General features: G+C 41.9%; 114 protein-coding genes, 1 tRNA gene and 1 other annotated feature (2 of these 116 only partly in view). Of the genes, 81 read left to right on the forward strand and 34 right to left on the reverse strand.

Going from position 1 to position 115,343, the window contains the following annotated elements; translation table 11 throughout:
• The 4 genes from JKM87_RS04840 to murC all read left to right on the forward strand — a co-directional run.
• Positions 1-510 carry the 3' portion of a CBASS cGAMP-activated phospholipase gene (locus tag JKM87_RS04840; RefSeq protein ID WP_202078515.1) on the forward strand. It extends 423 nt beyond the left edge of the window, so 510 of the gene's 933 nt are visible here — the last part of the coding sequence; the start codon falls outside the window, past its left edge; the stop codon is at positions 508-510.
• A complete protein-coding gene (locus JKM87_RS04845; protein WP_202078517.1) occupies positions 495-1,019 on the forward strand; it encodes a DUF2062 domain-containing protein in 525 nt (174 codons plus the stop codon). Before JKM87_RS04840 ends, JKM87_RS04845 begins: the two co-directional genes overlap by 16 nt.
• A 178-nt stretch (positions 1,020-1,197) precedes the next feature.
• Positions 1,198-1,959: a tetratricopeptide repeat protein gene (locus tag JKM87_RS04850; protein WP_202078519.1), complete on the forward strand. Its 762-nt coding sequence runs from the start codon at positions 1,198-1,200 to the stop codon at positions 1,957-1,959.
• 51 nt (positions 1,960-2,010) lie between these two features.
• On the forward strand, positions 2,011-3,333 hold the full coding sequence (gene murC, locus JKM87_RS04855; RefSeq protein ID WP_202078521.1) for a UDP-N-acetylmuramate--L-alanine ligase: 1,323 nt from the start codon (positions 2,011-2,013) through the stop codon (positions 3,331-3,333).
• A gap of 118 nt (positions 3,334-3,451) precedes the next feature.
• On the opposite strand, the gene JKM87_RS04860 is transcribed toward murC, so the two are convergent.
• The gene (locus JKM87_RS04860) at positions 3,452-4,567 is read right to left on the reverse strand and encodes an aminopeptidase (RefSeq protein ID WP_202078523.1); all 1,116 of its coding nucleotides are present in this window, start codon (positions 4,565-4,567) and stop codon (positions 3,452-3,454) included.
• A gap of 145 nt (positions 4,568-4,712) precedes the next feature.
• Between JKM87_RS04860 and JKM87_RS04865 the strand changes: the two genes are divergently transcribed.
• Together JKM87_RS04865 and JKM87_RS04870 are read left to right on the forward strand one after the other, a co-directional pair.
• A complete protein-coding gene (locus tag JKM87_RS04865) occupies positions 4,713-5,210 on the forward strand; it encodes a DUF948 domain-containing protein (protein WP_202078525.1) in 498 nt (165 codons plus the stop codon).
• Positions 5,211-5,212: 2 nt separating this feature from the next.
• Positions 5,213-5,725, forward strand: a complete 513-nt coding sequence (locus JKM87_RS04870) for a YtxH domain-containing protein (protein ID WP_202078527.1) — start codon at positions 5,213-5,215, stop codon at positions 5,723-5,725.
• A gap of 196 nt (positions 5,726-5,921) precedes the next feature.
• Here the strand turns inward: JKM87_RS04870 and JKM87_RS04875 are convergent, their stop codons facing one another.
• Entirely contained in the window at positions 5,922-8,084 is a 2,163-nt protein-coding gene (locus JKM87_RS04875) for a cell division protein FtsA (RefSeq protein ID WP_202078529.1), read from the reverse strand.
• A 337-nt stretch (positions 8,085-8,421) separates the two neighbouring features.
• Between JKM87_RS04875 and JKM87_RS04880 the strand changes: the two genes are divergently transcribed.
• The 4 genes from JKM87_RS04880 to JKM87_RS04895 all read left to right on the forward strand — a co-directional run bounded on the left by JKM87_RS04880 (position 8,422) and on the right by JKM87_RS04895 (position 12,000).
• On the forward strand, positions 8,422-9,510 hold the full coding sequence (locus JKM87_RS04880; protein WP_202078914.1) for a bifunctional 3-deoxy-7-phosphoheptulonate synthase/chorismate mutase: 1,089 nt from the start codon (positions 8,422-8,424) through the stop codon (positions 9,508-9,510).
• Between the two features lie 227 nt (positions 9,511-9,737).
• Positions 9,738-10,022: a hypothetical protein gene (locus JKM87_RS04885; RefSeq protein ID WP_202078531.1), complete on the forward strand. Its 285-nt coding sequence runs from the start codon at positions 9,738-9,740 to the stop codon at positions 10,020-10,022.
• Positions 10,023-10,238: 216 nt separating this feature from the next.
• Complete coding sequence (gene ccpA / locus JKM87_RS04890; protein ID WP_202078533.1) at positions 10,239-11,246, forward strand: catabolite control protein A; 1,008 nt, start codon at positions 10,239-10,241, stop codon at positions 11,244-11,246.
• A gap of 40 nt (positions 11,247-11,286) precedes the next feature.
• The gene (locus JKM87_RS04895) at positions 11,287-12,000 is read left to right on the forward strand and encodes a 5'-methylthioadenosine/adenosylhomocysteine nucleosidase (RefSeq protein WP_202078535.1); all 714 of its coding nucleotides are present in this window, start codon (positions 11,287-11,289) and stop codon (positions 11,998-12,000) included.
• 163 nt (positions 12,001-12,163) lie between these two features.
• On the opposite strand, the gene JKM87_RS04900 is transcribed toward JKM87_RS04895, so the two are convergent.
• A complete protein-coding gene (locus tag JKM87_RS04900) occupies positions 12,164-15,460 on the reverse strand; it encodes a transglycosylase domain-containing protein (RefSeq protein ID WP_202078538.1) in 3,297 nt (1,098 codons plus the stop codon).
• A gap of 222 nt (positions 15,461-15,682) precedes the next feature.
• Positions 15,683-15,923: a binding site (T-box leader), on the forward strand.
• Between the two features lie 92 nt (positions 15,924-16,015).
• Here JKM87_RS04900 and tyrS point away from each other — a divergent pair.
• Positions 16,016-17,257: a tyrosine--tRNA ligase gene (gene tyrS / locus JKM87_RS04905; RefSeq protein ID WP_202078540.1), complete on the forward strand. Its 1,242-nt coding sequence runs from the start codon at positions 16,016-16,018 to the stop codon at positions 17,255-17,257.
• A gap of 34 nt (positions 17,258-17,291) precedes the next feature.
• Here the strand turns inward: tyrS and JKM87_RS04910 are convergent, their stop codons facing one another.
• The 3 genes from JKM87_RS04910 to JKM87_RS04920 all read right to left on the reverse strand — a co-directional run bounded on the left by JKM87_RS04910 (position 17,292) and on the right by JKM87_RS04920 (position 20,847).
• Positions 17,292-17,501 (reverse strand): hypothetical protein, encoded by a 210-nt coding sequence (locus tag JKM87_RS04910; RefSeq protein ID WP_202078542.1) that lies wholly within the window; start codon positions 17,499-17,501, stop codon positions 17,292-17,294.
• Positions 17,502-17,694: 193 nt separating this feature from the next.
• Positions 17,695-18,297, reverse strand: a complete 603-nt coding sequence (rpsD, locus tag JKM87_RS04915; RefSeq protein ID WP_202078544.1) for a 30S ribosomal protein S4 — start codon at positions 18,295-18,297, stop codon at positions 17,695-17,697.
• 291 nt (positions 18,298-18,588) lie between these two features.
• Positions 18,589-20,847, reverse strand: a complete 2,259-nt coding sequence (locus JKM87_RS04920) for a YcdB/YcdC domain-containing protein (RefSeq protein ID WP_202078546.1) — start codon at positions 20,845-20,847, stop codon at positions 18,589-18,591.
• Between the two features lie 238 nt (positions 20,848-21,085).
• Between JKM87_RS04920 and JKM87_RS04925 the strand changes: the two genes are divergently transcribed.
• The 4 genes from JKM87_RS04925 to refZ all read left to right on the forward strand — a co-directional run bounded on the left by JKM87_RS04925 (position 21,086) and on the right by refZ (position 24,397).
• The gene (locus JKM87_RS04925; protein WP_202078549.1) at positions 21,086-22,453 is read left to right on the forward strand and encodes an acyclic terpene utilization AtuA family protein; all 1,368 of its coding nucleotides are present in this window, start codon (positions 21,086-21,088) and stop codon (positions 22,451-22,453) included.
• Positions 22,454-22,455: 2 nt separating this feature from the next.
• Positions 22,456-22,824, forward strand: coding sequence for an AtuA-related protein (locus tag JKM87_RS04930; RefSeq protein ID WP_202078551.1), 369 nt, complete (start codon positions 22,456-22,458; stop codon positions 22,822-22,824).
• A gap of 157 nt (positions 22,825-22,981) precedes the next feature.
• On the forward strand, positions 22,982-23,626 hold the full coding sequence (locus JKM87_RS04935) for a class I SAM-dependent DNA methyltransferase (RefSeq protein ID WP_202078553.1): 645 nt from the start codon (positions 22,982-22,984) through the stop codon (positions 23,624-23,626).
• Between the two features lie 90 nt (positions 23,627-23,716).
• Positions 23,717-24,397: a forespore capture DNA-binding protein RefZ gene (gene refZ, locus JKM87_RS04940; protein WP_202078555.1), complete on the forward strand. Its 681-nt coding sequence runs from the start codon at positions 23,717-23,719 to the stop codon at positions 24,395-24,397.
• Here refZ and hisJ read toward each other — a convergent pair.
• Positions 24,345-25,160 carry a histidinol-phosphatase HisJ gene (gene hisJ, locus JKM87_RS04945; RefSeq protein ID WP_202078557.1) on the reverse strand — a complete coding sequence of 272 codons (816 nt, stop codon included), beginning with the start codon at positions 25,158-25,160 and terminating at the stop codon, positions 24,345-24,347. The genes refZ and hisJ overlap by 53 nt on opposite strands.
• 193 nt (positions 25,161-25,353) lie before the next feature.
• Here hisJ and JKM87_RS04950 point away from each other — a divergent pair, with 193 nt between their 5' ends.
• The 3 genes from JKM87_RS04950 (at position 25,354) to JKM87_RS04960 (ending at position 30,077) form a co-directional block, all read left to right on the forward strand.
• Positions 25,354-27,606, forward strand: coding sequence for a septation ring formation regulator EzrA (locus JKM87_RS04950; protein ID WP_202078559.1), 2,253 nt, complete (start codon positions 25,354-25,356; stop codon positions 27,604-27,606).
• A 166-nt stretch (positions 27,607-27,772) separates the two neighbouring features.
• Positions 27,773-29,368, forward strand: coding sequence for a hypothetical protein (locus JKM87_RS04955; protein ID WP_202078562.1), 1,596 nt, complete (start codon positions 27,773-27,775; stop codon positions 29,366-29,368).
• 16 nt (positions 29,369-29,384) lie between these two features.
• Positions 29,385-30,077 carry an OmpA/MotB family protein gene (locus JKM87_RS04960; protein ID WP_202078564.1) on the forward strand — a complete coding sequence of 231 codons (693 nt, stop codon included), beginning with the start codon at positions 29,385-29,387 and terminating at the stop codon, positions 30,075-30,077.
• Between the two features lie 118 nt (positions 30,078-30,195).
• Here JKM87_RS04960 and JKM87_RS04965 read toward each other — a convergent pair whose 3' ends face one another.
• On the reverse strand, positions 30,196-31,296 hold the full coding sequence (locus JKM87_RS04965) for a cell wall hydrolase (protein ID WP_202078566.1): 1,101 nt from the start codon (positions 31,294-31,296) through the stop codon (positions 30,196-30,198).
• Positions 31,297-31,454: 158 nt separating this feature from the next.
• On the opposite strand from JKM87_RS04965, the gene JKM87_RS04970 reads away from it, so the two are divergent.
• The gene (locus JKM87_RS04970) at positions 31,455-33,110 is read left to right on the forward strand and encodes a M20/M25/M40 family metallo-hydrolase (RefSeq protein WP_202078567.1); all 1,656 of its coding nucleotides are present in this window, start codon (positions 31,455-31,457) and stop codon (positions 33,108-33,110) included.
• A 3-nt stretch (positions 33,111-33,113) separates the two neighbouring features.
• On the opposite strand, the gene JKM87_RS04975 is transcribed toward JKM87_RS04970, so the two are convergent.
• Positions 33,114-34,340, reverse strand: a complete 1,227-nt coding sequence (locus tag JKM87_RS04975; protein WP_202078569.1) for a glucosaminidase domain-containing protein — start codon at positions 34,338-34,340, stop codon at positions 33,114-33,116.
• 313 nt (positions 34,341-34,653) lie between these two features.
• Here JKM87_RS04975 and JKM87_RS04980 point away from each other — a divergent pair, with 313 nt between their 5' ends.
• Positions 34,654-35,814, forward strand: a complete 1,161-nt coding sequence (locus JKM87_RS04980) for a glycosyltransferase family 4 protein (RefSeq protein WP_202078571.1) — start codon at positions 34,654-34,656, stop codon at positions 35,812-35,814.
• 68 nt (positions 35,815-35,882) lie between these two features.
• The gene (locus tag JKM87_RS04985) at positions 35,883-37,163 is read left to right on the forward strand and encodes a S8 family peptidase (RefSeq protein ID WP_202078573.1); all 1,281 of its coding nucleotides are present in this window, start codon (positions 35,883-35,885) and stop codon (positions 37,161-37,163) included.
• A 70-nt stretch (positions 37,164-37,233) separates the two neighbouring features.
• Here JKM87_RS04985 and JKM87_RS04990 read toward each other — a convergent pair whose 3' ends face one another.
• Positions 37,234-38,376 (reverse strand): glycosyltransferase, encoded by a 1,143-nt coding sequence (locus JKM87_RS04990; protein ID WP_202078575.1) that lies wholly within the window; start codon positions 38,374-38,376, stop codon positions 37,234-37,236.
• Between the two features lie 213 nt (positions 38,377-38,589).
• Between JKM87_RS04990 and wecB the strand changes: the two genes are divergently transcribed.
• From wecB to JKM87_RS05005, 3 genes are read left to right on the forward strand one after another with little or no spacing between them, the layout of a single operon-like run.
• Positions 38,590-39,681 carry a non-hydrolyzing UDP-N-acetylglucosamine 2-epimerase gene (gene wecB, locus JKM87_RS04995; protein WP_202078577.1) on the forward strand — a complete coding sequence of 364 codons (1,092 nt, stop codon included), beginning with the start codon at positions 38,590-38,592 and terminating at the stop codon, positions 39,679-39,681.
• Positions 39,674-40,663 carry a polysaccharide biosynthesis protein gene (locus tag JKM87_RS05000; RefSeq protein ID WP_202078579.1) on the forward strand — a complete coding sequence of 330 codons (990 nt, stop codon included), beginning with the start codon at positions 39,674-39,676 and terminating at the stop codon, positions 40,661-40,663. The genes wecB and JKM87_RS05000 overlap by 8 nt, the downstream gene beginning before the upstream one ends.
• Positions 40,660-41,529 carry a dTDP-4-dehydrorhamnose reductase family protein gene (locus tag JKM87_RS05005; protein ID WP_202078581.1) on the forward strand — a complete coding sequence of 290 codons (870 nt, stop codon included), beginning with the start codon at positions 40,660-40,662 and terminating at the stop codon, positions 41,527-41,529. Before JKM87_RS05000 ends, JKM87_RS05005 begins: the two co-directional genes overlap by 4 nt.
• A 167-nt stretch (positions 41,530-41,696) precedes the next feature.
• Here JKM87_RS05005 and JKM87_RS05010 read toward each other — a convergent pair whose 3' ends face one another.
• From JKM87_RS05010 to JKM87_RS05020, 3 genes are read right to left on the reverse strand one after another with little or no spacing between them, the layout of a single operon-like run.
• Positions 41,697-42,656 carry an NAD-dependent epimerase/dehydratase family protein gene (locus JKM87_RS05010; RefSeq protein WP_202078583.1) on the reverse strand — a complete coding sequence of 320 codons (960 nt, stop codon included), beginning with the start codon at positions 42,654-42,656 and terminating at the stop codon, positions 41,697-41,699.
• Complete coding sequence (locus tag JKM87_RS05015) at positions 42,653-43,363, reverse strand: sugar phosphate nucleotidyltransferase (RefSeq protein WP_202078585.1); 711 nt, start codon at positions 43,361-43,363, stop codon at positions 42,653-42,655. The genes JKM87_RS05010 and JKM87_RS05015 overlap by 4 nt, the downstream gene beginning before the upstream one ends.
• Before the next feature lie 13 nt (positions 43,364-43,376).
• Positions 43,377-44,363, reverse strand: a complete 987-nt coding sequence (locus tag JKM87_RS05020; protein ID WP_236838594.1) for an SDR family NAD(P)-dependent oxidoreductase — start codon at positions 44,361-44,363, stop codon at positions 43,377-43,379.
• Positions 44,364-44,637: 274 nt separating this feature from the next.
• Between JKM87_RS05020 and JKM87_RS05025 the strand changes: the two genes are divergently transcribed.
• Together JKM87_RS05025 and JKM87_RS05030 are read left to right on the forward strand one after the other, a co-directional pair.
• Positions 44,638-45,462, forward strand: coding sequence for a sulfotransferase family protein (locus JKM87_RS05025; RefSeq protein ID WP_202078590.1), 825 nt, complete (start codon positions 44,638-44,640; stop codon positions 45,460-45,462).
• Between the two features lie 15 nt (positions 45,463-45,477).
• On the forward strand, positions 45,478-46,236 hold the full coding sequence (locus JKM87_RS05030; protein WP_202078592.1) for a sulfotransferase domain-containing protein: 759 nt from the start codon (positions 45,478-45,480) through the stop codon (positions 46,234-46,236).
• Between the two features lie 120 nt (positions 46,237-46,356).
• Here the strand turns inward: JKM87_RS05030 and JKM87_RS05035 are convergent, their stop codons facing one another.
• Complete coding sequence (locus JKM87_RS05035) at positions 46,357-47,055, reverse strand: glycosyltransferase (protein ID WP_202078594.1); 699 nt, start codon at positions 47,053-47,055, stop codon at positions 46,357-46,359.
• Positions 47,056-47,268: 213 nt separating this feature from the next.
• Between JKM87_RS05035 and JKM87_RS05040 the strand changes: the two genes are divergently transcribed.
• A complete protein-coding gene (locus JKM87_RS05040; protein ID WP_202078596.1) occupies positions 47,269-48,045 on the forward strand; it encodes a sulfotransferase domain-containing protein in 777 nt (258 codons plus the stop codon).
• A gap of 86 nt (positions 48,046-48,131) precedes the next feature.
• Here JKM87_RS05040 and cysC read toward each other — a convergent pair whose 3' ends face one another.
• Positions 48,132-48,662 (reverse strand): adenylyl-sulfate kinase, encoded by a 531-nt coding sequence (gene cysC / locus JKM87_RS05045; RefSeq protein WP_202078598.1) that lies wholly within the window; start codon positions 48,660-48,662, stop codon positions 48,132-48,134.
• Positions 48,655-49,758 carry a glycosyltransferase family 4 protein gene (locus tag JKM87_RS05050; RefSeq protein ID WP_202078600.1) on the reverse strand — a complete coding sequence of 368 codons (1,104 nt, stop codon included), beginning with the start codon at positions 49,756-49,758 and terminating at the stop codon, positions 48,655-48,657. The genes cysC and JKM87_RS05050 overlap by 8 nt, the downstream gene beginning before the upstream one ends.
• Positions 49,759-49,945: 187 nt before the next feature.
• Here JKM87_RS05050 and JKM87_RS05055 point away from each other — a divergent pair, with 187 nt between their 5' ends.
• Positions 49,946-50,638 (forward strand): glycosyltransferase family 2 protein, encoded by a 693-nt coding sequence (locus JKM87_RS05055; protein WP_202078602.1) that lies wholly within the window; start codon positions 49,946-49,948, stop codon positions 50,636-50,638.
• Positions 50,639-50,767: 129 nt separating this feature from the next.
• On the opposite strand, the gene JKM87_RS05060 is transcribed toward JKM87_RS05055, so the two are convergent.
• A complete protein-coding gene (locus JKM87_RS05060) occupies positions 50,768-51,787 on the reverse strand; it encodes a glycosyltransferase family 4 protein (RefSeq protein ID WP_202078604.1) in 1,020 nt (339 codons plus the stop codon).
• A 193-nt stretch (positions 51,788-51,980) separates the two neighbouring features.
• On the opposite strand from JKM87_RS05060, the gene JKM87_RS05065 reads away from it, so the two are divergent.
• Both JKM87_RS05065 and JKM87_RS05070 read left to right on the forward strand, forming a co-directional pair.
• Positions 51,981-53,177 carry a glycosyltransferase family 2 protein gene (locus tag JKM87_RS05065; protein WP_202078606.1) on the forward strand — a complete coding sequence of 399 codons (1,197 nt, stop codon included), beginning with the start codon at positions 51,981-51,983 and terminating at the stop codon, positions 53,175-53,177.
• Positions 53,178-53,201: 24 nt separating this feature from the next.
• Complete coding sequence (locus tag JKM87_RS05070; RefSeq protein WP_202078608.1) at positions 53,202-54,281, forward strand: YheC/YheD family protein; 1,080 nt, start codon at positions 53,202-53,204, stop codon at positions 54,279-54,281.
• Between the two features lie 12 nt (positions 54,282-54,293).
• Here JKM87_RS05070 and JKM87_RS05075 read toward each other — a convergent pair whose 3' ends face one another.
• Positions 54,294-55,085 (reverse strand): SDR family NAD(P)-dependent oxidoreductase, encoded by a 792-nt coding sequence (locus JKM87_RS05075; RefSeq protein ID WP_202078610.1) that lies wholly within the window; start codon positions 55,083-55,085, stop codon positions 54,294-54,296.
• A 204-nt stretch (positions 55,086-55,289) separates the two neighbouring features.
• On the opposite strand from JKM87_RS05075, the gene JKM87_RS05080 reads away from it, so the two are divergent.
• The 7 genes from JKM87_RS05080 (at position 55,290) to ablB (ending at position 62,070) form a co-directional block, all read left to right on the forward strand.
• Positions 55,290-56,453: a metal ABC transporter solute-binding protein, Zn/Mn family gene (locus JKM87_RS05080; RefSeq protein ID WP_202078916.1), complete on the forward strand. Its 1,164-nt coding sequence runs from the start codon at positions 55,290-55,292 to the stop codon at positions 56,451-56,453.
• Positions 56,454-56,457: 4 nt separating this feature from the next.
• Entirely contained in the window at positions 56,458-57,237 is a 780-nt protein-coding gene (locus JKM87_RS05085) for a metal ABC transporter ATP-binding protein (RefSeq protein WP_236838596.1), read from the forward strand.
• A 100-nt stretch (positions 57,238-57,337) separates the two neighbouring features.
• Positions 57,338-58,216, forward strand: a complete 879-nt coding sequence (locus JKM87_RS05090; RefSeq protein ID WP_202078614.1) for a metal ABC transporter permease — start codon at positions 57,338-57,340, stop codon at positions 58,214-58,216.
• 83 nt (positions 58,217-58,299) lie between these two features.
• The gene (locus tag JKM87_RS05095) at positions 58,300-58,722 is read left to right on the forward strand and encodes a Fur family transcriptional regulator (RefSeq protein WP_202078616.1); all 423 of its coding nucleotides are present in this window, start codon (positions 58,300-58,302) and stop codon (positions 58,720-58,722) included.
• A complete protein-coding gene (locus JKM87_RS05100; RefSeq protein WP_202078618.1) occupies positions 58,719-59,798 on the forward strand; it encodes a permease in 1,080 nt (359 codons plus the stop codon). Before JKM87_RS05095 ends, JKM87_RS05100 begins: the two co-directional genes overlap by 4 nt.
• A 194-nt stretch (positions 59,799-59,992) precedes the next feature.
• A complete protein-coding gene (locus tag JKM87_RS05105) occupies positions 59,993-61,000 on the forward strand; it encodes a TIGR03943 family putative permease subunit (protein ID WP_202078620.1) in 1,008 nt (335 codons plus the stop codon).
• Positions 61,001-61,206: 206 nt separating this feature from the next.
• Positions 61,207-62,070: a putative beta-lysine N-acetyltransferase gene (ablB, locus tag JKM87_RS05110; RefSeq protein ID WP_202078622.1), complete on the forward strand. Its 864-nt coding sequence runs from the start codon at positions 61,207-61,209 to the stop codon at positions 62,068-62,070.
• 474 nt (positions 62,071-62,544) lie between these two features.
• Here the strand turns inward: ablB and JKM87_RS05115 are convergent, their stop codons facing one another.
• Positions 62,545-62,742, reverse strand: a complete 198-nt coding sequence (locus tag JKM87_RS05115) for a hypothetical protein (protein WP_202078624.1) — start codon at positions 62,740-62,742, stop codon at positions 62,545-62,547.
• Positions 62,743-62,834: 92 nt separating this feature from the next.
• Here JKM87_RS05115 and JKM87_RS05120 point away from each other — a divergent pair, with 92 nt between their 5' ends.
• Positions 62,835-63,566, forward strand: coding sequence for a class I SAM-dependent methyltransferase (locus JKM87_RS05120; protein ID WP_202078626.1), 732 nt, complete (start codon positions 62,835-62,837; stop codon positions 63,564-63,566).
• A gap of 159 nt (positions 63,567-63,725) precedes the next feature.
• Here the strand turns inward: JKM87_RS05120 and JKM87_RS05125 are convergent, their stop codons facing one another.
• On the reverse strand, positions 63,726-64,202 hold the full coding sequence (locus JKM87_RS05125) for a small multi-drug export protein (RefSeq protein ID WP_202078628.1): 477 nt from the start codon (positions 64,200-64,202) through the stop codon (positions 63,726-63,728).
• A gap of 85 nt (positions 64,203-64,287) precedes the next feature.
• On the opposite strand from JKM87_RS05125, the gene JKM87_RS05130 reads away from it, so the two are divergent.
• On the forward strand, positions 64,288-64,887 hold the full coding sequence (locus tag JKM87_RS05130) for a TetR/AcrR family transcriptional regulator (protein WP_202078630.1): 600 nt from the start codon (positions 64,288-64,290) through the stop codon (positions 64,885-64,887).
• A gap of 189 nt (positions 64,888-65,076) precedes the next feature.
• Here JKM87_RS05130 and JKM87_RS05135 read toward each other — a convergent pair whose 3' ends face one another.
• Entirely contained in the window at positions 65,077-65,664 is a 588-nt protein-coding gene (locus tag JKM87_RS05135) for a hypothetical protein (protein WP_202078632.1), read from the reverse strand.
• A gap of 219 nt (positions 65,665-65,883) precedes the next feature.
• On the opposite strand from JKM87_RS05135, the gene JKM87_RS05140 reads away from it, so the two are divergent.
• The 19 genes from JKM87_RS05140 (at position 65,884) to JKM87_RS05230 (ending at position 84,113) form a co-directional block, all read left to right on the forward strand.
• Positions 65,884-66,642 carry a DUF308 domain-containing protein gene (locus tag JKM87_RS05140; RefSeq protein WP_202078634.1) on the forward strand — a complete coding sequence of 253 codons (759 nt, stop codon included), beginning with the start codon at positions 65,884-65,886 and terminating at the stop codon, positions 66,640-66,642.
• Positions 66,643-66,789: 147 nt separating this feature from the next.
• A complete protein-coding gene (locus JKM87_RS05145; protein WP_202078636.1) occupies positions 66,790-67,962 on the forward strand; it encodes a cysteine desulfurase family protein in 1,173 nt (390 codons plus the stop codon).
• A 4-nt stretch (positions 67,963-67,966) separates the two neighbouring features.
• Positions 67,967-69,199 (forward strand): tRNA uracil 4-sulfurtransferase ThiI, encoded by a 1,233-nt coding sequence (gene thiI, locus JKM87_RS05150; protein ID WP_202078638.1) that lies wholly within the window; start codon positions 67,967-67,969, stop codon positions 69,197-69,199.
• Between the two features lie 297 nt (positions 69,200-69,496).
• Positions 69,497-70,087, forward strand: a complete 591-nt coding sequence (locus tag JKM87_RS05155) for a YkoP family protein (protein WP_202078640.1) — start codon at positions 69,497-69,499, stop codon at positions 70,085-70,087.
• On the forward strand, positions 70,084-71,178 hold the full coding sequence (locus tag JKM87_RS05160) for an MGDG synthase family glycosyltransferase (protein ID WP_202078642.1): 1,095 nt from the start codon (positions 70,084-70,086) through the stop codon (positions 71,176-71,178). Before JKM87_RS05155 ends, JKM87_RS05160 begins: the two co-directional genes overlap by 4 nt.
• A 97-nt stretch (positions 71,179-71,275) precedes the next feature.
• Positions 71,276-72,376 (forward strand): M24 family metallopeptidase, encoded by a 1,101-nt coding sequence (locus tag JKM87_RS05165; protein ID WP_202078644.1) that lies wholly within the window; start codon positions 71,276-71,278, stop codon positions 72,374-72,376.
• A gap of 89 nt (positions 72,377-72,465) precedes the next feature.
• Entirely contained in the window at positions 72,466-72,681 is a 216-nt protein-coding gene (locus JKM87_RS05170) for an alpha/beta-type small acid-soluble spore protein (RefSeq protein ID WP_202078646.1), read from the forward strand.
• A 105-nt stretch (positions 72,682-72,786) separates the two neighbouring features.
• Positions 72,787-74,388 carry an amidohydrolase gene (locus tag JKM87_RS05175; RefSeq protein ID WP_202078648.1) on the forward strand — a complete coding sequence of 534 codons (1,602 nt, stop codon included), beginning with the start codon at positions 72,787-72,789 and terminating at the stop codon, positions 74,386-74,388.
• Between the two features lie 64 nt (positions 74,389-74,452).
• A complete protein-coding gene (gene sppA / locus JKM87_RS05180) occupies positions 74,453-75,427 on the forward strand; it encodes a signal peptide peptidase SppA (protein WP_202078650.1) in 975 nt (324 codons plus the stop codon).
• Between the two features lie 13 nt (positions 75,428-75,440).
• Positions 75,441-76,040: an RDD family protein gene (locus JKM87_RS05185; RefSeq protein ID WP_236838597.1), complete on the forward strand. Its 600-nt coding sequence runs from the start codon at positions 75,441-75,443 to the stop codon at positions 76,038-76,040.
• A 175-nt stretch (positions 76,041-76,215) separates the two neighbouring features.
• On the forward strand, positions 76,216-76,881 hold the full coding sequence (locus tag JKM87_RS05190; RefSeq protein WP_202078652.1) for a DUF2953 domain-containing protein: 666 nt from the start codon (positions 76,216-76,218) through the stop codon (positions 76,879-76,881).
• Positions 76,854-77,327, forward strand: a complete 474-nt coding sequence (ytfJ, locus tag JKM87_RS05195; protein WP_202078659.1) for a GerW family sporulation protein — start codon at positions 76,854-76,856, stop codon at positions 77,325-77,327. Before JKM87_RS05190 ends, ytfJ begins: the two co-directional genes overlap by 28 nt.
• 136 nt (positions 77,328-77,463) lie before the next feature.
• Positions 77,464-78,441 (forward strand): class I SAM-dependent methyltransferase, encoded by a 978-nt coding sequence (locus JKM87_RS05200; RefSeq protein WP_202078662.1) that lies wholly within the window; start codon positions 77,464-77,466, stop codon positions 78,439-78,441.
• 21 nt (positions 78,442-78,462) lie between these two features.
• Positions 78,463-79,680, forward strand: coding sequence for an acetate kinase (locus JKM87_RS05205; RefSeq protein ID WP_202078664.1), 1,218 nt, complete (start codon positions 78,463-78,465; stop codon positions 79,678-79,680).
• The gene (pduL, locus tag JKM87_RS05210) at positions 79,673-80,248 is read left to right on the forward strand and encodes a phosphate propanoyltransferase (protein WP_202078667.1); all 576 of its coding nucleotides are present in this window, start codon (positions 79,673-79,675) and stop codon (positions 80,246-80,248) included. The genes JKM87_RS05205 and pduL overlap by 8 nt, the downstream gene beginning before the upstream one ends.
• A gap of 138 nt (positions 80,249-80,386) precedes the next feature.
• Positions 80,387-81,211: an EcsC family protein gene (locus JKM87_RS05215; protein ID WP_202078669.1), complete on the forward strand. Its 825-nt coding sequence runs from the start codon at positions 80,387-80,389 to the stop codon at positions 81,209-81,211.
• Between the two features lie 2 nt (positions 81,212-81,213).
• Positions 81,214-81,729 (forward strand): MogA/MoaB family molybdenum cofactor biosynthesis protein, encoded by a 516-nt coding sequence (locus JKM87_RS05220; RefSeq protein WP_202078921.1) that lies wholly within the window; start codon positions 81,214-81,216, stop codon positions 81,727-81,729.
• A 238-nt stretch (positions 81,730-81,967) separates the two neighbouring features.
• The gene (locus tag JKM87_RS05225; RefSeq protein WP_236838598.1) at positions 81,968-83,494 is read left to right on the forward strand and encodes a putative glycoside hydrolase; all 1,527 of its coding nucleotides are present in this window, start codon (positions 81,968-81,970) and stop codon (positions 83,492-83,494) included.
• 241 nt (positions 83,495-83,735) lie between these two features.
• Positions 83,736-84,113: an adaptor protein MecA gene (locus JKM87_RS05230; RefSeq protein ID WP_202078672.1), complete on the forward strand. Its 378-nt coding sequence runs from the start codon at positions 83,736-83,738 to the stop codon at positions 84,111-84,113.
• Between the two features lie 61 nt (positions 84,114-84,174).
• Here the strand turns inward: JKM87_RS05230 and JKM87_RS05235 are convergent, their stop codons facing one another.
• Both JKM87_RS05235 and JKM87_RS05240 read right to left on the reverse strand, forming a co-directional pair.
• Positions 84,175-84,354 (reverse strand): hypothetical protein, encoded by a 180-nt coding sequence (locus JKM87_RS05235; RefSeq protein WP_202078674.1) that lies wholly within the window; start codon positions 84,352-84,354, stop codon positions 84,175-84,177.
• Between the two features lie 87 nt (positions 84,355-84,441).
• The gene (locus JKM87_RS05240) at positions 84,442-84,930 is read right to left on the reverse strand and encodes an RDD family protein (RefSeq protein ID WP_202078676.1); all 489 of its coding nucleotides are present in this window, start codon (positions 84,928-84,930) and stop codon (positions 84,442-84,444) included.
• Positions 84,931-85,071: 141 nt separating this feature from the next.
• Between JKM87_RS05240 and JKM87_RS05245 the strand changes: the two genes are divergently transcribed.
• Complete coding sequence (locus tag JKM87_RS05245) at positions 85,072-85,308, forward strand: glutaredoxin family protein (RefSeq protein ID WP_236838599.1); 237 nt, start codon at positions 85,072-85,074, stop codon at positions 85,306-85,308.
• A 143-nt stretch (positions 85,309-85,451) separates the two neighbouring features.
• Here JKM87_RS05245 and JKM87_RS05250 read toward each other — a convergent pair whose 3' ends face one another.
• Entirely contained in the window at positions 85,452-86,012 is a 561-nt protein-coding gene (locus JKM87_RS05250) for a GNAT family N-acetyltransferase (RefSeq protein WP_202078680.1), read from the reverse strand.
• 558 nt (positions 86,013-86,570) lie between these two features.
• On the opposite strand from JKM87_RS05250, the gene JKM87_RS05255 reads away from it, so the two are divergent.
• The 8 genes from JKM87_RS05255 (at position 86,571) to JKM87_RS05290 (ending at position 96,450) form a co-directional block, all read left to right on the forward strand.
• Positions 86,571-87,902 (forward strand): ABC transporter substrate-binding protein, encoded by a 1,332-nt coding sequence (locus tag JKM87_RS05255; protein WP_202078682.1) that lies wholly within the window; start codon positions 86,571-86,573, stop codon positions 87,900-87,902.
• Positions 87,903-87,979: 77 nt separating this feature from the next.
• Positions 87,980-88,921, forward strand: coding sequence for an ABC transporter permease subunit (locus JKM87_RS05260; protein ID WP_202078684.1), 942 nt, complete (start codon positions 87,980-87,982; stop codon positions 88,919-88,921).
• Entirely contained in the window at positions 88,921-89,772 is an 852-nt protein-coding gene (locus JKM87_RS05265) for a carbohydrate ABC transporter permease (RefSeq protein WP_202078686.1), read from the forward strand. Before JKM87_RS05260 ends, JKM87_RS05265 begins: the two co-directional genes overlap by 1 nt.
• 90 nt (positions 89,773-89,862) lie before the next feature.
• Positions 89,863-90,828 (forward strand): glycoside hydrolase family 43 protein, encoded by a 966-nt coding sequence (locus tag JKM87_RS05270; protein WP_202078687.1) that lies wholly within the window; start codon positions 89,863-89,865, stop codon positions 90,826-90,828.
• Positions 90,829-90,885: 57 nt separating this feature from the next.
• Complete coding sequence (locus tag JKM87_RS05275; protein ID WP_202078689.1) at positions 90,886-91,947, forward strand: arabinan endo-1,5-alpha-L-arabinosidase; 1,062 nt, start codon at positions 90,886-90,888, stop codon at positions 91,945-91,947.
• 253 nt (positions 91,948-92,200) lie between these two features.
• Positions 92,201-93,370: a TraB/GumN family protein gene (locus JKM87_RS05280; protein ID WP_202078691.1), complete on the forward strand. Its 1,170-nt coding sequence runs from the start codon at positions 92,201-92,203 to the stop codon at positions 93,368-93,370.
• A gap of 139 nt (positions 93,371-93,509) precedes the next feature.
• Entirely contained in the window at positions 93,510-95,321 is a 1,812-nt protein-coding gene (pepF, locus tag JKM87_RS05285) for an oligoendopeptidase F (protein ID WP_202078693.1), read from the forward strand.
• Between the two features lie 214 nt (positions 95,322-95,535).
• On the forward strand, positions 95,536-96,450 hold the full coding sequence (locus JKM87_RS05290) for a carbohydrate kinase family protein (protein ID WP_202078695.1): 915 nt from the start codon (positions 95,536-95,538) through the stop codon (positions 96,448-96,450).
• 215 nt (positions 96,451-96,665) lie between these two features.
• On the opposite strand, the gene JKM87_RS05295 is transcribed toward JKM87_RS05290, so the two are convergent.
• Positions 96,666-98,174: a hypothetical protein gene (locus JKM87_RS05295; protein WP_202078696.1), complete on the reverse strand. Its 1,509-nt coding sequence runs from the start codon at positions 98,172-98,174 to the stop codon at positions 96,666-96,668.
• A 156-nt stretch (positions 98,175-98,330) separates the two neighbouring features.
• Positions 98,331-98,750 (reverse strand): globin domain-containing protein, encoded by a 420-nt coding sequence (locus tag JKM87_RS05300; RefSeq protein WP_202078698.1) that lies wholly within the window; start codon positions 98,748-98,750, stop codon positions 98,331-98,333.
• Between the two features lie 181 nt (positions 98,751-98,931).
• Here JKM87_RS05300 and JKM87_RS05305 point away from each other — a divergent pair, with 181 nt between their 5' ends.
• The 4 genes from JKM87_RS05305 to JKM87_RS05320 are packed head-to-tail and all read left to right on the forward strand — an operon-like array spanning position 98,932 to position 101,718.
• Positions 98,932-99,363, forward strand: a complete 432-nt coding sequence (locus JKM87_RS05305) for a UPF0738 family protein (RefSeq protein WP_202078700.1) — start codon at positions 98,932-98,934, stop codon at positions 99,361-99,363.
• Between the two features lie 10 nt (positions 99,364-99,373).
• Positions 99,374-100,021, forward strand: coding sequence for a GTP diphosphokinase (gene yjbM / locus JKM87_RS05310; protein ID WP_202078701.1), 648 nt, complete (start codon positions 99,374-99,376; stop codon positions 100,019-100,021).
• 19 nt (positions 100,022-100,040) lie between these two features.
• Complete coding sequence (locus JKM87_RS05315) at positions 100,041-100,835, forward strand: NAD kinase (RefSeq protein ID WP_202078703.1); 795 nt, start codon at positions 100,041-100,043, stop codon at positions 100,833-100,835.
• Entirely contained in the window at positions 100,825-101,718 is an 894-nt protein-coding gene (locus tag JKM87_RS05320; RefSeq protein ID WP_202078705.1) for an RluA family pseudouridine synthase, read from the forward strand. Before JKM87_RS05315 ends, JKM87_RS05320 begins: the two co-directional genes overlap by 11 nt.
• On the opposite strand, the gene prpE is transcribed toward JKM87_RS05320, so the two are convergent.
• On the reverse strand, positions 101,701-102,441 hold the full coding sequence (prpE, locus tag JKM87_RS05325) for a bis(5'-nucleosyl)-tetraphosphatase PrpE (protein ID WP_202078707.1): 741 nt from the start codon (positions 102,439-102,441) through the stop codon (positions 101,701-101,703). The genes JKM87_RS05320 and prpE overlap by 18 nt on opposite strands.
• Before the next feature lie 18 nt (positions 102,442-102,459).
• Positions 102,460-103,617 carry a rod shape-determining protein RodA gene (gene rodA, locus JKM87_RS05330; protein ID WP_202078709.1) on the reverse strand — a complete coding sequence of 386 codons (1,158 nt, stop codon included), beginning with the start codon at positions 103,615-103,617 and terminating at the stop codon, positions 102,460-102,462.
• A 359-nt stretch (positions 103,618-103,976) separates the two neighbouring features.
• Here rodA and fabI point away from each other — a divergent pair, with 359 nt between their 5' ends.
• The 3 genes from fabI (at position 103,977) to JKM87_RS05345 (ending at position 107,015) form a co-directional block, all read left to right on the forward strand.
• Positions 103,977-104,753, forward strand: a complete 777-nt coding sequence (fabI, locus tag JKM87_RS05335) for an enoyl-ACP reductase FabI (RefSeq protein ID WP_202078712.1) — start codon at positions 103,977-103,979, stop codon at positions 104,751-104,753.
• Positions 104,754-105,198: 445 nt separating this feature from the next.
• Positions 105,199-106,179 (forward strand): glycerophosphodiester phosphodiesterase family protein, encoded by a 981-nt coding sequence (locus JKM87_RS05340; protein ID WP_202078714.1) that lies wholly within the window; start codon positions 105,199-105,201, stop codon positions 106,177-106,179.
• Positions 106,176-107,015, forward strand: a complete 840-nt coding sequence (locus tag JKM87_RS05345) for a PHP domain-containing protein (protein WP_202078716.1) — start codon at positions 106,176-106,178, stop codon at positions 107,013-107,015. Before JKM87_RS05340 ends, JKM87_RS05345 begins: the two co-directional genes overlap by 4 nt.
• A gap of 44 nt (positions 107,016-107,059) precedes the next feature.
• Here the strand turns inward: JKM87_RS05345 and JKM87_RS05350 are convergent, their stop codons facing one another.
• From JKM87_RS05350 to JKM87_RS05360, 3 genes are all read right to left on the reverse strand, one after another.
• On the reverse strand, positions 107,060-107,503 hold the full coding sequence (locus JKM87_RS05350) for a GNAT family N-acetyltransferase (protein WP_202078719.1): 444 nt from the start codon (positions 107,501-107,503) through the stop codon (positions 107,060-107,062).
• 57 nt (positions 107,504-107,560) lie between these two features.
• Complete coding sequence (locus tag JKM87_RS05355; protein ID WP_202078721.1) at positions 107,561-108,073, reverse strand: 2'-5' RNA ligase family protein; 513 nt, start codon at positions 108,071-108,073, stop codon at positions 107,561-107,563.
• A gap of 62 nt (positions 108,074-108,135) precedes the next feature.
• Positions 108,136-108,873, reverse strand: coding sequence for an alpha/beta hydrolase (locus JKM87_RS05360; RefSeq protein ID WP_202078723.1), 738 nt, complete (start codon positions 108,871-108,873; stop codon positions 108,136-108,138).
• A gap of 260 nt (positions 108,874-109,133) precedes the next feature.
• Between JKM87_RS05360 and JKM87_RS05365 the strand changes: the two genes are divergently transcribed.
• From JKM87_RS05365 to JKM87_RS05380, 4 genes are all read left to right on the forward strand, one after another.
• Entirely contained in the window at positions 109,134-109,676 is a 543-nt protein-coding gene (locus tag JKM87_RS05365) for a phosphatidylglycerophosphatase A family protein (RefSeq protein ID WP_202078725.1), read from the forward strand.
• A 249-nt stretch (positions 109,677-109,925) separates the two neighbouring features.
• Positions 109,926-110,093, forward strand: coding sequence for a hypothetical protein (locus JKM87_RS05370; protein WP_202078727.1), 168 nt, complete (start codon positions 109,926-109,928; stop codon positions 110,091-110,093).
• A 175-nt stretch (positions 110,094-110,268) separates the two neighbouring features.
• Positions 110,269-110,344: transfer RNA gene (locus JKM87_RS05375), tRNA-Val, on the forward strand.
• A gap of 238 nt (positions 110,345-110,582) precedes the next feature.
• Positions 110,583-110,972, forward strand: coding sequence for a hypothetical protein (locus JKM87_RS05380; RefSeq protein ID WP_202078729.1), 390 nt, complete (start codon positions 110,583-110,585; stop codon positions 110,970-110,972).
• 141 nt (positions 110,973-111,113) lie between these two features.
• Here JKM87_RS05380 and JKM87_RS05385 read toward each other — a convergent pair whose 3' ends face one another.
• Entirely contained in the window at positions 111,114-111,428 is a 315-nt protein-coding gene (locus JKM87_RS05385; protein ID WP_202078731.1) for a hypothetical protein, read from the reverse strand.
• A gap of 372 nt (positions 111,429-111,800) precedes the next feature.
• A complete protein-coding gene (locus JKM87_RS05390; RefSeq protein WP_202078733.1) occupies positions 111,801-112,400 on the reverse strand; it encodes a CfaE/CblD family pilus tip adhesin in 600 nt (199 codons plus the stop codon).
• A 214-nt stretch (positions 112,401-112,614) separates the two neighbouring features.
• Between JKM87_RS05390 and JKM87_RS05395 the strand changes: the two genes are divergently transcribed.
• From JKM87_RS05395 to JKM87_RS05405, 3 genes are all read left to right on the forward strand, one after another.
• Complete coding sequence (locus JKM87_RS05395; protein WP_202078735.1) at positions 112,615-113,028, forward strand: hypothetical protein; 414 nt, start codon at positions 112,615-112,617, stop codon at positions 113,026-113,028.
• Between the two features lie 585 nt (positions 113,029-113,613).
• Positions 113,614-113,826, forward strand: coding sequence for a hypothetical protein (locus JKM87_RS05400; protein WP_202078737.1), 213 nt, complete (start codon positions 113,614-113,616; stop codon positions 113,824-113,826).
• 279 nt (positions 113,827-114,105) lie between these two features.
• The gene (locus JKM87_RS05405; protein WP_336885132.1) at positions 114,106-115,128 is read left to right on the forward strand and encodes an alpha/beta hydrolase family protein; all 1,023 of its coding nucleotides are present in this window, start codon (positions 114,106-114,108) and stop codon (positions 115,126-115,128) included.
• A 39-nt stretch (positions 115,129-115,167) separates the two neighbouring features.
• Here JKM87_RS05405 and JKM87_RS05410 read toward each other — a convergent pair whose 3' ends face one another.
• Positions 115,168-115,343: the 3' portion of a hypothetical protein gene (locus JKM87_RS05410; RefSeq protein ID WP_202078739.1), read on the reverse strand. 166 nt of this gene lie beyond the right edge of the window; the window shows 176 of its 342 coding nt (coding positions 167-342); its start codon lies beyond the right edge, outside the window — the gene reads right to left on this strand; the stop codon is at positions 115,168-115,170.

A 115,343-nucleotide genomic window follows, 5' to 3' on the forward strand; every position in this document is an offset into this window, starting at 1 on the left:
GGTTCTAACATAGATGCAACACTACTTGATGCCGTGATCTCATCATGCTCGGCCCCGATTTATTTTGAACCGTACCGCATCAATCAAAATTTCATAGCAACTGACGGAGGGTTGTGGGCAAATAACCCGTCTTTAGTCTGTTTACAGGAAGCTATTCAGACATTTAATCAAAAACTGGATGACATTAAGATTATGTCTGTTGGGTCCGGACTGCAGGGTATCACCTTCGATAAGAAAACGAAGAGGTGGGGGCTACCGCACTGGATTAAAGTTAAGCTCTTTCCACTTCAAATTAGACCGACATTGATTGACCTCGCCCTACATTTATCTTCGGAGTCTGTGTCCTCCCAATGTCAAACATTGTGTGGGGCCCATTACTTGAGACTAAACGCACCTATGCAGCACGAAGTACCGTTTGACGATGTACAGTCCCTTGAGAAGTTAAAAAAATTAGGGGAGGAAGTGTTCGTACATCATGAAAAGAATATTGAACAATGGCTACAATATTAAAAATGGTCGGTGTTGACATGCTAAGGACTTGGATCAATCAATGGCAACGTAAGGGAAAGTGCCTCGTTGTGAAGCTATTACGAATCCAGGATAAGACGCATAGTATCGCAATGGGTTTTACACTTGGATTTCTTATTAATTTTATCCCTTCTTTTGGTTTTGGACCAGTGTTATCAGTAGCTACTGCAAGATTGTTTCGTGGTAATACGATTGCTGCTTTTTTAGGCGGCATCTCTGTCATTTGGGCTTTTCCTTTACTGTTCTACTTTAATATTGTCGTCGGACAAGTCTGGCTACCTGAGGAACCCGCGCCTACGTTGCAGCAAGATGATTTCGTACACACGAGTGTTCTGATCAGTCAGTCTTTTATGATTGGTATGGTCATTAATGTGATGATTTTCGGTTTTATTGTTTACTTCTTCACCTTTGCTCTCATAAGTCGGTATCGTCAAGCACTACTAAGGTATATCCACAAATCTTGGCTCCCAAAAAATAAGAACCCTAACTGATGCGTTAGCGTCCTTTATCCGTTAGTTCTATTAATGAAATAAATGGGTGTAAACCCAATACCCTCACCAGTCAGATTTCACCCGCACTGAGTGAGGGTTTTGTGCTATAATGGGGAAAGTTGACATAGGATGTTGTACAGAAGGTCATCGGTAAATCGTAACGCAAGGATGTGTTTATTTGAAGAACACAGTCATGATAACGGCTGCCATACTCATGGGGCTGCTTGCTGTTGTATTTATTTTTTCGTTACTATTCACTGCCAGTTGGTGGGTATACGTCCTTATTTACTTATTCCTGTTTTATATATGGTATAAGCCAACGCTTGTTCTTTATCATTCGGTAAAGGCAGGGCATATGCTAAAGCATAGAGACTATGAGGCAGTGGCCTATGAGTACAACAAGATAGCGCCGTTGAAAAAGAATGAAGGTTATGCTGATTATGCATACGGGTTAGGCTATTATTACCAAAAAAAATTTCAATCCGCTAAGCAAGCGTTTGAAAGAGCTCTCGAAAAAGGTATACGAACTCAGAAGAAGACGATGGAGCCCTTAGTGAAAATTGCGCTCATTACAACTAATGTTGAATTAAGAAAATGGAATGAAGCAAAAAAGTGGATAGATGACTTAGAAAAAGAGATGGAAAAAGGTAAGAAGCTAAATCCTAAGCTCTTATCTATTTATTACCCTATTAAGGGGGAGTATTTCTATCACTTGCAACGTTATCAAGAAGCGAAGCGAGCGTTTGACCTTGCGTATATTCGCTACCCCGACTTAGTGGGAGAGGAAGCGTATTACTATGCACACCTCCTTCATAAAGAAGGAGAAGACAAAAAAGCAAAAGAGATACTGCGTAAGCTACTCCAAGAGAAACACGCTTGGAAGTTCTTCAGGGTACCCAAACAGAAAGCGATAGACCTTTTGAGGAACATAGAAGGGTGAAGTCCCAAGGCTTACTGATACAAAATGATCAAGAGGATGGAGGTTGCCAAGGTGACAAAGTATCATTTTGTGGGCATTAAAGGTTCGGGTATGAGCCCTTTAGCACAAATATTGCATGATATAGGGTATGATGTGCAAGGCTCTGACGTAGATACATTTTATTTTACACAGAAACCATTAGAAGAAAAGAACATACCGATTCTGCCCTTTCAGAGACAGAACATCAAACCTGGCGTGTGTGTCATAGCTGGGAATGCGTTTGGTGATGAACATGTAGAAGTGGCGGAGTGTCATAGGAAGGGAATTCCTGTTTACCGCTATCATCAGTTTTTAGGTTCATTTATTCAGCAATTTGCGAGCGTAGCAGTGACAGGTGCTCATGGGAAAACATCAACGACTGGGTTGTTGTCCCATGTGTTAAAAGGCGTACGACCGACATCTTATCTAATCGGGGATGGCACAGGGAAAGGCGTACCTGGGAGTGACTGTTTTGTCTTCGAAGCATGCGAATATAAACGACATTTCTTAGCCTATTCACCTGACTACGCAATTGTAACCAATATCGATTTTGATCATCCAGATTATTTCAGTGGTTTGGACGATGTCATAGATGCGTTTCAGACTTTTTCTCAACAAGTCAAGAAAATGGTCGTGGCTTGTGGAGATAATGTCCCAGTCCGACAACTACAACCTAATGTCCCTGTCATGTATTACGGCTTCGGGAAGGAGAATGATCTTATTGCTCACTCTCTTGAAACGACACAGAATGGCATCCGGTTTCAAATGACTTATCTCGGAGAAGACCTAGGGGCGTTCATGATCCCAATGCATGGGAAACATAATGTTCTAAATACATTAGCCGTAGTAGGGATATGTTTAGCAGAAGGGATTCCTTTACACAAAATCAACGAGCGCCTATCTTCGTATAGTGGGGTAAAGAGAAGATTTCATGAGAAACCGTTAATGAATAATATACTCATTGATGACTACGCCCATCACCCAACGGAAATCGGAGCAACGATTGAGGCTGTGAGATCAAAGTATCCAGAAAAACACCTTGTCTCCATATTCCAACCGCATACGTATACACGGACAGCCATGTTTCTAGACGAGTTTGCTCATGTTCTATCCGAGTCCGACGCGGTTTACGTGTGTGATATTTTTGGGTCAGCAAGAGAGAAAAACCAAACGTTGTCTGTCCAAGAATTGTTGGACCGCATTCCTTCATCCAAATTCATTTCTGAACAGACAGTGGGGCAGCTCAAAGAATACTCAGACGCCATCTTATTATTCATGGGTGCCGGAGATATTCAAAAAATACAGTTGGCCTTTGAGCATGAAGTGACGACAGCAAACGAAGCAAGCATAAATTAACATCCTGCGTGTCAGGTACTTTTCATTACGGGGTAACCGTAACCTTTTATCCATTAAAAAATAAAAAGAGCGCTTTTGCGCCCTTTTGTACTGTAGAGACTGATCTCTACAGTTTTTTTTATTTTAAAGCCTCAGGGTTGAGTGGCTTTAGTTCATCAACAACGAACAGTCCGTCCTTACGTATAAGGACATCGTCAAAATACATCTCGCCGCCACCATATTCTGGTCGCTGAATGCAGACCATATCCCAATGAATAGAGGACTGGTTACCGTTCGGTGCATCATCATAGCACTGTCCCGGTGTAAAATGAAAGCTTCCGGCGATTTTTTCATCGAACAAGATGTCTTTCATTGGATGTAAAATATATGGGTTTACCCCGATGGCAAACTCCCCAATATATCGCGCTCCTTCATCAGTGTCGAAAATTTTTTGAATACGGTCCGTATCGTTGGCGGTGGCCTCTACAATTTTGCCGTCCTTGAATGTCAATTGTACATTTTCAAAGGTGAACCCTTGATAGGGAGAAGGTGTGTTATAAGTCAGTGTACCGTTAACTGAATCCTTGACGGGGGCAGTGAAAACCTCTCCGTCCGGTATGTTATGCTCGCCTGCACACTTTACCGACGGTATATCAAGTACTGAAAAAGTGAGATCTGTTCCAGGCCCTGTGATACGGACCTTGTCAGTACGATTTAACAAGTCGACAAGGGCATCCATTGCCGTAGACATTTTGGCATAGTCCAGGTTACAAACATCAAAATAAAAATCTTCAAATTGCTCTGTACTTTGTCCAGCTAGTTGGGCCATGGATGATGTGGGATAGCGTAATACAACCCATTTTGTTTGTGGGACACGGACTTTGCTATGTACCGGATGATTATAATGAACAGCGTATAATGTCATTTGTTCCGCTGGGATATCCGCATATTCAGTCGCATTATATCCTCCTCTGATCCCAATATACGCATCCATTTCACTCATACGCTTGGTGTCTACCTCTGCCATCAATTTAAGTTGATCGGCTGTGGCTCCCTTTATCAGCTGTCTGTTTACTTCATAATCTTGAATGTTAACGAAGGGGAGCGCACCTACAGCGTAAGCTTCCTCTACAAGGGCATTAACGAATGATTTTTCAAATCCAAAATTCTCTATCAGTACTTTTTCACCCTCACGAAGCTGACATGAATATCGAATAAGATTGTAAGCCAATTCTTGAATACGTGGATCTCGCATAATCTTCCTCCTTCAGTGTTGATATATTATAGTGTATCAGCTAGGAGGACAAAATGAAAAAGTTTTATTTGGTCTGGAGAATGGGTATAGAACCATATCACATCTTCGTTTATAATGAAGAGGACGAAAGGGGGAGTGAAAACAAATGGACAACATGATCGAAATAAGTGTAGCTGTTATTGCTGGTGCCTTTATCCTTTTAGTTATTTATGTCATTGCGACACTAAGGTCCGTACGACGGTCACTTCACCACTTAGACAAGTCAATCATACATATGCAACAACAAGTGGATCAAGTCAGCAAGGAAACCACCGAATTAATGAAAAACAGTAATCGTTTGGCTGTTGATTTACAACGCAAATCAAAGACCATGGATACGCTTTTTCATTCCCTAGGTGACGCCAGCCAAGTGATTCAACAAATGACCACCTCATTAAAGCAGGTTTCGTCCTCTTTAACGAACAATGTTCAAAAAACAGTTGATGGAACGAACAAACATCAAGATCGTATTAATGACGTCGTGAAGTATAGTTCATTAGCCCTTAAATTTTGGCAAGCGTGGCAAGCACGGAGAGAGAGTGAACAGCATAGAAAAGATATTACATCTCAAACAGAGAGAGAGTCAATAAAAAGGAGGAGTTAAAAATGGCTGAAAATAACAACAATAATAACAATATGAATGGGAAGGATTTTGTCATTGGCGCTTTAGTAGGTGGTATTATTGGGGCAGGTGCGGCACTACTACTAACACCTAAGTCTGGTCGCGACTTGAGAGTTGACATTTCAGACGGTTACCAAACGGCGTCTCAGAAAACGAAAGAGATTGCTAAGAACGTCGGTGAAAAGTCTGAGTATTTTACAGGCAGAGTGAAAGAGGTTGCAGGTCATGTCAAAGAGGACTTCGATAAATTTAAAACAAATCTTCAAGATTCAGAAGAAGAGGTGACAGAGGAAACGGTGGCTGAAGAAAGCCAAGAGCAAGTAGCAGCTTCCATTGATGATGAGTCTACCACATTGAGTAGCTATTCATCGTTGTCTGATACCCAAGAAGATGTGCAGGAAGACCAACAGGAAAGCGATCATCTCCATAGTGCTGCTAAGGAAAAGTCACTAAGCGATTTCCGCTTTTCTGGAAATAGATTCTCCAATGACGTTTAATCACGATAAAGCTTCATAACGCCTCTATTGCGTCAAGCGTTAAGTGACATATGAGTCAGCAGGAAGGTCGTTTATAACGGTTCACTTCATCACAAACACGATGTCACCATGCTTTATCACACAGCAAAGCTGCTCCGTTAAGGAGCAGCTTTTTGTTTGAGTGATATAAGGTAATTGAAGAGAAAAATTTACCTTTTTAGTGCCATTCAATTTTTAAGTGGTCACCGTCTCGGATCGGGGTATCAAAGCTAGCCACTTCACCGTTTACCGTGATAATCATCCGTTTGCTCTTATCGGCTTGTTGTGGGTCAAAATCAACATAACGGAAGATATCATTGAATAGTAAGGTCGTATCTTTCTTCTCTTTGAATTCAATATTATCCCCATCTTCAAGTACTTCTTCAAGGGTGGTTGCCACCCCATTTTTGAAAGCGGTGTATGGTGTTTCATCCATAATGACTTTGTGATCATTGAATACGACTCGCACTTGATTTGGATTATCCCATCCCTCAGGTACGATATCTTTAATGCGTATAACAGCGGGACCCGTTTCTTGTATTTGAATACGGTCTAAAGACTGCACTGGAGATCTTAACGAAGCGATTTGACCGTTTAAGAAAATATCGGCTTGTTTAAACTCTAGACGTTTTTCTTCTTCATTCAACAAGTAGTGAATGATCTTAGAGCGGAACATGTTCACGTCAAGATCTAACTCTTCGAATAGCTCCTGTACCGTTGTAGGAAGAGTGACGGTTACTTTATCTCTATCCTCTAGTAACCGATCTTTATGCACCGCTTGTCCGTTTACAATAATTTTGGGCGGAAACGAGAAGGAATTTTCGTTTACGAATACTTCTAAAGGCTCGGGTGTCACAATAATATCCTCGACTGTCACAGTCGCGTCGATGCCATCTTCTCCCGGTATGATTTCAATATCGTCACCTTCATGGAGTGGTGAATCTAGATCTACTTCTTCTCCGTTACAGTAAACGGTAGGAGGGAAGCCATGGGTGCCTGGTACGTTCAACTCTTTGCCGTTCGCTACAATATTGATTTCATTTCCTGGTTTACCGTGTAGTTTCTTTACGTTAAGGCCTGCAGCGAGGATCGCGTCACCAAGCGTCAAACGTTGTAAATCAAATAAGCGAACCGTATTTTGATTTACAGTGACGGATAGATATTTGACTGGGTGCTGCTCGGCAGCGATGGCAATCCCGATTGGTGTTACCGATTCTGGACCATCAAAATCTTGGTCCACTTCAACTTCGAAATCCACTTGTTGATTGATTTGAAGACCGCGAATACCCACTCTGTTTTGAGGCAATCCAATAATTTCTGCAATCCAAGTATCCAAAGTCGGCGTGAGCGCACCGCCACCAATCAGCATGACCGCTTGAGGTGTGCGACCATTTAAATTCATGATTTCTTCCGATATACTTTGGGCCAGTTTTTGTACGGCTGGTTGAATCGTATTAATGACTTGCTTTGATGGTAATAATTGCTCGAAACCTAAGACATCATTGAATTCAACCTGCTCTGACGAGAAGAGCTGTCTTTTAATTTCTTCGGCAATCGAGAAATCTAGTAAATAATCTTGGGATATCGTTTCTGTAATTTCGTCCCCTGCTGTTGGTACCATACCGTAAGCCGTAATGGCACCTTCTGATGTAATAGCGATATCGGATGTACCTGCGCCGATATCAACGAGAGCAATATTTAATCTTCTCATAGTAGAAGGAATGAGTACATTAATGGCTGCGATCGGTTCTAAGGTCAATGCTTTCAATTCCAGACCTGCCCGTTTTAACGCTGAGATCAATGAGTCAACCACGACGCGTGGTAGGAACGTAGAAATGACTTCTACACCAGCTTGCTTACCACGTTGGTCAATCAGGTTACCGATCTGCTCTCCGTCAAGAAGATACTGTATCACTGAATAACCCACACAATAATAATTTGTTTGTTCCTCATCTCCGAGCTCTTCAGCGAGTTCTTGTTGCGAAAGTTGTACCGCTTCAAGCTCCATGGCCACAATATCTGACCTTGTCAGTAATGGACGGCCAGCAATTTCTTTCGCCACTTCGGAACGCTTTGTTCTTAAAGAGCGACCAGCTGCAGCCACTGCTACTTTTTTGAGAGGGCCGTGGTTGACTTCAAGCGCTTCTTTGACTTGTTGTATGACGGCAGCCACAGCCAAGACATCGTGAATCTGTCCGTCAACCATTGAACGTTCTCTGTGCTCCCGGAATACATAATCTACGACACTATAACGATCACCATGTTGTTGCAGAATGATGCCGACAACACTACGGGTACCGATATCTAAAGCGAATATGTTATTGGTTTGTTCCTCACTCATGATTTAGCCACTCCTTAATCCAACATTCGACATCCTTAGAGTATCATTCGACTTTTTTTTCAAAAAACCTTTCTTCATAGAAAAAAATCTATGCATAAGGGTACAAATTTAATAAAAAGGGTTGCGTTTGAGGGGCATTATCTATAATAATAGAGGAAATAAATACTTTAACGATTTTATGCTTTTATGCGCTAAAATATTAAACGAAAAGATCGTACTAAAAAGCCTAAAAAAGCGCTTGAAAAAGCATATGGATCGTGATACATTGTCTAGTAATATTTTTAGTAAGATATTGACATTAAGATCACCTTTTAAAGAAGAAGAGGAGAGTGGAGAGATGAGTAACGAACAGTTAGACACGTTGAGAGACCAGTTAGATGAGATTAACCTTAAGATGCTTGAGCTGATTAATGAAAGAGGGAAAATTGTTAAAGAAATTGGTCAAGTGAAGCGTAAGTCTGGTATTAACCGCTTCGATCCAGTAAGAGAGAGAAAAATGCTCGATCTACTTGCCGCTAATAATGAAGGGCCTTTTGAGACAGGAACCATTCAACATTTGTTCAAACAAATATTCAAGGCTTCATTAGAGCTTCAAGAGGACGATCATCGTAAGGCCCTACTAGTGAGTCGTAAAAAACAAGCGGATGATACTGTGGTAGAGGTCAAAGGGGCCAAAATAGGAGGCTCCGAACCGATTTTAGTTGCAGGCCCTTGTTCCGTAGAGAGCTACGATCAGGTAAAAGCGGTGGCTGATAATCATACTGCACATGGATTGAAATTGCTTCGTGGTGGCGCGTTTAAACCGCGAACGTCCCCATACGATTTCCAAGGTCTTGGAGTAGAAGGGTTAGAAATTTTAAAACGCATTGGTGATGAGAATAATTTAGGTGTCATCAGTGAGATCGTTGATCCGAAAGATATCCCTTTAGCCACTAAATACGTGGATGTTATACAAATTGGAGCAAGAAACATGCAGAACTTCGAATTACTAAAAGCAGCAGGTTCTGTCGATCACCCTGTTCTTCTTAAGAGGGGGATGTCAGCCACAATAGAAGAGTTTATCTTAGCAGCTGAGTATATCGTGTCCAAAGGTAACACTAAGGTGATTCTATGTGAAAGAGGTATTCGAACTTACGAGAAAGCCACACGTAATACTTTAGATATCTCATCTGTACCGATATTAAAGCAAGAGACGCACCTACCTGTATTAGTTGATGTGACGCACTCAACCGGACGTAAGGATATCATCCCTCAAACGGCCAAAGCAGCGCTCGCAATCGGTGCGGACGGTGTTATGGTAGAGGTACATCCTGATCCAGCGGTGGCATTGTCAGATGCGGGACAGCAACTTAATATTGATCAATTTAACGATTTTCTGGATACTTTAAAAGGGTCAGGGTTACTTAAAAATAAAGTTTCAGTATAGGTCTAACGCTTTTTGAACAAACGTATAACCTACTCAAACATTGGGTGCTTTTGGTTGCATAACCATTCACATCCATGGGTATATTATACTTACTGTTTTAGACTCATGACAACGAAGAAAAACAACTTACAGGTAAAGTGTTGAGCTACGCCATTTTGTTGACGTGCAAATGAAAAAAGAGTAATGTGGAGGGGAGACAACTTTTTTAGAGATTAAGGTGAGTAATCATGGACATGATAATGTTAGTTTTGGGTTTGGCTATTTTCACCATGTTAATCAATGTTCCACTAGGGATGTGGAGGGAATCTGTGCGCAAGTTCTCCCCTTCATGGTTTATTGCCGTTCATGCTTCTGTCCCTCTGGTCATTGCGTTACGCATATGGCTTGATGTGACGAATTGGGCTATCCCTTTTTTGATTGGGATTGCGATTCTGGGGCAGTTTATAGGCTCAAGAGTGTATCGTCACAAAAATGCTGTGCATAAAGTGAAAAAGGTCAGTGATAAAACATAAACAAAACCAAAGGCTCCGAGATAAAGGGGCCTTTGGTTTTGTCTCGTTTGAGTATATTTCCTCACAGCGTGTGGACACTATAAAAGATCATTGTCGAATTATGAAATTCTTGTGAAATAAATTGCGGTATCATGCGAATTATCGTATCATTACATTAATCATGAAAACTTATGAAAACCAAAAGATGTAAATGGATAGATCGGAGGCTAATGTAAGATGAATATTACGATTTACGATGTTGCCAGAGAGGCAGGCGTGTCCATGGCAACTGTTTCTAGAGTGGTTAACGGAAACCCCAACGTGAAACCAGCAACAAGAAAAAAAGTAATGGAAGCCATACAACGTTTAGGATATAGACCGAATGCTGTGGCTCGAGGTCTAGCTAGTAAACGAACGACCACAGTAGGGGTCATTATCCCTGATATCTCTAGTCATTTCTATGCCGAATTAGCGAGAGGGATAGAAGATATCGCCAATATGTATAAATACAACATTATTCTATGTAATTCCGACCAAAAGATGGATAAGGAAATTCACTTAGTGAATACATTGTTAGAGAAACAAGTGGATGGACTCCTGTTTATGGGAAGTCAAATTACCGAGGAACATAAGCAAGTCTTTACCACAGCTTCAGTTCCTATTATCTTATCGGCAACAAGAGATACAGAGTCAGAGTTACCATCAGTCAACATTGATTACTACCAAGCGACTTACGATGCCACAACGGCATTAATTGAACGGGGCCATAAGTCTATTGGGTACATCTCAGGTCCGTTAGAAGACCCACTAGCGGGTCAACTGCGTTTAGAAGGTCATAAAAAAGCACTTGCTGACGCTAATATTGAGTGGAATGAGTCTTACTTACAAATAGGAAACTATAGATATGATAGTGGTCTGAACGCTATGACACATTATTTAAACATGGCAGACAGACCTACAGCAGTCATGGCTATGAGTGATGAGATGGCGGTGGGTGCCATTCATTCTTGTCAGGATAACGGTGTTCATATACCAGAGGATATTGAAATTATCGGTTTCGATAATACACGCCTTTGTACAATGGTTAGACCAACACTCAGTAGTGTCGTACAACCGATGTATGACATCGGGGCCGTATCAATGCGCTTGCTAACGAAGTATATGAATAAAGAAAAGGTCGATGATCATCTCGTGATCTTGCCACATCGTATTGAAGAAAGAGGGTCAACAAGACACGTGGGGTGAATCACAAATACATCGATGATTTAATAACAGTAGGAGGCGTGTGGCATTGAGGCGTATTGGCATTATAGGAGCTATGGACGAAGAAATAGCCTTGTTTCTAAGTCATATCAGGGATGTAAAGGAAGAAAACAAGGCTGGTATTACTTATTTTTTTGGTACGTTACATGGACATGCTATCGTGCTATGTAAATCCGGAGTGGGTAAGGTGAACGCCAGTATTTGTACACAACAAATGATTGATTTGTACAGCGTTGATCGCATCATCTTCACTGGCGTGGCTGGTGGCGTTGACCCACAACTAGATATAGGGGATATCGTCGTCTCTACTGATTGTTTACAGCACGATATTGACGCAACAGCTTTAAGTGCTCTTGATATAGAACGAGGGCAAATTCCTTTTGCAGAGACATCTATTTTTCAGGCTAATGAGCAACTCGTCGGACTTGCACTACAAAGTGGTCAGCAGTTTACTGATGTTAAAGTAACAAAAGGTCGTGTACTCTCTGGGGACCAGTTCATTGCTAATGCAGAAGACGTACAAGACTTGCGTCATACTTTTCAAGGGGCGTGTGTTGAGATGGAGGGAGCTGCAGTGGGACATGTCTGTCATGCTAATGATGTTCCGTTTGTCATCATTCGATCTTTGTCTGATAAAGCAGACGGGTCAGCAGATGTGAATTTCATGTCGTTTACCAAGCTAGCTTCTGAGCGTTCTTTTGAGATGGTTAACCGTATGTTAAAGGGCTTAGACTAAGGGTGCCAGGTCATTGGCGACAAAGCAACATGATAAAATGAGTTATATAAAAGCCATATAGAAAAAGAGCGACTGTGTTTTACAGTCGCTCTTTTTTAGCTCTACAAGACTCATTCGTGTCATCGTCGTTTGATTACTCGTAAGTCTATAAGCATTTAAAGTGTTAGTTATTTTTTTGTCGACCAGGTGCTTGGTCGGAGTTTCCTCTGCTACTCGTCTCTTTTTCCTCAGTTTCTCCTTCTGAGTCATCGTTTGTACCCTCTTCCGTTTCTGTTTCTTGATCTGAACCGGAACCTTCTTCTCCTTCTTCCTCTGATTGATCGTCTTCTTGAGGGCCATTGCCATTATTGCCATTACCGTTCTGATTTGGCTCTTCTTCGTCGGTGCTATCCTGATTACCAAGGTTCATCTGTACAATATTACTTGGCTCAGATTCTCCATCTTCGTTCGTAGCCGTTACGTAATAGGAGTACTGACCAGCACCGTCAAGAACGGAATGGGTATAGCTCGTATCACTCGTTGTGGTCAATTGTTTATATCCACTTTCAGAATCTTGACTATAGTAAATTGTATAGTGCAGCACGTTATCAGATTCCGCATTTGCATTCCAAGTTAACTCTACACCTAAAAGATTGCCACTTCCACTTAATCCACTAGGTGCTGAAGGACCCGGAGGTGTGAAGAAGGAATCAGGTTCAGAGAAATTACTTGTCACGATTTGAGAAGGGTCAGATTCATTACCAGATATATCGACTGCTGTTACACGGTAAGCGTAGGATGCTTCTCGGCTTGACCCCGTATCCAAATATGTTTTCTCACTAGAGTCTGGCACACTTCCAATGTGTACAAATTCACCGTCCTGGGTCGCTCTATATATTCTGTATCCAGCAATATCGTTGTCTCCAACCGGCTGCCAAACAATATTGAGGCCATCGGAACTCCGGAAGACGGTGTCGACGCCTTGAGGCACATCTGGACGTTTGCCGTTATCTTCTCGAGGATCTTCTTCTTCCGGTGCTGTGATAGACCAATCCTGAGGTAGGTAACGCGCACGTTGTGATTGATATTTAGCTGGGATATCTAATGGTTCTCGCTCAACAAATAATCCTGTAGAGACAAAATCATCCGGTGTTTCATCATGTGCCAGATATTGTTTGCCGTTGACAGTAATGACCCGTCCCTGTATGACCTTATCGTCGACCTGAGTTGGGACATGCTGTCTGTTGAAGTAATCTGTCACAAGGTAGCCTGCTTGTCTGCAGAGTTTAGAAGGCAGCATACCTGATTTAGAGCAGACCGTTGCAGTGACAATATTATTCGGTTCATTAAAACGTGCTTCAGCATTGACATATTCAGGTCGTAATTCCTGTACCTTTTTCATGAGGTTTACCCATAGATTTTGCGTCCGTGGTGAATAGTTGCCTTGTAAAGTTTCACGCTTATCATACCCTGTCCAAACGCCCATGGATACGTTCGGTGTATAACCGATAAACCAGTAGTCATATTTATCGTTCGTTGTACCCGTCTTACCTGCGATATCTAAACCAGATCCCATGCCTCGACGTACACGTGAAGCGGTACCTTCATTGACGACTGTACGTAGCATATCATTCATTAGAAAAGCCGTTTGTTCTGAAAACACTTGTTTTGGTTGCGGATCATGATGATAGACAACTTCTCCATCGAAAGTTTCTATTCTTTCGATCAAATACGAGTCATGGTACACCCCATTATTAGCAAAGGTAGCAAACGCATTGGTATTCTCTTCAACAGTCATGCCGTACGTCATGCCGCCAATGGCTACTGAAGGTGCATGATAGTCATTCTCATGGATTGTCGTAATACCCATCTGCTTCAAATAATCAAACGGGACTTCTTCACCGGCTTCTTCTTGGACCTTAAGGAATGATCGAATCGCTGGTAGGTTATAAGACTGTTCGAGTGCTTTTCTCGTTGTGACTAACCCTTGATAGCGATTGTTCCAGTTACGAGGCACCCAGTAATCGCCTGAACCATCTAAACGGAAGATAGGTGCATCGTCTACAGGTGTAGCAGGCTGTAGAAGACCGAGCTCAACAGCTGGCGCGTAATCTAATAATGGTTTAATAGAGGAACCCGGTTGTCTTGGTTCATCATTGAGGTTATATTCCATTTCATTGAAATCACGTCCCTCAATCATCGCAATGATAGCGCCAGTAGAGTTATCTAAGAGTGTTACAGCCGTTTGCTCTAGGTAACCGATTTCCCGTTCTTCTCCCGTTTCTTCGTCAACAACCGTATAAGTATGTTCTCTGCTTCGTGGTCCGAAAAGCTCATCATTCTTGGCTATTTCATGAAAAGCTTCATACAATTCTCGGTCTATTGTCGTATAAACCTTATACCCACCTCTAGAAAGTTGGCGGCGTGCCATTTCACGGTATTCGTCAAGTTCTTCATCTGTTAGCTCATCCTTATCGATCTCAAGATCCTCAAGTATTTGTTTCAATAATATGTTATTGGCACGTTGTTCGATCTCAAACGTGAGAAACGGATAGTTTTCAACGATACTTTTCGTTGGTTGCGCTAGGCTCTCTCTAATATCAAACGATTTTGCTTCCTCATATTCGGCTTGTGTAATAAATTGCGTTTCTATCATACGGTTCAAAACGACATTCATTCGTTTAAGCCCAGTTTCCAGTTTTTCTTCATTGACGGCCCCACTTCTGGTAAATGGCGTGTACCGCCCAGGACTTTGGATCATACCTGCAAGATAAGCCGATTGAGCAATGTTAAGATCCTTCACGCTGACACCGAAGATACCCTCAGCAGCCGCTTGTACACCTTCAACGTTAGAGCCGTTAGCGTTGTATCCCATATAGACAATGTTCATATAAGCCTCTAGGATTTCGTTCTTATTAAACATACGCTCTACTCTCATGGCGAGGAGCATCTCTTTAAACTTTCGGTCAAATGTTCTTTCTGGTGTAAGTACTTGGTTCTTCACAAGCTGTTGTGTGATAGTACTCCCACCGCTACCTGCACCCATTTCAGTAAACTGTTCAATAGCAGCTCTCGTTACGGCTTTGAAGTTAACGCCAGTATGATCATAGAAGACATGATCTTCCGTAGCCAGAATAGCATCAATCAGATGTGGTGAGACTTCTTCGAGTGTCACAGGCTGCGATACATCAGACGTGCGTAGATTGCCGATAAATTCATTATTACGGAAATAAGCTTCACCCGTTTGATTATAATTGTGGATGAGTTCGTAAATTTCATCATATTCGCGTACAGGCTCGTCCTGTACATGAGCAGCAAAGAAACCGGCAGCCGCTGCTCCAGCGAAGAGTGTGCCCATTAATCCGAGGACAATGAAAACTTGTATGACAATCCACATGGCCTTAATAAAGGTCAGGAAACGATTTTTTTTACGTTTTTGTTTTTTTGTCGTATTTTTGTTCTCGGAGTTCTTTTTAACCATATTCCTATCCCCCCTAGGTAACAGGATTATTATAGCATATGTGTTTGTATAAATACATTTCAACATATAATGACGTTGCACGTCTCAAAAAGTTGTAGAATATTGACATGCTATAGTCAAAATGTTTATGATATTAATATTGAAAAGAGAATCTATACTATTATTCGTTAGCCGTCGGCAAATATGACCGGCTCATTGCTCTTTTGCAACTAAAATTCTATATCAGTTACGATGAATGATGAAAGTAGACGTTCTTCTCGCTTTTCAGAGAGTCGATGGGTGGTGTGAATCGATACAGAAGAAACGGTTGAATTACCATCAGGAGTAATCATGGTGAAAACATTTGCTTACACTTAAACATTAGCCATGATCGGTTAAACCGTTATCTTATATTGAGTGAGAAAGTCTGTCTTTTATAGGCACTTTCTAATTAGGGTGGTACCGCGATGATTTCGTCCCTTCTTTCTGAAGGGGCGTTTTTTATATTTTATAACACGAGTGTCATAGTTTGTACATCTAAAATAACACGATAGAATAATAAAGGAGGAAGTTTAAATGAGTGAAAGTATTCAACTAACCACAGAGCAGCAACAGGAAGTGAACCGTCAGTTTCAGACGTTAAAAAGAGGCGTTGTCGAAATCGTTCCTGAGGAAGAGCTGAAAAATAAACTTGCTAAATCAGTAGCCACAGGAGAACCTCTAAAGGTGAAACTAGGCCTAGACCCCACCGCACCAGATATTCACATCGGTCATACGGTCGTCATTAATAAACTGAGACAATTCCAAGACTTTGGTCACCGTGTACAATTGCTGATAGGGGATTTTACTGCCCAGGTTGGTGATCCCACTGGGAAATCAGAAACGAGAAAACAGCTCACACCAGAAGAGGTTGAAGAAAACGCCAAGACCTACATCCGCCAATACGGAAAAATATTAGATATGTCTAAGACCGATCTTGTGTATAACAGCAAGTGGCTGTCTGAGTTGAAGTTCGCCGATGTATTAGAGCTAGCTGGTACGATTACAGTTGCTAGAATGCTCGAGCGAGATGACTTTGAGAAGCGCTATACATCAGGGCAAGCGATTAGCGTGCACGAATTCTTCTACCCGTTAATGCAAGGGTATGACTCTGTCGCCTTAGAATCAGATATAGAATTAGGCGGTACAGATCAGAAGTTTAACTTGCTCATGGGGCGTCATCTGCAAGAGAAATTTGGAAAACCAATGCAGGTGGCAATGACAACACCGTTACTTGAAGGATTGGACGGTGTGAAGAAAATGAGTAAAAGTCTTAACAACTACATCGGTATAGACGAAGCGCCTCAAGAAATGTACGGCAAGGCGATGTCCATACCAGATGATCTGATGTTAAAATACTATGAACTCACAACGCGTGCGACGAGTGAGGAATTATCAGCGCTTGAGTCTGATTTGGAAGAAGGAACCGTCCATCCGAGAGATGCCAAAATGCGTTTAGCTTATACCCTTGTTGAAATGTATCACAGCAAAGAAGAGGCTGAGAAAGCAGAGGCTCACTTCAAGACGGTGTTCCAAAAACGTTCACTACCAACGGATATACCGGAGCAAGCATGGACAGGTGAACCAACAGTCACAATTGTTGACCTCATCTCTCAATTTGGCATGGTCCCTTCTAAAGGTGAAGGAAGAAGAATGGTCCAACAGGGAGCCGTTAAAGTAAATGAAGAAAAGGTGGAAGACATTAAAGCAGAAATTACGCCTGTGCCCGGCATGATTGTCCAAGTAGGGAAAAGGAAATTCGTCAAAGTGAGTGAGTAAATAAAAAACCTGAACGCCTTGATAAACAAGATGTTCAGGTTTTTTTAATACCCTTACCTAATTTCCAACTAAAATAACTTATAACTGTTGCTAAAATTATAGGAATCCAAGGACTTCTTGCTTCGAAAATTATGCCATCAGGTTTTACTTCTCTATAATAGAAGGTCATGAGCCAATCTATATTAAACACTTCTCCAATAAAAGAGAAAAACAGAAAAGCCAAAAAGAAACTAAGAATAGACATATAATATGGCATATATTTCATAAGTGTAGACACCCCTTCTTTTCTATATTTCACCATACTATAAAATTAACACGACATAAATTAACAATCTTTAAGTAAATAGCCTTTTCAAAATGACATTGGCTAATGGATAACAAAAAAGGTCGGAGATTTCTCCGACCTTTTTGACGTCCAATTTATTCGTGGTAATTGATTAACGAGAGTAGAACTCAACGATAAGAGATTCTGTAATCTCAGCAGGTAGTTCACTGCGCTCTGGTAGGCGAGTGTAAGTACCTTCAAGGCTATTCTCGTCTAGAGAAAGATATTCTGGTAAATGGTTACGGCTTTCTAGTGCATCCTTAACCACGTCTAAGTTTCTAGACTTTTCACGAAGTCCAATAACATCTCCGACTTTGACACGGTAGGAAGGGATGTCTACTTTTTTACCGTTAACAGTGATGTGACCGTGGTTCACAAGCTGACGAGCAGCACGACGCGTACGGCCAAATCCTAAACGATAAACAAGGTTGTCTAGGCGAGATTCAAGAAGGATCATGAAGTTCTCACCAATAACGCCAGGCATTTTACCAGCGTCATCGAATAGACGACGGAATTGACGTTCGTTCAAACCGTACATATGACGTAGCTTCTGTTTCTCCTGAAGCTGAATCCCATATTCGCTAAGTTTTTTACGTTGTGTTGGACCGTGTTGTCCTGGAGCGTAAGGACGCTTCGCTAATTCTTTACCAGTACCGCTTAGGGAAATACCTAAACGACGACTTATTTTCCAAGTTGGACCTGTGTATCGAGCCATTTAAGAACTCTCCTTTCAAATTATGAAGAAATATTCATAAGAAAGGATAACAAGTGGTAATCTCACACATATGCTATTTTGTTTTGTTTAGCACGTTCGCCCTGATAGCGAGAGTTACTAGTGCACCTTTGAATATAACAGCCGCGTTCAAAGGAACAAAATAGTGAGGGTCATATGGTGCTCACCCTAGCTATCTTTTCCTATATCACAAAGAACATTTTATCTCTTTTCTGGGGGCAAAGTCAAGTCATTGCAGGTGTTCATTAACTGACCAAAAGCTGGGCTTATTTTTTATGAAGCAAACTCATGACGTTTTTCTAAGAAACGTTGGAAAACCGTCGCAGCCTCAGCGCGTGTCATCTCTCTCTTCGGTGAGAATTGACCATTTTGTAGGGTGAGGATATCCAGATGAGAGACGATGGCCGCATGACCGGAATGCTCTATAGCTTCATGGTCATGAGCGTCTAAGTTAAAAAGGTCTTTCTGCTGAGCAAGCTTATCATAGCCTAAAGCACGAACCACAAGGACAGCCATATCTTCTCTCGTGAGGACATCTTCAGGGTTAAATTGACGGTCTTCTGGATCTAAGATATTAAGATCAACAGCAGCCTCAACGTATTGGAAGTATCGTGATGATGCGGCGACGTCTTCAAAGCTAGCGTCATGGTTCAGACCATAATGCCCTCTAAATGTCCCTCGGTTCATAGCAAGGATAAGCATCTTGATCATTTCGCCACGTTTAATTTTTTCATTCGGTCGGACGTGCCCGTTTTCATCTGTGTCGATGGCACGGTAATCGTACATCATCATAAGTGCGTCCTCTGCCCAGTGATTATCTATATCCGTTGGTGTGATACGGTTTAAGTTGACCGCTTCACCTGAGTATAACGTATGCCACTCTCCCGTTTCTGCATTTAAGAAAAGGGGTTCTGTATGGTTCGGCAGACGTAGCTCATAGACGAGCTTAGCTTCATGTACATCCTTGGTGTAGTCTCGGTCAGCTTGATATTGCAATGTGATGTTGGATTGTTCAAGGATTTCATTCAACGCTTCTTCCTGCTCAATGACTTGATCGGGTTTAGGAAGTGATTGAGCAGGCATTCTTGGTGCACTAAAGTTAACGATGTCACCGGTGTACTGATTGATCGTCACTGATGTAGGGTGATTTCCGATGAGGACATCATTTTCTTTTGCGATCAATCTCACATGAGCAAGTGGCCCTTGATCATTTCGTTGAAGGCTGCCATCAATATAAAACGTACTGTGGGCTGTTTCCGGCGATAACTTTGCAGTCGTACTGATCACTTTATTAATCAGCTCTTCATCGGATAGCGATTGCTGAGCCTCATCTTGGTCCGTTTCAATGTCACGGCTACTTTCATTTAAAAAGTCATAGATTTTTCCTGTATGTGTATCTACGGACACGTATCCCCAGTAATGTTGACCTTCTTCTTGGTTTTGTGGCTCGAACTGAAAATTCCATACACTTCGCCCGTTATAATCGTTAGAAGAATAGCTGCTAGAAGACACTTTCACCGCCGACTCATCGATAGGTGTGACTTCAAGAACGTGTTGAAGTGCTTCTTCCTCCGTTAGCTCTGCACCCCCACTAAAGTGAGCTTCTAAAGGTTCCTCCGAAATCGGGACATAGGTGGGTTCCGTATTATCAATCACATCCAAGCTTTGATTTAATGGCTCTCCAGAACGAGCGTCAACGTAAGAAATACTACTAGGGTGACCTGTGTTCCACCGATAGCTAAGGTAAACGGTGTCATCTTCACTCCGTTCCGGTTCTATATAGTATAATTCCAGCTGGTTAGAACCAAGCGACTGATAAGTATCGATGACGTTTTCTTCTACAATTTCCGCTTCATGCTCGGGGAATTGAACTTTTTCATCCCATTCACTGTATAAGCTGACAACATGACCATCCGTTGTCACTTCAACGGTAATATAGTGTTGAGGAAAAGGGACACCATCGTGCATACGTACATATTGAAAGCGATAAGTGTCAGAGGAATCAATGATCGGGAGGTCCTCCTCAAGCCCGAATGGATCGTAGGTCACAAGACTGCTTTTAGTGGGGAGAACGTCCTCTATAAATGCATTAGAAATGGCTTCTGCTTCCCCTTTAGACACAGTAGGTGGATAGGAAGGGGTCTCTAACTCTCTATCGTAGTGATGAAAGTTCACTAATTCACCTGATAAGGCGTTGAGGGAGACTCTGATTTCTCCGACCATGTTTTCATCCTCTTGTTTTGTGAAGGTCACGTGCCAAGTAGCGACGGTGTTCCATTGGTTAGCTGATTGATATCTCGTATTTTGGACTTCGTACCCACTCGGGATTGAGATAAGCTCCTGTGCTTTGATAACAGCCTGCTCTCTTTCTAAAGCGCCTTCATCAGGTTGCTCATCTATTTCGCTCTGAATGTTAAGGTACATTTGCTTCTGTTTTTCGTCAAATGACTGTGCAAATGTTGGCATAGCAGGGAGCGTTACAAGCGTCGTACTTAATGTCATGGCAACAACAGGCTTCACATACCATTTCATAAACTAAAAACCTCCTAGTATTCTACTAAAATTTTATAAAGTTATAACGCAATAAGACTGTTTACATTATGGTAGACATCCTAAAAAGAAAAAAGGTTGCAGCACAAAGTGAAAAATTTTCCTGAAATTAATCAGAAAATTTGATATAATGACATTATGAGCGAGCGTTCAGTCATTAATGTTTGACTTAATTAGAAAGCGCTTACAATTAGAGGAGAATGATGACAGGAGGGATAAGATGAATAAGGTAAGAATTGGCGCTGGCCAAGGGTTTTACGGTGATACAATACACGGAGCTTTAAATATGGCCAAATATGGGGATGTTCAGTACATATGCTTTGATTGTTTAGCTGAATTGACCATGGCCATTTTACAAAAAGACAAATTGAAGGACCCCTCAAGAGGGTATACAAAGGACATTAAAGTCACGGCTAAGACGTTACTGCCTTATGTGAAGGAAAAAGGCATTAAACTGATCACCAACGCAGGGGGAATTAACCCAGAAGGTGCGAGAGATGAGGTTATGCGCATAGCAGAAGACATGGGGATCTCAGGTATTAAGGTGGGGATTGCCAGCGGTGACAACATTTATCCTATCTTAGAAGAACTGCAAAACAAAGGCATATCATTAGAGGATTATGATACGGGTGAACCATTTACCAAGGCGAAGGAAGAGATTCTATTCGCCAGCGCTTACCTCGGTGTTTGGCCCATTGTCAAATGCTTAGAAGAAGGAGCAGATATTGTAATCACAGGGAGAACCACAGATACAGCACAATTCTTAGCCCCATTGATTTACGAATTAGGATGGAAGAAAGACGATTGGGATTTGCTAGGTCAGGGGATCTTACTTGGCCATTTAATGGAATGCTCAGGTCAGGCTACTGGCGGTAACTTCAGTGGGGATTGGTGGAACATCCCTGATATGGAGAACATCGGTTATCCTATCGCCGAAGTATACGAGGATGGGACATCTTATATGACTAAGCCTGAGAACACAGGGGGAAGAGTGTCGGTGGACACGTTAAAGGAGCAGTTTTTATATGAAATCCACGACCCTACACATTATATCACCCCCGACGTGATAGCCGATTTTAGCGGGACCGCCTTTGAACAAGTGGAAGAGAATAAGGTGAAGATATCAGGGGTTAAGGGAAAACCGAAGCCTGACACACTGAAAGCGATCATGGGGTATTCAAACGGATATATGGGGCAGGGATTAATCGGTTACTCCTGGCCGGACGCTTTACAAAAAGCGAGAAAGGCGGACGAGATTGTACGCAAGCAAATATCTCTATATGACATGAACGTGAAAGACATCCACACCGAATTTATTGGATATAACTCCATCCACGGGCCATTGGCTACACCCGTAGATGAGGATAACCTCAATGAAATATATTTGCGAGTAGCCGTTCATACGGAGACAAAGGAAGAAGCGTCTCAATTCGGCAGGCTCTTCCCGCCATTAGCCTTGAACGGACCCCCGTTTGTGGGAGGGCTCGCCAATATGTTTTCAGTAAGACAACTATTGGGCTTATGGTCTGTGTTAATACCGAGGGAAGAAATAGAAGATAGAGTCACAACAGACGTGAAGGAGGTTTAACTGTGGCCAAAGTACAATTACGTTACGTTGCACAAGCACGTTCAGGAGACAAGGGTAACACTTGTGACTTAGGATTATTTGCCAGAACACCGGAAATGTATGAAGTATTCAAACAAGAAGTGACGTCAGAAAGGGTCAAAGCTCACTTCAAGGATATCGTTGGAGGCAGAGTGGAACGCTATGAAGTGGATAATATCTACGGGCTAAAGTTTGTCCTCGAAGATGCACTGGGGGGCGGGGCGCCATCCTCTCTCAGAACGGATAACTTAGGTAAATCCTTTGGTTCTAACCTGCTTCGCATGGAGATTGATGTACCTGATCATTTGTTAAATGAAGCACACTGTGTGAGGCAACCCCCGGCTGTTTCTTAAAGCTATTATTCTTCTCATGTCATTTAAATATTTTTCCCAAAGCAGACACAAACGTCTGCTTTTTTTTGCCCATAATAATGACAAACGCATCCCATATTGTGTATCATATAAATACATAAAATCATATCAATTTACTATGGATTGAAGGAGGATGGTCATGAAAAACGACTTTAATGAGCTGTTTGACCAGTGGGCACCCGTTTATGATCAGACCGTCCACGATACAACGGGAGAGTATCAGGAAGTCTTTGAAGGATATGAGGATATTCTGAGCCGTGTCGTAGCAGAAATACCAGCAGGAGGCTCAAGAGTTTTAGAATTTGGTGTGGGAACAGGTAACTTATCGGAGAAGATACGAGAGCAAGGCTATGAGTTAATAGGGGTAGAACCGTCAGCCGAAATGCGACGCAAAGTAACAGAGAAGGGGATTCCAATAGATCTAAGGGAGGGGAGTTTCTTAGATATTCCCTTACAAAAGAACGAAAAAGTAGACGCCATTGTGAGCACCTACGCCTTTCATCATCTTACCTTAAAGGAGAAAGAAACCTCCCTGAGTAAAATGAAGGCTTTTCTTAAACCAGGTGGTGTGATTGTTTTTGCTGATACGGTATATCAAAATGAAAATACAAAACAAGACATACTAACAAGGGTCAAGGCCCAGGATAAACCGAACCTTCTCAAAGATTTACAAACGGAGTATTATGAAACGATTGATGACTTACGTACCGAATTTGAGCGTAACGGGTTCAGCGTTACATTCGATCGTTTAAACCGTTTTGTTTGGCTCATCAAAGCATACTAAAGTGAAATATTTATATTTTCAAAAGGAAAATACCCTGCTCGTCACGAAAAAGTTTACAATCAACATGTTTTCGTACGGGAGGGTCTTTTTATGGTGGTCAAAACTTCAATCAGGAAGACGGGAGAACAGAGAAGATCAACTCAAAAAGCCAAAGACAAAATTATCGAAGCAGCAACCGATCTGTTTTACTTTGAGGGGTTTAAATCAACAACCGTACGACAAATTGCTAAGAAAGCTTCAGTCAACCCCGCTCTCGTATCTTATTATTTTGGGAGTAAAAAGGGATTGCTAGAAGCATTGATGGTCAATTTCTATGAATCATACTTTGAGGTTCTCGAATCTCAGAGGAAAATGTTATCGGAGCAGCAAGACGTCCACCACAAGCTGTTATCACTGGTGAACGTTGCCTTTAATTATTTGTTTGAATCGTACAAAATGACACGGTTCATATACAGAGAACTTACTTTAGATTCGATGCTCATACGTGAAGTGATGAGCACCTACATCTCAAAAGAGAAGTATTATTATCTCTCTGTCATGGAGGAAGCATTGGAAAAGGAACAAATCAGCGCAATCGATATAGAAATGGTGGTCCTTCAAATATTAAATATCCTGTACATGCCTTTTTTGCAGCCACAGGTGATACGGGAAGTGTATCATATGGAACCACTTAGCATGACGTTTAAAAAGCGCTACTACGATCAACTTTCGGGCTGGATTACGTTTTATCTAGCCTCTCAAACCGTGCAAACTCAGACCCTACATCCTTAGGGTCGTGTGCGTCAGAACCGTAAATAAAAGGGATGTCAAGCTTAAGGGCTTCTTGTAGAACATCCTCACTGGGATAAATGTCGCGACAATGTTCTTTCCTTAGTCCTGCTGTATTGAAATCAAGGGTATATCCATATTTCCTCACAAGGTCTAAGACATACATCAGTTGTCCCCACCATTTATCCTTATTTTTTGGTCTGAATATTTGCTTGAACTTTTCAATCAACGTTATATGTCCAATTCTCTTCGGTTTATATGTTCCGAGATCTGCAAGAACGGCTTTTTCTAAGGTGTTGTAATATTGCAAGTAGACGTCGTCAACCGTACCGTAAAAAGGGATCAAGTCCGTCGAGAATTGATCGGCACTATAATCTAGGCAAGTCCAGTGTTGTCCAACGGGTAGGAAGTGTACGGACAGGATCGCATCATCCAATTGAGGGCCAACATGCTCAAGTAACGCTTGCGTTTGAGCCTCATAGCCTGTGATATAATCGATCTCTAATCCCGTTAAGATTTCAATCTCTGACTGATATTTTTTTTTCAACCGTTCACATTCATATAAGTAAGGCTCTAAATCACACATTCTCATCGCGCTGTCCTGTTGTGGCACTGGGTCGGTAAAACCTTGGGGTAAAGGGGCGTGTTCCGTTATACTATAGCGTTCAAATCCTTTACGAATGGCTTGTTCAATGTATGACTCTAGCGCTGCCTGACTGCCGTGTGGACAGAAGGGGCTATGTGTGTGTGCATCCCACTTTAACATATCAACTGTCTCCTTTTCATTTTGCTAGAAATATTTTATCATTTACTTAACTAATCAAAAAATTATACAAGCTTGAGACGTGGTTGAAAAGGATTATCACTAAAAAAGAAAAAGGTCATAAACAATAAAGAGAAAATGAGGATATTAATGATAAATGATCATTTTAACTCTCAGTGGAAAGGACTTTCATTCTATGAAGAACGTAAAGAAGCCCATACTTTCGTTACTTTTAGTCGTTTGTTTTTGTGTCGCAAGCTTTGGATACGCTCAAGCCTCCCCTGAATATCCACCACACGAAGATGGACATATTATAGACCCTCACCAGCATTTGCAGGACTCGTCGAAAAGGCTGCATGAACAGAGGCTAGAAAACTTACCACGTACTTACCAAATCGTCTTTATTGGCGAACAGGAAGAGGAAGGACATACATACGCTCAGCAATTGTTTGATTTCTATGACTTGGATGACGAGAGTGTTTTATTCGTTATAGAAGTGGATAAGCAGTATCAACTCACCTATGCACTTGGGCCTGCTGTGGAGGCGAAGGGTCTTACAGACGACATCATGAATCAAAAAATGGAAGACCACTACCTTCCGAGCGTACGAGATGGTGAGCCACTAAGTGGTGTGAGTATGTTTATCCAATCAATAGAAAAGGAGCTAGAGGATCTTAGAAACGCTCGAGAGCAGGAAGCAAGGGTGGCAGTCACAGATGACAATACACCCACGGAAGAGACGAACGACGCTTCTCTACCTTGGTGGATGTGGGTACTTATAACCCTTATAGGGGCGCTCTTTGTGTTCTTTATCGTGAGTTATGTTTATCGTCGGCGGTTGATTCATCTTGTTGATGATTTAGAAAGGTGGAAGATGACCTTAGAGAATCGTCCATTTTCCGAAGAACTGTCTAAGATTAAAGGGTTAAAACTATCAGGTGAAACAGAATCCAGGTTTGATCAATGGAAAGAAGAATGGGACCAACTGATGATGAACACATTGCCTGATATCGAGGAAATTCTTATTGATATTGAAGACGATGCTTACAGCTATCATTTTATCCGAGCGAAACATAAGGTGAATGAGGCACGGCACAAATTACAGGATATTGAAGAAACTTTTACGCGGATCATGGATGAAGTCCAAGCGCTGACCACGAGTGAACAGCAGAACCGAGAAAAGATAACAAAGCTCCATGAACAGTATCAAAAAATAAAGATGGGCTTAACTCAAAATAGTGTTCGTATGGGGATATCCTTACCGTACTGGGATGAAAAATTTAAAAAGGCACATGACTGGTTTCTACAGTTTCAATCCGCTCAGGATAATGGTGACGTCCTGACAGCCAATGAGTATGCGCAAGCGATAGAAGAGATATTCGCAGAATTGCTTGATGCTGTGGAAAGAACCCCCGCCTATATCCAACAAATCGAAGAGGTCCTTCCACAGACATTAAAGGAGCTAGAGTTAAATATACAGGATATGGTGGAGAAAGGGTACCACATATCAACAGAAGTACAGGAGATGCTTTCTCATCTGAAAAAGAGTAAAACGGAAGTCATCTCTTACATGGAAAAGGGTCAATTGAATGAGATGCGGGACTGGATCGTCACTCAAGAGGAATGTATTGAACAGATCTATGAACAACTAGAGGAAGACGTGCATTTACGCCAAACGATAATGAGTAAATGTCAAACGTTATCTGATGACATGGAGAAAAAATATGCGGCGTATCAAAGTCTAGATAAAGATATACACAAAACGAAAGATTCTTATGCTTGGGATAAAGAGTGGCAGGAGCAAGAAACGAAGCTTGATCAAATATGGGAAAACATGGTCAATCATTATACAGACATAATAGAGACAGAGGCACCCGAAAAGCATTATCTACAATTGAAACCCAAAATAGAGTCGTTTCGTGAACTAGAGGAAGCTTTTGACCAACACTTTATGGCATTACGTGACATCATAGAAACGGTGAGAGAAGAGGAAATGAACGCTAGAGGCCAAAGTGCAGAGTTAAAACAGACCTTGATCAGACTGGTTTCAGCTTTAAGAAAGAGCAATATACCGGGCATACCAGAACATGTGAACACGGGTCTAACGATGGCAGAGGAAGTAGTAGAAGAATTGCAGGCACAGTTTGAACAAACACCATTAGATATGGGCAAGATTAATCATCTTTTACAGGAGGCGAGCAATCAGGTCGCCTCCGTCACTCAGGTGACTCAAACGGTGATCAAACAAGCCATGCAATCAGAACAACTTATTCAATACGCTAACCGATACCGCAGACAATATCCACAAGTTGTAGAGATATTAGAAGAGGCCGAAGCGCGTTTTCGAACCTATCAATACAGTGAGTCCCTAGAGATGGTCGAAAGTGCCCTAAATGAGATAGACCCTGAATGGCAGGAGAAAATCGAGTGGGAAGAAAAAACAGGATAATCATGTGCTTAGCTTAGTGCTCTTACTTTTATAAGACGATCTCTAGTGAGATTGTCTTTTTTTTCATGTTTAGACAGTCCAAGCATATATTTGAACATAGATGTGCTTTTCCTTTTTTCTAATGTAGTGGAGAGTGCGTTCAACTCATCTAGAAGGGGGATAAAAAATGGAGCTGAGCCAAGGACTGATATGGCTACTAGGTCTCATAGGTGTGATCGGCGTTATAGCGGTTATCGGTAATATACAGCTTTACGTGTTTTACCGCAAACGTCTTAAGGAGTTGGGTCACTTTGAATCATCTCAGTCTTTAGAAACCCAACAGGTACCTGGTCATATGGGTATCATACAAGCGATAGTAAATGAGTATACAACCTACCGCAGTAAGGGCATTGAGTGGATGAATAGCCAAGCGCTCGTTGAAAAAAACGTACTCAACCAACCCATCCTGTTTCTAGGTGTCTGTCGTTTACCCGTCGGAGTGCTAGAACGCATTGTTCTCCAAGTACCATCATGGGTCATGATACTAGGCTTACTCGGTACATTCTCAGGCTTAACGATGGCTTTATTCGCAATGCAAAATACATTACTGCAGATCGGGACAGATACAGGGGAAGAGATGATCAGTGTCGCCACCATTGTCGCCGCCATCGCTGAACCTTTTAGAGGTATGAGTATGGCATTCGTCACGAGTATAGCTGGGATCGGGACCGCTTTTGTCCTCCACGTTTTACAATCAGGTTTCCTTTCTCGCTTAGGGATAGGGCCTAGCTTTATACAGGAGAAGGACACTTTTTTTATACGCTGTGAAAGTTTCCTTGATCATGAAGTACAACATTATGTTCAACAGTCCAAACCAAAGGATTCATTAGAAAAAATACTGGATCGTTTGGCCCAAAAAGTTCAGGAAAGCTTCGCACAGAGTGTCGCTGCCTTTGGTGATGAGATGCTCACATTGACACAGAAATTAGACGATAATGTCACAGAACTACAAACGCTAATCACAGACTCGAAACAGTTTACTAACGAATTTCACCAAGGAACAGGGGCGCTTACCGAATTTGGGCAGGTACTCAAAGACACCATCGGCCAATTTCAACATAATGAGAGTCAAGTTGCCGGGCGTACGGAGCAGTTAGCGAAACAGATTCAGCAACTTAATCAAGAGATTAAGCAATGGACAACCAAAAGTGCTGATGGTCAACTCGCTTTCCAAAAGATGATTGATCGCTCGGAACAACTCATCCAGCAGTCCTTCCGTCAGAGTGAAGAGATGTTTCAAGCTTTCCGACAACAACAGGAGCATATGCAACACCAATTCGCAGAGAAGTTGGCGACACAACAGCGTGAACTCAGTCAGACACAAGACGAGTGGTTCTATCGTTATCAGGAGAAAAATGATCAATTTTCACGCGCTGCTGAATCTTTTGGGCAGGCTGTTACACACCTTGAGAGACAATGGCAGGACGGACTTGAGCGTTTTAAAAGAGATGTCAGTAGTCAATGGGGGCAATTACTAGATAAATATTTCGGTCGACAAATGGGACATAATACGCAGGATCAAGAATTAAGGGAGGTTTTAAGAGCATTAGAATCCATCAATCTCTTACTTGAGCGTGAATTTGAGAATATCTATCGATTCTCTCAGGACGCCAATCAGGTACTATATACGTTATACGAATGGGGACGTTCTCAAATGTCACCACGAACCGCTCGTTATGAAGAGGAAGTAGGGCGACCTGTCGTTCGTGAACGTCGATACTAAAGAGGGGTGATGGCGAATGAGGCGAAGAAAAAATTTTAGACACGCACACACAGATCAGCCTTCTTTTTGGCCTTCATTTACTGATATGATGAGTACCATTGTGCTTGTCATGTTATTCGTTGCACTCATCGCTTTTATACAAAGCATCTTTGACGCTTATGAACAGAGAGAGATACGTAAAGAATTGGCGAAGGTGGCCTCTGTCAAAAAACATGTATCGGACCTTATACAGCACGAATTAGAAGAAAAAGTAGGAGAGGACCAGGTTGTAAGGGGGCCTAATAATACGATCTCCATAGAGGGCGATATACTGTTTGAAACGGGGAGTGCCGAAATCAGTGCGAGAGGGAGAGAAATACTGCAGCCACTTGCGCACGCATTTGAGGAAATACTGACACAGGAAGATATTAGTGAATACTTATATATCATCCTGATTGAAGGACATACAGACAGTGTCCCATATGATAATTGGACTCTGTCTTCCGAGCGGGCCGTTGCCGTAGTAAAGTATCTATTGTCCATTAACCCAAATCTCAACCGTGAGGAGCTAGCTCAGTACTTTGCTGCAACAGGTTACTCAGAATATCAACCCGTCGCAGAAGGAATGGATTCAGAGAGCCTTCGACAGAATAGACGTATCTCTTTTCAAATTATCCTTGATGATGATACATGGCAAGAGCACCTTGTTAATCTTATGTCCCAAGAATAAGGCACTTTTCCCGCAAAAGCACTTTAAACATTGTATGGTGTGAAAAGGCGTTTCGTAATGTAGCCGTAATGGCAAAAAAGCACAAAGTTAAAAGGACTCCGAATGGGAGTCCTTACAACTAATATGCGAAGCGGTGTTGTCCAATCGTAACCGCTTCCGTCCTCGTTCTAATCCACGAGTCATTGCTGATTCTAGGGTTAAAGAAATACAAGGCACCGTTTGTCGGATCTTCACCATTTAGAGCAGCATGGGCCGCTTTAATAGACTCCTCAGAAGGGGTGACGCGATAAATTCGACCATTTCCCACTGGGGAGAATTGATAGACATGACTTGTCCGTTGGAAAATAACGTCTTTGATTGAGTCTGGAAACCATTCATGTTCCACTCGATTCATAATCACGCCCCCGACGGCTACTTTACCTAGGTACGGTTCACCTTCAGCTTCCGCTTCAATGATCTTTGATAACCACTCTAATGTCTCCTTACTAACGTGGGTTGTATCTTGGTGATTCACTCTCGCTGAAGCAGCATCAAGATTATCGTTCGTCTTTCTACTCGTCTTTTTCGTGTCTTCCTTTGACTTGTTTTGATCTAGATTTAAATTAAATTGAACGTCTCTTGCTTCAATAACAGATTTAAAATTAGGGTACATTCGACGCTTCTCCTCTATTGTATATTGAGGGACCGCGTATCGATCTTCTTCCTTATGACCCACTGTATCTTCTTGCTCTGAGTCCCGCTTTGATTCAGACTGCTGGTCTTCCTGTGTATCCTGTTCTTTCTCTTCATCGTCTGCCCCATCTGTCTGTTCTTTCGTTGGTATCTTAATGATTTGTCCAATTTGCAATACTTGTGTCATGTCTAGTTGGTTTGCTTCCATTAGGGTATAAATGGATACATCGAATTTGGCCGCTAAATTCCAAAGGTTATCACCTCTTTGGACAATATAACGGTCACCTGTCACCTCATAGACCGGTATTTTAATTTCTTGGCCAACATGGATAAGATCGTTTTCTAATTGGTTTATCTGCTTTAATTCGTTGATTTCAACTTTATACTCCTGGGCTATAGACCATAGGGTATCTCCAGATTGAACGGTATGTATTTGTTCATCTGTCGTATTCGCATAAGCCATACGCTGGTCCATAACCGTTTGACTCATGATAAAACATACGATGAACGAACTGACAACCAACCATTTCACTCGTTTTCCATTCATGGTTTGCTCCTCCTTTTGCAAGTGGATATAATGGATGTAGTGTGAACATTCAGTTAAAAGAATTTTGAGAAAAAACTGAACGACTCACTATCAATCTCTCCATTTTTAAAAGTTTTATACATCATTAATAGATTTTGAAGCAGAAGAGGAGAAGGAAAATGCAGATTAATAGAGCCGAATTAGAACAATTATTAAAGGATTTGATTCAGCAAGAAAGCGTCGTTAATACAGAGGGTGAGCGTCAAATCGCTGAGAATATCTACGCTTTTCTCAAACAACTTCCTTACTTTCAAAACAATCCTACGCATGTTGAATTAACAGAAACGTATCTTGATAAAAAGTGGAGATACAACGTTGTCGCCTATGTTAGGGGAAAAGTGATGGAGAATAATGACACTGTCATTTTAATGGGGCATCTCGATACGGTCGGAACGGACGACTTTGGCAAGCATCAGTCAATGGCCACAGATCCTGATAAGGTTAAAAAGGTCCTTCAGCAAAAGGGCACGCCCCAAAACGTTCAAGCTCATGCCTCTTCACAAGAGTGGATGTTTGGTAGAGGAAGCTTAGATATGAAGAGTGGTGTTGCGAGTCATCTGTATATCCTAAAGTATTTCTCAGAACATATCTCTGAATTAAAAGGAAATGTCATGCTCGTGATCACCTGTGACGAGGAGGACAGCTCACATGGCATACGTTCAGCATTAAAAGACATCAGGAGATTAAAGGAAAGAGAGGGTTTTTCCTACATTGCCGCGGTGAACTCCGATTACACATCCCCACGTTACGAGGGAGATGAAAACCGGTATATATACGTCGGTACGGTTGGAAAGCTACTTCCGACCTTTTTCGTCGCTGGAAAGGAAACACACGTAGGACAAGTGTTTGAAGGGTTTGATCCCAATCTCATGATCTCAGAGCTGACCAAGGAAATTGACTATAATCCTTTACTATGCGATGAATGGTTTGGGGAATGGACATTGCCACCGGTGACTCTCAAACAAACGGACTTGAAACCATTTTATGACGTACAAACACCACTAACCGCTTTCGTGTACTACAATTTCTTTGTCCATTCGTGGTCCCCGAAGCAAGTGCTACAAAAGTTAAAAGTTCATGCCGATAAAGCCTTTCGGCGGGCCATAGAGGCGTATCAAGATCGTTATGAAACGTATTGTAAGCTGAGTGGAGATCCGTACGAACCTATGCAAATACAGCCAAGGGTTTATACCTTCGAGGAGTACTACGAGTGGATGACATTGACGCATGGAGCAGCATTTGAAGAAGAGATTGGCAGAAGGTGCAAAGAACTGGCGAACAACTCAGACATAGATATTCGCCAGTACGCCTGTCGTATGGTTGAAGAGATTTGGAAGTGGGATCACACGAAAAACCCTGTCATGATATTATTCTATTCAAATTTGTATATTCCGCGTATTGCTATTTCACGTGATACACCTGAAGGGGATCGTCTGATGACAGCGATAGAGGATGCGGTGGAACAGGTCCAGCCGATGTACAACAAAAACATCGAGATCAAACAATTTTTTCCCTATATCTCAGACATGAGCTATGTCGCCTTAAGTGATGACGAAGAAAGCATTATGACATTAGAAAAAAATCTCCCAACATGGGGAGAGGCCTTTCGTCTCAATGTTGAAGATATACGTGCACTCAATGTACCTGTGTGTAATATTGGGCCATACGGCTTTGACGCACATAAGAAACATGAACGCGTTGAACTGACGTATTCCCTTGAAACCGTTCCTCTATTAACTTACAGTGTCATTCGTCATCTGTTTGCAGGCTCATAGAGATCAATTTTTTTGACGCCATTGATGATAACGATAGATGAGCGTCACGACCTGTTCCCTAGTGGCCGGTTGTCTTGGGTTAGACCCGTCTGTGATTCCGATCTCTTTGGCCCAGTTCCACGCTTCCTTCGCATAAGGTGTAGGTTCTGATGGACTCGGCTGTGGTGACGGGTTGGGCTGATCATTTTGGGCAATACGTGTCTTCAGTTGACTTAGTGGAAAGAATTCACCTGGACAGGAAGTGCTCGCACCGGACATTCCCCCATGCCCACGAATCCATTGAGCCTGTGGATACAATGCTTGTAAGTCCCGTATGAGTCTTATGCCAGCCTGCATTTGTTCCTGTGGCATCTGGCGATCAACCCCTTGCCTCTGACTAGGGTGAAAATTACCTTCAAAACAAACCCCAATCGTACGGCTGTTAGAGTTTCTTTCATGCGCACCGATAGCCCAATGGGGCCGTCCTTGCCATACTTGCCCATTTTTACGAATATAAAAGTGGTAGCCTATACCGTTCCACCCGTTGTTCAGATGTAATTGGTGGATTCTTTCAACACTGGCTTCATGCCAAGCGGGATGGTGTACGACGATGCCTTCTGTACGCTCACGACGAGTATGAGCATTCGGAAAGTTTAAGTTAGCGTTGCGCACATACGCCAGTGAGGGCTGGCTTTGAATGTGTACATCGTCCTGAGCGGCATGATTTGAGGGGCCTTTTTGGGTGCTTTGTTGTTGGGTTTGTTGTTTCTCTTGCTGTGCCATTTGTTGTTCTGAGCGAACAGCCTCGTCAATGTTATGCCAGCCGTTTTCCTTGATCAAACGTTGAAGCTTTTGCGCGTACTCAGGATCGGTTGCATAGCCTGCTTCTTGTAATAATTGAGTAGCCTCAGTATAATCCTGTGCTTGAAAGACAGCTTGGTAGCGTTCACGGTTGCGCAAGTACTGTGTGTGGTCGCGGATCGATGCTTCTATGGAAGGATATTTTCTGAAAACGGATTTGACTGTACGCCACCCTTCCTCACTATACTCCCTGGATTCTATTGTCATACTTCCTGCTGGGCCTTGCCCTTTTAATCCATATACATTATTCGCTTCTTGGGCTAGACGACTTTGTCCCCACCCGGACTCTAAGCAAGCTTGTGCGATTTTTATACTCGCCAATATATGATGGCGCTTCATTTCTTCACGACAATAAGCGGCGATGGACTTAACAAAATCCTCTTTATTCATATAATATCATCACCTGTCCGTGTTTTTTTAAATTGCCTTACACTATCAGTCTATGGTCTGAATCAATGTTTGATTATAAAATGGTTAGCGATTTTGGCAGATTAGCGCAAATATCTTGTGGGTCTGTCTTTTTATGGTGGGTGAAGGTACAAGTCTGACACGAGAATGAAGTGTTTGAACATATCATATCAAGAGTGCTAGATCCTGAAGGCCAGCATGTCAATCAATGAAATGTGATGATTATGAAGAAAAAGTTTTTACAAAGACCTGGCCAGTAACAGGCTTCCTAAAAGTAGTGGAAGGAGGAACGCCAATGAAACGATCAGTCGTCATTATAACGCCAGGTACGTTTCCTATCCCTGCTTCGTTAGCAAGTTCCGTTGAACATTCTGTCATGAATGCGATCCCTTATCTCACCCCCCATATGGACGTCACAGTCTATGGTAAGAAATTTCATGATGTACCCGAGCGTCTGAATATGGATGGCGCACAGTATGTTAACGTCCCGCCATCGCCACATCAAACGTATTTATCTCAAATCATAAGTCGTATCAACCAACAAAGTCACACACCGGATCTCATTCAAATTGAAAATCGTCCACACTATGTTGCCATCATGAAGGATCACTTACCAAATCGTCAAATTTGGCTTAGGCTTCATTCTGTCAAATTCTTGCCTCACAATCGTAAAGGTAAGGAACGTAAGCTAGGTATGGCCGGTCTGAGATGTGTGGATCGTGTGGTGGTTAATAGTCATTTTCTAAAAGACCAGGTTGTTCAACGTTACCCTCAAGTAGCCTCAAAAGTGCTGGTCAATCATTTAGGGGTCAACCCAGATATGTTTCCGTCACGTTACGCCGCAGGTTTACAACACCAACGAAAGGCTGATGCTAAGGCACTTGGTCTACGAGGTAAAGTGATTCTCTATGCCGGTAGATTCCAACGAATCAAGGGGGTACACCGTCTTCTTCTTGCTTTTCGTGCTATAAGAAAAAGCTGTCCGGATGCAAAACTACTCCTCATAGGTGGTCACACGTATGGTCAAAGTATCCGTACACCGTATATATCATATTTACAACGTCTCGCCCGGCCATACCTCCAATCTATTAGACATATTCCGTTCGTACCAATGGCCCATATGCCAAGATACTACAGGTTAGCAGATGTTGTTGTGGTTCCTTCTATAGGACCAGAAGCATTCGGTCTCGTTAATTTAGAGGCCATGGCCAGTGAAGTCCCCGTTGTGGCCAGTCAAATTGGCGGTATCCCCGAGGCTATTGTCGATGGGAAGACAGGGTTCACCGTTCCTATGTTTCAGCACACTCAACATCTCGCACATTCAATAACGTATCTATTACAGCACCAGGATAACTGTAGACGATTAGGGCAAGAAGGCAGAAAAAGAGTTCTGAATAACTTCACTTGGGAGACATCTGCCCAACGATTACAGCGCTTATATCAGGCACACATTTGATTTTGGTATCTAGCTGATAGGAGTACAAGCAATGCCCCTTAAAAAGCATATATTGCAGTGTAAAATGTATGAAAGGAGAGAATGGCTTGTCTTCCTATCTGGATCCCAAAGTACAAGAATTCCTGAACAAACCTGTTAGTCAGGCTCACCATACCTCCTCTCATGTACAGAAAATAAAGGACGGTATAAATGATGAAACGCTCCCTGTTATCATTACCTTAAAACAAACGAGTAAAGTCAATGGCTTATCAGAACTGTGCGCATTAGAAAACCTAGATAAGCAAAAAAGCGTGCTCCCCTCCCTCAAGCAAATTTCAGCACGCTGTTGTCAACAAACGATTCAACAGCTGTCGCAACACCCTGATGTGACAGGTATATCATACGATCTACAGGTGAAAGCCCTGATCAATGTTGCGGCTAGTGCAGTTAATGCAAGATATGTTGAAGAGCAATTTGGTTTAACTGGCAATGGCATCACGATTGCTGTGGTTGATACAGGGGTGGAACCTCACCCTGACCTCGTTCAACCTACCAATCGCATTGTAGGCTTCGCTGATTTTATTAATAATAGAACAACACCTTACGATGATCATGGTCACGGCACACACGTCGCAGGCTGTGCAGCGGGCAACGGGCGTGCGACAAACGGACTTTATCGTGGTGCTGCACCTGAAGCGAATGTGGTCGGCGTCAAAGTGTTGGACCAAAATGGGAGCGGGAGTCTATCAACCGTCATAGAGGGGATTAATTGGGTCATAGATAATCAAGCACAATATAATATCCGTATTATGAATCTCTCGCTTGGTGTGACGCCGTTTGCCCCTTACTACCGAGACCCATTAGCGACTGCTGCAGCCAGAGCATGGCAAGCGGGGATTTTCGTCACGGCTGCTGCTGGAAATGACGGAGCACAGGGGACCATCAATTCCCCAGGGTTTCATCCTCTAATATTTACCGTTGGTGCTATAGACGATCGTAACACGATTGACCGTGCTGATGATGTGCCTGCAACGTTTTCCAGTATGGGTCCTACCGTTAACGGCCTCATCAAACCAGACATCAAAGTGCCAGGCCAAGATATCATTTCTCTCGTCGCCTCAGATTCAACCTTGGCTAGACAATATCCACATCTAAGAGTAGGAAATAGATATATTAGATTATCTGGCACCTCTATGTCTACTGGACTTATGTCTGGTATGGCAGCTCAAATCCTACAGCAGCATCCGTCTCTCACACCCGACGAGTTGAAAGTGAGGTATCGGTCAACCTCTAGCTTTTTTGCCCAAGGCCGTCAAGGGTATGCCATACAGACCAATACCTTAATCTTACAACGTCACCTAGAAGACTAGCAAAACGAAAATATTAAATGCTAAAGGATACGAAGGTAAGAACAAAAAAACGTCTGTCCCTAAAATAGGGTTACAGACGTTTTTTTCTTTGGCGTCTCATAGGTTGTGAGAGTAAGGACTGGTAGAGTAGAAGGGTTTGTTGTACCGAATGGACCACTTGGTATTGCTGGGCGACATAATTTCGACCTAATTGGCCCAAATGATTCTGCCTGTCTGTAGAAGCTAGCACGTAAGCTATTTGTGTGGTGAGCAAGTTTTGATTAAAAGGAAGATAAGCTTTGTGATCACAAAAGTAGGTCTTCCACGCTAACTTGTAATTAGACGGTTGTACGAGTCCGAAAAATCCTTTTGTTCCTAGAGCGATGACAGGCCTCTCACATCCCATTGCCTCTAAGGCAACACGCCCCGTACCCACAACACAGTTGCTAGCTGAATATAGTGCTGGCATATCGTGTCTAGCCCCTAGAAAATGAATGAAGCTTTGTTGATGGTTTTCATGAATCTCCTGTATGAGTTGTTGAATCCGGCCTTCATACTTACCACTACCGACCAATACAATTCGAAGTTGTGGAAAGTATCGCTTTTTCACTTGGCTGGCTGAGGCTAAGAATTGCCGACATAACTTCAATTTATCCCATGCTAGGCGACTGCTGTACAAGAGTAAGGGTACGTCATAAGGTATATTGAGCTCCTGACGTAATTTCATAGGCTGTTGGTAACAGTATTGTTGTATATCAATGCCATTTTGTATGATCCGACTATGGATGCCTTGTCGCTTCAGCCACTCATATACTGGATAGCTAACGCTGACGACTTGTATAGGCCGGCGTCCTTTGCTGGAGAGTAATGTTCTTAGAAGGCGCTTTTTGTAATATAAACCGTGAACGGTGAACACCATGGGGATACCCGTTTGTTCCTTGAGCTTTTTGGCTTGTCGACCGGAAGGAAGCTGGTGCGCATGAATCACGTTAATTTGGTGCCTTTGGGCAATCGATCGTAACGCTTGCTTAATAGACTCCCCCTTGGGGAAATGAGTATACACAGGGCAGCCCAACTTCTGAAACTCAGGCAGCATAGGACCCGATCGACCCGCAATAACAACATGGACTCCTCGTTGAATTAATTGCCTTGCCATAGAGATAACATGTGTTTCCGTTCCACCCACATTCAACTCATCCAACAGGATTAACACGCGGATTTGGCGTGATTGCATTGATCTCACTCCTTACTCGTATTCTATTCAACTGAATGGTAGAATTCCTCGGCCTTTGTCCAACTGATGTATCCCTTTACTAACTTCCACAACAGCCTTTATTTCCAATAGGGTTAGGAGGGAGCCCGTACATTTCTAACTACGATGAATACGTTATAAGTAAGGTTTTGGTAGACGTATACGCCTGAATATCGTAGAAAGGGGCTCGAGTAGATGAAAGTATTAACGATTCTCGGTACGAGACCTGAAATTATACGTTTAAGTCTGATTATTAAAAAGCTAGATCAGCAGGCAACCAAGCATGTGTTAGTCCATACAGGGCAAAATTACGATCGTAAGCTCAGTGACATTTTCTTTGAACAATTGCACGTGAGACCCCCAGATTACCATGTTCATCTAGGCTCTCATTCCTTCGGAGAGCAAATTGGCGCGATGTTCCCCAAAGTAGAGGAGATCCTACGAAATGAAAAGCCTGACCGTGTCCTATTATTAGGAGATACGAACAGTGCCCTATGTGCGATGTTGGCCGAACGTATGGGCATCCCTGTCTATCATATGGAAGCAGGTAACCGTTGTTTTGATCCTGAGGTTCCAGAGGAAATGAATCGAAAGGTCATCGATGCTGTATCCACATTTAACCTTCCGTACACGCATTTGAGTCGAGAAAACCTACTCCGCGAGGGGATGGCCCCAAACAGCATATGGGTATCAGGTAATCCTATATATGAAGTTTTAGAACATTACAATCCTCAAATAGATCAAAGTCAAATTCTCGATCAGTGGCAATTGAAGAAAGGCCAATACGTACTCGTTACGGCCCATCGAGCGGAAAACGTGAGTCATCCAAAACGTTTAAAGCAGATCTATAGAGGGCTAGAGATGGTTGCACAACAGTTGGATGTTCCAGTCATCTGTAGTGTACACCCAAGGACTAAGGATTGTTTAGACCGCTATAACATTGAGATAAGAGAGCCACGTTTGATCCTAGCTGAACCTTTTGGATTCTTTGACTTTATAAAGCTACAAAAGCATGCCGGGTGTGTGGTTACAGATAGTGGTACGGTGCAGGAAGAAAGCTGTATCTATGATGTACCGGCCGTGACGATAAGAAGAAGTACGGAAAGACCAGAAACGATTACTTGCGGGAGTAATGTTCTCTCAGGGGTGGATGGAGACAGAATTGCAGAGTGCGTGTCTTACATGTATCGGTCTGTCCATACATGGTCGAAGCCAGAGGGCTACACCGATCCTCTCGTGTCGACGAGGATAGTGAATTACGTGTTAGGAGGCTTAACTTATGTTTAATAATAAACGCATTTTAGTAACAGGTGGAACGGGGTCATGGGGACAGGAATTAACGCGAAAACTATTAAAAACAAAGCCGAAAGAAATTCGTATTTTTTCACGTAATGAGGCGTCACAAGTGAACATGCAACGCCAATTCGGTAACCATGCGTCACTCACATTTATGATTGGAGATGTGAGAGACCTCTCATCTGTAGTGGAGGCCTGTGAGGGAATGGACTACGTGTTTCACCTCGCAGCTCTAAAGCATGTTCCGATCTGCGAAATGCAGCCTGAAGAAGCCTTGAAGACAAACGTCATCGGTACAGAAAATCTTATTAGAGCAAGTATTCAACAAAGGGTTAAAAAGGTCATCGATGTCTCTACCGATAAGGCCGTCGACCCTATTAACTTTTACGGTATGACCAAAGCTTTTGGGGAAAAATTAATGATCCGAGCCAATCTCCTAAGTGATTATACTAAATTCGTGTGCATCCGTGGTGGCAACGTATTAGGAACGAACGGAAGTGTAGTGCCTTTCTTTAAGAAACAAATACTGGATGGTCAAGATTTGACGCTGACATCTAAAGACATGACCCGTTACTTTTTAACGATATCTGAAGCGATTGAATTACTTTTAAAAGCAGCAGATGTCGCCATCGGCGGAGAGACGTTTGTTATGCAAATGAAGGCGTGTCGGATTATTGATTTGGCTCATGTCATGCGTAAACGCCTGGCCCGAAGTAAGATAGGTATCAGGGAGATAGGCATACGTCCGGGTGAAAAATTACATGAGGTTTTAGTGTCACACCATGAAACACCTCAAACTTACCAATATAATGAGCAATATTTTGTCATACTGCCATCGTATCTACCACAGGAGCCGTATGCCCACTATAGACAAAAGCAGAAAGTCACGTTTGAATATTATGATTCTAGTCAAACGCTCATGACACATGATCAAATAGAAGAGATGTTGAAGAAGGGAGGGTTTCTCAATTGAGAATACTCGTCCTAGGTGGCCAAGGGATGGCAGGTCACGTCATTACAGCCTATCTCCAACAAGATCCCACCCTAAAAGTGTGGTCCACTTTTAGGGTGGATCAGTATTCTAAGATCCATGAAGCAAACACAATAGGAGTCGATGTACGCGATCTGAATCAACTCGCATCGGTGTTAAACCATATCCGTCCTCACGTCGTGATTAATGCAGTTGGGATATTGAATCAGGCAGCAGATGAGCAGATGTATGACGCTATTTTTATTAACAGCTTACTACCACATTGGTTAGAACAAAAAGGGAACCAAGATGGTTTCCGTCTTATTCATATCAGCACAGACTGCGTTTTTTCCGGGGCTGATGGAGATTATAAAGAAGAAGATCATAAGGATGGTACGACAAATTACGCTAAGACCAAAAGTCTTGGTGAGGTTCAATCACCCTCTCATTTAACGATTAGAACCTCTATTATAGGACCAGAACAAAAGAAAAACGGTATTGGGCTCCTACATTGGTTTTTACAGCAAGAAGGCAAGATTTATGGCTATCGTCATGTTTACTGGAGTGGTGTAACGACGATAGAGTTGGCCAGAATGATCACATGGTCACTACAGCAACAGCACCTCACCGGTCTAGTACATCTTACAGGACAGCACAAGTTATCAAAATATGACTTACTCTGTTTGTTTAAGGAAGTGTTTAACCGCAAGACAGTGACCATTATACCCGAAACAGAGAAGAAGTCTGATAAATCTCTCGTTAATACACGTCAAGACTTTAAGTATGTCGTCACCGAATATGATCGGATGATCCGAAATATGAAACGGTGGATGTTGAAACATGCTCATCTCTATCCTTATGATTTGTGAATCACCTTAAGGAACTTGTGTTAGAGCCGAGCTCTAAATGATAATAACATGTATCACGTGTTTGCCAACTCGATAGACATCCCTACATTAACATGAAAAGAAGATGGCCTTGGGGCCATCTTCTTTCAGATTGTAGAAAAACCTCTTCTGTGATATGAGCGTGTTATTCATGTTTTTCGGTAGTAGGTGAGTGTGTCCAAAATCGTCTGTTTTACAGATTTAAAAGGCACCCATTTCGTTAACATAAACAGGGTATCAGTTCGACCTAAGACCACTTGAGGATCGTTGTCTCTAAAATAACGAGGATTAACGGCGATAGTAAAAGGTCGTTTAGCATACATATAAAGCGTATCAATCAGGTGTTGAATAGAGATGGCTTCGCCACGACAGATATTCACAATCTGCCCGTTGTCATAGGGGGCGCGTACCAGTAACCAGTACGCACGTATCGCGTCACGCACATCTACAAAATCTCTTTGAATCGAAGGATCTCCTAATGCTAATACAGGTTCTAACTCACCTGTTTCTATTTGTACCACTTTTCTTGCTAGTGTGGCGCATACCCCAGTTGAATCACCAGGTCCGAAAAGATTAAAAGTTCTAGCAATGACAATCGGTAAGTCGTATAGTGTGGCGTACATTTGAGCCGTCTGAGTTTGTAAAAGCTTGCTCCAGCCATACGGTGTTACAGGACGTGTCGTCGAGTGTTCATTAAGGGCAGTCTCGTTAAGGTCTTGTGTCAATTCGTATTCATGTGCCGTGCCCGCCACCAGTATGCCTTTGATCACGTGTCTTTGGAATTGCAACACGTACTCTAGGAGATTCGTGGTTTGAATAACGTTGGCATGGAATAAAGGGAAAGGAGATGTCTTCGAGTATTGCGATTGACTTTGACCTGCGAAGTGAAAAATATAGTCAAAATGAGTATGCTGCATCATGGTTTTGACCTGGTGAGTGTCAGTCAGATCACATTGCATATATTGATAACGTCCATGTTTCACCTTCCCCTTTGTCTGGCGCCCCACACCGATGACTGTGTTTTGAGTTGAACGTTTAAGGAGATAGTTTACAAGATGACGCCCAACATAACCATTCGCTCCTGTGACAAGAATTTTCCTGCTCGTCATTCGGTTTCACCAGGCAGGAGTTGATGTTTAATTGTGGGGAAGAGGTCATTGGCCTCTCTAAATTGAGGCGGACGCCCGATATCTAACCAAAAGGCGTCATTTTCAAAGTGACGTACAGGTTGGTTTTTTCGTAACAGGACTTGTATCAGGTCTGGTACATCAAAAAATTGGTTTTTAGGTATATATCCTAGCAATGCAGGGTCCATCATATAGATCCCCATGCTCACGTGCGCTGATTGTTTCGGTTTTTCGAGGAATTTGGTGATTCTATCTTCCTCTGTTTCTAACACACCGAGGTCTACATCGAGGTTCTTCTTCTGGGATGCGATCGTAATTAAACTTTCCTTAGCGCAATGGAAATCATAAAAAGCTTTAAGGTCCAAGCTCGTTAATACGTCACAGTTGATCACAAGGAAAGGCTGATTCATCTTAATATTCGCTAAGGGTCCAGCTGTGCCAAGCGGCTTATGCTCCAAGACATAGCGAATATCAACGTGCCATTTTGATCCATCACCGAAATACGTTTGAATGAGTGGGGCAAGGTAACCACATGCCATCGTAATGGATTGAAACCCATAATAGTGTAATTGCCGTACGATAATGTCTAAGATGGGGACTTCTCCTACAGGTAAAAGCCCTTTTGGTAGGATTTGAGTATAGGGTTTCATACGTGTGCCTTTCCCACCGGTCACGATGATCGCTTCCATTTACACCCCTCCTTTAGACGACATATTCGTCGGGTCGGAAAAGCGATTTGTGTTGTTTCATCCACTCGATCGTCCTTGATAGTCCTTCATCTAAACTTACTTGAGCTTTCCATCCCATCATAGACTGTGCCTTATCTGAGTTGGAGAAAAGGCGGTCTACTTCACTCTTTTCCGGCCGTAATCGGTCCTGTTTTACCGTGATCGGAATGTCTCTACCTACCATCTTTTTAATCTTTTCTGCTAGCTCTCCGATTGAAATTTCAAAACCACTTCCAGCATTTATCACTTCACCAACGGATGGACAAGAAGCAGCGTGTAAAAAGGCCCGAGCGGTATCTTCCACATAAGTGAAATCTCTAGTCGCTTTAAGGTTTCCTAATCTAATTTCATCTTCGTGTAACGCTTGATTAATAATGGTTGGAATAACAGCACGCATGGACTGTCGAGGGCCGTATGCGTTGAACGGTCTAACTGTGATCGCAGGTAATTCATAGGAACAATAGAAGCTTTCAATCATCTTATCGGCGGCAATTTTACTTGCCGAGTAAGGCGATTGACCCTGAAGCGGATGTGTTTCATCCATTGGGACGTACTGAGCTGTTCCGTACGTTTCACTTGTTGACGTATGCACGAGTCTAGCAATACCGTGATGGCGTACAGCTTGGGCGATATTAACGGTCCCTAATACGTTCGTTTGTACGACATCCGTAGGGTTGACATAGGAATAAGGAATAGCAATTAAGGCGCCCAAATGAAGGACTGTATCGACACCCTTACAAGCGTTCATGACGCCGTGGGGGTCTTTTAGATCACCCATATACATTTCAATGCCGTTTTGCTCATCCTTCGTAAGCTGGTCTAAATAGCCCTTGGTGTTCATCGAGTTGTAATGAACAAAGGCCCGGACGTTGGCCCCTTCATGCAATAGTGCTTGCACCACGTGGCTGCCAATAAAACCACTAGCACCAGTGACCAAGACAGATTTATTTTTGAAATTCAAACCCATTCACCTACTTTTTACGAGAAGATGTTATAGGATATTCTGTAGCTTCAACTGTTGTACGGGCTATGGTACTACCAAAGAGTAATTTAGACGGGTACCTTTTAAAAGTTTAGTAGGGGACAGCCCTGTCAGATTGCACGTATGATGAATACGTTAGAAATGAGTCTTCGTTACTTGGATAAAGCTATAACAGGGGCATGATAGATATATATCCTCGTCAATCAGGTAACGGGGTTGGATGAACAAAGGAGCCAGAGAGGAGTGAAGGACATTGAGCAAGCTTAATAGACCGGTCTTCATTATTGGCACCCCTCGTTCAGGGACAACATTATTGTTTGATATCCTTTCTAAAAGTAAAGAACTTTGGAGCTTATATGATGAAAGTCCGTACTGGAATGTTTATGCCGGACCCGAGTTTAGGGGCTGGGAGTCCATGTTATTAAAGGAAGAGGACGCAACTGAAGAAGTAAGTAAACAAATTAAAGAAGCGTTTACCAAACACCTTGAAAATCATGAAGCTCGATACGTCTGTAGAAGTAAGATGAGAATGGTTGAAAAAACACCTGATAATTGCTTTCGTATTGATTTTATCCATGCACTTTTCCCAGATGCCTACTTTATTTATCTTAAGCGGGATGGGCGTAATACGATCAGTTCAATGATTGAGGCTTGGAGACATTACCAAAAATATCCTGTCCCAGTATCAGTAAACATTGATTTACAGAACGGTTCTAAAACACAAAAGTGGTGGGGCTCCTTACCCCCGGGATGGAAGGATTATGCACAGGCCAAAGTGGTTAATGTCTGTTTGTTCCAATGGAGACAAGGCAACCTTAAGGCCATGCAAAGTTTAAACAAAATCCCATCGTCACAGGTAATCGAAGTCACTTATGAAGCGCTAACAACTGATGGAGAACGAGTTATAAATGACATATGTCAAAAGATCGATATTTCCTTTAGCAAATCCTTGCGGCAGGAGGTGGCTTCTATTTATCCCGTTCAACAGGATAAGTGGAAGCAGTTTAATCGGGAGTTAATTCTCAGTGTTCATGAGGACATTAAACAGGTCATGCGCAAAATGGGATACACTGTGTAGAAAGGATGAGGCACAATGACTTCACAAGGGCCTAAATTATTTCTTAACTCTATACCCAAGAGCGGAACACACTTGCTACAACAAGTGATACAAGGGATGCCACATTTTAAATTTCATACCCACAGCCAATTTTACGAAGGGACTAAACATCAAATACCCGAACACAGTGCCAAATTGAGTACTTTTGAACCTTTTGACATGGCTGCTGGACACGTCTATTACTCTGAGGAATGGTCTTCGATGCTAAAGGACGTAGGTGTGAAGCAGATATTCATCTATAGAGACCCTAGAGATGTGGTCATCTCATTCGCTTACTTTATACAAAAATTCCCCCAACATCAGCTTCATCACTATTTTACTGACGTGTTAAGTCACCAAAAGGATCGATATATTGCTCTCATCCGAGGGGTTAACGAATACGATGCCAAATACCCTGACATTAACGATTGGTATAGTAGGTTTATAGATTGGAAGGATGATCCGAATACCCTTGCGATCACTTATGAGGATCTAATGAAAAACTACCGCTCAAGGATACGGACATTGAAAAAAATAGCAAGTTTTGCTTGGAAAAGTGCCCACCCGCCTGTGTCAATCGGACGTTTGGCAAAGAGAATGCACCAAAATATCGCGCCTGAAAAATCTGCTACATTTCGCTCTGGGAGAATAGGGAACTGGCGGCAAGAATTCGATGAAGAAACAAAAGAATGGTTTAAAAAAATATGTGGAGAGTTGCTAATTGAAACAGGATTTGAAAAGAATAACGACTGGTAAAATGGAGGTTCATAGCCTTCATTTTTTATCTTTTTAACTCTTGTTATCTAAAGTCGAACTATCTCTTATCTTCTAAAAGGAAAGGACCCACCACACACTACAATAATTAGAACAAAGTGTCTATCTACTCATACGGAGTATATAACGGACTAACTTTTGATCGTACCACGCCTTAACTTTTCTGTACTCTGCATCCCTTCTCTGTTTCAAGTTCATTGTTAATGTGCTGTTAATAAAAGTCAGCGGGGCGTTATGGTAATAAAAATGGATATGCGGGATGATGCGTGCCCAACATTCATAGTCAAAGGCAGCATGTAATGTAGGATTAAAACCGCCTCTTTTCAAAAGGGTTTGTTTATGAATCATGACGGTATCTAATTGAATAGGACAAGACTGTCTTAGCGCCACGGCTAATTGTTTTTGTCCCAGTCTTTTTCCAAATGGCCCCTCAATGTGTTTGTCACTGTTTACCTCGAAATAAGGCGTATATGAAAGCTTAGCATGATGTTTAAGCATGTATGACATTTGCTGCATGACCTTATCTCGATCATAACGATTGGATGGGAATAGGAAGGTAACATATTCTCCATTAGCTACATTCAGCCCCTTATTAAGGGCTCCTGCAACCGTTCTTTGCTTCACATGCCAATGCCGAACTTGTTTTAAGTTATCGTTTAAACCATCTAACAAAGTGTTTGAGGACGTCATATCTAAAACAATAATTTCTTTATTGGCATACGTTTGTTTCAACGCGCTTTGCAAAGTTTGGTCAATACTTAAGTCTCCAGAGTATGGAAGGAGGATACTCACTTTTCCCATGCTTTCACTCCCTTTCTATTAACAGTGTATGGAAAGATCCATCTAAGAGTTTGGACAACTATCGTAAGGAATGAAAAAACGTTGTTTGTCCTCAATTATATGAGATTAAGTTATAGATGTAGGGACACTCGTACAGGCATTTGATGTTTGGCTATCATAAGCTAGTAGAAGGATTGGTATGTAAAAACTCTGATAAGAGGAGGGCACTGTCGTATGTCCTATGTTTTCCCGCGACCTTTGAAGCCTTTTTTAGTCTCGTCCGTGCCCAAAAGCGGTACACATTTGATGCATCAACTCTTGAACGGGATCCCCCAATTAAGTCATCCGTTACAGAATCAGAGCATGAAGTTCTTCGTCAATAATCCACCAAGTCAATTCTATGAAGATCATGATAACCGGCTTAAAGCCCTTCAGCCCAATCAATTTGGTTTGGGTCATTTACATTACACGCCAGAGTATGTGACGTTATTACGGACACACCAATTGAAGCATATCTTTGTCTATCGTGACCCTAGGGACGTGCTCGTGTCTTTATGCTACTTCATCGCTGATAAGTGGAAACAGCACCCATTACATCAGAGGTTTCAAGCATTATCAATAAAAGATAGAGCACTAACGCTTATAAACGGTATCCCAGGTGAGTTTCCGCATTTCTCAGATTACTTTGGACCTTTTTACGGTTGGTTAAAAGATACGGATACGTTGAAGGTGAGTTATGAGGAGCTCATGCAAACCCGAAGCTCCCGCCGACAGGCTTGTCGTAAAATGGTTCACTATCTATGGGAAAATCAAACACCACCAGAGCCAATAAATCTACTGGTGTTGAAAATGGAACGTAACGTGAATACTAAAAAGTCTGTGACATTCAGGAAAGGTCAAGTCGGATCTTGGCGTGATGAATTTGACGATGAAGTCATAGAAGCGTTCAAAAGAGTCGCAAATCCAATGCTCCAATTAGCAGATTATGAGAAGAATCACCATTGGTCATGAGTTTTTTGCGTAGCTATGTAGGCGTTTACTCACAAGGGCATTAAAGAAGAGGCTGAGGATCAAATCTTCAGCCTCTTCTTTTTCATTTATGCTGAGATATAGCCCCGCTGCTTTAGATACTCATACACTTTGGAGACGCTCTCATTCACCGTTTCTTTGTCTGTTTCAACTGTTAATTGAGGGTTGATAGGGGGCTCAAAAGGGTCGCTAATACCTGTAAAGTGTTTGATATCACCATCTAAGGCTTTTTTGTATAGTCCTTTGACATCGCGACGAATACATTCCTTCAGTGGGCAATTGACGTATACCTCAACAAAAGAGCCAATGTTATCTCTTGCCATGTCTCTCATCTCCTGATAAGGAGAAATAAAAGAGGCCAACACGATGACATGATGCTTCGTTAACAAACTGGCTACGAACGAAACACGCTTGATATTGGTCATCCTATCCTGCTTCGAATATCCTAAATCGGATGTGAGATACTGACGGATAAGATCGCCATCTAACCTTTCATAAGGAACGCTTTCGTTCTGTAATTTTTTTGCTAACGCCTCACATATCGTTGTTTTCCCAGCTCCGGATAGTCCTGTAAACCAAACGGTGACTCCCCTAGCCATCTGATTTCCCCCTTTTTCTACTTTTAAGCTTTTCTATGATTGACGGCAGATGGGTTGGAGCAGGAGTGGAGGGCTTTAACTCTGGGTTTCTTTGGTAAGCAATAGATTCTATTTTTCTCACAATGTTCTCTTCAAAAGCTTCATTCGTTAGACGGCTAGCCGTTTGTAGTCCATTTTGAACGAATGACTTAGCTATAGTTGGATTTTTTAATACACGATACATACCTTTAGCGATAGACGCATGATCTCTTGGTCGCGCTATATAGGCGTTCTGTAGGTGCTGACAGAAATTGAGTATACCTCCAGAGTTCGTTGTCACAACAGGGGTCCCACACGCCATCGCTTCAAGAGGCGGAATGGAGAAGCCCTCAAACCAAGATGTTGAGACAAATAAATCTGCTTGTTGATAAAGGCGTGCCATTTGCTCTGATGATTGTGGTTTAAAGTTGCGATGAGGAATGCCTTTTATTTTAAGATCGACTTCAGTACAGACCATATGAACGATAAATTTCCCTTTATAGTGCCGTTTGAGCAACCGCATGGCCTTAATAAAATCTTCGTAACCTTTTAACCGATAGGCTGTGTTGGGGTCTCTAGCAATATACATGATCACTTTGCGACCATTTCGATACGGTTTCACTTTTGGATGAGCGGGGGAAAAGATATTGGGATCAACGCCAAGGTTGACGACCAGACCTGAACGACCTGTCGCCTGATAGATTTTGTTGTTTAACCAATTAGAGATACTGATAACCGGTACATTTTGATGGTACGTCCATAGGGCGAAATCTCGATCAGGGACCCATAACGGTTCAAATCCTAAGCTGAATCGTATACATTGACGGGGCCACGCTTCAAACGCTGGTTTAAATGTGGTATAAAAGTTCGGTAAAATCACATCACCGTAAGGAATATACTCTTTTTTCAAATCAGGGACCTTGGTCAATTTACACTTAACAGGGTAAGCCACTTCGGCATGTTGGGGGATGACCATTTCAACGTCATGACCGTATTTTTGTAACGCGTGGGCTGTTTCTACTAGAACCTTGCAGCCCCCACCAACATGCAACGCGCCTACTGGTATGACAACTTTCATAGACACACCTCATTTATCTTTAGCGTTATACTATCATACGTCCTTCCCGTCCTATGGGATTTGGTATCAGTCTATAGAAATTAATTTTGTATGCATGACCATACCTTTTCAGCTTATACTCGTCTACGCTTTTACGTCTTTGTAAACATAGGATATATCAGATATTCACAACCATTGAGGTGAAATGATGAGTATAGCTCGTATTCCTAATCTAGTGAGTGTTGTCATCCCTGTGTATAATAGAGCGGCGTATATTAAAGCGTGTCTTAACAGTCTCCTAAGACAAACTTACCGTAATTTAGAGATCATTGTGGTCAATGACGGTTCAACGGATAAAACGATGCATGTGGTTGGTTCATGGAAGCACGCTTTGAAAATGCCACCGGCAAAGAAGGAGCGTATCGTCTTAGTGAATTTACCTCGGAACATAGATGTGGCAGGGGCGATACACACCGGTATGTTTATGGCCCAAGGTGAGTTTATTGCCATGCAAGATTCCGATGATTTATCACACCCTTCACGTATTCAGAAGCAAGTGACGTATTTGAGAAGACATGCGAGTGTGGCCATGGTTGGTAGTAACTATGCTTACTTTCCTCATGGCGCCTTTCACCGCAGAAAGCCTGCGAACTGGATTCGTTATGGTTCTCAAATCAATCGGACATACAGTGAAGGAGGGCACTGTGTGTGTCATGGGACCATACTGTTTAGAGGGAGTGTTTTTGATCAGATAGGTGGGCATAATAGAAAAGTTGAAGGGGCAGAGGATTATGAGTTTATCGCCCGGGCCATCAAAAACCAGATGAGAGTTGAGAACATACCAGAAGTCCTTTACTACTATCGCAATCACCATACTCAAAGGTCACGGAAGTTTTACTAGCAGAGTGAATGCTTGCAATGAAAAGAGTCACCCCCATCACTTAGGGGGTGACTTCTTATTTTCTCTTTCGACTGTCAATAACCTTCTTCGTTGTTCTTCTTTGTCGGTAAAATCTGCCCTGCCGTTGTCTTACGACCGATTCACGCGGTAACGGTGAATCACTTGCAGAGCATGGACGATATTGTGTTCAAATGCGGGCTTTGTTAATCGTCTTGAGGCAGCTAATCCACCCTGAACGAGCCGGTTGGACAAGGGTTTATTTTTGAGTACGGTTACAATGCCGTTTGCTAGCGCTCGCGGCTGAAGGGGTGGTACGACAAACGCACTATGCCCATGTGCGGCGAAATCCATAACACCGCCTGAGTTTGTTGTCACAACAGGCGTGGCACACGCCATAGCTTCAAGTGGAGGTAACCCATATCCTTCCGCTCGAGAGGAAGATACAAAGACATCAGCTTGTCGATAGAGGTTGGCCATTTCTACATCAGTTTGAGGTTGAAAAACACGGTGCGCAATACCAGGGAGTCTCAAGCGGTTTTCAGGACAAATCAAATGAACGATAAATTTCCCTTTATATTTTCTGTTGATCATCTTCATAGCTTGCGCAAACTCGCTAAAACCTTTTACAGCATACCCAAGGTTAGGATCTCGTGCAATGTAAAGAATAATCTTCTTTTTTCGCTTAGGTTTACTTATTCTTATCGGATGAAAGATTTGCGGATCGATGCCAAGATTAACCACAGCAGAGCTGGGTTTCTGAACCGCGTTCACAATTTGTTGATTTAACCAGTGTGAAATGCTAATGATTGGCACATTCTGATTATAAGTCCAAGTAGCAAAATCTTTGTCTGGTACCCAATAGGGTTCAAACCCTTGACAGAGTCGAACAACCTGTTGTGGCCAAGCCTGAAAAGCTGGCAAGAACGTGATGTAGTAGTTTGCTAGAATAATATCCCCATAAGGAATATAGTCTTTTGATAGCGTTGGTACCGTTCTTACCTTGGCGTGCACAGGATATTTAATGGGCATCCCATTTGGTATGACGATTTCTGCCTGGTGACCTCGTTTAACCAAAGCGTTTGCGGTATCTACTAGGGTTTTGCAGCCTCCACCGGTCTCTAATGAGCCAACAGGGATGACTACTTTCATTTGTAACCCTCCTTCATGTTTACAATATTCTACTAATCTATAAAGCCATATGAAACTGTAATTAACCCAAGCCTGTCAACTTTGGTCAGGACACTATTTTAAGAGAAATAGTAGGGAGGCCAGTACGAAAGGAGAGACGACGCCATAGAATGTAAGTGACTTGAGAAATGAATGATTCTAAAGGAGGATTATTATGCCTGACGTAGGGATCGTGATGCCTGTATACAAACAAATCCCGATATATTTATATCAGGCTATTAAATCGATTAGAAGGCAAAGTTACCGTCGTTTTCATCTCGTTATTGTGGTTGACGGTGTGACAAAGAGTGTTTTACGTACCATACGCAAGGCAAAAGGCAAAGATCGTCGGATTAAAGTCATATCGAGGAGACAGAATCAAGGTGTGGCTAAAGCCCTTAACATTGGATTTAGATATCTTTATGCTAGAGCCGATATACAATACCTGACATGGGTATCGAGTGATAATATATATTACAAAAATTATATACGGATATTCCGCAACACATTAGCTAAGAGTCCTGCTCATATTGGGTTAGTGTATAGCGGGTTTAGACATATTAATGGCAAAGGAAAGCCACTATTCAATAAAGACCATCAAAGGGAAATGTTAAATTGGCAAAACCAACCAAAAGAGAATATACTTGACGTTTGCTTTGTCGGGGCTTCTTTCATGTATCGTAAATCAGTGGCCATGAAAACAGGGTTCTATCGCTTAGAACCAATAGAAGATTATGATTATTGGCTAAGGTTAACCGAACATTGTGAGATCCAGTTCATACCAAAACTACTCATGGATTATCGTGTGAATTCCAAGCACAGTATCTCCGCCCAATTGCAAACGAAAGAGCAGCATAGAAGGTGGCGGCTGTCCTATCAACTAGCAAAGTTTGAGGCGAGAGGAAGAAGGAAGATTCCACTTGAGACAACGGTCATCTACCCCGTCAATATTGCTTCTGAGCATACAATCCAGATGATTGAAAGCTTATATGAACAAAGTTATAGCAATTATAAATTGATCGTTATTGACATCTCACCATCGCAAGCAGTGACCCCAATGGTTCATGCTGTGCCAGATCCCCGTTTAGAAGTGATCGGCATGCCGAACGCTAGTGTCAAACACGCGATTCATGAGGGGGCTAGAAGAGCGCAAACACCATTTAGTTTCGTTTATGGTCAACATGCGTACCCTCCCCACACTTTACAAAACATGATTAATCACCTTAGGCAGTTTCCCCCACACGTCATTTCAGCCACCACGATTACGAATGGGAACGCCATACAAGCGAGAGTGACCCATCCAGTTAACAATCCTCAGTTTGGGGAGTTGTATCGTACGGGCAAATTACTGACCATTCTCGGGCGGAAATAAAGTTATAGGGGGAGTGAATACTATATGATCGGTGTCGTATTCAAGCCGGCAAAAATGAAGAGATTAGTTAAAGGGAAGGAAGCACATGAAAATATCCATTATTATAAACATCTTGCGCTAAAACACAAAAGAGATATCCTTTTTTATTCGTTAAATATGATACGGAAAAAAGGTATGAGTGTGAAAGGGTATCAATATAAACACCAGGAGCAACGTTTCAAAATTTATCTCGGAACGTTACCGAAAGTAAACCTGCTCAGGACGATTGTGCCTAGCAAACACTATGGTAGTCTAAAGCTACTTGAGCAAGAAAGGGACATCATGTTCGTTAACTTAGTGGAAGGACGGAACAAATACAGAATTAACAAGTATCTAAAAAACATGCCTCAAGTAGCCGCCCATATACCAGACACAGAGAGACTAACGGGCCATACGCTACTTCAATATCTTAAAAGCTATCCTAAAGTAGTCATAAAACCGATTAACGGTTACTTTGGTGAGAAGATATTTGTGATATCACAACACGGTCATGAGTATTTGGTTCGCTACACACGCAAGGGAAAACAGTATGAAAAAAGATTTCCAACTCACCAGCTACACATCTTCATAAAGACATTCTTCTCCAATCCAAGCGAATATATGGTCCAAGAGTATATTCCCTTTGCAACGTATAATGGCAAGAAGTTTGATATTAGGACGTCTGTTCAAAAAGATAAGGCCGGTCATTGGCGAATGACAGGGATTGTCACGAGGGTAGCAGGGAAAGATAGAATTGTAACCAATGTAGCTCAAGGTGGAAAGGCGGTATCTTTCCAAGAGGTGCATGAAACATTACAGGATTTACATCCTGTGTTAAAGAATGAGGTGCAGGTTTTGAGTTTGAAGCTTGCCAAGGAGATAGCCAAACTGAATCCTACGACAGTAGATTTAGGTTTAGATATTGCCGTAGATAAACAAGGTAAACTATGGTTTATTGAAGCTAATTATTGTGATCAACGCTACGCTTATCGTGAAGCAAATGATTTACAGATGTGGGAGGCCAGTTATCGTACGCCGTTTGAGTATGCAAATGCGATCTATCACAAAAAAGTTGGAAGCTCATAAACGCTTCCAACTTTATTTTTGATTTAGACGCTTGGCCAGTAGTCGCTCCATGAGAACGGGCATGGTAGCAAAGAGTCGACTCCCTATTTCCATCCATAGCGGCATGTTGATTTCCCTTACGGGTCGACCAATGCAGCCCACAGTGCGTTTAGCCACAGCCGTCGGTGAAAGCATATACTTTGATACGTTCTTTACATAGTCTCCTTGTGGGTCCGCCACGTCAAAGAATGGGGTACGTATAGGGCCTGGGTTAATTGCAGTAACATGTATATTTTTCTTTATGAGTTCGAGGCGCAAACTATTTGTGAAACCGATAAGGGCAAATTTACTTGCGGTGTAAGCACTCGATTTTGGGGTGGCCACTTTTCCAGCTTGAGATGCAATGTTAATGATATGACCTGTCTGGTTCTCAATCATGTGAGGGAGAACCTGCTGAACACAGTAAACGGCACCCAAGTAGTTGACATTGATCATATCCTCAAACTGCGTCACGTCAGCTTCTTCAAATAATTGAAATGCACCAAAACCAGCGTTGTTAATAAGAACATCAATGTGAGGCACGCGTTCAAAAACTTCGTTAAACGCGCACTGTACTTGTTTGTAATTTGCCACATCAACCGTTGTGTATGGGACAGGCTGGTCATATTTGTTCTCCAATTCTTTGCTGACCGTTGCAAGTTTCTCAGTGGACCGGGCCATTAAGAAAGGGGCGCCGCCTCTTTTTAAGACCTCTTCAGCTATGGCAATGCCAAGACCGCTAGAACTTCCTGTAATAACAACGTATTTGTCTTTAAGGTGTACCATATGAGTGACTCCTTTTCGTCATCAATCTCGTCACGACTTAATATCAATCCCTTATTGACCTTACAATAAGTGGAGTAAGGTGGCAATATAAAAAAACAAATCATAATCATTATGATTTACAAATAGATATTAACAAGCTATAATAATGACGAAGATAAATCGAAAACATTATGATTTACATAAATAGGAGGAGAGATTAAGGTGATGATTTCTAAACATTTATTGAAGACAACGACAGTGTTTCTTATCCTGGTGCTCGCACTTATAGGGTGTCGAAATGCAGAAGTTTCACCAGTAGAGGGGGACACCCCAAGTGAGGGAGAGGAACAAGAAACATTATTAATTTATACGAGCATGTATCCCTTGTATTTTTTTGCAAATGAGATCGCAGGAGAACATGCTGAAGTGGTTAACCTTGTACCTCCAGGCGTTGACCCACACAACTTTGAACCGACTGCACAAGATATTATTGCCCTAAGTGATGCAGATATATTTATTTATAATGGAGGCGGTTTTGAACACTGGCTGGAAAAAATCATTGAATCTGTGAATAGTGATACGATGACCGTATTAGATTCAACTGCAGACATACAATTGCTCAAGTCTGAAAACTTGGGACAGAGTGTATTAGATCAAGAGAATGTAGAGCATGGTCATGAAGATACACATAGTCATGATGAGCATAGCCACGATAGTCATGATGGTGAACATGCCAACTCTGGAGAGGTTGAAGCCTCTCATGATGAGCACGGTACAGAAGAGGAAGATCATGACCACAGTGGTCATGACGACGGACATGAACATGATGATCATAACAACGATCATGCGCATGATCATGGTGAGTATGACCCGCACGTCTGGTTAGATCCGGTGATGGCGAAACAACAGGCCGAAGCTGTGCTTGCAACACTCATTGAACAAGATCCAGCAAACGCTGAAGACTATGAAGAGAACTTCTCAGACCTGGCTCAACGTCTGGATAGCTTAAATGATGAGTTTAATGAGCTCAGTGATCATGTAGTAAGAAGAGACTTTATCGTTTCCCATTCTGCATTCGGCTATATTGCGCATCGTTACGATTTAAATGAAATATCTGTAACAGGATTGAGTCCGTCTAACGAACCTAGTCAGCAACAGCTCCGCCAGATCATTGAATTTGCAAATGATCGCGATATACAGTATATATTGTTTGAAAACTTCGTGACACCTCGAGTCGCTGAAGTGGTTAAAGATCAGTTAGGCTTAGAATCGCTTATTATTCATAATTTAGAAGGATTAACAGAGGAGGAAGTCACTCAAGGCGAGGATTACTTCACACTAATGGAAAAGAACCTTGAAGTCCTTCGCGAAGCTTTGGGTTACAATTAAAATGATGGATAAACAAAATGTTAGTCAAAAACCTGCAACGATAGAACTAAAGCATATCGATTTCCAATACGATTCAAAGTCGAAAGTACTCCAAGATGTCAATCTCTCTGTAGGGCAAGGGGAATTCTTAGGGTTGGTTGGTCCTAACGGGTCAGGGAAATCAACACTGATTAAATTGATTCTAGGACTTCTAACCCCTACTAGAGGCGAGGTTAGGTTGTTTGGTCAACCTGTTCAAAAATTTGATCAGTGGCCGAAAATCGGCTATGTATCCCAAAAAGCGAATAGCTTCAACAGTGGCTTCCCGGCCACTGTTTTTGAAGTTGTTTCAACAGGGATTTTTGGTAAAATGGGGCTGTTTCGTTGGCTCGGGAAAAAAGAAAAGGCTAGGATTATGAGAGCGATTAACATGGTTGGCCTAAAAACGTTAGCCCACCGTAATATCGGTAAATTATCTGGTGGCCAGCAACAAAGGGCATTTATTGCCAGGGCGCTAGTGAGTGATCCTGATTTGTTAATTTTGGATGAACCGACCGTAGGCGTCGATGCTGAGTCAGTGGATCGTTTTTACGAGCTTATTGAACATTTGCATGATCATGTCGGTATAACAGTGCTACTTGTCAGCCATGATATCGGTGTAATCACAACTAAAGTGGACCAAGTGGCCTGTTTGAACAAAAGGATCTTCTTCCATGGTAAGTCAGAAGAGTTTACGCAAAACCAAGAAGCGATTCTTTCAACGGCCTATGGTCATGATGTTCGCTTATTAGAGCATTCACATTAAACTCAAATTGATATAATATAGAGAGGAAGCGTGTTCCGTTGATAACAATGAAAATATACTGTGATGATGCCGTCAAGGAATTAAAGGAGAATAGTCAGAAATGATAGAGGCCATATTTGAATATCAGTTTTTAAGAAATGCGGTTATTTCCGGCATCGTTATAGGCTTCCTGGCCCCTATTCTCGGCGTTTTCCTCGTTGTAAGAAGGTTATCCATGATTGCTGATGCATTATCGCATATTACTTTGTCCGGTATTGCCTTTCATCTGTTGCTCGGGAAATTTTTTGCCTTTTTTGGCCCACTCAACCCCATTTATATGGGCATGTTGTTCTCAGTGGGGGGCGGACTGGCGATAGATAAATTAAGAAAAACGTATAAACATTACCAAGAGTTGGCCATTCCTATTATGCTTTCAACAGGGATTGCATTTGGGGTGGTTTTCATCTCCATAGCGGGCGGTTTTAACACAGATTTATTCACGTATTTATTTGGTAGTATTGTGGCTATTAGGCAATCGGATATGATTACCATTTTTGCTATAGGCGTTATTGTTCTTATCGTCATTCTTCTATTGTACAAGGAGTTATTTTCATTATCCTTTGATGCCGAGAACGCGAAAACCACAGGTATACCAGGCCGCATGATTAACCTTATTTTTATTCTTATGGTGGCCTTGATTATTGCTTCTGCTATGAGAATTGTAGGGATACTGCTCGTATCGGCCCTCATGGTTTTACCGGTTGCTTCGAGCTTAAGGCTTGCTAATAGTTTCAAACAAACGTTTTTATACGCTATTATTTTCGGTCAAACTTCTGTTTTAACGGGTCTCTACCTCGCTTTTGAGTTAGATTGGGCACCAGGTGGCACGATTGTCATCATCTCGTTTATCATATTACTCACGATTATGACGATACAAAAAACTAAGGATTTCTTCACGAGTCATAATCAGAGGCGGGACGTTGTACGGAGTAAGCAATAGTCCTTCTCACTTTGCTCTCATACTTTATTTCTGTAGGGTTTAAAGTGACTACATCTCTATCTTAGGATAAGGAGGGAGTAGCCATGAACGTTGAGCAGGCACTTCAAACATTAAAGGACAACGGGTATAAGTATACGGGAAAGCGAGAGGAAATGATCCGTATATTTGATCGTGAAACAAGGTATATGTCTGCCAAGGAGATGTTCGAGTTAATGAGGCAAGATTATCCCAGTCTCAGTTTTGATACGATTTATCGAAACCTATCGTTATTTCAAGATCTTAATATTGTAGAATATACCGAACTATCAGGGGAGCGAATCTATCGTTTAACGTGTGCAACAGACCACCATCACCATCATATCATTTGTACTGACTGTGGAAAAACTGAACCAATAGCATTATGCCCTATGAATGCCATACTTGGGGAACCGGATGGCTTTAAGATCACAGGACATAAGTTTGAGATATATGGTCAATGCGTCAATTGCGGGGATGTGCGCTCATGAATCTGCAGAGAGAATCGAATAAAGGACTAGGAGTATGGGTTGACATAACAGGGGTGGGTTTACTCTTATTCTTTATATTACTTTTCTATAATATGGAGTGGTTTAAAGGAGAAGAGCCCATAATAGATCTACCACGATCGTTGTTAAGTGTAAACACCATCTTTCTTAGCATTGTGATTGAAGCGATCCCTTTTATTCTATTAGGTGTTTTTGTTTCAGCCCTTATCCAAATCTATGTAAAAGAAGACACATTACAAAAGTATATCCCACAAAATGCCTACGCTGCTCTTTTACCGGCAGCTGTATTGGGCGCTATATTTCCTATATGTGAGTGTGCCATCATACCAGTTGTACGACGTCTGATCAAAAAAGGGATGCCTTTACATGTCGGTGTCGTGTTTTTGGTGGCGGCTCCTATACTGAATCCTGTTGTTTTTGGGTCGACGTTCTTTGCTTTTCGGACAACCCCCGCAGTTCTATATAGCCGAATGGCATTAGCCTTTGTGCTTGCGATCTTGATCGGCGGCATACTGTATATGCTATTCAAAAACACACATCAGCTCAAGCAAGAGGACGAGCTACCCCGTGGAGGTCATGATCATGGCCATGACCATGATCATAATCACGAACATCAACATCACGATCATGACCATGATGCACCACGCCCTTTAAATAAGTGGAAACAAACATTCTACCATGCAACGGATGAATTCTTTGACATGGGAAAGTACTTGATTGCCGGAGCATTTATTGCTGCGCTATTTCAGACGTTTCTAAACCGGGAAGTGCTTGTAGCCATTGGTTCAGAAGTTTGGTCTTCTACCATCGTCATGATGGCGTTTGCTTATGTTTTGTCCCTATGTTCCGAAGCGGACGCTTTTGTAGCAGCTTCCTTCGGAAACACTTTTACCGTAGGATCGCTTGTCGCTTTCTTAGTATACGGTCCTATGCTAGATCTCAAAAATACGATCATGCTATTCGCTTACTTTAAATTTCGCTTTGTTATCGCATTTATAATCACGGTGACGGTTGTTGTCTTTTTAGCGGTCTTGCTATTACAATTATTTATCCTTTAGCACAGGGCAACATGAATGACAGTGAACTTTGACGACGTAAATGAACAGTGGAAGTGAACAATGTCATGTCAAAACATTTGTCATATTGTGGTGTGCTATCAGTGTTGACTCTAGCATATAGTTGGATTTAACGTAATGTAACAACATCGTATCATGACAGAAAAATCCTTAGGATACATATAGGAGGATGACAGATGAGGAATGATAATAGTCAAGGATCTCATGCCTTTCTTCGAGGGATTATTATGTTTGGTTTCACGATGCTGATCTTGAGTATGGTTTTGTCAGGGAGTATTCGGTATTACATCGCACCACAGATGATGCCTTTTATTTATTTTGCCTTAGGGACCTTTTTCATCCTCAGTATTGTTCAAATTATACGTAGTACACCTAAGGGACAAGAGGAAGAAGCCGCTTGTGATTGTGGGGCGGATCATACGATGCGAGGGCCAAGGTGGAGTAAAGTCCTCATCTATTCCATTTTTATATTCCCACTACTCACAGGTTTTATCTTACCGGACCAGGTTTTAGATAGTCGAGATGCAGCAACGAGAGGTGTGCAATTAGGATCAGGTTTATTCACCAGCCCCGTGACTGAACGTAGTGTTGAAGCGTCTACGGACGAAGCATCTACGGACGAAGCACGACGTGATGCAGAAGAGAATATAACGAACGAGTCAGAAACGGCACGCGCAGATGAATACCTTGAAAATTTTGATTCAGATGCAACAGATGAGGATATCGAGCACTATACTGTAGAAGATTTGTATGAGTCGTATGATGGATATGACGATTACTATTCTGAGCTAGCAGATGAATGGTTGGAGCAGGATACGATTCAAGTTAAGGAGGAGAACTTCTTAGATGCGATGACGGTACTAGACTTGTATATGTATGACCTTACGGGAAAGCAAGTAGAATTGATCGGTTTTGTTTACCGTGAACAAGGCCTAGAGGAGGATGAAATGGTCGTCGCTAGATTTTCTATGACGTGTTGTACCGCTGATTCAGCCGTCTACGGATTGCTCGTTAAAGGGGAAGAGACAAAACAATTTCAAAATGATACATGGGTGAGCGTCGTTGGTACGTTAGGTGACACAGAGTTTAACGATTATGCCATTCCAATGCTAAATATAGAGGCGGTATACGAAGTGGAAGAGCCAGATACACCTTACGTTTATCCTAGCTTTTTCTCCTATTGATGACACTATAAGATATAGTAAGGTATGATAGAGGGATTTGCAGAAGTTCTAAGCATGATGTGCTTAGCTTTGTGCCAACCCTCTTTTTTATGTTTAAACCTGTATAGGGACGGGTAAGGAAGTTTGAGTCTTATGAGAAGGACTCGTTATAATAGATGAAGAGCATCACGAAGCTCAAAAAATTTGAGGAGGAATGTTAGTTTAACATGCTTTTAACACAAGATAGCCCCATTGAACTATCTTCTCTTGGAGCCAGTGTCGAACTAGACACACATAACCGTAGAGTAAAGGTGTATGAGGTGTCCGACGACTGTGACTGGCCAACGATTAAGGACCATTTACGACAATGGGCCCTTGAACATGACTGCGATAAACTCATGTTTTTCTCAACAGAAGAAAATGAACATCTCCAAAATGAAGAAGAGTGCTATAAAGAAGGCACAATTGATCGTTTTTTTAATGGTCAAGATGCCTATATTTATTCTATATTTCTGAGCGATTCACGCCATCAACTTGTCGATGCTCAACAAGAGGATAAAGTCATGAGCATCGTACAGAACGATGATAAACAAAACCATGATAAATCCACAGAAGAGTTGCATCTCCCTGAAGGTTATGTGATGCGTCCTGCCAATGAAGACGATGCAGAAGCGATGGCGTCACTCTATGATCAAGTGTTTCAAACGTATCCCACCCCAATGAATGACCCTTCTTTTGTGGCTAAAATGATGAACGACGAAGTGTACTTTACGATAGTCGAACATAACGGAGAACTCATCAGCTCATGTTCAGCGGATGTGATGAAAAAGTACAAAGCGGCTGAGATGACGGATTGTGCCACACTACCAGAGCATAGAGGAAAAGGACTGTTGTCACATCAATTTACACATTTAGAAAAGAGAATGGAAGAAAAAGGAGTTAACACCCTATTCTCATACACAAGAGCGGTCTCCATTGGTATGAACTTGATTAATGCGCGTAATGGATATACGTTCAGAGGTAGATTGATACAAAATAGTCATATATCTGGGCGCCTTGAAGATATGAATATTTGGGTCAAGACTCTGTAATACGTTGTAACGTTGTAAGCCTAGTACAAATATTAATGTATTATTTTACAGTGCCCAATAGCATAAATAAAAGGTTTAGAAGGATCTGTAAAAAAAGGTCAAAGGATCTGCAGAGGGATAAGATAAAATCTTATGTCTCTTCAGGTCCTTGTTTGATTCTGATTCGCATACAAATGACTTCAACACATTTGTATTTTAATGTAAATTATTGATAAAATACATCATTGAGTAGTTAGGGAGGTGGGAGATCCATGTACAAAAAACTGGTTTTACTATGGTTACTATATTTAACGACCGCATTAATGCTAAGTCTAATTATTGATCATGCCCACTTCCTGCTTCCGGTTATTTGGTATGTCTCCATCGTATTATTGATTTTATCATTGAGTTTTTTACTGTATGACTTTGTTAAAAAAAAAAAGACAGAATATAGAGGGTCATTTCTTGTTTGGTTCTTGTTTGGTGTAAAAGTTTTTAGTTTCCGGAACATCCCTCAAAGCTTCTATCAACCAGATCCCGTTGCTTTATGTCATCATTTTGTTTTTCCAGCCGATCAATCAATTCCTGGTTTGTCTGCTTTATTCTAAATTCCCCAAACTGATGAATCTGTTCTTTGTGTCGCTCGTCATAACGTTTATTTTCCGTTTCATTTATCGTATCAAGGTATGACATTTATCATTTTTCACGAAACACCACAATCCGTGACGGGGTTGAAAGCGTTATGATATTATGATGGTATCTTCAAAGAGGGGTTGGAACAATACATGAGTGAACCGTGGTACATAGAGAGCTTCCGTGAAGACTATTTGAAAATTTACGCCCATCGAACAGACGAAGCCGCCCGACTAGAAGTGGAGCAGATAATCTCATTACTAAATATGAAGACAGGGACCAACGTTTTAGATCTATGTTGTGGAAATGGTCGACACAGTCGTGCATTAGCCCAAAAAGGGTTTAAGGTGACAGGTTTAGATTTATCCGAAGTTCTCCTTCAGGATGCTAGAGAAAAAAGCAAAGATACTGACGTGACGTATATACACGGTGACGTTCGACACCTGCCATTTACTCAATCTTTCGACTATGTCTTAAACTTGTTCACAAGTTTTGGGTACTTCGAGGAAATGGAAGAGAACAAAAAGGTTTTCGACTCAATTAAACAATCACTCAAGCCAGAAGGTCAGTATCTCATCGACTTCCTTAATCCTGAGTATGTCAAAGCGAACCTCGTGCCTGAAAGTTTTAGAAAAGTGGGAGATATCCAGGTAACAGAAAATAGACGGATTGAAAAACAGAAGGTTATCAAAGACATTACTGTTCAAGATGGGAGTAACCTGAGATACTATCAAGAGCAAGTGAACTTGTTTCATCTTGATGACATGTGTGACATGCTCTCTAGTTGTCATCTTGAAGTAACGGATATTTATGGACAGTTAGATCGAGAACCCTACAATGAAGTGCACTCACCCCGAATGATTATTGTCGGAAGGTCCAAATAAGATTTTTTTCTGCAAAGACCAAATCAAAAACGATTTGGTCTCTTCTTTTTCTTTTCTATGTTAATTTCGATAAACCAAAGGTAATACTATATTTATATTACCCCTATTTCCCCATTTTAACGTAGAGTTGTTTGAACAAAGTTTTTCTTCTATAATGCATTATAAATTCACCAATGTTGAAACTAATTCTTTTGCCACTACAGATAATGTGGCCATGATGACTGCCAGCGTACTAACACCAAGATTCGTCCAAATAAACACTCGACTCCTTGAGGCCCCAAGAGTTGTTAATGCACAAGCACCAACCTGACTACTAAACAAAATAGATGATAAAAAACATACGCCGGTTGCCCCAAGACGATCGAAAGTTCTTTTTAATCTAGGATTCATTCCCATAGGCTGTCTATCTCTCTTTTGAAGTTTATTATATATTGAGTGAAAGAGTTTGTTAATTTCAGTTCCAAAAAATATAAAAATAAGGATACTCGTTGCATTCCCGAGAATGGATACGATTAAGGCTACAAAAGGCGGAAAATTGAAAACGATGATTGCCGTTGGAACAGTTAAAAATACCTCAAGGAAAGGCACCATACTTACAAAAAATATAAAAATAAACTGAAATAAAACGTTTTCCATATCTATACCTGCCTCCCTTTTATTAAGTCAATTGACCTAATATTATTATAATACAAATGACTTAAAAACTCAAAGGAGTAGTAATATGCCTAAAAAAATAGATCACGCAAAAAGAAAAGATCAAATCGTAGAAGCAATGTTTCGCATCATTCATCATTCAGGTTTCGAAAAAGCGACATTACGAGAAATTTCCAAAGAAGCAGAATTATCTTTAGGGTCTGTTCAATACTTTTTTCCAAAACAAAAAGACATATATATGTTCGCAATGGACGTTATCTTTCAAAGATTTGAGGAGAGAATGCAAAAGGTCGTAGAGGTAAATCAGGGGGTGTTTGAAAACGCGGTTCGTATGATAAAGCAGATTGTTCAAGCGAATACAAAAGAAGAAAGAATGGAGAATGATATATGGATGAAATTTTCCATAATGGCTACGATGAATCCAGATTACTACGAAACTAAGAATAAATCTCGAGAAGTAAACCTTAACTTTGCAAAAGATGTATTAAGGATGCTTTATGACAATGGGTATATTAAAAACCCCATAAATATTGAGGAGAGCGCAAATTCGTTAACTGTATTCATTCACGGATTAGTATTTGAATCTGTTATTTATGCTCACTTATACAACAATCACGATATTGAAAAAGAAATTAGAGCATATTTACACAGGATCTGTAACAATTAATTAAGTAACGGCAGTGGTGTCTACATCAAATTCAAAAATTGTCCTTGAATGCTCTTATTTTATAATTAAGAAAGGCAATTAAAAACGCTTGGACATTGAAATATCCAAACGTCATATTATTTTGTGTTATTTCACCTTTTTGCTATTTTATCCCGATATCGGACCGATTGATGACGCAGGCATGCTTTTTTATTTGAGTATCGCTTGGGTTCTTTTAACAGCTTCCTTCCAATGTGAAACACGATGTACAAGAGTATGGCACGTCCCAGTATTATAAGGCGTGTTAAATAAGATCACCGGTATACCTAACGCTTCTGCAATCTGATTAGCATTGTCTAATTTATCTTCATAAAAGAGATCAATTCGATGGTCTCTGGTTCTCTGAATCTTGTTATGTGATCCCAAGAGCTCAACATGATCGTACGGTAATTGTTGTTTGGCAAACCAGTTCATCGTTAAGTCGTGATGTGCTTGATGACGTGCGCTTATAAAGATAAGGGTGTGGTCTTGATTTAATGTTTCTAAGGCCTCTTTCGCATAGAGAGATAGTGCTGCTTCCTCATAAATAGGCCCTTCGTTTTCAACAAACCATGCCATAAAATCTTCTTCCGTAATGCCATACAAAGGTGGCAGTTCAAACTGTGTGATGTCCTCAAAAGCAAGCGCTTTTCCAAAGGCTTTATTTAAGTAAGGTACAAATGTAGCTGGATCCGTTATAGTTCCATCTATATCAATACCTAATCTGTATCGACTTTTGTGATTTCTCTTTTTTTCCATTTTCAGGTTTCCCCCCATCGCTCTATAGATACCCTATGTATTAATTTTTCAACATGATTATATTTTAAAGGTTTATCCCGTTGTTCTCAATCGTTGTGTGGTCGTTAGCATTCTGTACACTTCTTTATTTGTGTGAGCCCATTACTTGCCTAAATTTTTTTACGCATGACGTACATACTATAGATGGGTCAACTTTTACTAAAGGAGGGTCACAAAGACATGGCAGATCAACGTAGTCGAACGGACTTGCCACACGACCAAGTGGCCAACGATGAGAACGTGGCGAATGATGATAATAACATGACTCAGAGTGTGCAACAAGAACATACCCAAAGTGATCAGATAGAGGGAGAAGAAGCTTTTGGGGGTGTGACACCTCTAGGGATGGAGCAGGAACCTACAGGTGAAAATCAGGCGGATTATCAAACACAAGGAAACCAACAGCCACAAGGCGATCAACAAGTAAATGATCAAGTGCAAACTAACCAGCAGGGAGAGCGTATGCAGGGTCATACTCAAATCAATGATCCCAATCGAACTCAACAGCAAGGAAGTTCTCTCGTGCAATCGGAGCACGAAGGGATAGAGGACGTTGTTGATGCTGAAAATATTGGAGATGACCTTGGGGACCCTGACACTGATGCAAATAATGTCACTGACGTCAATAATGTCAATGAAGAAACAGCGGCAGAGATATCGCCTGACACTCGCCAGCTGAATCATAACCAGCAATCGGACCAAGTTGAGAATGTAGAACAAATGGAAACAGAAGAAGAAGGAAACACACCATTGGGCTGGACGGCACTTGTCCTTTCCATCATCTCTCTTTTCTTCTTGCCACTGTTAACCGCGACAGTCGGTGTGATCACAGGATTTTTTGCTTATCGCAACGGTTCTCGTACCCTCGGGATATGGGCAATGGCTATCGGGGTTTTATCTATTGTGATGGGCTTACTTGTGGCACCATTTTTACGCTAACTGACGAGTCTTTAGCTCCTTGTCGTATTCGGCAAGGAGCTTTTTTCAAGCGCAATGTGAATGACTTTTTTCCATGATACAGATATGGTAAGATTGTCGTTAGGTAACTGAAAGGTCCTACACATAAACCTGGTGGAGGGGATAGACATGGCGGATGGAAGAACCGTCTACTTTGATAATAGTGCGACAACACAACCGTCTAAGGAAGTGGTCCAATCCATGGTTGGCGCTATGGAACAATTCTATGGCAACCCATCCTCGTTACACCACTTAGGCGTGCAAGCCGAACAATTGGTGAGTAAATCCAAGGAGGTCTGTGCACAGCTTTTAGGCGTGAATAGTCATGAAATCATTTTTACTTCTGGCGGAACTGAAAGCAACAATTTAGCTGTCAAAGGTGTCGCTTTAGGTTATCAAGATAGAGGAAGACATATCATCACCTCAGCAATTGAACATTCATCTATACATGAGATTTGTGAATACTTAAAAGAACATCATCAGTTTGATGTCACGTATCTCCCTGTTGATACCAACGGTTTAGTATCTCCTGATGATGTTAACCGAGCCATACGTCCGGATACCGTTTTGGTCTCAGTGATGCATGTCAATAATGAAATAGGCAGCATCCAGCCTATTCATGATATTGGACGTATTATAAAGGATTATCCTAAAATTTATTTTCATGTCGATCAAGTGCAGGGTGTCGGTAAAGCACCTTTAACCTTAAAAGAGAGTCATATTGACCTGTTAAGTCTGTCTGGTCACAAGATTCATGCACCCAAAGGAACAGGGCTACTTTATGTCAATGAACGTATACAGAATCTCATCCCTTTGTTTCATGGGGGTGCTCAACAGAGATCCATACGTCCTGGCACCGAGAACGTGCCCGGCATTGTGGCCATGGCGAAAGCTTTGCGTCTAACAAAAGAACAAGAGCAGGCGCATATTCAACATTTAAAGCAGCTTAGGACCCAAATACTAGAGGGACTATCTGAGCTTGAAGGCGTTAAGGTCAACTCCCCTATAGATGAGACTATTGCCGCACCACACATTGTGAACGTGTCCTTTCTTGGTTTGAAACCTGAAGTATTAGTCCACGCGTTTGAGGAAAAAGGCTTATACGTGTCAACCAAGTCAGCTTGCTCATCTAAAGACGATAAACCTAGTCGTATTTTAACAGCGGCCCAGGTTGACGATAACGCCGCACGATCAGCTGTGAGGATCAGTTTCTCTCACCATAATACTACAGATGAAGTGCAGTACTTTATCGACGTTGTTAAAGACTTACTGCCCTATTATAAAAAAATAATGAAGGTGTAGCGATATGACACAGACACAAGTAGAATTCATTCTGATTCGATACGGCGAACTCGCCTTAAAAGGTAAAAATAGAAAAAAGTTTGAAGATCAGTTAGCACAGAATATTAGGACCACCATGAGTGGGCTTAACATACAAGTCAAGCGCGTTTTTGGACGAATGTACGTGTACTTGAATGGAGAGGATTATCATAAGGTGGCTAGCAAGCTACAAAAAGTGTTTGGTATCAAATCCTTTAGTCCTGCCTTGAAATCTGAGCTAGACGTAGAAAAAATAAAGGAAACGGCTTTATACGCTATACAGAGACTGCCACAAAAGCCACACACATTTAAGGTCAACACGAGGCGTCCTAATAAAAGCTTTCCTTATGCTTCAGCCGAGATGAATCGTCACATCGGGGCGCATATTCTCGTCAATACTGAGGATATAAAGGTTGACGTACACGACCCAGATGTTGAAGTATTAGTGGAAATCCGTGAAGATGCGGCTTATATTATGAGTGAAAAAGTAGAAGGATCCGGGGGTCTCCCAGTAGGTACAAGTGGTAAAGCGATGTTAATGTTATCCGGTGGTATCGATAGTCCAGTTGCGGGATACTTATGTATGAAACGCGGTTTAAGAGTCGAAGGGGTTCATTTTCACAGCTATCCTTTCACGAGTGAAAGAGCAAAACAAAAAGTGGTTGATTTATCACAGAAACTGACCCAGTTTGTGGGGCAAGTGAAGCTACACGTGGTCCCTTTTACTGAAATTCAAACTGAGATTAAAAAACATGTCCCTGAGGAGTACAGTATCACCATTATGCGTCGGATTATGGTCCGCATTACGGAGAAGCTAGCAGAGTTAAACAGAGCTAAAGCACTTGCCACAGGTGATAATGTTGGACAAGTAGCGAGTCAAACGATCGAAAGCATGCATACCATTAACGAAGTCACCAATTACCCAATCTTGCGTCCGCTAGTGACCATGGATAAGCTTGAAATTATAGATATTGCCAAAAGCATCGATACGTACGACATTTCTATACTACCTTATGAAGACTGTTGCACCGTTTTTCAACCGAAAAATCCTAAGACCAAACCCACTAGGAAGCAAGCGAATCGTTTCGAGGAACGTTTAGACCTGGCGCAACTGATCGATAACGCTGTAGAAAAAACTGAGGTCCTACGTCTTACCCCTGAAACCCAAGGTGAGACCAAGGAAGAGGAACATCATAAAGCCATTAATGATTTATTTTAAATGCATTAACTTTTTAAAAACGAAAGCATGGCTCAATGAATACACCACAATGGAAAATAACATCATTGAAATATGGACAGTAAAGCTGGGGACCGACCTCAGCTTTTTTTATTTTTACTTTATATACTTGAATCAATATCATAAAGCACTGTTTAAAATGCTCGGAAGAGCATAATGTTTAAAACTGTACACTTCGTTATCCTTGACTTGCAATTATTTGGAGATCGTCCAAGCTTATAATATATATCCCCCGGTCACATAATAAACGTAACTTTACGATGTGTTGGAGGGGGTACCATGAAGACTGCATTGATGGTTTTATGGGCTTTGTGGGATTGGTTATATTTTCAATGTAACCGCATGCAGTACGTGTCAAAAGGAGACAACCTATTTAGGGTGGTACGTAAAACGTATCGTGGACCTGAACTCAAAACAAAGTCGGGAAAATGTATTAAACCAGGAGACGAGATCATCAAGATTCACATATATAATTACGGGTTAGCGAAAGAAGTACTTAACCATCGATCCTCGTTTTCATTAGCCATATATTTGAAGAATAGAATGCTTCAGTCATTAGAAGGTCTTACGGATTATGTCACAGAGCTACCTGATCAACACAAAATTGTAGGTATTATTGGAACGTCTATGCTCAATCGCGGTGCTGAAAGGTTGGGATTCACTACTCATGAAGTGGATATAAATTTTCATTTTTGGATAAAAGGGTTCCTTTATAAATTGATTTATATGATGGTGCATCCAGCAGGACATCAGTACTTGGTGGCCCATGGCAAGCGACTCAAATCAAAGCATCTTGTGATGTCGCTAGAAGAGTTAATGGAAAGATACGCCAAACAAACAGAGTTTCAAGAAATCGGAGATCAGTCATGAGTCATAAGATCCTTGTTTTCACCGAACAAAAAGTAGGAGAAGGTCACTTTCAGGCGGCAAAATCTATCCAGCTGATGCTAAACAATTATCAAAAAGGTCAAGTGGATGTCCAACTTGTATCCGGAATGAATGCGGTCCATCCATTTCTGGAATGGCTACTGATTACAGGTTACTTCACTTTAATTAAAACGGTTCCTTTTCTTTGGAAATGGATGTACCTGCGCACAACAAAATGTAGTGTGTTCCATCGGCATTTCTTTAAATTTCGCCTAAAAAAGCTGTTACACCATGAAAAGCCAGATATCGTATTGTTTACGCATCCCAGCTGTGTATCTGCCGTTTGTGAAATAAGAAAAAACAGTAAAAATAAGTTCAAGTTAGGCGCTATATTTACGGATTATGGCTTCCATCCCTTCTTCATTCACACAGAAATGGACTATTACTTTGTCGCGCATGAAAAAATCAAAAAGCGACTGATAAACAATTACGGTATTCAAGCTGAATGTATCTACGATTACGGTATACCCGTCCACTCGGATTTCGAGCATACGGTGGAGGAACCGAATGTAATCCCTTTTCGTAATCCTCATCAGTTTCATATACTGATATTAGGGGGCGCTACAGGGTACGGTCCCATCCAAAAGCTTGTCCATGTGTTAAGGTCTCAGCGTATTCCTTACCATATCACCGTTATTACAGGGAAAAATCAAAGGCTGTATCGGAAGCTCAGGCGTAAAAATGATGAGTCTACAGTCGTATTAGGTTATGTCACTAATATGAAATACTGGATGGAACGTGCGGATGTGATTATTACAAAACCAGGGGGACTGACGGTATCAGAAGCGATCCGCTGTGGTACACCGATTGTCACCATTAACCCCATCCCTGGGCATGAAGAAGCCAATGAACGTTTTCTCCATGAACATCGCATAGGTGTGCCTGTCAAAGATATATCACTTGTCCCATATTATATACGTAAATGGCTCATTCACCCTTATGAATTACAGGAGTGGCGAGAGCGGATTAAAAATTTTCAAAAGCCGAACGCTGCTCTGCGTATCGTACAAACGTTATTAGAGCAGACAAAATAATGATTCACTCTGCTTTTTAGAAATAAGGGTAATAAACGGATAACGAAAGGAATGACACCTTCTTTGCCGAATGATATCAAAGGAGGTGTTTTAAAAAATGAAACAGGCAGCGTATAGAAGAGAAAAGCTACTCAAACATGTTACACAAGGTGAGGGTATGGTCATTACCCAACCTAAAAATATTTTTTACCTCACAGGTTTTGATACAGATCCTCATGAACGTTTTATGGGGTTATGCTGGAACGGTGAGAGTTGGACGCTTATCTTACCACAATTAGATCAGGAAGCGGCTACACAGGTGATAGATGGTCATATTCAGATTTTAGGTTATAGAGACGATGAACCCGCCTCCCACGTTATCCAAAAATACATTCAGGGCTCACCAGTAGAAATGTTATGGATAGAAGAAAGCGTACTCACTTATGAAAGGGTCAGGTGGTTACTTGATAGCGGCAAGAACCTCTCCTTTAAAGACCTCACGCCAATCCTCCATCAGCTCAGGATGTTAAAGTCTGACGAGGAAATAAGCGCACTCAAAGAAGCATCACAAAAAACAGATCACATTTTACAACAAGCACTAGCGCACTTTACACCCAGGATGACAGAAATAGAACTTGTGGCTGAGATTGAGTATCAAGCAAAACGCACTGGAGCCACACAGATGTCATTTAATACCACGGTACTAGGCGGCCACAAATCAGCGTTGCCGCATGGAAATGCTGGGAAGCGTTTATTGGATAACGGTGTCATGCTTATTGACTTTGGTATTGTTTACAACGGTTATTGTTCCGATATGACACGAACTTTCCATATAGGTGAATGGGAAAACCAGATAAAAGAAGTGTACGATGTTGTCTTGGAAGCGGAGGAATTGGCTATAACGTCGGCTAAGCCCGGGATGACTTTTGAAGCCTTAGACCAGATGGCTCGCGAGTATATTACCGAGCATGGATACGGAGAGTATTTTATACACCGTCTAGGTCACGGTATGGGAATCGAAGTTCATGAAGCCCCTTCTATCGGGAAAGGGAATCTAAACAAGATTGAAGAAGGCATGGTCTTTACGATAGAACCGGGTGTATATGTACCAGAACGAGGGGGCGTTAGAATTGAAGATGCCGTATACGTCACCTTAGATGGTGCCAAGCCTTTAACGTCGTTCCCCAAGAAGAATCATGAAGTGGTACTTAAAAGGTAAATTTTCCACTAATTGCAACGTAATTTGATGTATTGATTTCACTCTTCCTTCACAAGATAGTAGTACAACAGCAGAGGAGGTGAATCAATATGCCAAGCAACAGAAGTAACAACAGTAACCAACTACTAGTACCTGGCGTACAACAAGCTCTTGATCAAATGAAATTTGAAATCGCACAAGAATTCGGAGTACAACTTGGTGCGGACACAACTTCTCGTGCTAACGGATCTGTTGGTGGAGAAATCACTAAGCGTCTAGTTCAAGTAGCTGAACAACAAATGGGAGGACAATCTCCTCAACAATAATGGCTGTGGATATGAAGGGAACCAGACATCTGGTTCCCTTTTTTGCTTGACTTCAGATTCGTGTTCCGAAATAATGAGGTCAAAAAGAGATGAGGAGAAATAACCATGTCATTAAAGTTATTTGTGAATGGGTACATACATACTTTTGACGAGGATGTCCCGTATGCAACGGCTGTTGCGGTACAACATGGCCGAATTGTTGAGGTTGGGGAAAGTGATCGCATTCTCTACAAGTACAAGCACGATGCTGCTGATATCATTGATTTACGTCAAGGAACGGTCTTACCAGGTTTAACGGATAGTCATATGCACCTCATCGCTCATGGTCAAAAGCTAAAAGCTTTGGATTTTTCAGCGTGTCAGAGTGCACAAGAGATGAGAGCGCTATTAGAGGAAAAAGTGAGGCAAACACCTCAGGGAGAATGGATTCTTGGACTAGGTTGGAATGAAAACAATTTTCCTGACAAAAAGATCTTCACCAAAGAGGAATTGGATGATATTAGCTCAACCCACCCTATCTTTTTGACCCGGATTTGTGGCCATGCGTATTTGGCAAATTCTAAAGCGATGAAAATCAGTGACATTTCTGATCGAACGCCCGATCCATCCGGTGGCAAGATTATGAGAGATCAACAAGGACAGCCAACAGGGTTATTTTTAGAACAAGCAGGATTACTGATATATCAACACGTGCCGGATGAATCCTATGACGACCTAAAAGAGGCACTACAGCTTGCCATTAAAGATTGCTGGCGTCTAGGGATTACCGGGTGCCATACGGAGGACGTTCGCTATACGGGTAGCTATCTACGCACCATGCAATTGTTCCAAGAAGTGATTAGGGAAGAAAGACACCCTTTTCGAGTGCACGAACTCGTCTATCATGATTACCTAGAAGAGTATGTGGCATCAGGTGATACGTACGGATCAGGTGATTTATATATTGAGGCGGGAGCTGTGAAAATCTTTGCTGATGGCGCTATGGGAGGTAGAAGTGCGCTCCTTAAGCAGCCCTACTCTGACGACCCTTCAACGAATGGTGTGGCCATTCACTCACCTGAGAGGTTAAAGGATATCGTGGCTAAGGCCAGATTATATCATCTGCCGGTAGCTGTACATACGATCGGTGATTTAGCTTTAGACATGACTTTAGACGCTCTAGAGGACCATCCCGTGTCTGCAGGACAAATAGACCGTATTATCCACGCCCAAGTCTTAGACCAAACATTATTGGAAAGACTTCAGAAACTGCCCGTTGTTGTGGACATACAGCCTCGTTTTGTGGCGTCAGACTTCCCGTGGATTGCAGAAAGGCTAGGTCCAGATCGTTTACCTTGGAGTTATGCGTGGAAGACACTCTTAGAGGGCCAGGTCGCTTGTGCAGGAGGATCAGACGCACCTATAGAGCCCGTTAATCCTTTGTTAGGGATGCATGCAGCTGTGGCTCGGACGGTACCCGGAGAAGCACCACACGAAGGATATGGTCCTGAACAAAAATTAACCATGAATGAAGCTGTAAAGCTATTTACAGTAGGCAGCGCCTATGCAGAAAGGAAGACTGAATTAAAAGGAAGTATTAAAAAAGGTAAATTAGCAGATTTTACAGTTATTAACAAAAATATTTTTCATACACATAACGTAGATGACTTATTAACAACAGAAGTGATTATGACGATTGTCAATGGCACAGTTGTGTACCAAGCTTAGATATTGTAAAATATTTCTTAATTGCTGTTTTGAAAACAGACACTAGAAGGGGAAGGTGTGGCATATGACAGCTAAACGTTGGATAGCGTTAGCGATCGCAGCTGTCTTACTCATATTATATGCTGTAGGACAAATGGCATCGGGGGCGCTTGTAACAGCTGAAAGTGGAGATATCCGGGAAGAAGTACTTGAACAAGGAAACCTTGATAAAATAGCCGTTATTGATGTCGAAGGTGTGATCATGGATCAACCGCAAGGCGCTTTTCAACAAGCGGGCTACCATCACAAGACCTTTATGGATCAACTCGAGCATGCTTTTGAGGATGACCAAGTGAAAGGGATCATTCTGCAGATTAATTCGCCCGGAGGTGGCGTTGTTGAAAGTGATGAAATATATCATAAAATTAGAGATTTTAAAGAAGAATACCCGGATAAACCTATCGTGACATACATGTCCAATACGGCTGCATCCGGAGGATATTATATAGCAGCACCGACTGACAAGATTTATGCCAACCGTTCAACCATTACGGGGTCAATAGGTGTCATTATTAGTACATATGATATTTCCGAACTAGCAGAGAACTGGGGAATCAAAGATAATTCCTTCACAAGTGGCCCGCACAAGGATATTTTATCCCCTATGAGGGAGACAACCGATGAAGAGAGGGAGATCATTCAATCGATCGTTGATGAAATGTATGATCAGTTCGTGGACGTTGTGGATCAAGGGCGTACAAATCTCAGTAGACAAGAGGTTGTTGAACTAGCAGACGGTCGTATCTATACCGGAGGGCAAGCTCAAAGGGCTGGGCTTGTAGACGAGATAGGCTTTTTAGATGATTCGATCGCTGGTGTTTCGGATTTAGCAGGAGTTGAGAACCCGACCGTGGTGAGATATAAACGTTCCGGTATGGCTTTTATGAATGAGTATTTTGGCGTGATTGGTGATTTTGGCAGTCGTTTTGAACGCACCGGGCTACAAGATTTCTTCCATGCACCTAATCAACCTTACGCCATGTACCTTATGACATGGTAACGGAGGTGATTTGATGGAACGACACAATGATCAACAGCATGTGCGAGAAACTGAATTAAACCAGCATGATGAAGATATGGCTAACGCCGAGGCAGGGGAAGATCAGCTGGTACAGGAAGACCAGACACAGGTTAACACAGAGCCGATGCATGATCACAAGCAACGGTATGTGTTAGCGGGAATAGGCCCTAGGTTTATTGCTTACCTCCTGGATCTCTTGCTTATCGGTGCGATTTTTTTCTTAACAGTGCAACCTGTGCTGTATCTGGTAGGGGCAGAGTTGTATACCACAGAAACCTTTAGTGCCTATGTGATCTTGTCTTCTCTCATAGGCTATCTATATTTTGTTGTCATGACAAAAATATGGGGGCAAACCCTTGGTAAGATGATTTTTGGCCTTCGAGTGGTCCGAAAAGATGGTGCATCATTAGACTGGGGGACGGCATTCTTTCGAGAAGCTGTAGGCAAATTTATTTCAAAGCTGTTTGGGATTCACTTAGGATTTATATGGGCATTGTTTTATCCCAAGAGGCAAGCATGGCACGATCTGATTGGTGACACGTATGTAGTGATGGAGCAAGAGGTATATAAACGTCAGTATGTTGAGGTATAGTATACCTTCTGACGGTAATAAGCAGCTTTCAGGTGTAGGGACAGCTTAAGAATCGGTAAAATAATGTAATTGTAATAAAACATCGTAATAAACATTGTGCAGGAAGGGAAAACACCCTTCCTTTTTTGTATGAGACCAGAAGAGATTGACGATACTGAGGGCAAGAGGTGGTCTCATGCAAGTTGTATTAGCTATATTTCTAGCTTGGATTATTTTTTTTATCATCATCTTGTTCACACAGGTGCAGGTCACTATACATGTTCAACGAAAAGGTGCCAATGACAAATTAAAGACCAAAGTGATGGCTTGGTTCGGGCTCATACACCTCGAAACGGAGACCCCGATTGTAAAATTGCAGGGTGATATGACAGGGGCCGAATACCAGATGGAATTGAAAAGTCCGAATATGTCACTGGACGAATCAAGTTTTAAAGTGACGCCAAACGAAGCCACTCAGATCCAGTCACGTTTGCTCACCGTTATTCAAAGGGTTCATCACTTACATGTTGTGCTGAAACGATTTCTTAAAACCATTCACCTGCTAAAATTTGAGTGGCGCACAAGTATAGGTACAGGGGATGCTGCTGAAACGGGCGTGATTAGTGGTATCGCTTGGAGTACGAAAGCAGCCGTTGTGGGCGTCATTCAAACGTACCTTAGCTTGAGAGCCTTACCGAGGTTTGCAGTAAAGCCCCATTTTCAAGAAAAAAAGATAGAAACAGAGCTAAGATGTATGATTCGACTGCGGATTGGGAATGCTATCTTAGCAGGAATACGTATGCTACTTAATCTTAGAAAAAGGCGTGATGTAAAATGGCAGAGCACCCAATTCAAGGCTTAATGAAAACCGCCATGGAAAACTTAAAGGAAATGGTGGATGTCAACACGATCGTTGGCGATCCTGTCGAAACTCCTGATGGCAGTGTGATTCTGCCCGTTTCTAAGGTGGGATTTGGGTTTGCAGCAGGAGGTACGGATTATAATTTGGAAGAAGACGCCTCCTCTTCAGGACAAGAGTTACCGGGCGGAGGCGGAGAAAAAGAAAGCAACCACCCGTTCGGAGGCGGAAGCGGGGGTGGGGTCTCCATTACGCCCGTCGCTTTCTTAGTTGTTAACTCACACGGTATAAAAATGGTGCATATCGATGGTCAAACCCATCTGTATGAGAAAATTTTAGACTCTGCGCCACAGTTATTTGAGAAAATACAAAAGATGATGAGCAATAAAACACAAAAGTCTAAAATCAATCCAGAACAAAAATTCAAGAACGACAATGTCGAATTTTAAGGCAATTTAGGATGTGTTGAGTTTGTCACAAACTCAACACATTTTTCATTTTCATTCACCCTTTTCATTGTGATATACTTTATCATTAGGTTAGCACATGTATGGAAATGGTTTAAAAGGGAGAGCGATATGCTTTATGAGTAAGAACAATCATATCGAACACATTTTTCAGATCTTCGATTCGAGCTGTACATATATCTCTGAACAGTTTAATAAAAATTATTTAGAGGCTTTGATTGATACTGGAGAGCAGCTATTTCAGGGAGAAATGGTGCTTGAAACCACCGATATCCAAAGAAAACGCCTAGAAAAGATATATAGGGAGTTTCAAGAAGATCAATATACACAAGAAGATGTCAGACGAGCTTTTCAACTTGCCACTTTAAAGGGGTTGAAGGAGCATACAGTACCAGGAACGGGTGTGACACCAGACGCTGTGGTCATGTTTATGGGTTACTTGGCCAAGCAGTTGTCTCCTCACCCTTCCTCTGTTCTAGACTTAGCAGTAGGTTCGGGTAACTTATTGACGGGCATATTGAATCAGTATGAGGAAGAGATTCAAGCCGTAGCAACTGAGGTTGACTCCACGTTGGTAAGGCTCGCCTACGTCAATGCCAACTTGCAACAACACGCCATGGATATATTTCATCAAGATGGATTAAAACCTCTATATACGTCGGCTTCAGCTCTGACTGTCTGTGATTTGCCTGTGGGCCTATATCCTAACAAGAAGGTCGCTAAGGACTATGAATTGTATGATGAGCAAGATTTGTATACCCACCACCTGTTAATCGAACAATCGTTACGGCTAACACAACCGGATGGGTATCTTATGTTTTTAATCCCCAATGCAATATTCTCTGAGCCAGGTGCTCAAAAGCTGAGATCATTCATTATGGGGCAATCGCATATACAAGCTTTATTACAATTACCAGAAGATATGTTCCAAAAAGGTAGTATTCATAAAAGCATCTTTATTTTGCAGAAAAAAGGAGAAAATAGTACTAAACCTAAGGAAACGTTGTTAGCTCAACTCCCTTCTTTTTCAGATGCTCAAAAGTTTTCGGCAACACTAACGAAGATTAACAATTGGATCAAAACAGAAAAAGTTTAAGACAGAAAAAAGGTGGAAGTTATGGGAAAAATATTAGTCATCAATAGCGGAAGTTCATCTTTGAAATTCCAACTACTACAAATGCCTGATGAATCCGTCATGACGAAAGGTTTGATCGAACGTATCGGACTGAAGGATTCGATCTTCACCATCGAGGTTAATGAAGAAGAACGTGAAACAGTACAGGATATCCCTGACCACGCACAAGCCGTTCAGCTTCTTATTCAACAATTAACGGGGACGGGTGTCATTCAGGATTTAAGTGAGATTACAGGCTTAGGTCACCGCGTTGTACACGGTGGTGAAAAGTTCAGTGATGCCGTCCTTATTACAGATAATGTACTAAATGATATAGAGGAATGTAGTGACCTCGCACCGTTGCATAACCCTGCAAACCTTGCTGGAATTACAGCATTCAAGAAAATCTTACCGGATGTACCAGCTGTAGCGGTGTTCGATACTGCGTTTCATCAAACCATGCCACAGTCCTCTTATCTTTATAGCTTGCCATATGAGTACTATGAAAAATATGGTATCCGTAAATACGGATTCCACGGAAGTTCTCATAAGTACGTTACACAGCGCGCAGCTGAGCTGATGCACGAACCTATTGAAAATCTACGCTTAATCAGCTGTCATATTGGAAATGGCGTGAGTATTGCAGCCGTTGAAGAAGGTAAATCCATCGATACTTCTATGGGCTTTACCCCATTAGCTGGTGTCGCTATGGGAACTCGTTCAGGTAATATTGATCCTGCCCTCATTCCTTACATTATGGATAAAACAGGCATGAGTGCTGACGAAGTTGTGTTCAATGTCTTAAACAAGCAAAGTGGGATGCTCGGTATATCAGGGATCTCAAGTGATTTAAGAGATATTGAGGGAGCCGCAGAAGAAGGCAGTGAACGTGCCGAGACAGCGCTAGAAATATTCGCAGGCCGTATCCATAAATATATAGGGAGCTACGCTGCACGTATGTACGGTGTGGATGCGATTATTTTCACAGCTGGTGTAGGGGAGAATAGTACACTCATCCGCGAGAGAGTGCTACGTGGACTTGAATTTATGGGCATTTACTGGGATCCAAAACTGAACAAGGTAAGAGGGAAAGAAGCTTACATCAGTTACCCGCATTCCCCAGTAAAAGTGATGGTCATCCCAACCAATGAAGAAGTGATGATTGCCCGTGATACAACGCGAATTATTGCAGAACAACAAGGAGTGAACATAAATGAGTAAACAAATTCCAGTTGGTATTTCTAATCGTCATATTCACTTATCCCCAGATCATTTGAAACAGCTATTTGGTGAAGTTCACGAACTTACGGAACTTAAGCCGCTTTCTCAACCAGGTCAATTCGCAGCTGCCGAGAGCGTGACAATCGTAGGCCCTAAGGGTGAAATACAAAAAGTGCGTGTTTTAGGACCTGTCAGACGTGAAACACAAATTGAGATTTCACGTACAGACGCTTTCAAATTAGGTATTAATCCCCCCGTACGTGATTCAGGTGATACTGAAGGTACGCCGGGCTTGAGGGTTGTTGGGCCACAAGGTGAGGTTGAACTAGACAAAGGCGTCATTATTGCCGCGCGTCATATTCATTTTCATACGTCTGATGCAGAAAGCTTTGGCGTCCAGAATGGAGATAAAGTTAAAATTAAAACGCAAGGGGAGCGTGCCGTCATTTTTGATCATGTACTCTGTCGTGTCCACGACAATTATGCCTTAGACTGCCACCTAGATACAGATGAAGGTAACGCAGCAGGGTTAAAAACGGGCGACACCGTTGAGCTCATAAAAGATTAAGTAACCATAGAAGGCTTTGCCTACGGGCAAGGCCTTTTTTTGTATCTGGTCTTCCTGTACGGCTGAAATTGGGTTCAAACCCTTGTACGGGTATGGTATAATTTAGCACAATGAGATTCCTCATAGGAGGTGTTTGTAGTGAAAAACGATTTACTACAGTTACTTGATCAACAGGATGTACAATGGACGAAAAGCATTGAAGAAGCAGACCAGCGTTTCTCAGAGTGGATGCAGAAGCTACCTGATGAATATAAAGTGATGGCTGTAGAAGTATTGGATCAGCTCGTACTGATGCTATCGCAGTTCTGTCATAAACACCATCGCTTAGTGGAAACGGAAAAAAAGATACTGCTTGAGGCCCGCCTGTATGACGAGGAGATGACACAGATCGAAGAGTTAAGACGATTAAAACTGTCACAAAGACAATACATAGAAGAAAAAATGAAATCACGTTACGTGCTCTACTCACTTGTAGAAGGTGGCGTAGCGGGGACAGGTAATCCCGTTGGCCTGGCATTAGATTTACCAGCGTTGTTGACCATTAATCTGAAAATGATCCAAGCTGTAGCTAATGCGTACGGATATTCTCTGACTTCCCCACCTGAACAGGTGCTCGCGCTTAAAGTTTTACATGCTGGAACATTGTCTAAAGCATATCATGAAGATGCTTGGGAGTGGATGGTCTCTGAATATCATAAAGGAGAAGAATACCCCCTGTATGTCACCGAACACGAAACGGTCATACAGTCGGAATGGCTAGAGACAATTGCCAAACAATGGATTAAGGCCATGAGTCTATATAGCCTGAAAAAAGCGTCTAAGAAAGGGGTTTCTGTCGTTGGCGTCTTAGTGGGTGCCACGCTTAACGCTCAGTTTTCCAAGCAAGTCGGCGAATTTGCATCGCGTTTTTATCAATATCGTGTGGAACAAGAGAGTCAATCAGAAGGAGCACTATCTGAATGAGTATGAGTACAGACCAACACAAAGCGGAAGCGCCGCAGCGGGTCGGTTGTATGGTAATCACCGTGTCCGACACGAGGACTGAGGAAACGGATAAAAGTGGCAAGATAATGATGGATCTGCTCAACCAACAAGGTCATGAACCTGTTCTATATCATATTGTGCAGGATGAGCCATCGCTTATTCAGCAACATATTCAACAGGGTTTGGCTGATTCATCTGTGGATGTGATTTTATTGAATGGCGGGACAGGGATTGCAGAGCGTGATACGACTGTTGAGACCGTAAAGTCAATGATAGTAAAAGAGATCCCCGGCTTCGGTGAGATTTTTCGTTACCTTAGTTATATAGAGGACATTGGATCAGCTGCTATTCTGAGTCGGGCTGTTGCTGGCACAGTTAAGGGCAAAGCGATTTTCTGTACGCCTGGATCATCGGGAGCGGTGAAGCTCGCCATGGAAAAAATTATCCTGCCAGAACTTGGACACGTGGTCAGAGAATTGAGAAAGGATGTAAAGTAAATAGATCCGCACAAAACCATAGTTTGTACGTATGATTCAACTGAATGACTCGACTAAAGTAAGGTATTTGATATCATAAAGGCTGTTTAATGAGAATACATTGAATACAAAATAGACGAGGTGTCGTTAAATATAACGACATCTTTTTTAAAAATATTAAAACTAAGCTTTAACAGGTTCAAATTTGCTTCTATAATAGAGAGAAAGCAGATTTGAACAACTGAGAGGAGCAACAAGGATGAAAAAATCGCTATGGTGGATCGTATTATGTTTACTCTTAGGTATGACATTGGCTTTATCGGGGTGTGTAAGCGGTGCCACAGAGGTGGACCAGGAGGCCTCAGATGAAAAGGAGGAACATGAAGATAACTTAGAGGGTGAGAACGCAGACGAGAATGATGGGCTCGGTGGTGAAGGTGTTGAAGAAACAGAGGAAGAAGAACCAGACACACAGGAAGACATTGGTGAAGACAACGAGTTAGGATTTGAACCCCCATATGAATTTTCATACCCTGATGCTGTACGAGGGGTATATGTCACGGGACATTCTGCAGGTGGACAAAGATTTGAAGACCTGCTAGCTTTAATGGATCAAACAACATTAAACGCCATGGTCATTGATATCAAGGATGACTGGGGTCACTTGACCTTTCGCCCGGAAGACGAAGAGGAGCCTTTATATCCTTATAGTAAACGGTACATAAAAGATATTCACGACGTGATGCAAACTTTAGAAGAACACGAAGTTTACCCTATTGCACGGATTGTGGTTTTCAAAGATAGTGTCATTGCAAAAGAAAAACCGGAATGGTCCTACACTGATGGAAGTGGCAACGTTTGGAGGAATAGCAGGGATGAATCCTTCATTAACCCTTTTCTCCAAGAAGTTTGGGATTACAATTTACAGTACGCTAAACTAGCAGCTGAAGCTGGCTTTAAAGAAATACAATTTGATTACGTACGCTTTCCTGAAGGATTTGAAAAACGTGACCGGAGTTTAAATTATAGCATGGGTGATTATCATCCTGGTGAGATTACAGATGAGAACGGTGAAGTGACTGAAGATATGGTGCAGGCGAGAGTTCAAGCTGTAACAGATTTTGTTGCTTATGCTAAGCAAGAACTAGAACCCTATGGGGTCGATGTCTCTGTTGATATCTTCGGCTATTCCGCGACGCTATCTGAAGCGCCTGGCATTGGTCAGAACTTTTCTAAAATTAGCGAACATGTCGATGTCATCTCCTCTATGATATACCCAAGTCACTGGACACCTTACTTTGGTATAGCCAAACCAGACCTTGAGCCTTATCGATTAGTCCAAGAGTACGCCAAGATGGAAAATCGAAAATTGTATGAACTTGAAGAACCGCCTACCTCTAGACCTTGGTTGCAGGATTTTACAGCTTCATGGTTAGGAAGAGGAAATTACCTTCAATACGGAGTGCCAGAAGTTGAAGCGCAAATCAAGGCTCTTAACGAAGCTGGCATCTGGGAGTTTCTTCTGTGGAATGCGAATAATCGATACACGGAAGGGGTCAATTACTTACCACTCGGTCCAGTGCCTGAGCTTGAAGAGAGAGAAAGCAAACGGTTTGAAGAGGCTGAGCAAAAAGCTTTAGAAGAGGAAGAACAGAGAAAAGCTGAAGAGGAAAAAAGAAAGGCTGAAGAGGAAAAAAGAAAAGCTGAGGAAGAACAGAAACAGCAACTAGAGGAAGAAAAAAATCAACAAGATGATCAAGAAAAGCAAGAAACAAACACAGAGTGACAAAGAGGCTTGGTTTCCGCTAACGCGGGAATCAGCCTTTATTTTTTAAAATATATTTTCCATCCTTTTTGAAAAAAATTGATTGAGAAACCACAATTTAGGGTATAAAGAATACTAAGAACAAATTCAAAACGAACCCGGTAATTTGGACTGTGCGGAAATGGAAGTTGAATGGGAAAGGTGACGAATTGTCCCATTCAGTCATATCCTACCATATAAATAAACAGGGAGGGGCAATCAGATGATGAACCACGATATGTATTCGTCCCAAATTGAAAATCGTTCGTATGTAACGGAACAACAAACGGGCCAGAAAAGTCCAACCCTTCACTCTTCAGTCTACAAATTTAGAGATATTGAAAATGTCATTCAACTGGCGCATCGGTTACCGCAGCCGTTTTTCAATAGTAAACTTTTTCAGTATCACAGCTATTATTACTTAGTGGTGTACTTTCCGGAAAGCCGTTTAGTAAGAGGTAAGGACTGGGTGGAGAGTTTAATACTTGAATACGGAGAGCGTTGTCACGTCACGACACATCGGTTAGAAGAGTACGGCAGAGAACTCATTACAGAGAACGCGTTAGCAACGATTAAAGCTTACTTTAAAGCACTCGTGTAAAGCAAAAAAGGTATGCCTCACTGAGAGGGTATACCTTTTTGCGTGTAACACGATTTTAAGCTTAGTTGGGCGGTCGACTGACACGCTTCCAACCTTGCTTTGTCCTATCGTTCTGTTGAAAAGCCACATCTCTCTTTTTACGATTAAAAGATTCAGCAATCTTTGTCGCTAGCACACCTAAGAATGCGGTCAAGACCACAATGATGACGGCAAACAATCCTAAGTCAACGAAGAAATCCATCATTCCACTCCTCAACGACGTTTTGTAAGCGTTACTATTATTGTAGCCTATCGTATACCTGCTTGAAAAGAGGGAGTCTAGCTACGCCTAATTTAGGACCATGTATGTACCGGCCCATTTGTCATGTAACGCGCGCTTATCTTTTTTAAGCACCTGGTAGCATCCCGGAAACATGAGCCATTTGCACGTCTCACGTACAAGATATTGTCTGCGCGTAATACGTTGCCCTTTTTCGTTCATAAAGGATAAACCGAATGTCACCATGCCTAGGGTACGGTAATCATGTCCTATTAGTGGAAACATAAAAAAATATAGTACAAAGGCGCTAACCTTCAGAGCATGATCAACCATGAGTAAGTGTGGATGATGGTCGACAAGATACCGACGAATCTCCAGTGGATCCATCGTATAAGGAGGTTCAACAATGATAAGCATCCAAATTGTGGTCAAAAACGTCATCCCTAACATGAGCAGGAGCAAATACACACCATCATAGAAAAAGCAAACAGCCCTTGACTGCCAACCTGCTCTAAGTTGAGGGGCTAGCATCTTATCAATCCACTTTTGATCGTCCATTCTTTAAGACCTCCTTGCTATTTATATTTTAAGCTATAAAAGTAGATTCGCCAATTGAGCATAATACTTGTATCAGATTCGGCGATATATTATATTAGATATTAAATAATAATAGTTATAAATTACGTTGGAGGGATGATGATGAAAGTAACTGTTTATACAAGCCGTGGATGTTCTTACTGTGAAAGGATTAAAAATGATTTGAGAGAATGGGGCATTGAAGATTTTGAAGAGAAAAATGTGAGTGAAAATCCGGACTACTTCGATGAACTACATGATGAAGGGATTTTCACAACACCGGTAACTAAAGTCGACGACAATGCTATTGTAGGATACCGTCCGAACAAAATGAAAGACTTACTAGGTGTTGAAGCCTAGTTTATATAACATCTACGAGTGGCATTCAGCATTCAAATAAGGGGCTGCTCCTGATCGCTGGTAAGGATTGAGTAGCCCCACTGTTACATCTCTAACACTTCTACATATAAAGATAACGCTAAAAGATGATTATGCTTTCAGGGCTAACGCTCGTGGTCTTGATCTTCATATTGGACGAGCTCCTTAGCAGAAGGTTTCTGTCTATCGAAGTATTCGCTATACTGAAAGTGATGAATATCTTCATATACCTCGATGAGATACTCGCGTATGGTGTCCTCACTGACTTGATCCCGGGGGCTCCAGTAATACACTTCCATAAGATTAAGCTCTGGCGCTGTTTCTCCTATATCTCTGTAATAACGAATATTTTTTGCTCGTGTGAAACCGTTAGATAAGTAAAAGCGTTCACGTTTGATTGTATCGGGGTCGTCTTCGTCTACGGGCTCAACCTCTAAAACAATGACCTTTTGTTTGGCTTTTAATTGTTCTAGTATATGTCCTCCAACGCCTTTCCCTCTCGCTTTTTGATCCACTAGAACGTAATCGACGAATACAAAAGAATTAAATTCAGCGTATAAAACGATATAATCGTCTTCTTCTGCTTTTTTATAATGCGGATTTTGATGGATGAGATCTTCTAATTGCGCTTTTTTCTTCATTTCTTCTTTTGGAAAATAGTCGTTTAGCTTGTTATACCAACCCATCTTATCACTCCTTCCTCCATATTGTGGCTCTAACAACATGAGTCTAAACAACCTATACCTATCTCATGAACTTGTACATACAACTTGGCTTCAAAAGTTGTCGTTTTATTCAATACATGACAGCGGCCGGCCGTTACCCCTTGCTAAAGTGACCTCCCTCATGCACGAGGCTCTTTTATAAAAAAAGTAGACAATCTCGTAAGGTAATGACAATATAAACATGTGGGCCTAGTGCACAAGTATGGTATATAGCGAATATGGCATAACGGTTATAAATATTCTAATTTTTTGATCAAAGGTCTTGCGTGAAGGGTATGCTTATCTTATAATTGAATCATATCTTATACGTACAAGTTTTAGAGATGGTATCGCTTATTTAGGGAAAATCTCAATCAAGACAGTGCTGTGGGCGGTTTTTAGAATCCAAAATAGTACAATATTAAAGCGTTAGAGTTCTAAATTTAGGCTAAATCGCCAACGGATAAAACATGTACGTACAGGTTTACCGTAGCAAAAGTCTTGAAGAGTTAATGTAGTTTGAAATTAGGAGGGAAAAGTATGAAAAAGCTATTATTTTTACTTGTTATTGTATCATTCGTCCTTACTGCTTGTGGTGGTGGCACTGAAACGGGTGGTGGAGATGCAGATGAACAACTTGTGGTCGGTGGTGATATCGAAGGAGCGACGGAGCTTACTTTTTGGAACTTCCAAGAACTCCATTCAGAGTTTTTTGAAGACGCTGTCATACGATGGAATGAAGAATTTCCTGAGCGTCCCATCAAGCTCGTAGCAGAAACCTACCCATTTGACCAAATGCACAATAACTTGTTACTATCCTTGCAATCAGGGAGTGGTGCTCCAGATTTAGCTGACATTGAAATTTCCCAGTTTGCTAATTATCTCCAGGGTGAGGTTCAACTAGAGCCTCTAAATGATGTGATAGAGCCTGAATTGGATCAAATGGTCACATCAAGGTTCGAGATTTATGCCAAAGACGGCCAGTATTACGGAATGGATTACCACGTTGGTGCCACGGTCATGTTCTATAATGAAGAAATCATGAATGAAGCCGGTGTTGACATTGATGCCATTAAAACATGGGATGATTATATAGAAGCAGGCAAACAGGTAGTCGAGAATACAGACGCGGTTATGACGACAGTCGAGTCGGACGAGCACTTCTCTTTCTGGCCGCTCATCAGTCAGCGCGGTTCAGATTATTTTGATGAAAATGGCGATGTGATCCTCGATAATGATGTCAATGTAGACACGCTTCAGTTCATCCATGATCTTGTACACGAACATGAAATCGCTGTCATCGCGCCAGGAGGATTTCACCACGCTGAAGAATATTATGGATTCATGAATGATGGTGGCGCTGCTTCCCTCATGATGCCTATGTGGTATATGGGACGTTTCCTCGATTACATGGAAGACTTGGAAGGGAAAATGCAAATTCGTCCGTTACCGATGTGGGAGGACGGCGGAAACCGCTCAGCAGGAATGGGGGGGACTGGCACAGTCGTAACGAACCAGTCTGAGGACCCTGAACTGGCTAAAGACTTCCTCGCTTATGCCAAATTAACGGAGGAAGGCAATATTAAACTGTGGGAAATCCTTGGGTTCGATCCTCCTCGTCACGACGTTTGGGATTCTGAGGCCATGGGAGAGGACAATCGTTTTTACCGCTACTTCCATGATGATATTTTTGATATCCTCCTAGAGGTTCGTGATGAAATCAATGATATTAACATTACGGAACAGACGCCAGACGCTCAGCAGGAGATTCACTCAACCGTCATGCACTCTGTGTTGCGTGAACAAAGTAAAACACCGGAAGAAGCTTTAACTGATGCGGCAGAAGCAGTGAGAAGCCGAATCATTGATTAACATATACGTATAGCGTTCGGAGGAAGGCAGTATAATCCCCTTCCTCGGACGTATATTTCTGCAGAGGAGGTAAGGCTGTGCAGTCTTCAGTTCCAACTGAGAAAAGGACAAAGACATCCCAAGGGAAACAAAACCGATTCCGTTTTCTGTATTCCAAAAAGCTGGCACCTTACGTTTTTGTTTCACCGTTTATATTATCTTTTCTAATTCTCTTTCTCTATCCATTTATCAGTGCCGTGAACATGAGTTTTCAGCAGGTTTTGCCCGGCCAAGTGAATTATATTGGCATGGCCAATTACAGTCGTGTCTTTAACCCGACGTTTTATACGGCATTACAGAATACAACAATTTACGTTATCCTAACCGTGGTGATTCTAACGGTACTGCCTTTAATATTCGCCATTGTACTCAATCATCGCCTAATGAAATTTACAAACTTTTTCAGGGCATCTATTTTTATCCCAGCGCTGACATCTGTTATCGTTGCGGGGACCATTTTCCGGATGATTTTTGGAGATTCTGATTCTTCTGTGGCTAACCAGTTTCTTCAATTCATCGGTCTTAATCCAGTAGAATGGCGCTATAATGCGTGGTCAGCTATGTTTCTCATGGTTACCTTAGCTTCATGGCGTTGGATTGGGGTGAATATCCTATACTTCCTGGCTGCGCTTCAGAATGTGAATCATGACCTCTATGAAGCGGCGGACATTGACGGGGCGAATACGTGGCAAAAATTCAAACATGTCACTTTTCCAGCGATTAAACCGGTCGTCATTTTCCTCACAACGATTACAACGATCAACGGTTTTAGAATGTTTGAAGAAAGTTTCGTATTCTTTGAAACGAGTTCCCCTGGTAACATCGGTCTGACCGTGGTCGGTTATATCTATCAGGAAGGGATACAACGAAATGATATGGGCTTTGGTGCAGCAGTGGGGATCGTTCTATTAGGTGTTATATTTGTCGTCAGTGTCATACAACTATTTGCAACGGGTGCATTCAAGAAGGGTGATGCATAATGGATAAGAAAAAAACGACAAAAGAAAAGCTCATATCACTACTCTTTGTCGCGCTTTTTAGTATTGTTGCCTTTATAGCCCTTTTCCCTGTTATTTCATTAATTGTGGCTTCATTAAGTCCAGCGTCGGACTTGATGAGATACGGGCTCACGAGTGAGCTGTTCTATTCTAGCTTTGATTTTCAGAACTTTGAGGCCCTCTTCGGGTCAGAAGGGTCTAAATACTGGCAATGGTATTTTAATAGTTTAGTTATTTCTGGTCTACTTATTATCCTTTCCCTGTTTTTTTCATCCATGGTCGGCTATGCGCTCGCCATGTATGATTTCAAAGGGAAACGATTGATCTTTGTATCGGTGCTGTTAATTTTAATGATTCCATTTGAAATATTAATGCTTCCTCTTTTCCAAATGATGATGTCTTTTAATCTGATTGACAGTTACTTTGGTGTGATGCTGCCATTGATTGTCGCACCGATTGCTGTTTTCTTTTTCCGGCAATATGCGCTGGGTCTACCCAAAGAGTTAATGGAAGCGGCACGTGTGGACGGTTGCACAGAATTTGGCATATTTTTTAAGGTCATGGCGCCTTTGATGTTGCCTTCTTTTGCCGCTATGGCTATCCTACAAGGCTTAACAAGCTGGAACAACTTCTTATGGCCTTTACTCGTGCTACGATCCAACGACATGTTTACATTACCTGTCGGGTTAGCCACGTTGCTGACTCCTTACGGTAATAATTATCAAGTGCTATTTTCAGGTTCGGTGTTAAGCATCATTCCAATTATTATCCTATTTTTGTTCTTCCAGCGCTTTTTCATTGAAGGTCTCACGTCTGGTGGGGTGAAAGGATAAAAATGAAATAGGGCAAGAAAAGTGTCAGTAAGTGAAGAGTCAGAGAGCATGTATAAACCATATTTAATCAATGCACAGGGAGAGGATTATATGAACACGACATTACAATACCGCAACCCTATCATCGAACAACGAGCTGATCCGTGGGTATACAAGCATGAGGACGGTTACTACTATTTCACGGGTTCAGTGCCAGAGTATGATCGCATCGAAGTACGAAGAGCGAAAACAATAGAAGGGTTGAGAGAGGCCAAGCCAGTAACGGTCTGGCGCAAGTATGAGACGGGGCCTTTAAGTGCCAACATATGGGCGCCGGAGATTCACTTTATCGATGGCAAGTGGTATATCTATTTTGCAGCCGCTAGAACAACGGAGACGAAGGACGGTCTCTTTGATCACAGAATGTATGCTCTAGAATGTGCGGCCGCAAATCCACTAGATGGACCATGGGTGGAAAAAGGTCAAGTTAAATCTCAATGGGAAACATTCTGTTTAGATGCGACCACATTTGAACACAAAGGGACCCTTTACTATGTGTGGGCGCAGAAAGATCCAGATATTGAAGGGAATTCCAATCTTTACATAGCTGAAATGGAAAACCCTTGGACGCTTAAGAATAAACAAGTGATGATCTCAACACCCGAATATGAGTGGGAAAAAATCGGGTTCTATGTTAACGAAGGAGCGGCTGTACTTAAGAAAAACGGCAAGATATTTATGACCTTTTCAGGGAGTGCAACAGACTTTAATTATTGTATGGGATTGCTCTATGCAGATGAAGATGCTGATCTGCTCGATCCTGCTTCATGGCACAAGCTTGATCGCCCTGTCTTTAAAACGAATGAAGACAATGGCCAATACGGTCCTGGACACAATAGTTTTACCGTGAGCGAGGATGGTAAGCACGATGTTCTCGTTTATCATGCGAGAAATTACAAAGAGATTGAAGGCGATCCACTCTATGACCCCAATAGACACACACGAGCTCAACTGATTGAATGGGACGACAAAGGATTCCCCATTTTTGGTGAACCCGTACCCGATGCGGTGCGATAAGGCAAGTGTATCAATATCAATTCAAATATAATTAAATTTGAAGGAGGTCATTGATTTATGTCTAAAAGAAGTGGATTCAACAGTTTAAGTATTGGCATTATTGTCGCTCTTGCTATTGGGATTTCGCTGTCAACGATGGCTTTGGCCAACGATAACAGTCATAGCGAAAACAAAGGAAAGGGACAACCCCCTGAAGGAAAACTTAATATGTATGGAGATACTGGAGATTATGTCCCCAATGAAGTGGATGATCCAGTCCACGACCCAGCCCTTATCCGTGATGGGGATACGTATTATGTTTTTTCAACAGGGCTACTACGGAATCCTGAAGACCCAGGCGGCATATACGTTCGCAAATCAGAAGGAACTTTAGAAGGGCCTTGGGAGGCACTTGGAGAAATCCCAGCGCCGGAATGGGTCTTAGATTATGAACCAAATCATCTCTGGGCGCCTCAAGTGGTGCGCAATGGCGACAAGTTTTATTTATACTATGCGGCATCGTCCTTCGGAACAAACCAATCCGCTATCGGTGTGGCTAGCACAGCAACACCAGGTGACCTAGATAGCTGGGTAGACCATGGACCTGTGCTCACCTCCGAAGGAGAAGATTACAACGCGATAGACCCTCATGTCTTCAGTGCCGAAGGGGACTGGTGGATGGTCTTTGGTTCTCACTTCAGTGGTATTAAGTTACAGAAAATGGATGGCATGACCAACACAACAGGAGACATTTACACATTAGCAAATCGTCCAGGCGTCCCTCATAATCCAGTAGAAGCGCCAACAATTATTAAAAAAGGACAATATTATTACCTTTTCACCTCATGGGATCGATGCTGTGCAGGGCTCGACAGCACCTATAAAATCGCGGTGGGAAGATCAGAAAGTGTGACAGGTCCTTACGTTGACCAAAATGGTGTGCCCCTTGAAATAGGCGGTGGAACCATTGTCCTACAGTCCGAAGGTAACCAAGTTGGACCGGGTGGACAGGATATCCTGCAAACGTACGGTAAGGATTACCTGATTCATCATTATTATGATGGGGAAGCAAACGGTATCATCCGTATGCAGATCCGAACCTTAGGATGGGAAAATCACTGGCCTGTAGTTGAAGAGTAAGATGTTAATATGGATAAAATAGACGCGTGGATAGCCCAAATGTAAAATGACGTACGAAGCCGCAGTATATATTGCGGCTTTTTTTTACTAGGTGACGCATTTTTTAGTCAATTGCTAAGTCCATTCTCCAGAAATAATAAAAAAATCATGACAGAAAGGTGAAAAAACTTATACGAAAACGTTGCATTCATGTATAATGCTAGTAACGGTTTCATTTTTGAACCACACAATAGGCCAAAGATAAAGGAAGAGATTGATGTCTGAAAATATTACACGCATACATTTAAACGATAAAGAATACATCTTAATAGGGACGGCACACGTATCAAGACAAAGTGCCGAAGAAGTAAAAGAAGTCATTGAAACAGAGCAACCTGATTCGGTATGTGTCGAGTTAGATGAGCAGCGATACCAATCGATCACCAACAAAAACAAATGGAAAGACATGGATATATTTAAAGTCATCAAAGAAAAGAAAGCCACGCTCTTATTGATGAATTTACTTGTATCTTCCTTTCAAAATCGCATTGCTGAACAACATGGCATTAAGCCGGGGCAAGATATGATCCAAGGGGTCGAGTCAGCCAAGGAGAATAATGCCCAACTGGTGTTAGCGGATAGAAACATTCAGATTACTTTCGCCCGCATTTGGCACAGACTCGGTTTTTTAGGAAAAGCCCAAGTCTTGATGATGATCGTCTCTAGCATTTTCAGCAAGGAAGAGATTACTGAACAAGAACTAGAAAAATTGAAGACGCAGGATATGTTGAATGCCACGTTAAAAGAGTTTACGGAGTCTTTCCCGAGGTTAAAAGAGCCTCTGATTGATGAACGCGATCAATATTTAGCCCAGAAAATCAAAGATGCACCAGGTAAAAAAGTGGTGGCAGTCTTAGGCGCCGCTCACGTCCCCGGGATAACCGAAGAGATTAAGAAAGAGCAAGACTTAAAAAAACTAAATGAGCGCCCACCAAAATCAAAGGCGCCGAAAATGATCGCTTGGATGATCCCACTTATTATTTTAAGCATGATCGGCTACACGTTTTATTCCAACCCAACAACAGGGATGCAACAAACCGTGAGTTGGATTTTATGGAATGGCTCGTTCTCCGCTATCGGGGCGGCAGCGGCTTTTGCCCATCCGCTTACCGTACTAACTGCGTTTATCGTGGCCCCATTAAGTTCACTAAATCCGTTAATGGCAGCCGGATGGTTTGCAGGGCTTGTCCAAACATTTCTACGTCGGCCGAATGTGGCAGATTTTGAAAACCTCTCAACGGATGTTCAAAGTGCCAAAGGCTTGTGGAATAACAAAGCGACGCGCATACTCATTATCATTGTTCTGACAAACATCGGCAGTACATTAGGGACATTCCTTGGCGGCGCTGACGTTGTCAGATTATTCTTAGACACGATTAACTAAAAAGGAAGAACGATCGCTTCGTTCGTCCTTTTTCTTTCTTTATTGAATTTCTTTACAAAGAGGATAATATAAACCTAGATTTTTCCGTTCACCCTCTGTGAAGGGAGACAATCATTGGTTGAAGACAGGAGGTCTTTGTATGACAGAAGCCAAACGTATTCCTAAACGTTCAGAAATGGATCCGAAGTACATGTGGGATCTCACCCCAATATTTGAGTCGGATGATGAATGGGAGAAAGCCTTCCAAGAGGTAAAAGCGTACATAACACAGTGTCAAGCGCTCCAAGGCACACTAGGAGATTCAGCAGAGTCTCTATTAAAAGGACTGCGGTTACAAGATCAAGTGAATATGAAACTCCTTAAGGTTTACGTTTATGCTCACCTTAAGAAGGATGAGGATAGTACAAATGCGAAGTACGTTGCCTACAACGATCGGGCAAGCAGTTTAGCAAACGATATCCAAAACGCATTGTCGTTCGTTGTGCCAGAGATTTTATCGATTGAAGAAGACACAATCACACAATTTCTTCAGGAGAATGAAGACCTGACGTTATACCGACACGCATTAGACGAAATTAATCGTCAACGCGAACACGTCCTGTCTGCCAGTGAGGAGTCTATTATCGCTCGGGCTGGAGAAGTGACTTCAGCGCCGAGTAATATCTTTTCCATGATCAACAATGCCGATATGAAGTTTCCTCGTATTAAGGATGAAAACGGAGAAGAACAAGAGCTCACGCACGGTAGATACGTACACTTCATGGAAAATAACAGCCGTCGTGTGAGACAGGATGCATTTGAAGCGATGTATGACACATACAAGAAGCAGAAAAATACCCTAGCGGCCACGCTCAACGCTTCAGTGAAGAAAAACATCTTTTACAGTCGCGTACGCCGTTATCCTTCTGCTTTAGAGGCTTCCGTACAAAAAGATAACGTCCCCTCTAAAGTATATGAACAGCTCATACAAGCGATTCACGAGTATCTTCCTGTCTTTCATCGTTATGTGGCCTTACGTAAAAAAGTGCTCGAACTAGACGAACATCATATGTACGATATCTATGTGCCACTGGTGCAAGAGGTCAACATGAAATATAGCTTTGAAGAGGCCAAAGACCTCGTTCTTTCTTCATTGACTCCTCTCGGAGAGGAATATCGTGACATCGTCAATAAGGGGTATGAGTCGGGATGGATTGATGTATACGAAAATGAAGGAAAGCGTAGTGGGGCATACTCTAGCGGTACGTACGGCACACCACCTTACATCCTGCTTAATTACCAGGATAATTTAGATAATGTGTATACATTAACCCATGAGATGGGGCACTCCCTTCATAGCTATTACTCTAGACGTGAACAGCCGTTCGTTTACTCCAACTATACGATCTTTGTCGCTGAAGTGGCTTCCACACTTAACGAAGCACTATTAACGGACCATCTTCTAAAAACAACGGAAGATAAAAAGCGCAAAATGTATATACTGAACCACTATCTTGATAGCTTTAGAGGTACAGTGTTCAGACAGGCGATGTTTGCTGAGTTTGAGAAAATCATTCATGAGAAGGTAGAGCGAGGAGAAGCTCTAACCCCTGATTCTCTAAGTGAATTATATTATGACCTTAATGTTAAATATTTTGGCCCGGATATGAAAGTGGATGAGGATATTGCCTTAGAATGGGCAAGAATTCCGCATTTCTACTATAACTTCTACGTGTATAAGTATGCGACAGGATTTTCTGCAGCGACTGCACTGAGTAAGCAGATCCTAGAACAGGGGCAACCGGCGGTCGACCGTTATCTTCAATTCCTAAAAGGTGGTAGCTCCAAGTATCCGATTGACTTACTTAAACAGGCAGGGGTTGATATGACATCCCCTGACCCCGTTCGCCAAGCGTTACAGGTGTTTGAACAAACGCTAGATGAATTTGAAGCGCTTGTCTTAGACAAATAACCCTGTGGCTTAACAAAAAGGGGCCATTCGAGTATACTTAACGACGGGTGTTCAAGTATACTTGAATGGTTTTTTATTTGTCTTAAATACCAAATAATTCATTAGATAATTAATACTTGTGGTTGAAAAATGCTACCGTGATAAAAGGACTTATAGCTACACTTTGCAAGTAGACGTGTCCTAAAAGTATGAAATGAAAGAAGGCGTTTAGCGTATGAAAAAGCATGATGTGGCCGTGATAGGCACTATATTTGTCGATGTGAAAGGTTTTTCGCATCAAGCTTATCACCCTCAAGGTCGAAATATTGGGAACGTGGCGTTTTTTCATGGGGGTGTCGGCAGAAACATTGCAGAAACCATGGCTCAGTTAGACGTGCAAACGGCGTTTGTATCCACGGCGGATTTAACCGGTTTGTCTACTGAAGTTCTGCAGCGTTTAGAGCACCACCAGGTAGACACCACTTATACCATCCAAACGGAAAACGGGATGGGCATGTATATGGCCATATTAGATGATAAAGGTGATTTAGCAGGCTCTATATCTCAAATGCCGTCATTAGATGAAATGGAAGGGGCATTGCTCAAACAAGTGGATGACATTGTTCAAAAGTCCAAAGCCATCGCGTTAGAAATAGACTTAAATGAGAAGATTGCTGAAACTTACGTGCAAAAAGCCGTCCAACATCAAACGCCAATATACGGGATACCTGGCAATCTAGATGTGCTATACAAGCGTATGGATTTACTAGAACATATCCAATGTTTCATCTTAAATGAAATAGAAACGGAGAAATTAAGTGGTATAGTACCGGATACGATGGAAGACGCCAAGACGGCCGCTGAATTTTTTATTCAAAAAGGATTGAAACAAGTGGTGATTACCTTAGGTGAGAGAGGATGCTACTTTTATGACGCATTAACTGGAGAGCACGGCCCCCTTTCACCACAGCGCGTCGAGGTTGTAGATGCAACGGGCGCAGGTGATTCTTTCTTCGCTGGAACGGTCTCTGCTCTAGTCAAGGGAGAGACGTTAGCCGAAGCTGTGAAACTAGGGACGCGTGTAGCAGGGGTTACAATCTCTATTCCTGAAAGCACGTGTCAGGACCTTCAAGAGAGATTAAGAGGTTAAGAGGCTATATAACATTAATTATACGAACCAAGTTGGCAAGGTCAAACGCATTATAATGTGCATTGAAAAACGCTCCGAGTGTAAAAACTCAGAGCGTTCCTTTTTAATGTCTTATTCAGCATAAGCACCCTTTAAAGCACCCTTTAGTTCAATATAAAACTTTAATGAGTGGTGATCCATTTATCTTCATCGGTTAAAGCATTTAAAATGTGTATCTAATGTCCTTCGTAGTATTGCTCAGTCCTTGTTAACGCCATATTTTCATTTTCAACCAGTGTATCATCATAAAGAACGATAAAATGGGGGATATGAAGATAAAATGAAGGTCCGGGATCTTGCGGACCTAAAAAAGTCATGTCGATGTCTAAACGTTCAGCGTTGCGTGCGTCTTGGATACCTTCTTTGCCTTTATTTTCATAAATAGACCATCCCTGAACGACTTCAGTTTCAGCATCATTTGTGGCATGCGGCTGACCTTTATTAATTGTGGCTTGGTCAAAGACATACTTCGGTAGTGATGGTCGTTGATGAAAATCATCGCGGACCTCAAAAGCCACATGATACGAGCCATTATCTACTGTGAAATTTTTTTGAATAAAAGTGTGACCGAGGTAGTTCAGGCGTTCCTTCCCGTTATTGGCCTCGTCTAAGGGGATAGATACTTGATGACCATGTTGAACAGCTACCATGCTGTGACTGAAGCTCAAGCTATGCGTTTGCTCCTCTAAATCTAAAGGTTCTGTAAACACCACAATCCTATCGTCAAAGCGTGCGATTGATGAGGTCGAATGGAATGGTATCTCTTGAGCACCGTATGGACGTGCCACTTTCAATACCCCGTCTAGTTGGACTAACGCGTCCCCTTTTACCTCGGAATCAAACGTTAAGGTCCACGCAGCGTAGGTTGGATACTGTATCACTTGATCGAAAGTCAGCTCATGAAATTCGGAAAGTCTTACTGTATGATCTATGGCGTACGTTACACCAAGACTTTTGGGTAACGTGATGGGCATGTCATTTCCATTGATACTTAAGGTTGCATCCTTGATGAATGGATTAAATTGATCGATAACCCGTACAGTCTTATGAGGCATATAGTCCCCATAAAATAAAAACATAGAATTATCTTTTGTGATCACTTCATCAAAACTCCCCCGACCCAGGAAACCTCCCGCATGGGAAATTGAGTAGGGTAAACCGCCGGTTGGCTCCTTCGAAAGCTGTCCAGAGGGATGAACGTCCTGCTCCTCTTTTGTCGAAGCAAGAACATAAAGTTGTGCGTCTGTTGTCACAAGCGCGCCTTCAACATGTAAAGGGAAGGTCTCACGCTCCATTTGCTTGTTTCCAATATGTCCTATGACATTGCGTATCAAAGAGTGATTGATCAGTTCTATTTCGCTATTAATAGGCGTATAAATGGCTTCATCTTGCACATCTTTTAACATGGGGAAGGCTTGTACATAACGGTCCGGTACGTTTTTAGATCCTAGACGTTCCGACATCTGAGCCTGCCATGCTGCCATTTCTTCCTTATTTAGAGATTGAGGGAGCTCTTGTGCTGATCTTTCTGTTACGTTATATATACTGGTTTCTGTTACAACAGTGTCTGTATGCTGTTGGGGCTCATGAAAACTCGCTAGACTAGATTGGTGCATATATTCATACACACCGATCACAATCCCAACACAAATCACGGTCATAATTGACTTTTGTAATGTATTCATCCGTTTTCTCCTCTTATGTATGTTCCTTAAAATAGTAACAACCGTTCCGTTAAGAAGACGCTATGAAAGAGATCCACACCGTTTTGTTAAGAAGACGCTATGAAAGAGACGACAATGAACGGATTTATTTTACTCGTCATAGGGCCTGTCATGATATTATTCTTCGCTGGGCCTGTCAGTGTCTGGGTTCTCATCAGGCGTGTTGATCATGTGCTGAGCTGTGAATGTCAGACGAGATAACATCTCATGCTTGATGTCTTCTTCAATACCTGCCCCTTCAATTGCTGCTGTCATACATCCCAACCACGCTTTTGCCCGAGTCGGTGTGATCGGAAAGGGCATGTGTCGGGCACGTAACATCGGATGCCTTTGATATTTTTGGACGTATAAGGGTTCTCCACCAAAATACTGAGTAAGGAAGGCCAGTTGTTTTTCCTTCGTTTCTGTTAGATCATCGGGAAAGATAGGGGACAAGTCGGAGTGTTGGGCGACCCGGTTATAAAAATCGTCTACAATTTTCTCTAATACGGTATGTCCTCCGAAGCGTTCATATAGTGTCTGCTTATGTTCATCCATCGTCAAACCGCCTTTCGTAACCCCATGATACTTTCCCCTTTTCAGATGAAGGAGAAAAGAAGTATAATGTCCCATGGAGTTGTTGTCATTTTTTTGGAGACCATCTCATGAAACAACGCCGTAAGGTCAAGAATGGGATTAAAGTCTTTTTTTTGCTACAATATTCTCGAGGAGGGTTACCATGAGTCAACTACATTTTATCATAGACAAAATGGAAGATAAAAACGCATTTATGAAAGTATGCTATTTTGAAACGTCTGTTTACGGGCAGCTTCAGTCCCCAGAGGAGTGGACGCCAACCAGTCGTGTTCTTGTAGATTCAGATCAGAAACACCTCATCTACGTCGTCGATACACCAAGTGGTTGGGAATACATACGTTTTCCCCTCAAATTGTGGAAACAGATTGATGAAGCACTAGCAAAGGATCAAGATATCGTTTTGGTTACATCATTGACGGACAATGGCGAGGCCCATCAATCTTTCTTGTTAAAAGATTTTAGACGTGAATGCTTAGAGCTTATAGAGAATATGAAAGATAACGCCAACTATGGAGAAGATATGGCAGATATCGTAGAGGATTACTTCGCAACAACCCTTGAAAACGTAAGATAGGAGGGACATAATGACGGCGTCGCACTGGACAGAATCAGAATGGAGGGCCAAGCTTGCACCATTTCATCAGGCAGTTGAGGAACTAAAAATCAAGTTCAAAGGCATAAAACAAGAATATGATGAAATGGGCATACATTCCCCTATCGAGTTTGTCATGGGGAGAGTAAAGCCGGTCCGGAGCATTATTCAGAAGGCAGCAAGAAAAAACATCCCGGTAGAAGACAGCATCGATCGTATGAAAGATATTGCTGGTATACGCATCATGTGTCAGTTTGTGGATGACATCTACGCTGTGGTCCAGCTTATTAAACAGCGCAATGATTTGAATATACTCGGTGAGAAAGACTACGTAAGAGAACAAAAAGAAAGCGGATATCGTAGTTACCACTTTGTTATAGAGTACCCCATTCAAACCGTATCAGGGCCAAAAAATATCTTAGTCGAAATTCAGATTAGAACACTGAGCATGAACTTTTGGGCGACCATTGAACACTCTCTAAACTATAAGTATGGCGGCGAGATTCCAACGCCCATTCAGAAACGTTTGCAGCGTTCGGCAGAGGCTGCTTTTCTACTGGATGAAGAAATGTCTAAGATTAAGGACGAAATCCAGGAAGCCCAGAAAGTCTTTGCCAAGCGTAGTGAGAAAAACAAATAAAATTTGCGGGTGAAAACGAATGAAATTTTTTGTACTTTCGCGTGGGGACCAAACTTCAGATCAATTATCGGCACTCATGAAGCAGAAACTGCTTAATCATGACTTCATTTATGAGGCTGATACACCCGATATTGTCATTACAGTCGGAGGGGATGGGACGCTGCTTAACGCCTTTCATCAGTACGTTCATCGACTGAACGAGACGGCTTTCGTTGGTGTGCATACAGGCCATTTAGGTTTTTATGCCGATTGGCGACCACAAGAGGTGGAGCGACTCGTGTACTATATCACTAGCCAAGAACTCGAGACGGTTGACTATCCACTTCTGGAAGTGACCATTGAGCATAAAACACAGGATACTCAACGTTATTTGTCATTGAATGAATGTACTGTGAAAACGGTAGAAGGGTCACTTGTGGTCGATGTTGAGATTAATGACGAACACTTTGAGACCTTTCGTGGAGACGGTTTGTGTGTGGCGACACCGTCAGGGAGTACCGCTTATAATAAAAGTCTCGGTGGGGCCCTATTACATCCATCCCTGCCTGCCATTCAAATGACGGAGATGGCGTCTATTAATAATCGCGTGTATAGAACGATTGGTTCCCCGCTTGTTTTCCCTGCACATCATACGTGTAAGCTATCGCCTGTCAATGATCGCAGCTATCAGATTTCAATCGACCATCTTACTTTTATGGACAATGAAGTGAAAGAGATTTTATTCAAAGTGGCACGAGAAAAAGTGCGCTTTGCACGGTATCAGCGTTTTCCGTTCTGGAAAAGGGTGAAGGAGTCGTTCATCGATGAAACCTAAAGCACATCAACTCACCTTTCAAGTGAATAAAGGGGAGGAGGGACTCTTAAGGGAGTTCCTTTTACATTTTCAACAGATTTCTCGGCGTTCCTTAAGCCAAATCAAGCACGCGGGTAAGTTAGAAGTGAATGGAGAAGAAGTCACTGTACGAGCGCCAGTAAAAGAAGGGGACACCGTGGTGGTGACTTATCCTATAGAAGAAGAAAGCACGTACCTCACACCCGAAAATATCCCGCTTGATATTATCTATGAGGATGATTTTGTCCTGCTCATTAACAAACCGCCAGGGCTTTGTGTGCACCCAACGTATAATCAGAGCAGTGGTACGCTGGCTAACGCGGTTATGTATCACTGGAAAAAGAAAGGGTGGCAACGTACGTTTCATGCCGTCAATCGATTAGATAGAGATACGTCAGGTATTGTCCTCATCGCTCAGAACCGTTACAGCCATCAACAGCTCTCACAACAGCAGAAAGACAAAACGTTAGTTCGGCGCTATGATGCCTTTGTTCACGGTTGCCTTAATCAAGAGACGGGTGTGATTGAAGCGCCTATTGCAAGGGCAAAAGATTCCTTAATAGAAAGAGAGGTCAATGCAGAAGGACAATATGCGAGAACAGAATATGAGGTACGACAGTACAATGAAGCGGCGGGCTATACGTGGGTCAAGGTACAATTAAAAACTGGACGTACCCATCAAATACGGGTGCATTTTGCATATATAGGCCATCCCTTATTAGGTGATGACTTGTACGGAGGAACTCAATCACTTATAGGTAGACAAGCGTTACACGCTTACTACACGTCCTTTCAGCACCCTCACACTGGAGAACACATGGCTTTTGAGGCTCCCTTACCCCATGACCTAGGTCGACTCGTCTAAGCGAAACTTTTCAGCAATATAAGGCATGGATGAGGGTACCTGCTCGATAGTCAATTCAGGGTAACTGAGTGCGGACAGCTTTCCCCCAAATACACATCCCGTATCGATATTCACGGTACGATTGACGAAACGTGGTTGCTTGACAGGTGTATGACCATAGACAATCCATGCTTCCCCCGTATACACTTGTGCCCAATCCCTTCGGATGGGGAAGCCATCCTGATCCTTTTCCCCCGTTATGTCGCCATAGAGACAGAACGTTTTTACTTTTTTATGCGATTGCCCAATATATTTTTCTCGAATACCGGCATGACTAACGACAAGCCTCCCGTTATCTAGGATAAGGTGGTAAGGCGCCTTTTCAACGAGGGCGATGAAGGCTTTCTTGATCTCATCCTTCGTATGGGCTGATACCTTGCTGAGCTCTGCTACGGTTGTTTCCAATCCGTGAGTAACTTGGACATTGCGACCTAGAAATAAGCGGTATAGCTTATCACAGTGATTGCCTGGTACGTATAAAGCGAGTTTTTTCGCTACTAAACGCGTGACAAGCTTGAGTGTATAGAGCGATTTAGGGCCGCGATCCGTAAGATCACCTACAAAAACGAGTATCCGCCCTTCAGGATGGCGGTAGTCACCGTTATCCTCCTCATAGCCTAACCGCTCTAGTAATTGTAATAATTCATCATAACAGCCGTGAATATCCCCTATGATATCGTACATAACACCCTCCTACGTCGTTTAATCAAACATATAAATTTTCGTACGCATGGCCACGTTGAGCACAATACCTAAGGCAATCATGTTCGTTAATAAGGCACTGCCACCGTAACTGATAAACGGTAACGCTAAGCCAGTAATGGGCATGATACCAATACTCATGCCGATGTTTTGGAAAACCTGAAAGACAGTCATACCGATGCATCCAGCAACGAGATAGGAGCCAAACGTATCATTACAGCTCAGAGAAATCTGTACCATGCGATAGATCATGAGGAAGAACACAGATAGTAGGACACTTGCCCCAATAAAACCAAATTCCTCACCGATGACCGCGAATATGAAATCCGTGTGATTCTCCGGTATACGGGACCACTGTGGTGTAACAAAGACACTTTCATCTAGCGTTTTACCGATTAATTGACCAGAACCGATCGAATTAAGGGACTGAAGGAGCTGGTAACTCATATCAGAAGCATACAGCTCAGGGTTTAACCATCCGTGTATACGCTCTAACTGGTGACCTTGAATGATCTTACTAAACCAATCGTAGTTAACGAAATATAAAAAGACAATGCCTGCAATGATAGATACAGCCAGCAACATCAGCGTGATTAATATGCGCCAAGCAATGCCTGCAACCAATAACATCACCGCAACGATACCAACGATGACGAGAGATGTTCCTAAATCGGGTTGTTTCAGGATGAATGCAAAGGGGATGATAGACAATACCCCGACACGTAAGACTTGATTCATATCTCCTCTTATACTTTTTTCATGTTGCTCTTGGTATTTTGCCAGGAGATAAGCAATGATAATAATGATAAAAATCTTAACAAACTCTGACGGTTGAATGTTTGTAAAACCGACGTCAATCCATCTTTGAGCCCCTTTTTTATCTACTCCTAAAGGGGACATGACTAGAATTAATAAAAATAGACCGAATCCGTAGAGCGGATAAGCTAAATCTTTAAGGCGTCTATAATCAACAAAGAGTGAAGCAAACACAATACCATAACCGATCCCGTACCACATCATTTGACGATAGACGTAAGTTAAACCACTGCCAGCGCTCGTTGCCTGATAAACGGCGACGAGACTAAAACCGGCAAGTATAACTGATAAAAATAATAATCCAATATCTAACTGATGATACAATGGTTTTTCATTTTCCATATCATATCCTGACCTTTTTGTGAGAGTTTTATATTCAACATGTGTGTATGACAACGACAATGTGCGTTTTTACAATTATATATAAACATGAGTGAAACTTGTTTGACAGTTCCTTAACAATTTAACATATATTGTGTTTTTATTGTTAAAAAAGCATGGAAAATCATCAAGGTGGTAACAGTTCATTTTGATGTATAAGAGTCAAAATGACGTTTAAATAATGAACCGTCTAATAAGAATGATAATATAAATGTAGCGCTAAGGCTAGCGACTTTATATAAAATAAGATATAATGGAAATCAAAAGATTTTTATGACCTGATACTAAGAGTTTGTATTAGAGATGAAGGAGGTTCATATATGAATCAACTATTAGAAGGAAAAACATACGTCGTCATGGGCGTGGCGAACAAGCGTAGTATCGCCTGGGCGATTGCACAAGCGTTACATCGATCTGGTGCACGATTAATTTTTACATATCAAGGAGAAAGACTAGAAAAAAACGTGAGAGACCTTGCCAGTACACTTGAGCGTGACGATTCGTTACTTTTCCCTTGTGACGTGACGAAGGATGAGGATATCCAAGACACGTTTAAACAGATCAAAGAGTCTGTTGGTGTCATTCATGGGCTGGCACATTGTATCGCCTTTGCAAAGACGGAAGAACTCGAAGGGGATTTCGTCGATACGTCTAGAGAAGGCTATCATCTCGCACAAGATATCAGCTCTTACTCTCTAGTAGCCGTTTCCCAAGCTGCTCGTGAAGTCATGTCTGAAGGCGGTAGTATCGTGACCTTGACTTACCTTGGAGGCGAGCGAGTGGTACCGAATTACAACGTCATGGGCGTGGCCAAAGCGGCACTTGATGCCAGCGTGAGATACCTTGCACATGATCTAGGTAAAGATAACATCCGTGTTAACGCCATATCAGCAGGGCCAATCCGTACTTTAGCGGCTAAAGGAATTAAAGACTTTAACAGTATCCTAAAGACCATAGAAGAACGCGCACCGTTACGCCGTACGATCACGCAAGAAGAAGTTGGTAAGTCTGCTTTATATCTATTTAGTGATCTGTCTAGTGCCGTAACGGGTGAAATCCTACACGTAGACGCAGGGTACAACATCCTTGGCAGCTAATGATTGCGACTGATTACGACACGTTAACTCAAAAGTAGTCAAATATTAGCGTCCAAAAGACGAACATCTTTGCCATATAGAGGGAATATACTAAAAGTAAGCATCACATCTGTTTTTCAGGAGGTGTGGATATGGGATATGTTCCACCCATTGCCCCAGACCAGCGGTTGCTTACTCAACGGTATAGGCCCTCTTTTTTTTATGGCGTAAAAAGAGTTGAGGCGCCTGTCTATAAAAATATAAAAAATAGGTACGATACGCTCCCTATCAATCACCTCTACCGTTCGAAAAAGGCAAGTGAAAAGGATTTTGGTAGAGGATTAACCTTTGATGTCTATGCCTAACTCATGTATCATTAGATATTGGTAGAAGTAAATCTATAGAAATAAAACTATGGGTCTGATTTTAAAATACGTATTGATTGTCAAGGGAGCAAAATAGAGATATGCAACTAAAAAGCCGCTCAAGCGTTTATTCTAAATATAACAAGAAAAAAAAGAAGACATTCACATGGAAACGGTTCCTCTTCGCTGTTTTAACATTTACACTCATTTATCTCGCTCTATTTCTCATCGTGGTACCTGAACGTGCGTATAAGCCTGTGCTTAATCAGGATGACCGTCCGCTCATTATCTCTTATAGGGGTGGTGGGTCACCATTAGCACCTGAAAATACACTAGTGGCTTTTGAAAGGTCTAAAAATTTGGGTGTGGACATGATACATTTCAACGTCAGAATGAGCAAAGATGGCCATCTGGTCGTCATTCATAATGAAACGGTTGACGAAACCACAGATGGAGAAGGGAAAGTCGCTAATCTAACTTTAGAAGAGCTGCAAAGTTTGGATGCGGCATACAGATTTAAAGATATCAGGGGAAACTATATCTACCGTAATCAGGGCATCGTCATCCCCACAGTAGAACAAGTGTTTAAAGAATTTAGCGACATGCGTATGATCATAGAAATTCAGGACATTGAGTCCGAAGATGAAGACGAGTCGCCGACGATGGTGGAAGAAAAATTAGTTGAGCTCATAGACCGTTATAACATGCATAACAAGGTTGTACTATACTCTGCGTCAAACGGGGTGATGGAAAGTTTACGATCCATAGCAGGGGATCAGGTTGCTTATGGCGCTTCGACCCAGGAAGTGACCCGATTTGCCACCTTGCACAAATTATTCCTGAACAGAGTATACCGGCCCCAGAGTGATGTACTTATCATTCCGCAAAACTACAGTATCTTTAACCTGACTGAGCAACGTCTCATTGACGGCGCGCATACACTTAATATGAGTGTATTTTACACGGATGTTAATCAGGAGCGAGAACTGAGCACACTAATAGATAAAGGGGCCAATGGAATCATGACGGATCGCCCCGATATGATGAAAAGAGTTCTTAGTGAGATGGGGTATTTAGAATGAACAGAGTGGATTTGCATACACATACAACGGCTTCAGACGGAACTAATCAACCTCAGGAAAACGTACGTTTAGCCAAAGAGAAGGGACTGCAAGCCATCGCTATTACGGACCATGATACGGTCAACGGGATCAAGGAAGCGATGCAAGCGGGCTCAGATTTTGGTGTTGAAGTCATTCCTGGTATAGAGATCAGCACATTGTCCAAAGGGCAAGACATCCACGTCTTAGGTTATTTCGTCGATTACCAATCTACTGCCTTTGTAGAAGAGGTAGAAGAGCTACGGGATGTCAGGCGTAAAAGGAATCGTATGATGATCACGCGTATGCAAGAATTAGGCATCGCTATCACTATGGATGAGGTCGCGCAGAAGCAAACAAAACAGGGAGGCAACATTGGTCGCCCACATATGGCTGAGGTGTTGATGGAAAAAGGTGTGGTTTCTTCAATGGAGGAAGCGTTTGAAACCTATCTAGGTAAGGAAGGCAAGGCGTATATCAACCCACCTCGTATTTCTCCAGAAGAAGGTGTGAAGCTGATTCTGTGTTATGGTGGGGTCCCTGTGCTTGCTCACCCCGGGTTATACGATCAGGATGAGCTCATAGATGATCTCGTTAAAGTCGGTCTGAAAGGGATTGAAGTAAACCATCCCGATCACTCAGAAGCGGAGGTCAAGAAATACCATAAGATGGCCCAGGAACGTCAGCTATTAGTCACCGGTGGGTCAGACTATCATGGCGTACGTCATGGTGAAGTATTCCATGGAGATTTGGGTTCACAGCCAGTTACAGAGGAGCATTTGTCTGAGCTTAAGAAGGTCCATGAGCAAATCAATTAAATGAACGCCATCAGACAAAAAAAGAGTTGCAGGATAACGGGATCCTACAACTCTTTTTTCATTTTGACATGCTCGATACCCGCTTCCTCAAAGGGCTCAGATACTGTCTCGTAGCCCAATCTGAGATAAAAGTCTTCTGCATGGGCTTGGGCGTGAAGTATAAGCTCCGTTAACCCTTTTTTCTGGGCCACTTCCTCAATTTTTTTCATGATTTGAAAGCCTAACCCCTCGCCGCGAAGACGTTTCATAACACTGACGCGTTCAACCTTTCCAGCAGTATTAGAGATAGGGCGGAGTCGACCTGCGCCGACAGGTTGATGTGTTTGGTCGTACGCCACAACATGCTCGCTGTTATCTTCATGTTCATCTACCTCTAGCTCTGCTGGAACTTGTTGTTCTTGTACAAACACTTCATGCCGTACGTGGAAAGCATCTTGCTGCTGTTGGTCCGTTTGAACATGTTTCACATCGAATGTGTCATTGCCCATGTTGTATCCCTCACTTAATTGTTGTACTTTATTGGCTATACAAACGTTTCTTTATGTTTATTCTCCTAATGTGTATGACTGATAAATACTCCATGTGTCATTTTCTAACTGATGAACCAAGTGAAACTGATGAACGGGCACATGGTAGTCATAGCGTTCCATACGCAAACGACTATAAATATCGTGTAATTCGTCATCAGGCATCTCTTGTCCAATCGTCACATGCGGGACGAAGGAGTACTGTTTTTCATGCTGCAGCACGTCTCGGTTATGAATGTTATCATGCAATTCATATAACTTAGGCTCGTCCTCACATGCAAAATAAATCACATTGTTCGTGGGGTGAAAGTGGCTGATTTTATGGAAATGTAATGAGAAGGCAGGAGACTGCTTAGCAATGTCCTCTAACTCCTTAGCAATACTCTCCACTTCATCTTTTTCAGCCGTGAATGCTTCTTTTAACGTGAGATGTGGCGAAATTAATTTATATCGAGGATCGTAACGTTTGCGGTACGAGTTGGCAACATCTTGCAATTCCTTGGTTGGGAAAATGACAATTCCTAATTTCACCTCGTATCCCTCCTTCATAGTATGTAGATTATACCAAAAAACGAATAAAAAATCATGTATCGCTATTCTTCCTTTTTTAATGTAAAAGTCAGGGCTTGCGCTAGGTCTTTTTGCCAATGTCCCCACGTATGATCTCCGTCAAATTCGTGATAAGTGACCGGGATATGCTGACGCTGCAAGACCTGATAAACGTCTTGATTGAGAGCGTACAGATCCAACGTTCCATTCGACGTCTCCACGGCGGTTTCTTCTCGACCTACACTTTGATAAATCGATAATTTTTGATGTGAATCGAATTGATTAATTCGCTCTATGGTGCCGGTGTAGAAAGCCCCTGATTGACTGATCACATGATGAAACGTATGCGGGTATGCCAAGGCGATATCTAAGGATACCGATCCACCTAGACTTTCTCCTCCTATGACCCGTGCGCCACTCATGGGGTGGGTCGCATATGTACGGTCAATATAGGACACCAGTTCCTCTGCAAAAAACCGCTTATAAGCCGCATACTGTTCGCCATCAGCCCGATAACGCGCAGTTCGGACCTCTTTATCGACCGGTACTGCGACAGCCATACATTTATCGATTTTGTTGGCAGCTATGAGCTGGTCTAGGGTGGCAGCCAGTTTACCCAGCTTAAAATAGTCATCCCCATCCTGTAGATACAGCGTAGAATAGGAATATAATGGGGAATAGTGCTCTGGCAGATAAACCATTAGGGGCACCGTCTGATCTAGAAAGCGACTGTAAACCTCATCATCTTGAATGGTGCCTTTTCGTGTGTTAAGCGTTTCCAATTTTTCAGTACCTCCTAACACGGGTATATGACATACCTATGTCGTCGTTAAAAGATGAATACAGTCATATTCTAACATATATATATGTAGGAAGACGATATAAGCGCACGAAAACAGCGCTCACCAGCCGAATATCCCGCCAGTTTAAAGATTTACTTAAGAATATGGATCTTCTCCCTCTGACAACCTGTTATATGTTAAAATATTTAGACTACTAAGATAGAGATGGCCCGGTTTTTAATACGAAGGAGGAAAACGATATGAAAAATAAACAAGTTCATAGCCGTGATGTCCACCAAGCGGCTATTCAGAGATTAAAAAAGCGGGGCGTGAAAATCTCCGACATAGCGGATATCGTTTACCAAATGCAAGCGCCATACTCCTCTAACCTAGAGATGAATACATGTGTAGAATCGGTAGAGGCCGTTTTAGAAAAAAGAGAAATCCAACACGCCATCCTTGTCGCTGTAGAATTAGACGTGCTAGCAGAAAAAGGGCAACTCACTGAACCGCTACAATCACTCGTAGAATCGGATGAGGGGTTGTTTGGTTGCGACGAAACCTTAGCCCTCGGTTCAGTCTTAGGATACGGGAGTATTGCTGTGACAACCTTTGGCCACCTAGATAAACAAAAAATCGGTATCGTTAAGAAACTAGATACCAAAGTCGGTTCTCATGTGCATACCTTCTTAGATGACATTGTCTGTGGCATTGCTGCTAGCGCGTCAAGTCGTTTGGCTCACCGTTTACGAGATAACGACGAAGCGGAAGCTAGTGCTTCAAGCGACGAACAAGCGGGATAGACTTGGATACAGAGAAGAATGAAGAGACTCGAATGTAAACTGAAACGAATGTGCACGCACGGATAGAAATAGGATAAGAACGCTCAAAATTGGCAATCATATGTAATGCTAGAACTCATCCGCTGAGAAAGGCGTTAGGAGATTGAGGAGTAGCGTGAATGCTTAGTTTCTCCTATTCTTAAAGGATTCTTAGAGGATGAGATTCATGATATTTAACAATATTGTGGATGAAATGAGGCGTTCTTTGTTGTGAGATGGATATATTGGGCCAAACTATACGATTCTAAATTCCAAGCTAACTGTTTACGCGTGCGTATTGAACAAGATTGGTGGGTAAAAGGCTATGACGCACCAAAAGATGTGGAGGTCCTTCAACTCAAAAGTGGCAAATACGCCGTGCGATATTGTTGGGAATAATATAACATTAGCACCCCTTTTTTAGAGGGGTGTATGATTTTTTAGAGGACAACATGACAAGATTACAATATGACAACATTCCAAACCAATGTTATTATGATTTCCCCAAATAGGCTTGACATTATATGCTGCCTGTTATATTATATATTTTGTCTCTGATATTTATATTAAACATGACTCGGTAGCTCAGCAGGGAGAGCACCATCTTGACAGGGTGGGGGTCGCTGGTTCGAACCCAGTCCGAGTCACCATACATAAAACTTCGAAACCTCTTGTGAGACAAGGGGTTTTTTTATATGGCACGGAAGTACCCTCTCAACATGTTCCCTCCAAAATTGCGTTTTGATAACATTTTGATAACATGCTAACTGATTTTTTTCTGCTTGATTTACTTCATGGCATTGCCGAAGTTTTGTGCCGCTTGCTTGTCCATATCCGGTACCGCATGGGTATAGACATCATAGGTGACACAGGCAATATGAACGATTTTTGGGTCATTTCTATAGTGAATTAAACACCACTTTGTCTACTGTTGAGTATGTTTCATCATCTCCTGAAACAGATGAACAATTGTTAACAAGTTTGATGAGAGTAGATGAGGGTTTAAAGCGTACTAATCTCATGCTGGAGGTCGGTAGTTCTTTTATAAATACTGATATCTCTAGTCAGCCTTTCTTTTTTATGCACAGAATCCATCATCAAGTCAACGAGGATGGAGAATTAGATGAACATCAATGGAACGAATTAAAAAAAGTAAAAGATGGATTAGAATATATGAAAAATGGCCTATACTCAGAGGAGACAGGGCAAGTAGATAAAAATATAAGCATACAAGAATTTAATCAAATTATAAATGAAGGTGCACGAATGGGTGAGTAAACACACAGCTAACGCAGAGAAATTGTGAAGAGTTGTATTTATAGTATTTGCCTCAAATTTAATAAGGAGTTCAGTAAATATGTGGAAGTTATTAAGAGATTTAAGTTGTTCATTTTATCAAGGTAAAATTCTCTTATCCTTTTAATGTTTCTCTAATTCATCACTAATCGTAGAAAAATGAACTTCAATAGATCGAAGTATACGCCTCTTTATATCATTACTTACAGCTGGATCTCTGAAGTGTTCTCGAGCTAGACGACGATGGTAGGATGCTCGTTGCTCATAGGCTCTGAGCTCTTCAGCAATAGCTCGTAATGTTTTCCTTGTGCGATCTGGAATCTCCTTCGGTACAGCCTGGGAATAATCATAGCTAAAACCATAGACAAAGCCCCAAAGACCTAATCTGGTAATCAGGTGTTGAACCTCCTTTTGTTGCTCCGATTCTACATAAAACAAACCAAATCTCCATTGTAAACCTGTATTAGGGCGTAGAGGCCCAGAAAACGGACGACTCAGGTGAATGATATGAGCAAGCTCATTGGCTATATTTCATAAAAGTGATTGGGAGATGATGTGAGTAATGAAATACATCTATTTATACACCCAGAAGAAGGATAACATAGGTGGACGTTCTATATGGCAAGCAAAAAAAGGAAGTCCCCCTTAGTAAGGAGTACTCCCTTTTCATTTCTCACAAAAATCACCCAAGATGACGCTTGAGTTTTGCTTGTTGTGCTAAATCACGTAATACAGATTGCAGGATACCAATGTTAGGCGAACCCTGCTATATTTCTAACCATTCCAATCTAAAGCTTACGAGCTACACGATCACTGCTTGTTAATGCTTATAGCATTCTGATCAAATCCTAGCCTTTCTTTTAACTCATCAGTCACAGTCACTTGAATCGTATCAGATGTTACGTTTTCAAATTTATAAATGATGCTGTCAACATTTGTTCCTGCTGGTGCAACTCTTTGATAATCGGTTGGACTTATTTTTATGTGTTCTCTCATATGTCCACTCACTTGTCCTTCGTTATGAATATCTGTAGGCAATACTGTATGTATATTTTGTGTTTCAACTAACTTTATTTCTAAATCTGATGTCGACATTTGGAATTCATTAGACTCGTTGATTTCCTCTCCATTAACATACAGTTGATACTTCCATTGACTCTCGGCTAATGATTGAAGCTGTTGACTATCCAGCGTGTTTACTAAATCATGATTGATAAAATTCTGGTAAGCATTCAATTTTTCTTCATATGATTGAATGTCTTGATCCTGAACAGTCATTTCTTGTTGAAGTTCTTCCATTTCTTTTTGGAGTTGATTTAATTCGTCTTGTGCGACATGATCTGTCCCGGCTTGTTCAGTACTACTCGTGCATCCTATTATCGTAAAAGTTAATAGACACGATATAGCCAATAAACATAATCTCATCTTCTCACCCCTCGTTTTTTCTTCTAGTTATGGTAACATAAATGTCTAAATGTTTCTTCAACTATAATGCCCTGTTAGCTTAATGTGTAGTTTTATGTTTTTATTGACTCGGTTTTCTTTTGGTTTATTTCTCCTTGAATAACATGGTAAAGTTAAATATAGCTATATAAAATTATAATTTATGAAGGAGAATTTACATATGGCTCGAGTAAAGATGATGTTGTTAACAATGATAATGACATTGATATTAGTTGGATGTTCTAACGATTCAAGTACAAGTGTCTTTATTAGTGAACTTGAGGAAACGAATTTAGAGTTTACTGTTATAGATAATGATGAGAAGTCCGAATTTTTTTCGATACCACCCACAGTGATTGATGTAGATGGTGAATATATTTTAATTTACGAATATGAAAACAAAGAGGAAATGGAAAAGGAAGCCTCATCTATTCATGATAATGGAAATATAGGAAGTGCATTAATAGTTTATGTTTCGTCTCCTCACTTTTATAAAAAAGAAAATATTATTGTTCAGTATGTAGGAGAGAATGAAGAGATTATGAATGGTGTAGAACAGATCATGGGTGAACAATTTGCAGGTCAAACATTTTAATCCTAATTGTTGTTAATATGCTTATGGTGTCAACAACTCTGAAACGAAATAAACATAAATATAGCAACAACAAACGTTATTTACTGGTTTCGCATTGCATGATTGATTACATTTTATTGCGCAGTGAGGTCTCAACAGCAGCTATAAGGTTCTCAGTTAAGCAAATAAAGAATAGGGGGAAATTAAATAGATGATGAAGAAAACATTGGTAGCAGGCATTACATTTTATTTTTGTTGGCGGTTATTACTGCCAGAAATATGGATTGACAATTTTGCTTCATTTTTGAATATAAAATCAAACCATCTCGACCATAAAATAGATGTTGTATTGACAGTTATGTTGTTCACATGGCTCTTAGTTTTATTTGTCATGTTAACTTATCGAACCTGGTATCGAATCATTAGGACCTCTGTTTGTGGGGAAGAGAAGCAGTAGACTTTGTACTTCCTGATTTTTGTTTCACTTTTACTCATGCAACTTTAATCTATCGTAACTTTTTTATGGTGTGATTCGTTATATTAATATAAGACACAAGGGAAACAGTAACAGAAAAAGGGAACAAACCTATTTGGCGTTATGACATTGTGAACGAAGAAGGTTACACCATTGACCAAAGCATGGATGCAGTAGATATTGAAGCGTTTAAGGACGGAGCTATGAGGATGAATCTATTTATCAGATGGAGTGACGGTGATATAGCTATGCGGTATGGATTATATTATAAGGATAATGATGATAATATTCTACAGTATACTCTAAGTTCTGATGGTGGAGAAACAGTGGTCCAGATCAATTAGTGTTAAAGCGGACATGGTTCTTACCGTACAATCTATTTAATGCTTTTATTTCTAATAAATGGGGAGATTAAAATTAACTTTTAGTATGACGCTGTCTTCCCCTTCATCTGCTGGTTTTGCTACCTCTTTTACAAAAAGGAATGCGGGTGCTATAGAACTTTACATATCAGATAGGTTGAATGGCTTGTAAGGTTGCCATGATTAGGAAAATAAAAGCAAAAATAATGCCTGAAAAATATAAAAACAGTGCACTGCATGATAAGATGGTAGTAAAAGAAAGTGGGGCGTCATATGGAAAATGTTCAACTTGACCAATTTATGTCGTCATACTACGCCAAAGCAAAAGGCGTAGAGGAGAGAGAAGCAACATTAAGAGCCAAATTACAAGATTTGCTCGGTACTTTTGACTTTCCGACAAGCAATCATCCTCAATTATTAGAGCGTCATGAATGTAATGGTTACACGAGAGAACGTTATCTTTTCTCATCCTTAGAAGGACTGACGATACCTGTTTATGTGCTTACTCCCAAGGTTGATGAGGTCACAGTTCCATTCCCCACGGTTGTTGCTATACATGGGCACGGCTATGGGAGTAAAGAAATTGTCGGGCTACGGGAGGATGGATCCGAGGACACGGGTGAACCTGGCATTCATCAGCATTTTGCTGTTCAACTTGTGAAACGAGGATTGAAGGTTTTTGCACCTGAAGTGATCGGGTTTGGTGAGCGAATGCACACTAGAGATATTGAGCGAGGGAGTGCTCATTCTTGTTATGCTCTTTCAACGCTGCTTCTGGCAAGTGGAAAAACACTGGCCGGTTTAAGGGTAGCCGAAACACGGCATGTGGTGGACCAGATGAAGGAGTTTCAGGATGTCAATCATGAGCAAATCGGCATGATGGGTTTTTCCGGCGGTGGTTTAGTCTCGGCCTACGCTTCAGCGCTTGATGAACGCTTCAAAGCAACGGTGTTGTGTGGATTTACGAATACGTTTAAAGGCAGCATTTTACATACCAACCATTGTATAGATAATTACATTCCTTCCATTTTAAAATACGGTGAACTCCCTGACTATATAAGTCTGATTGCCCCCAGGCCGCTGTTCGTAGAATCTGGGACTCACGATCCTATATTCCCCGTGGAGACAACACGGGAAGCAATTAAACATATACAGAAAACATATGAAACAAAGGGTGCTCCGTCTGCAATGACGTATGACATATTTCCAGGGAAACATGAGATCAGTGGCCGCTATGCTTATGATTGGTTGAAACAATCACTTGAAGATATAAAAACTGGGTAGCCATCATGGTTACCCAGTTTACTCAATTGATCTGTTTTATTAATGTGGGTGAATTTGGTTGAAGTTTGCTTGTCCCGTCTGCATTTGCGGTAAAGATTGTTGTTGAGTCATCTGAGGTTGCCCCATTTGTTGTTGAAGCTGATTACAGAGCGCAATCACTTCATTACAGCTTCTAATGGCTTTTTCGTGTGCTTGTAAGCTCTGCTGAATCGTTT

Origin of the sequence: Caldalkalibacillus salinus (genome assembly GCF_016745835.1) — a bacterium.
GTDB classification, from domain to species: Bacteria; Bacillota; Bacilli; order Caldalkalibacillales; family JCM-10596; genus Caldalkalibacillus_A; species Caldalkalibacillus_A salinus.

What these genes read in the sequence shown, in the direction of transcription:
- JKM87_RS04875 (WP_202078529.1), bottom strand. Translation starts at nt 8,084, where the DNA reads ATGAGTGAGGAACAAACCAATAACATATTCGCTTTAGATATCGGTACC.
- prpE (WP_202078707.1), bottom strand. Translation starts at nt 102,441, where the DNA reads ATGTACGATATCATAGGGGATATTCACGGCTGTTATGATGAATTATTA.
- JKM87_RS05305 (WP_202078700.1), top strand. Translation starts at nt 98,932, where the DNA reads ATGAGTCAACTACATTTTATCATAGACAAAATGGAAGATAAAAACGCA.
- JKM87_RS05115 (WP_202078624.1), bottom strand. Translation starts at nt 62,742, where the DNA reads ATGTCATACCTTGATACGATAAATGAAACGGAAAATAAACGTTATGAC.
- JKM87_RS05175 (WP_202078648.1), top strand. Translation starts at nt 72,787, where the DNA reads ATGTCATTAAAGTTATTTGTGAATGGGTACATACATACTTTTGACGAG.
- JKM87_RS04990 (WP_202078575.1), bottom strand. Translation starts at nt 38,376, where the DNA reads ATGCAATCACGCCAAATCCGCGTGTTAATCCTGTTGGATGAGTTGAAT.
- JKM87_RS04975 (WP_202078569.1), bottom strand. Translation starts at nt 34,340, where the DNA reads ATGAATAAAGAGGATTTTGTTAAGTCCATCGCCGCTTATTGTCGTGAA.
- JKM87_RS04980 (WP_202078571.1), top strand. Translation starts at nt 34,654, where the DNA reads ATGAAACGATCAGTCGTCATTATAACGCCAGGTACGTTTCCTATCCCT.
- JKM87_RS05000 (WP_202078579.1), top strand. Translation starts at nt 39,674, where the DNA reads ATGTTTAATAATAAACGCATTTTAGTAACAGGTGGAACGGGGTCATGG.
- JKM87_RS05235 (WP_202078674.1), bottom strand. Translation starts at nt 84,354, where the DNA reads ATGGATTTCTTCGTTGACTTAGGATTGTTTGCCGTCATCATTGTGGTC.
- ablB (WP_202078622.1), top strand. Translation starts at nt 61,207, where the DNA reads ATGCTTTTAACACAAGATAGCCCCATTGAACTATCTTCTCTTGGAGCC.
- JKM87_RS04865 (WP_202078525.1), top strand. Translation starts at nt 4,713, where the DNA reads ATGGACAACATGATCGAAATAAGTGTAGCTGTTATTGCTGGTGCCTTT.
- JKM87_RS05130 (WP_202078630.1), top strand. Translation starts at nt 64,288, where the DNA reads ATGCCTAAAAAAATAGATCACGCAAAAAGAAAAGATCAAATCGTAGAA.
- thiI (WP_202078638.1), top strand. Translation starts at nt 67,967, where the DNA reads ATGACACAGACACAAGTAGAATTCATTCTGATTCGATACGGCGAACTC.
- JKM87_RS04880 (WP_202078914.1), top strand. Translation starts at nt 8,422, where the DNA reads ATGAGTAACGAACAGTTAGACACGTTGAGAGACCAGTTAGATGAGATT.
- JKM87_RS05295 (WP_202078696.1), bottom strand. Translation starts at nt 98,174, where the DNA reads ATGAATACATTACAAAAGTCAATTATGACCGTGATTTGTGTTGGGATT.
- JKM87_RS05300 (WP_202078698.1), bottom strand. Translation starts at nt 98,750, where the DNA reads ATGGATGAACATAAGCAGACACTATATGAACGCTTCGGAGGACATACC.
- JKM87_RS05225 (WP_236838598.1), top strand. Translation starts at nt 81,968, where the DNA reads ATGAAAAAATCGCTATGGTGGATCGTATTATGTTTACTCTTAGGTATG.
- JKM87_RS05050 (WP_202078600.1), bottom strand. Translation starts at nt 49,758, where the DNA reads ATGAAAGTTGTCATACCAGTAGGCGCGTTGCATGTTGGTGGGGGCTGC.
- JKM87_RS05265 (WP_202078686.1), top strand. Translation starts at nt 88,921, where the DNA reads ATGGATAAGAAAAAAACGACAAAAGAAAAGCTCATATCACTACTCTTT.
- JKM87_RS05080 (WP_202078916.1), top strand. Translation starts at nt 55,290, where the DNA reads ATGATTTCTAAACATTTATTGAAGACAACGACAGTGTTTCTTATCCTG.
- JKM87_RS05090 (WP_202078614.1), top strand. Translation starts at nt 57,338, where the DNA reads ATGATAGAGGCCATATTTGAATATCAGTTTTTAAGAAATGCGGTTATT.
- ytfJ (WP_202078659.1), top strand. Translation starts at nt 76,854, where the DNA reads ATGGCAGAGCACCCAATTCAAGGCTTAATGAAAACCGCCATGGAAAAC.
- JKM87_RS05365 (WP_202078725.1), top strand. Translation starts at nt 109,134, where the DNA reads ATGAAAAATAAACAAGTTCATAGCCGTGATGTCCACCAAGCGGCTATT.
- JKM87_RS05055 (WP_202078602.1), top strand. Translation starts at nt 49,946, where the DNA reads ATGAGTATAGCTCGTATTCCTAATCTAGTGAGTGTTGTCATCCCTGTG.
- JKM87_RS05345 (WP_202078716.1), top strand. Translation starts at nt 106,176, where the DNA reads ATGAACAGAGTGGATTTGCATACACATACAACGGCTTCAGACGGAACT.
- JKM87_RS05395 (WP_202078735.1), top strand. Translation starts at nt 112,615, where the DNA reads ATGGCTCGAGTAAAGATGATGTTGTTAACAATGATAATGACATTGATA.
- ccpA (WP_202078533.1), top strand. Translation starts at nt 10,239, where the DNA reads ATGAATATTACGATTTACGATGTTGCCAGAGAGGCAGGCGTGTCCATG.
- JKM87_RS05165 (WP_202078644.1), top strand. Translation starts at nt 71,276, where the DNA reads ATGAAACAGGCAGCGTATAGAAGAGAAAAGCTACTCAAACATGTTACA.
- JKM87_RS04935 (WP_202078553.1), top strand. Translation starts at nt 22,982, where the DNA reads ATGAAAAACGACTTTAATGAGCTGTTTGACCAGTGGGCACCCGTTTAT.
- JKM87_RS05290 (WP_202078695.1), top strand. Translation starts at nt 95,536, where the DNA reads ATGAAAAAGCATGATGTGGCCGTGATAGGCACTATATTTGTCGATGTG.
- JKM87_RS05070 (WP_202078608.1), top strand. Translation starts at nt 53,202, where the DNA reads ATGATCGGTGTCGTATTCAAGCCGGCAAAAATGAAGAGATTAGTTAAA.
- JKM87_RS05185 (WP_236838597.1), top strand. Translation starts at nt 75,441, where the DNA reads ATGGAACGACACAATGATCAACAGCATGTGCGAGAAACTGAATTAAAC.
- JKM87_RS04950 (WP_202078559.1), top strand. Translation starts at nt 25,354, where the DNA reads ATGAAGAACGTAAAGAAGCCCATACTTTCGTTACTTTTAGTCGTTTGT.
- JKM87_RS05340 (WP_202078714.1), top strand. Translation starts at nt 105,199, where the DNA reads ATGCAACTAAAAAGCCGCTCAAGCGTTTATTCTAAATATAACAAGAAA.
- cysC (WP_202078598.1), bottom strand. Translation starts at nt 48,662, where the DNA reads ATGGCTAGGGGAGTCACCGTTTGGTTTACAGGACTATCCGGAGCTGGG.
- JKM87_RS05125 (WP_202078628.1), bottom strand. Translation starts at nt 64,202, where the DNA reads ATGGAAAACGTTTTATTTCAGTTTATTTTTATATTTTTTGTAAGTATG.
- JKM87_RS05135 (WP_202078632.1), bottom strand. Translation starts at nt 65,664, where the DNA reads ATGGAAAAAAAGAGAAATCACAAAAGTCGATACAGATTAGGTATTGAT.
- JKM87_RS04985 (WP_202078573.1), top strand. Translation starts at nt 35,883, where the DNA reads ATGAAAGGAGAGAATGGCTTGTCTTCCTATCTGGATCCCAAAGTACAA.
- JKM87_RS05275 (WP_202078689.1), top strand. Translation starts at nt 90,886, where the DNA reads ATGTCTAAAAGAAGTGGATTCAACAGTTTAAGTATTGGCATTATTGTC.
- pduL (WP_202078667.1), top strand. Translation starts at nt 79,673, where the DNA reads ATGAGTAAACAAATTCCAGTTGGTATTTCTAATCGTCATATTCACTTA.
- JKM87_RS05015 (WP_202078585.1), bottom strand. Translation starts at nt 43,363, where the DNA reads ATGGAAGCGATCATCGTGACCGGTGGGAAAGGCACACGTATGAAACCC.
- fabI (WP_202078712.1), top strand. Translation starts at nt 103,977, where the DNA reads ATGAATCAACTATTAGAAGGAAAAACATACGTCGTCATGGGCGTGGCG.
- JKM87_RS05190 (WP_202078652.1), top strand. Translation starts at nt 76,216, where the DNA reads ATGCAAGTTGTATTAGCTATATTTCTAGCTTGGATTATTTTTTTTATC.
- JKM87_RS05240 (WP_202078676.1), bottom strand. Translation starts at nt 84,930, where the DNA reads ATGGACGATCAAAAGTGGATTGATAAGATGCTAGCCCCTCAACTTAGA.
- JKM87_RS05010 (WP_202078583.1), bottom strand. Translation starts at nt 42,656, where the DNA reads ATGACGAGCAGGAAAATTCTTGTCACAGGAGCGAATGGTTATGTTGGG.
- JKM87_RS05250 (WP_202078680.1), bottom strand. Translation starts at nt 86,012, where the DNA reads ATGGGTTGGTATAACAAGCTAAACGACTATTTTCCAAAAGAAGAAATG.
- JKM87_RS05100 (WP_202078618.1), top strand. Translation starts at nt 58,719, where the DNA reads ATGAATCTGCAGAGAGAATCGAATAAAGGACTAGGAGTATGGGTTGAC.
- JKM87_RS05120 (WP_202078626.1), top strand. Translation starts at nt 62,835, where the DNA reads ATGAGTGAACCGTGGTACATAGAGAGCTTCCGTGAAGACTATTTGAAA.
- refZ (WP_202078555.1), top strand. Translation starts at nt 23,717, where the DNA reads ATGGTGGTCAAAACTTCAATCAGGAAGACGGGAGAACAGAGAAGATCA.
- JKM87_RS05205 (WP_202078664.1), top strand. Translation starts at nt 78,463, where the DNA reads ATGGGAAAAATATTAGTCATCAATAGCGGAAGTTCATCTTTGAAATTC.
- JKM87_RS05035 (WP_202078594.1), bottom strand. Translation starts at nt 47,055, where the DNA reads ATGGGAAAAGTGAGTATCCTCCTTCCATACTCTGGAGACTTAAGTATT.
- JKM87_RS05160 (WP_202078642.1), top strand. Translation starts at nt 70,084, where the DNA reads ATGAGTCATAAGATCCTTGTTTTCACCGAACAAAAAGTAGGAGAAGGT.
- JKM87_RS05255 (WP_202078682.1), top strand. Translation starts at nt 86,571, where the DNA reads ATGAAAAAGCTATTATTTTTACTTGTTATTGTATCATTCGTCCTTACT.
- JKM87_RS05200 (WP_202078662.1), top strand. Translation starts at nt 77,464, where the DNA reads ATGAGTAAGAACAATCATATCGAACACATTTTTCAGATCTTCGATTCG.
- JKM87_RS05220 (WP_202078921.1), top strand. Translation starts at nt 81,214, where the DNA reads ATGAGTACAGACCAACACAAAGCGGAAGCGCCGCAGCGGGTCGGTTGT.
- rpsD (WP_202078544.1), bottom strand. Translation starts at nt 18,297, where the DNA reads ATGGCTCGATACACAGGTCCAACTTGGAAAATAAGTCGTCGTTTAGGT.
- JKM87_RS05075 (WP_202078610.1), bottom strand. Translation starts at nt 55,085, where the DNA reads ATGGTACACCTTAAAGACAAATACGTTGTTATTACAGGAAGTTCTAGC.
- JKM87_RS05170 (WP_202078646.1), top strand. Translation starts at nt 72,466, where the DNA reads ATGCCAAGCAACAGAAGTAACAACAGTAACCAACTACTAGTACCTGGC.
- JKM87_RS05320 (WP_202078705.1), top strand. Translation starts at nt 100,825, where the DNA reads ATGAAACCTAAAGCACATCAACTCACCTTTCAAGTGAATAAAGGGGAG.
- JKM87_RS05245 (WP_236838599.1), top strand. Translation starts at nt 85,072, where the DNA reads ATGAAAGTAACTGTTTATACAAGCCGTGGATGTTCTTACTGTGAAAGG.
- JKM87_RS04955 (WP_202078562.1), top strand. Translation starts at nt 27,773, where the DNA reads ATGGAGCTGAGCCAAGGACTGATATGGCTACTAGGTCTCATAGGTGTG.
- JKM87_RS04965 (WP_202078566.1), bottom strand. Translation starts at nt 31,296, where the DNA reads ATGAATGGAAAACGAGTGAAATGGTTGGTTGTCAGTTCGTTCATCGTA.
- JKM87_RS04925 (WP_202078549.1), top strand. Translation starts at nt 21,086, where the DNA reads ATGAATAAGGTAAGAATTGGCGCTGGCCAAGGGTTTTACGGTGATACA.
- JKM87_RS05040 (WP_202078596.1), top strand. Translation starts at nt 47,269, where the DNA reads ATGTCCTATGTTTTCCCGCGACCTTTGAAGCCTTTTTTAGTCTCGTCC.
- JKM87_RS04900 (WP_202078538.1), bottom strand. Translation starts at nt 15,460, where the DNA reads ATGGTTAAAAAGAACTCCGAGAACAAAAATACGACAAAAAAACAAAAA.
- JKM87_RS05030 (WP_202078592.1), top strand. Translation starts at nt 45,478, where the DNA reads ATGACTTCACAAGGGCCTAAATTATTTCTTAACTCTATACCCAAGAGC.
- JKM87_RS05060 (WP_202078604.1), bottom strand. Translation starts at nt 51,787, where the DNA reads ATGAAAGTAGTCATCCCTGTTGGCTCATTAGAGACCGGTGGAGGCTGC.
- wecB (WP_202078577.1), top strand. Translation starts at nt 38,590, where the DNA reads ATGAAAGTATTAACGATTCTCGGTACGAGACCTGAAATTATACGTTTA.
- JKM87_RS05105 (WP_202078620.1), top strand. Translation starts at nt 59,993, where the DNA reads ATGAGGAATGATAATAGTCAAGGATCTCATGCCTTTCTTCGAGGGATT.
- JKM87_RS05145 (WP_202078636.1), top strand. Translation starts at nt 66,790, where the DNA reads ATGGCGGATGGAAGAACCGTCTACTTTGATAATAGTGCGACAACACAA.
- JKM87_RS05230 (WP_202078672.1), top strand. Translation starts at nt 83,736, where the DNA reads ATGATGAACCACGATATGTATTCGTCCCAAATTGAAAATCGTTCGTAT.
- hisJ (WP_202078557.1), bottom strand. Translation starts at nt 25,160, where the DNA reads ATGTTAAAGTGGGATGCACACACACATAGCCCCTTCTGTCCACACGGC.
- JKM87_RS05270 (WP_202078687.1), top strand. Translation starts at nt 89,863, where the DNA reads ATGAACACGACATTACAATACCGCAACCCTATCATCGAACAACGAGCT.
- JKM87_RS05065 (WP_202078606.1), top strand. Translation starts at nt 51,981, where the DNA reads ATGCCTGACGTAGGGATCGTGATGCCTGTATACAAACAAATCCCGATA.
- JKM87_RS05155 (WP_202078640.1), top strand. Translation starts at nt 69,497, where the DNA reads ATGAAGACTGCATTGATGGTTTTATGGGCTTTGTGGGATTGGTTATAT.
- JKM87_RS04910 (WP_202078542.1), bottom strand. Translation starts at nt 17,501, where the DNA reads ATGTCTATTCTTAGTTTCTTTTTGGCTTTTCTGTTTTTCTCTTTTATT.
- JKM87_RS04860 (WP_202078523.1), bottom strand. Translation starts at nt 4,567, where the DNA reads ATGCGAGATCCACGTATTCAAGAATTGGCTTACAATCTTATTCGATAT.
- JKM87_RS05140 (WP_202078634.1), top strand. Translation starts at nt 65,884, where the DNA reads ATGGCAGATCAACGTAGTCGAACGGACTTGCCACACGACCAAGTGGCC.
- JKM87_RS04920 (WP_202078546.1), bottom strand. Translation starts at nt 20,847, where the DNA reads ATGAAATGGTATGTGAAGCCTGTTGTTGCCATGACATTAAGTACGACG.
- JKM87_RS05315 (WP_202078703.1), top strand. Translation starts at nt 100,041, where the DNA reads ATGAAATTTTTTGTACTTTCGCGTGGGGACCAAACTTCAGATCAATTA.
- rodA (WP_202078709.1), bottom strand. Translation starts at nt 103,617, where the DNA reads ATGGAAAATGAAAAACCATTGTATCATCAGTTAGATATTGGATTATTA.
- JKM87_RS04870 (WP_202078527.1), top strand. Translation starts at nt 5,213, where the DNA reads ATGGCTGAAAATAACAACAATAATAACAATATGAATGGGAAGGATTTT.
- pepF (WP_202078693.1), top strand. Translation starts at nt 93,510, where the DNA reads ATGACAGAAGCCAAACGTATTCCTAAACGTTCAGAAATGGATCCGAAG.
- tyrS (WP_202078540.1), top strand. Translation starts at nt 16,016, where the DNA reads ATGAGTGAAAGTATTCAACTAACCACAGAGCAGCAACAGGAAGTGAAC.
- sppA (WP_202078650.1), top strand. Translation starts at nt 74,453, where the DNA reads ATGACAGCTAAACGTTGGATAGCGTTAGCGATCGCAGCTGTCTTACTC.
- JKM87_RS05085 (WP_236838596.1), top strand. Translation starts at nt 56,458, where the DNA reads ATGGATAAACAAAATGTTAGTCAAAAACCTGCAACGATAGAACTAAAG.
- JKM87_RS05095 (WP_202078616.1), top strand. Translation starts at nt 58,300, where the DNA reads ATGAACGTTGAGCAGGCACTTCAAACATTAAAGGACAACGGGTATAAG.
- JKM87_RS04970 (WP_202078567.1), top strand. Translation starts at nt 31,455, where the DNA reads ATGCAGATTAATAGAGCCGAATTAGAACAATTATTAAAGGATTTGATT.
- JKM87_RS04885 (WP_202078531.1), top strand. Translation starts at nt 9,738, where the DNA reads ATGGACATGATAATGTTAGTTTTGGGTTTGGCTATTTTCACCATGTTA.
- JKM87_RS05350 (WP_202078719.1), bottom strand. Translation starts at nt 107,503, where the DNA reads ATGGGCAATGACACATTCGATGTGAAACATGTTCAAACGGACCAACAG.
- JKM87_RS04845 (WP_202078517.1), top strand. Translation starts at nt 495, where the DNA reads ATGGCTACAATATTAAAAATGGTCGGTGTTGACATGCTAAGGACTTGG.
- yjbM (WP_202078701.1), top strand. Translation starts at nt 99,374, where the DNA reads ATGACGGCGTCGCACTGGACAGAATCAGAATGGAGGGCCAAGCTTGCA.
- JKM87_RS04960 (WP_202078564.1), top strand. Translation starts at nt 29,385, where the DNA reads ATGAGGCGAAGAAAAAATTTTAGACACGCACACACAGATCAGCCTTCT.